Source organism: Nostoc sp. JL33 (assembly GCF_017114985.1).
GTDB lineage: Bacteria > Cyanobacteriota > Cyanobacteriia > Cyanobacteriales > Nostocaceae > Nostoc.
Genome location: NZ_JABXKP010000078.1, coordinates 57,672 through 153,438 on the forward strand (window position 1 = coordinate 57,672; position 95,767 = coordinate 153,438).

Sequence of the window (95,767 nt, forward strand, 5' to 3'; positions counted from 1 at the left end):
CTTTTAGTAGCGTCCTCCTCCTCCTCCTCCTCGAGAGTATCCACCACCACTGTTGCCGCGACGGTCACCACCAAAGGAACCACCTCTATCTTCCTTCGGTTTAGCCTTATTCACTTTGAGATCGCGTCCCATCCACTCAGCACCATCAAGAGCTTCAATGGCAGCTGTTTCTTCGGCTTCTGTACCCATCTCTACAAAAGCAAAGCCGCGTGGTCGTCCTGTTTCACGGTCAGTAGGCAACTGAACCCGTTTTACAGAACCATGTTCGGCAAAAACAGAAGTGAGGTCTTCTTGTGTGACCTCGTAGGATAGATTACCTACATAAATTGACATGCATTATCTCCAAAATCATAGGTGTGTAGAGATTTAGATTTCGGAGACAAGCTTGTTAAGACCAAAAGGGAAAAGCCTGTCAATACTAAAAACAAACACTGTAACCGAATTTTATTCTCACCTAATTACCTTAGCACATCATTCAGTTCTTACCCACCGTAAAAAAGGAAGTACTAACAGTCAGAGTGCTACGCGCAAAATTGGGTATTGGGGATTGGGGATTGGGGATTGGGGATTGGGGATTGGGGATTGGGGATTGGGCACTTGTACTGAGCGTTCGCGTAGCGTCTGGTAGAGAAGCCGTTGGCGCAGCCTCTCGTAGAGAAGTATTGGGTATTTTCCCCCTGCCTCTCCATCTTCTAGAAAACCGATTCATGGGCAACTCCGACATTGAGTAGCATAAATTCCCCAAATAATTGCAAAATAAATGCAGTTCGTCATTGTTATTACCTGGAAATGCCGACTACACTTGCTGACGCACAAAATTTACTTTCTGACCTGATCGCCCGCTACTGTGAGCGTGTAGATTATCTGATGATTCGCCTTGAAGAAGCAGAAGGGACTGATATCTTGTTGCGTGGCGACAAGGTAGAAACCCTCAGTGAAGGCATCTCCATTGGTGGACATATTCGCGCTTGTTATAAAGGTGGATGGGGATTGAGCTGCTTTAACGAGCTGGCGACAATTAAGGATCGTATAGAAGAAGCGATCGCTGCTGCGCGGATGGTTGGTGATGAAGAAACTTTACTTGCACCCATTGACCCGGTGCAAGCAATATGCATTCTACCCCTAAAAGGCACCGACCCCCGAAAAATTCCACTCTCGAAGAAAAAACAATTGTGCGATCGCTATACTGAATTGCTCAAAAGCGTTGATCGCCGGATTACCACTACCTCGGTGCGTTACGGTGACAGCGCCCAAAAAGTGATCATCGCTACCTCAGAAGGCACTTTGATCGAGCAATCTTGGGTGGATATGGAAATGCGCTTTGCCGCCACCGCCAAAAATGGCGAAACCGTACAAACTGGACGGGAAACTACTGGCTCTCGCAAAGGTTATGAAGATTTAACTAATTTGGATGAGCAAGTCAAAGGTGCCGCTCAAAGAGCGATCGCAGCTTTATCTTTGCCATCGGTGAAAGGGAATACTTACACGGTAGTCATTGACCCAATTCTCACGGGTTTATTTGTCCACGAAGCCTTCGGACATCTTTCTGAGGCTGATATGGCTTACGAAAACCCCGATTTACTGGAAGTCATGACCATCGGCCGGCGGTTTGGCCCAGAAGAACTCCAAATTTTTGATGGTGCGGCTCCAGAAGGACATCGCGGTAGCTATTTTTACGACGATGAAGGCACACCTGCCACTACTACTCAACTAATTAAAGATGGAGTTTTAGTTGGACGTTTACATTCTCGTGAAACGGCTGGCAAATTGGATGAAGCGCCTACGGGTAACGCACGCTGTCTCAACTATCACTTTACTCCGATTGTGCGGATGACAAATACCTGGATTGAACGGGGTAAAACACCAGTCGAAGACTTATTTACCGATATCAAAGAAGGAGTTTATGCCCGTAATTGGTTAGGTGGGATGACGAATGGGGAAATGTTCACCTTTAGTGCTGGGGAAGCGTGGATGATTAGGAACGGCAAAATTGCTGAACCTGTGCGGGATGTAACGCTTTCGGGAAATGTATTCCAAACATTAGCGGATATTGAGGCACTTGGTGATGATTTTTACTGGGATGAATCTGGCGGTTGCGGTAAAGGAGGGCAAAACGGCTTGTCAGTGGGTTGTGGTGGCCCTAGTCTGCGAATTCGAGATGTAGTGGTTGGTGGGGAAACCTGAACTACCCGCCGCTATAGCCCTACTGAATCATTCGTGAGAAAGAAGATCCCCGACTTCTCAAATAAGTCGGGGATCTGCGGGTTGCAATTAGTAAAAAAAATCAATTTGCTAGCCAGAAAGCGACGTTACGCACATAGGTTTTGATATCTTCTAAGGCGCGTGGCTGTTTTTTGATGCCATCTCCTGGTGATTCATCTACAAAAGTGGGACAGCCTTTGTTAATATCCCAGTTGTAATCGACTAAATGATGAAAGCTGGAGTTAGCTACTGCTCGTCCTAGTATATTCCCCTGTTTATCTTGATGACGCTCGATCACTACAAGCAAATTGAAGTTACGACCTGTAACTAAACTTTTACCCAGAGCAATTACCCGCGCGTTTGCATTGCTCGGAAGCGCACCAATACCGCCTTCGTGGGGATGTGTGGGGAAAAACTCGATACTTCCCGATGGTGAATTGGGATTTTTTAAAAGTTCGTGAATCGGTTCAACAATGGTAATTTTTTGATAATCACCGTTAGCTCCAGAATGATAGTTAGGCCAGGAAATATAAGTTGTGTATGAGTCATCTCGGCTCCAGCGAGATTCATCGGGATCGGGATTTTTGGTGTTGAAATAGTTGACATCACCAATGTCAACTAAACCACACATCGAACAGCCCATATCCTGATGATCGCGTGTTGTTAAAATACCGCCGCCGCGTTGCCGAAAAGCATTAATTCCGGCAATGTCTTTTTCGGTTAAACCGTTATCCACCTCTAAGCCAAATAGCCAAAGTTCATCAAAATCTGATTTGTCGAGACTACTTAAAACTGGATCACTACCGACTGCATCTGATTCGTAATCGCGTCCGGTAACTTCAAATAAGGAGTTTCCGGCTTCGTCTTGAATCGATGCTAAGTAATCTTGTAACATCGAGAAACGAAAAATGCTCCAGTCATCTTCAGTCGTAGGAATCGTAGTCTGCAAAAGAATACGAATTGGTTTTGCCATAACCTCTGCCAGATGAACACCACAATTGAGTATAGCGATCGCTATACTCAAATGATTAAATTTTTAAGGTGAGCAACATCCCTCTCAAGGATGAAAGTAACTCATAACTTTAGGTAGTAGCGCCAGTAGTTAAGGATGGCTAATGTAGATAAACGTGATTAAATATTCACTCCAGTTTGATTCACCACACCAATCCTCCGTGGCGCGTGCTGAGGATTTACTGCCTGTCTGAGTAAGCTGGATAGCCCCAAGTGAACGTTCTTTAGCACAGGGACAGATATGAAAGCAGATCAACTCCTGAAAAACTATGCCGCAGGTGTCAGAGACTTTACTGGCGTCAACTTGAGCGAGGTAAACTTAAGCCAAGCCAATCTCAGTGAGGTAATTTTAGATAGAGCAATTTTAGATGGAGCTAATCTGAGTCACGCTAATTTAGCCCACGCCAGTTTGATTGAGGCAGACTTAAATGGAGCAGATTTGAGCAATGCTAACCTCAGTGATAGCAACTTAACTGGAGCTATTTTGGATGGAGCTATCTTGGATGGAGCTGCAATGGAAGGAGCTAATTTGAGTCACGCTGATTTGACAGTTGCTAAACTAATTGACACTAACTTGAGTGACGCGGATTTGCAGGAAGCAAGCTTGATAGCGGCGAATCTAGATGGAGCCGATTTGAGTGGTGCAGACTTAACTGTAGCCGACTTATCCCAAGCAAATCTTACTCAAGCAGATTTGAACCAGACAAATTTGAGCGGAGCAAATTTGGATGGAGCCAATATAGAAGGAACAATCCTAGATGAGAATGTGTGACATTGAACCACATCTGTCGTAGGGAACATTGCTCATTGGTGTCAACTTAACGTAAAATTCATGTCCCACAAGGAACTGAAGTTCTTTGCTAATAGCAAAAGTCTTCTGTTGATGACTAAATATACCCAAAAATCTTTAGTCTACTTCAGTAGAGTTTAGCTGAAAGCCAAAGAACTTTAGTTCTAGGCGGGTGAGTCAAGCCCTTCGGGGAATTCAAAATTCAAAATTATTAATTCAAAATTAAAGACAATCATTGTTGGCTCTGTACCCACCACTGATTGTAGACCACTGAATTTCATTCAGTGGGGGCAATGACCTTGAAGGATTAATTAATTCAAAATTATTCAAATTATTCATTTTGAATGCGTGAATACGTGAATGCGTGAATTCAAAAAAGGTCAAGCCTTCAGTTAAGCTATTTCTAGCTTAAGTTGACACTAATAGACATAGGCGTGAAAAAGAATTGTTTTGACGTAGTAGTGCTACGTCTCTACAAGGGTTCTGGGTAACGCATATTTAATTTCACGCCTATGTCTAATGAGCATTGCTGTGCCCCTACCGCGTGGTATATTTAGCTGAAAATAGCTGTAAGAGGGGGACGCTGCGCCAACGGGAGCGTCTTATCATTCAACATCGCTCTTAGCTAAGAGAATCGCTGTGTGGCTAAGACAGCGCCCTAAAAAAGATATTTGGATGATCGCCCTCAAAACTCGGAACGCCGAGCTTGGAACACGGAACGCCGAGATTGGAACACGGAACGCCGAGATTTGAACTCGCAACGCCGAGATTGGAACTCGCAACGCCGAGCTTGGAACACGCAACGCCGAGCTTGAAACTCGCAACGCCGAGATTGGAACTCGCAACGTCGAGATTGGAACTCGCAACGCCGAGATCAGAACTCGGAATGTTGCGTGAGAGTCTATAACTTATGTGTAGACATGATCCGCTTGCAAGCAAAAGTAACGTAAATATATTTTCTACAGACAAGGATACTACTTTGAAAAAGTTTGCTCGAAGTAGTTTTATTTATGATTGTCATAATTCAAACAATTGACTCTCAACTATCAATGGTGAACTCTACCCTCGTTGTCAGATTCTATATCAACCCTATGACAGGGAATGATACTAATACTGGTTCACGGTTGAGTCCGTTTAAAAGCCTCACCCGTGCCTTAAAAGTAATTAAAATCCCCACGATAATTCATCTGGAATCGGGAACTTACAGCGCCGCTAGTGGTGAGGTGTTCCCACTGATCATCCCTAGAGGGGCAACAGTGGTGGGTAACGAAGCGAAAAAAGGTGCAGGGATTGTAATTTCCGGGAGTGGCGAGTATGAAAGTCTCAGCTTTGGTGTGCAAAATATCACGCTGCTCTTGGTAGATAATGCCAGTCTTCTAGGTGTAACTGTCACCAATCCCTCAGTCAAAGGTACTGGTATCTGGATTGAATCGGCTGCACCTACTTTAGCTAACAATACTTTCAGGGACTGTGGACGGGAAGGTGTGTTTACCACTGGTGCTGCCAAACCCGCAATTTTAGATAACATATTTGTGGAAAATACTGCTAGTGGGTTAGTGATGGCACGTTATAGCCAGGGAGAAGTCCTGCGGAATGTATTTCAAAGAAACCCTTTGGGCATAGCAATTAGTGACTTTGCCGCCCCAGCGATCGCAAATAACAAATTATCCGAAAATCGCACGGCGATCGCCCTTTCTCGCAACGCCCAACCTGTGCTACGTCAAAATCTCATTGCTAAAAATACCCAAGGTGGTCTATTAGTCAATGGCAATGCAATTCCCGACTTAGGTAACACCCAACATCGCGGTGATAATATTTTTCGTGATAATAGTGAATTTGATTTATATAATGCCACTACACAAAAGCTGGTTTCCGTAGGTAATCAATTAAATCCTTCTCTAGTCAAGGGCTTGGTCGAATTGCTCCCAAGCAACCGGGTAGCGGTTAGCACCACTGACTCTAACGCTCCGACAGAATCCCGATCTCAAAAACTTCCCTTGTCCCCCCAACTAGATGGACATTGGGCAAAACCATTTATTCAGGCATTAGTGAACATGGATTTAACTCAGGGTTTTGCTGATGGTAGCTACCAGCCAGATAAACCCATGACTCGCGCCCAGTATGCGGCTTTGGTGGCGAGTGCCTTTAACCCATTTCCCAAAGTCCCAGCGCCTGATTTTACAGACGTACCCAAGGATTTTTGGGCTTATAGCGCTATCCAAATCGCGGCTAGTGGTGGCTTTGTGGGCGGATTTAGCGATCGCACTTTCCGTTTTGATCAAAATGTCCAGCGACTACAGGTGATTGTCTCCCTAGTAAACGGACTGGGACTACCAGCTGCTGATAGGGATATTTTAAAAGTATATAGCGATCGTCATACGATACCCGACTATGCCCAGACAGCCGTTGCCACTGCTACACAAGGGGGGATAGTTGTCAACTATCCAGATCCGAAAGTGCTTGCCCCTTCACGTTGGGCAACACGCGCCGAAGTTGCAGCGATGGTTTATCAGGCATTAGTTGCCATTGGGCGAACATCTGCGATTAAATCAGTCTATGTAGGGTTGCATTCCAGAAGTTGACAAGTAGAATAGGAAACACTGCCTATCCGCTTAGTAACTCGTGAAAAAAAACCATGTAGTTAAAAGCACGCTAGGCTAATATGCGATGGGTGACAAATCTTAGACCTATTGCTTAGAGCTAATAGCCCCATGTTAACAACACTTCCAGACACTTCTGCCAACTTAGCGATCGCCTTATTAATTAACTATAGTTTCGATCTCAGTGGGTATAGTGCCAATGAGCTAGTTGAGCGTTGGCAAACGCAATTTCCCCTTAATTGGCTACACCTGGCAGTGATTGAGGCACTATATCAAGGTCGTTATAAAGGGGTTTCGGTGCAGCAAATCTTAGTATTTTGGCAGCGCCGGGATCAGGCTACATATCATTTCAACATGGAATTTGAACGGATGATTTGTAGCAAATTTCCCCAAAGGTTAACCTCATTGGCTGCACCAGCGCTACCGCCAGCCCAGAAAAACCCTACTGTAGAGAAAGTGACGAATCCTCAATTACCACCAGCTAAGATTGACAAGGGCTATCAACACACCAATAGTGCAACTCTACAACTGAAAAGTTCCGAACCAAAGACATCTTTGAGTGAAGAAGAGCAAAAGCCGGAAGATAGAGACAATAAAACCGTCTCCAAGTCTTCGCTTTCTGGGAAATTTGCCTCTTCGGCAACCCTTCAGCTATCATCTGCTGTCAGCCAAAGGCAAACTTCACAAGAAAGTCCACCGCCCTCTCCATCACCATTGCATCATAAACGGGCAAAGCTGCTTCCACCTGCTGCTATTCATGCCCCAATCGGGCAATTTACCCCAGAAAAAAGCGATCGCTCTGAGTCTTTCACATCTAAACTCAAAGCGATGACTGGCGAACACAATCCAATTGTGGGGAGTAATTCGTAATTCGTAATTCGTAATTCGTAATGACACTCTCTACAAGACGCTTCTCTTCTTAGGCTCCGCCAACGCGTAGCTTGTCGGACGCTGTTTGTACGCGGACTCGCTAATGCTACGAAGACAGTAATTCGTAATTAAAAAAGTCAGATTTAATCTAAGTTTTCAGGTTTACATCTGTAGCTTACTTTTGGAGAATTGGGATTAATTTTTGGGCATTGGTAAAAAGAGAGAGAATAATTCTTTTTTTCTCTGCCTTTGGAGGATGAGGTTTTCACCCGATGAATCACCACCGCAACTTTTTTAGGTTTTTACTCTGCAACTAACTCCTTAAAGCGCTGATCATTGGCAATCTCATCAAAATCTAGGTCAGATGCTGCGTCTTCTTTATACCTGGGATTAAGTTCAATTGCTTGTTGTAGAGTTAGCAGAGATAGTTCAACTTGTCTTTGCAGTGCGTAACAGGCTGCTTTGTTGTAATAGGCACTGGCATAATCTGGATTAATTTCTAAGGCTTTGTTAAAACTAGCGATCGCTTCATCATCGCATCCCAATCTTACCAAAGTATAACCGTGTTTATCCCAGATTTTGGGAGAATTGGGTTGGAATTCCAACGCTTTTTCAAAGGACGTTATTGCCTCTTCGTATTGTTCTAATGCTACTAGGGAAAGACCGCGATTTAACCAAGCAATTGCATCATCCGGCTTGATTTGTATAGCTTTATCAAATGAGGTAAAGGCTTGCTGATGCTGTTGTAAGTTCCCAAAAGCAACGCCGCGATCGCACCAAGCTTGATGATAATCTGGCTGAATCGCAATAGCTCGATCATAGGAAGCGATCGCATCTTTGTAGCGTTTCAACCTTCCGAGAGTTAGACCGCGTTTTAACCAAGCCACAGGTTCATCAGGTTGGATTTTAACCGCTTGGTTGTAAGCTGCGATCGCATCTTCATAACGCCTTTGGGAAAACAGTTCATCTCCCTGTTTTACATACTCATCAGCAGTGAATTCCGGTTGTATTAGCTCTTCTTGTATTTCTTCCTCAACTTCAGAATTCACCAGCTCTGGAATAGATTCAGGTGTAATTTCAGTTAATTCTTGAAGTATCAGATCCTTTCTTTCTTGGGCATTCAATTCTAACTCAGATTGAGAGACAAACTCAGTTTCTAATCTTTCTAACTTCTCCAAAATTATAATCTTTTGTTGTTGAGCATTCAATTGTAATTCTGAGAATTGCAAAGTAAACTCAGAACCCGATTTTTCTAAATTCTCAATGATTAACTCTTTGCACTTTTGAGCATCTATTTGTAATTCTGATAGTTGTTCAGCAAACTCTGACTGCAACCTTGCTAAACTCTCAACAATTTTATTTTTTTGCTCCTGAGCATCTACCTGTAATTCCAATAATTGAGATTTCAATTGATTATCTAATTTTCCTAAATTTTCAATTGTAATCTCTTTTTTATTTTGAGTATCTACCTGTAATTCCGATAACTTTTCAGCAAATTCTGACTGCAATTTTGTTAAATTTTCAAGAGCTATATCCTTTTGCTTTTGAGCATCAGACTGCAATCCAGAAAGTTGAGATGTGAACTCAGACCTTGATACTTCTAAATCAAAAACGGCTAGTTCTTGCTGTTGTTGCACACCTAACTTTAACTTAGACAGTTCCTCTGCCATAACAGATGCTAATTTTCCGAGATTTCCCAGCGCTATATCTCTTTTTTGTTGAGCATCAAACTCTAACTTAGATAGCCCGGAAGCAAATTTTGACTCTAAAATTTCTATATTTTCTTGAGATTTTTTGAGTTCAGTTTCTAATCTACTTAATACCTGTGCTTTAGCTGAAGCTAGCTCCGATGTAATAATAGATATATTTTCTTCTTCACTTTTAATTTTTTGCTGTAAAGCAGCCGTTTCTTGTTCTAATTCATAATTTATTTTTTTAGCTTCTTGAATAACATTTTCAGCCTCTTGTTTAACGGTGGTTAGCTGATTTTGTAATTTTTCCATCCCCTGTAATTGTTGCATTGCTCTCTCAACAATTTCACGGATTATCACCCGTCGCAAGAGCCAAAATAAAGCAATGATTGCGACTGGAAATAGGCTTAATATAACTAGCCAGACATTCAGTAAGATAGTTGTACGGCTAAAAGCGCTATTAAAATCAGATTGGACTTGCTGTTGAATTCGCTTTTCGGTTCGTAGTCGTGCTAATTCTTCCCGTTCCTGATTCGATAAGACTGGAGCAGGAGTTAGTGCAGGTTTGGGTGATGGTGCAGATTGTCCACTGGCAATACTAGCGGATAACAGTAAGGGTAAAAATACGATAGTGCTTTTTACAATTAAAGCGAAAACAGCTTGATTTTTGCTCTTCATAACAACCATCTCAGTCTGTTGGTCAGTTTTTGAAGCGGCGTGCCTCTCTCCAATCTATAACAGAATTAAGTAGTGAAATGTTGTAGAGGCACTGGGAAATCCTGAACAATCCTTAATTAATCTGCTCTATCGTCCCTTAGTGTACTTAAAACTTCAGTGGTGGAGTGCAGTCAAGTTTTTGACATTTTTTTTATGACGTACTATTATAACATTACTAAGTTGTAGTTACTGCCAAAGACCGCAAAAACCAAGCAGCACAAATAAGATTTATCAACCTGTGGAATACAGATTGCAGGAGCATCGGCGCTTTCTTAGACCATCCACCGAACTAGGTTCGGACTTTGTTGCTACAAATGGCAGGGCGTTGAAACTGGAAGTTCTACCTGTACGCGAAGTGTCAGGTGTCGGGACTTCGCACTAACATTAGATTATCTAGGGTAAGCAGATTACTTGTCATCAAATTAACTTCACAAAGGCGGTAGAAAATGGGTCGCTTAAATCCTTATACATTGCAATTGCAGATTACCCGAATGTTTGAGCAAGGGCAATCATTTTTTGCCACAACCAAAGTACAGGATTGGTTGAAAGAACGCAAACACAATCCAGAAGATTATGACATTCTTTTCCATAAAAAACCTGCGCCTCCAGGTTCCAAAGAAGTGATGGTAGTGGAAATTGAATTACGCCGCAAAGATGGACAACCTGTAGATCCTTGGTTGCAGGAACAAGCAAATCTCCATGCCTGATTTTAGCAACTAGCAATTTTCAATTTAAATTCAGATTATCTTAACAGAATTTTCCAAAATATAGCGTTCCCAATTGCGGAACGCTCTTTGTTATTAACCTAAAACACATCTAAGAAAGCATATTAAAAATTTTTCAACATCTTGTGGGGTGGGCATCTTGCCCGCCTTGATTATGCAACTTAAATGCTGATTAGCTTAGGACTTACGCAGAAGAGATCCCCCAATGTTATCTGTGCGATTAGCCATATCAAAAACATTAAATTCAATTCCGTCTAGCTTCAGCCTCAAAGTCTCTAATAAGAGGCTTACCCTTTCTTCGATAAAAATAGTTAGGGCGTGTTCAGGAAGTGCATCGGCTCTTGACCATTCAAGAATAATCGTAGGTATAAGATGAGAACGTAGCACTTCTTCTAAACCAGGCTGGTCATATTCTTTGAGATAATCTAATGGATTTTTATCGCGAATTTTCAAATTAGTTATTTGAGACAGATAGGCAATATTCATCAAGCTGTCAGATTCTATTTGACTAGCAATACCACTCTCTTTAATAAAGTTAACTGGAAATATATGGTGCAAGTTAGGCTTATCTGTTAGCAGATAATAAACATCAGACAAAACATATTGATGAGGTTTTGCCCAATCCTTTGGCTCATGGTTTGCATAAAGTGATAGGATCGCTCTGGATAAGCGACCTCTAGAACTGTAAAATGATTTTTTTAGGTTGTTTATATCAATTTTAAATTGATTGAATGAGTAAGTATTCGTAGTTTTTTGTTGATTAAGAAATTCTATATGTTGCCAAAGGTGGGTAGTATTAGACAGCAAATCTTCATTGTGAAAACAATAATACCAAAAATACTTTTCTAAAAAAATGTAATTCGGTTTAATATTACGATAAAAATATGCTGTTATAGTCAGATATAAATATCGGTAAGGAATTAACTTTGGCCCCTTGATATGCAAACAATTATCAAAAAAATTAAAAGTTTTAGCGATCGCTGTTTTAAAATCTGACCATACAGCTTCAATATGTTCTGTTTTGAGATTATTAAGATATTTATCAGTAATATTTTGTATCCCTGCATCAGGAAATTCAAGTTTTACTACTACAGCTAGCATCTGAAGCAATGTCCAATCATCAACACTCGCATATTGACTGCTAGCAATAGACTCTCTAAAATTATTAATTAATTCCCGAAGGTAAAACCCAGGAATATTATTCTTTTTGTCTTCACTACGAAAAGTCTTAGCCACCACAATATCAAAGATATATAATGGTTTTCCAGCTTGATTAATCCGCTCAAATATTTGACATACTTCTGCAACTTCAATACCTCGTAATTCAATAAAAGAGATCCTGTAGTTATCAAAAATTTGCCTCACTCTTTTTAGCTGTTTTTTGTATAAATTCTTATGTTCCTTATTTTCAATTTCCAAAAGACGATCTTCTATAGTGTCGTAATCAGATTTGATATCTTTTAACTTGACAATTAATCCTTGTTTATAACGCTTATATCTCTCTATATTTAAATTTAATTGACCACCTTTATCATCAATTTCATCCCAGAATAAAAACCTTTTTTTATAGCTTATATCATCAGTGGTATCAGTAAATTCAATAGTCAAGTCTATATACAAGGTTGGATCAAAATTTTCCTTGTCAGCAATCTTGCCTCCATGTATTGACATTAAAAGAGCAGTTGTTCTTTGTTGTCCATCTAAAATATATTGGTATTCGTTAGAAGAAAAATTATCAGCAAGCTTAATACCTCCTATTTCTCTATGGCTTTCTAGCTTAGTACTGGTTTTCCAAATTAAAATACTTCCTAAAGGATAGAATTTATAAATACTATCCCAGAGTTTTTTAACATTTTCTTTCTCCCAGACGACATCTCTTTGAAAAGTTGGAATTTGATACTTACTAGCTAAGAGATTTTCCAAATAGGTAGCAATGCCAGAATCAGTTGGCTGAATGCGATCAGTGTATGTAGACATTAATTTGGCCTTACCTAACTTTGAGTAAATATCAAGATTGGTGTGTGAATTTAACTAGTTTTAGTAAAATTCCATACCAAGCTAACTGATATTTAATTAAGTAGCAACTCACATTTTAGAAAACCTCTACGGTTTTAAGTTGCATTCAATCTTAGTACAGTTGGGTGATAACCCTCAGTCTATCTGGTTTTTGGCTTAACTGAACTGGATTTGATTTTTTTATACGTATTATCTCGTAGTCTTTTTCAAAAATCAAATCTGATCCCCATATAGATATATTGATTATTTTGCGATGAGAAATAATCAAGGCTGCGATTATCAATAATTTTTTGGGCAATCTAAATATAGCCCTTTTTTCTGATTAGCAAATCAATTGTTTAAGGAAGGAACCTTTGATAAGAGCCAACTCCAGTCCATCTGACACCAAAATGCATTCCTCGCACAATTTGCTGATCCGATTTATTCTCGGCGGCACTACTCTTATTCTAAGTATTTCTGCTTATTTTAGCTATCAAGCTGCTCGGAAAATAACCCTAGAAGAGTTGAGAGGAAAAGCTTTTTTAGAGGTACAAAGAGGGGTTGATGAAATTGAGGAGTGGTTGCATGTTCGCAAAGTGGAGGTGCAAACTCTTGCTCATACTTCAACTGTACGTTCCTTAGACTGGTCTGTAGCAGAACCCTATTTAAAGTCAGAAGTTAACCGGATCGATGAATTTTTCGTTTTCCAAATAGCTACCCCGGATGGTTCGTATTTTAATACTATGGTTGGTCGGTCAAATAAGAATATTAAGGATCGAGACTACTTTCAAAAAGCACTAGTCGGAAAAAGCAACATTTCCGATCCCTTTATCAGCCGTTCCACAGGCATTCCTTTAATTGCGATCGCCACCACCATTTGGTCAAATTCTTCTGGGAGTCGTTCACCAATTGGTGTCTTCAACGGCAACGTTAAGGTCGATCACATTGTTGAAGTTGTCAACTCGCTGCACTACGGCAAAAACAGCTATGCATTTGCTCTGAATTCCCAAGGAGAAGCGATCATCCATCCCAACTCAACTTTAATGTCAACGCTAGAAAAACCTGCGCCTAGCCTGCTGAAAATTGCCGATCGCAATTTAAATGCGATCGCGCACCGGATGGTAAATAAACAACAGGGAATTCAGTTGATGGAAATTGACGGCACTAAAAAGTATGTTGCCTATGTGCCGTTGCGAGAAGCTAATTGGTCTGTGGCTCTGGTGATTCCGCGCCAAAATATTGAATCTCGGCTGCAATTCCTCGATTTTATCGCCCTAATTGTCGGCGGACTAACAGTGACGATGATCACTGTCTTGTGGAGGGTGCAAGCGTTTGAACAGGCTCAACTGAAAAAGTCCAAAGCAGCAGCTGATACCGCAAACCATGCTAAGAGCGAATTTTTAGCCAATATGAGCCATGAACTACGAACGCCCTTGAATGGTATTTTGGGCTGCGCTCAAATTTTGCTGCGTTCCCAAAGTTTACCAGAGCCACAGCAATATCATGTAAACATCATTGAACAGTGTGGCTCTCATCTGCTGACTTTAATCAATGACATTTTGGATCTTTCTAAAATTGAAGCGCGAAAACTGGAACTGCATCCTCATGATGTGCATTTCCCGTCTTTTTTACAGGGGATCGGGGAAATTTGCCAGATTCGGGCAGAACAAAAGGGCATTTTGTTTGTCTATGAACCTCCGATCAATTTGCCTACTGGGGTTAATGTCGATGTCAAAAGATTACGTCAGGTGCTATTGAATCTGCTGGGGAACGCGATCAAATTTACGGATGAGGGTAAAGTTACTTTCAAGGTTGAGGTAATCGATCAACTTGCTGCTGATCGGGAGACGGTGAAATATAGAATTCGCTTGAGTGTAGAAGATACCGGAATTGGGATAATTCCCAGCGAGTTGGGCAAGATTTTTTTGCCATTTGAACAAGTAGGTGAGAAAAAGCGTCAGACCGAAGGGACGGGGCTGGGTTTAGCTATTACTTGGCAGTTGGTGCAGATGATGGGTAGCGATATCCATGTTAACAGTCAGATCGGTCAGGGTAGTACTTTCTGGTTTGAGATTGCGATCGCCGAAGCAAGCCAATGGGTACAGTCTGCTATGGCTGCATCAAAGAGACAAATCATTGGCTTTGAAGGTAGCCCGCGCACCATCCTGATGGTGGACGATCGCTGGGAGAATCGCACAGTAATTACAAACTTACTGGAACCACTGGGTTTTAATGTAGTCGAAGCTACCAACGGTAAAGAAGGTTTAGAAAAAGCGATCGCCCTTAAACCAGACCTGATGATTACAGATTTGTTCATGCCAGAAATGGATGGGTTTGAATTGATTCAACACCTACGTCATACCCCAGATATCGCAGATGTCAAGATTATCGTCTCTTCCGCTAGTGTCTTTGAAACTGACCAAAATCGCAGTCTGGAAGCAGGAGGTGACACCTTTTTGAACAAACCTGTACAAGCAGATGAATTACTGCATCAATTAGAGTTTCACTTAGGTTTGGCGTGGATTTACCAGCAATCTCAGTCTGAAATTAACTCTTTGGCTATAACAAGCGATCGCCGATCAGATAAATTGACTCCTCCTGCCCCCGATGTATTGCAAGAACTGCTGACTTTAGCCAGAAAAGGTAACTTCAATGCCATTCTCAAATTGGCGGATCAACTAGAGGAAACAGACACAAACCTCGCTCCCTTTACTAACCGATTGCGGCAACTAGCTAGGCAATTTGATGAAGATTTAATCCTTAACTTATTGACTCAATATGGGGTAGAAACAGTATGACACAGACAATACCTAACCAAAAAAATTCCCAGACTTGCGAGCCTGCCAGAGGAATTGTTTTAGTCGTTGACGATAACCCTGCCAACTTACAAGTTTTATCGAGCTTTTTGGATCAGTCTAGATTTGAAGTTTGGGCGACTCGTAGTGGTGAAAAAGCCATTCAAAAATTAGACGGCGATCATTTACCTGATTTAATTTTGCTTGATATAATGATGCCGGGCATAGATGGCTTTGAAACTTGTAAACACCTAAAAAGCGATCCTCGTATCCAGGATATTCCAATCATTTTTATGACTGCTCTTTCAGATACTGCTAATAAAGTTAAAGGATTGCAATTGGGAGCTGTAGACTACATTACCAAACCTTTTCAGTATGAAGAGGTCTTGGTACGAATAGAACATCAACTGAAGCTGAGAAATTTGACGAAAAGCTTGATTGCTAAAAACGCCGAATTACAACAGGCTCAAACCCAACTGATCCAAGCTGAAAAGGTCGCAACCTTAGGCCATCTGGCAGCAGGAATTGCCCATGAGGTGAATAATCCGATCAACTTTATAGCTGGCAACTTAAATTTTGTGGAACAATATGTCGAGGAGGTTGTTGATTTGCTCAAGCTATATCAAAAGTATCTGCCCGACCCACCTGTTGAAATTCAAAATGCGATTAAAACAAAAGATATTAGCTTTTTGTTAGATGATTTATTTAAAATTATTCAATCCATGCAAGTTGGTACAGATCGCGTTACAGAAATTGTGTCATCGTTGAATAAGTTTTCTCGCCACAGAGAAACAGGCAAGAAATTAGCTAATCTGCATGAAGGTCTAGAAAGCACGCTACTCATTCTCGGTCATCGATTCAAAGTAAATGGTCATTATCGGGCAATCAAAATAATCAAACAATATGGAGAATTACCACCTGTTGATTGCTATCCAGGCGAAATAAATCAGGTATTTATGAATTTGATTTGCAATGCGCTCGATGCAATTGAAGATATACAAAAAAATCAAGACTTTCAGGAAAGTTCCAAATATACTGGTGTGATTCGCATTCAAACTGAGTCAAGTGAAGAACGTGTTATTCTCCGAATTTCAGACAATGGCTCAGGAATCAGCGAAGCAGACAGGACAAAAATATTCGATGCTTTCTACACTACAAAAGCCATTGGGAAAGGAACAGGGCTAGGTTTATCTATTACTCACCAAATTGTAGTTAACAATCATCGCGGCAAGCTAACTTGCCATTCAACACAAGGTGAGGGCACAGAGTTTATGATTGAATTACCTATCCGATAAATTAGAATCTGGATAACGTATATTACTTGGTAAAACTAAATAAAAATAGTTCTTCAGTAGATGATATGCAAAACTAAACAATCCATATCTATTGGTGCGATCGCACGTTGATTGAGCGAGAATAGCTGACTCTAATTTTCGGCGGGTTAATGACTAGACAAATGTAGAGACGTAGCACTGCTACGTCTCTACAAGGGTTCTGGGTAACGCATATTTAATTTCACGCCTATGTCTAGTGAGAATTCTTTAAGTTGCATTCAATCCCAGTACACTTGGGTGATAACCCTCAGTCTATCTGGTTTTTGGCTTAACCCAAGCGTATTGCGATCGCTCCTCTATCCCGACGTTTCCCTGTAAGCCCCCTGTGTGTACCAGCAACAAGGAATCGCCTCTACAAAAAAATCCTTGCTGTAGTAAATCCATCACTCCGTAAAACATTTTAGCGGTATATACGTAATCAAGGGGTACGCCATGTTCCTCCCTGAACTGCTGGCTGAACAGTAGCAGATTGTCGTTCACCTTTGCATAGCCGCCAAAGTGGTAATCACATATCAATTCCCAGTCAGCCGGAGAACTATATGGTGCGGGTAAACCAGAGGCGAGGTAATTTGTCAGCAGACTTTCGATTTCTTGTGCAAGAAAAGCCCCATTTTTCAGAACGGGAAAAGCGATCGCTCTTTGCTTTTGATCCAACGAAAGCGCAATACCAGCCAGTGTAGTAGCTGTACCACAGGCTACGCATATATGATCAAATGCGTAGGCGTAGCCAGCCGTAGGCATCGCATTACCAACTATCTCTGTGCAGCCGCGCACACCATTTAAATTACTACCACCTTCAGGAATGATAAAAACCTCACCGAAGCGTTGTTGCAGATATTCCTGTAGCGGTGGTGTATTGCGCTGTCGATACGTCTGGCGGTTCAGGTACACAAGCTGCATACCTTGTTGTACAGCGAAACTCAGCGTCGGGTTGAGTGGTAGCCTCTCCTCCCCACGAATTACACCAATGGTGCGAAAACCGAAAAGATTACCAGCCGCCGCAGTTGCATAGATGTGATTGGAATAAGCACCGCCAAAGGTTAGCAGCGTCGTGAAATTTTTCTCCTTGGCCTCCAAAAGATTGTATTTCAGCTTAAACCACTTGTTGCCGTTAACCCACGGGTGCATGAGATCAAGGCGCAACACATACAGTTCAACACCAGCGTCGCGGGCGATTTCGCTGTTTATTTGTTGTAGAGGAGGAAAAAACATTAACGACATGTGTCAACATTCTAACTTAGAATTTACATTCTCTCACGTTCATTATTGAAGATAAAAGTAATGGTAAACATTGAGTAATTCAATGGTAAGTCAATCAAAATAAAGAATAAATCTTTCTGATGATTAGCTTTAGAAATTGGCATTTTACTAATTGAGTATTTCAGGTAAATATAAGAAACATAACACTCGCTCCAGATAATATTTTTTTGGAGAAAATAAATGGTTGCACTCACACAGCTTACTCAAGTTATTCCCAATCCAGGACGTTTGACGGTTCAAACTGTTGAAATTGCTGCTCAAACGACAGCTATCCGTTGTCTCGACTGGGATAGAGAACGTTTTGATATCGAGTTTGGTTTACGGAATGGGACGACCTATAATTCTTTCTTAATTCAGGGAGAAAAAGTTGCCTTAGTTGACACATCTCACCGCAAGTTTGAGCAGCTATATCTTGACATACTGGTGGGATTAATTGATCCGACTAAAATAGATTACTTGATTGTTAGCCACACAGAACCCGATCACAGTGGCTTAGTGAAAAATATTTTACAATTAGCTCCCTCGATTACTGTTGTCGGTGCTAAGGTAGCTATCCAATTTTTAGAAAATATGGTTCACCAGCCTTTTAAATCAATGCAGGTGAAAAGTGGAGAGCGATTAGATTTAGGCAACGGACACGAATTAGAATTTATCTCTGCACCTAACTTACACTGGCCTGACACAATTTTGACTTATGACCACAAGACTTGCACTCTCTACACCTGTGATGTGTTTGGAATGCACTACTGTGATGACCATACCTATGATGAAAATATTATCTTAATAGAGGAGGATTTTCAATATTATTATGATTGTCTCATGGGCCCGAATGCCCGGTCTGTCTTGGCAGCTTTAAAACGGATTGAAAAGTTAGAAATAAGAATAGTTGCCACGGGACATGGCCCTTTATTACAACACTATATCTCCGAATGGCTCGGACGGTATCAAAACTGGAGTTTAGAACAAGCAAAAACAGAGACATTAGTGGCTCTATTTTATATTGAAGATTACGGGTACAGCGAACATTTAGTCCGTACTATAGCACATGGATGCGCGAAAACAGGCGTGGCAGTAGAATTAGTAGCTCTCAATAGTGCCGAGCCTCAAGAAGTTCGAGAATTAGTTGCACAAGCTTCTGGTTTAGTAATTGCAATGCCAGCCCAATCTTCGGTGATGGCTCAAGCTGCTTTAAGTACAATTTTAGCTGCTGTTCACAAGAAACAGGCAATTGGTTTATTAGAGTCGGGAGGTGGAGAAGATGAACCAATTTATCCTTTACGGAATAAGTTTCAAGAACTGGGATTAACTGAAGCTTTTCCTTCTATCTTAGTTAAGGAAATTCCTACTCAAGCAACGGAACAACTTTGTGATGAAGCGGGGACAGATATGGGTCAATGGTTAACCCGCGATCGCACCATTAAACAGATTAAATCTATCAATAGTGAGCTAGAAAAAGCTTTAGGTCGTATTAGCACAGGATTGTATATTATCACCGCCAAAAAAGGAGAAATTCAGAGTGCAATGTTTGCTTCATGGGTGACACAAGCGAGTCTTGAGCCTTTAGGAGTAGCGATCGCAGTATCTAAAGATCGGGCAATTGAATCCTTGATGCACGTTGGCGATCGCTTCGTTTTAAACGTTTTAGAAGAAGGCAAGTATCAAGGATTAATGAAACATTTCCTGAAGCGTTTTGCTCCTGGTGCAGATCGCTTTGCTGAAGTGAAAACATATCCAGCCACCAATGAATCACCGGTTTTAGCTGAAGCTTTAGCTTACATGGAATGTGAAATTACTAGCCGCATGGATTGTGGAGATCATTGGGTAATTTATAGTACAGTCCAAACTGGAAGAGTTGCCAAGTTAAATGCACTTACCGCCGCCCATCACCGCAAAATTGGCAATCATTACTAAATGGGCATTGGGCATCGTTTTCTTCATCTTCCTCTGCTCCCCAACTCCTAATGTACAGACGCGATTAATCGCGTCTCTCCTAATCCCTAACTCCTAACTCCCAACTCCTAACTCCCAACTCCCAACTCCCAACTCCCAATTCACAAAAAGCTATGTATGAATCTGCTGAAAATACCTCAATTACCATGTATGAAATCAATCGTGGGCGCGTTGTGCGAACCTTGGAATTTATCCAAGATGTAATTGTAATTTCTTTGTGTATCGGTTTATTTAGCTTCATGGTGCTTCAGGTGAAAGATATGTTTCTTTCCTTGCTTCCACCTTTAGATTTTCATGCTGTTACTGCCGATATTCTCTTTTTACTTATCTTAGTTGAGCTATTCCGACTGCTGATTATTTACCTACAGGAACATCGAGTATCTATTGGGGTAGCTGTTGAAGTTTCCATCGTTTCCGCCTTGCGAGAAGTCATTGTTAAAGGTGTTCTAGAAACAAGTTGGAGTCAAGTTTTAGCAACTTGCGCCTTTTTATTAGTGCTAGGAATACTACAGTTCCTCCGAGTTTGGCTACCCCCAACCTTTGAAGGTATCGACCCGGAACAAGAAGTATCTAAACGCTATAGAAACCAAGCCAAGTCTGAATTAAGACAAACTAATAGTCATTAAGAGTAGGGAGTGGGGAGTAGGGAGTAGGGAGTTAGGGGTTAGGAGTTAGGAGTAGTGGATGATGAGGGAGACGATGCCCAATTCCCAATGCCCAATGCCCAATGCCCAATTCCCAATTCCCAATGCCCAATGCCTAATGCCCCATTATTAAGAGAGATTATTATGTCTGCAAATACTTTAACTACCAGCCATCCTAGAGATGTGCAGGTTGCTGAAATTGGTAAAAATACTCTGATTTTGCGATCGCGGACTTGGGACAGATTAAAATTTGAGGTTGAGTATTCCCGCCAACGGGGAACTACGGCGAATTCTTATCTGATTCAAGCTGATAAAAAGGCTTTAATTGACCCTCCTGGTGAATCTTTTACCGAAATTTACCTTCAGCAACTGGCGCAACATCTAGACTTTACTACCCTAGATTATATTGTTCTCGGTCATGTCAATCCCAACCGTAGAGCCACTTTGCAAGTATTGCTTTCTCAAGTTCCTCAAGTCACTCTAATTTGTTCTCGCCCCGCCGCTAATGCTCTAAAAACCGCCTTTCCCGAATGGGAATCACGTATTCAAGCGGTGCGATCGGGGGATACTCTAGATTTAGGACAAGGACATGATCTATCATTTATCACCGTACCAACTCCTCGGTGGGCGGATGGACTTTGTACCTACGATACCGCCACAAAAATTCTCTACACAGACAAACTTTTTGGCGCTCATATTTGCGAAGATACCTTATTTGATGAAGATTGGAAGGGATTAGATGCGGAACGTCGTTACTATTTTGAATGTCTCCATGCGCCCCAAGCCAAACAAGTTGAAGTAGCTTTAGATAAAATATCAGTTTTGGGAGCCAGATGTTATGCCCCAGCACACGGCCCGGTTGTCCGTTACAGCCTTAGTCGTTTTACTTATGATTACCGTCAATGGTGTCAAGGGCAAAAATCTCAAGAATTGCGTGTCGCTTTGTTCTATGCTTCTGCTTATGGAAATACAGCAATTCTGGCGAATGCGATCGCTCAAGGTTTGATTCAAAATGGTATTAATGTAGAATCGATTAACTGTGAACTAGCAGACTCTGCGGAGATTAACCGCATTGTAGAAACCTGCGATGGTTTTATTATCGGTTCACCCACTTTAGGCGGACATGCACCGACTCAAATTCAAACAGCTTTAGGAATAGTCCTCTCAGCCACGGCTAAAACTAAGTTAGCAGGGGTGTTTGGTTCTTACGGTTGGAGTGGAGAGGCAATTGATTTACTAGAAAGCAAACTTAAAGATGCTAATTATCAACTAGGATTTGAAACAATTCGGGTGCGTTTTAGTCCTACTCCTGAGATTCTCCAGCAGTGTCAAGAAGCAGGTGCTTCCTTTGCTCAAAACTTGAAGAAAACCAAAAAACTGCGTAGTTCCCGTCATATTGTGACAGAAGCCCATGTAGATCGTACCGAACAAGCTGTGGGGCGGATCATTGGTTCTCTTTGTGTTGTGACAACTCGTGATCAAGAAACTCACAAAGGGGTTTTAACTTCTTGGGTATCGCAGGCAACTTTTAACCCGCCAGGGATTATGATTGCGATCGCTAACGAGCAAAATGCAGATTTAATGCATCATCCTGGTGATAATTTTGTGCTGAATATCCTTAAAGAAGGAAGAAATGTCAGACGCTATTTTTCTCGTCATAGCACTTTAGGAGATAATCCCTTTGCAAATCTTGCCACAAAAACTGCTCTTAATGGTTGTTTGATTTTGAATGAGGCATTAGCCTATTTAGAATGTACGGTGCAAAATCAGCTTGAATGTGGCGATCGATGGTTAATTTATGCCGTCATCGATCACGGTGAAGTGTTGGAAAATGATGGTGTCACTGCTTTGGAGCATCGCAAATCTGGCAGCTATTATTAACCTGACTTTTCACGGTATTTCAAAAACCTCTCTTCTTCATCTCTCTCCTAAAAGGAGAGAGACTTTGAATTTTCCCCCTTCCCGCGTCGGGAAGGGGGTTAGGTTTTTCGTGGGCTTTCCTACATAACGTGAAAAGTCAGTTACACACAAGTCTTTTAGAGTTGCAATAGCATTGTTTCGGCTGACAATGTTACTTCTCTACTAAAAAAGCCCAATCAAGTATATGTTGTTCGTGTTCTGTGTGTTTATGTCCATAGAACTTTTCGTAAGCGTCCCAAGCCGCCTCACGCGCTAGGTAATGCCCTGATATAGAGTCTATGTCATCTATCAGAGAATCATAGGTGTGTCCATTCCATCCTGTGCGCTTACAGTCAACCGCTAAGTCACCTATATTAGTGTCTTCCCCAGATTTAGAACGTAACCAGTCTCCAAAGCTTATTTCCGGCATAATTGATTCCCCCTTTATTGTTTGCACTGATACGTATCGTTTTTCACCACCAAGGGTCTGTACAATCAATATACATACTTTTTTCATCGTCATCATTTATGCGGCTACGCTAATTTATATATGTCTAGCGCGTCTACATCCTCATAGCCACCTATCTTATATGTCTAATTACTCCAACAACTTTAGACATATAAGATAGAGGAAGATTCTCGCTCCCAGGGTTGAGCATAAGTTGAGCATAGTTAATGAGTATGAAAATCTACTAATAACTCATCTCAAACACACAAACCAGGGTAATTAAGCATCAGGTGAGCATCTTTAAGGGAGTGAAGGCTGAAAGTATTGTTATTATATGTAAATTTATGATTGAAGTTGAGCATTTAAGTAAAATATACGGTTCCACCCCAGCGATTACTGATGTCACTTTTAGCGTCGAACCTGGGGAAATTTTAGGCTTGTTGGGCCCCAATGGCGCTGGTAAAACCACAACCATGCGGATTCTGGCTGGTTATTTACCGGCAACTAATGGAAATGCCCGGATTGCTGGTTATGATGTCCATGAAAATTCCCTAGCTGTACGCCAACGAATTGGTTATTTACCGGAAACACCGCCATTATATCCAGACATGACGGTGGAGGGATTTTTGCATTTTGTCGCCCGAATTAAGGGAGTATCAGCAGGCGATCGCCCGAACAAGGTAACAGCTGCGATCGAACGCTGCAATTTAGAAGATAAGCGGCGGGTGATTATTCGCAAACTTTCTAAAGGATATCGCCAAAGGGTAGGAATTGCTCAAGCGATCGTCCACGATCCACCAGCGATCATTTTGGATGAACCCACCGTTGGACTTGATCCCCGACAAATAATTGAGGTGCGGAATTTAATTAAAAGTCTTGCTGGTAGTCACACAATTATTCTTTCCACGCACATTCTGCCAGAAGTTAGCATGACTTGTAGCCGCGTCGCCATCATCAATCGCGGTAAAGTTGTGGCAACTAATACACCAGAAAACTTGATGACCCAGTTGACAGGTGGTTCAGGGTATGAGTTGGAAATAGAAGGAGAAGCTACTTTAGCGAAACAGGTATTGCAAAATTTAGCGGGTGTGAGTTTGGTAGAATCAATTCCGACAACCGGAGGTCATCAACTCCAGGAAAACCGCGCTTACCTGCGGGTGATATCCCAACCGGGAAAAGAACCAGGAAAGGATATTGCCACAACATTAGTGCGTGCAGGATTCGGTTTACATGAATTGCGGCGTGTTAACGCTACCTTAGAAGATGTATTCTTGCAACTGACCACAGAAGAAAAGAATTTAGAGACTGAGGTAGACTTAGCAGCAGACAATGAAGGAGAGGCAGCGTAAATGGGTGTAGTGCTGAGTAATATTATTGCCATTTATCGCCGAGAGTTACAGAGTTATTTTGTATCACCTTTGGCTTATGCGATCGCAGGCATATTTTGGTTCATCGCCGGGTTATTTTTAGTGATGATTTTGCTAGGGCCAGATGGCATTTTGCCAGGAGTGGCGGCAATAGATTTACAAGGGCAACAAATGGGAGTACCAGTACCGCCGATAGATGTCCCCTACGAATTTCTCCGAGCATTTTTGGATCGCATGGGGTGGCTATTGTTGTTTATCCTGCCAATTCTCTCAATGGGACTCTATGCTGAAGAACGTAAGCGGGGCACTTTAGAACTGTTAGCCACGTCACCAATCAGCAATTGGGCGGTAGCTGTAGGTAAATTATTAGGCGTGGTAACATTTTTTACTACAATGGTTGTACCTATGCTAGTGTTGGAAGCGATCGCAATCAGTGGATCAAATCCACCAATGGCGCTTTCAATTCCCTTGCTAGGTCATTTGGGATTAATCTTGCTAGCAGCAGCAATTTTATCTGTAGGAATGTTTATTTCCTCATTAACAGACAGCACAATTCTGTCTGCCGTTCTCACCTTTGCAGTAATCTTATTATTGTTATTGATTGATTTAATCGGCAAAATTGTCCCTGGCCCCGTGGGCGAAGCATTAGGTTATCTATCGTTGCTAAAACATTACAACACTCTCATCCAAGGCATTTTTGATACCAGCGCTTTGATTTTATTTGCCAGTTACATTTTTTTGGGTATCTTTCTCACAGCTCAATCAATTGATGCACTGCGCTTTCAAAGGCAATAGTCATTTGTCATTTGTCATTTGTCATTGGTCATTTGCCAAAAAATAGTGACAAGTAAAAATATATGGACGAAAATCTAGTGACTAAAAATCAACAAGACAACTGAATAAATGGCAACAAAGCGTTTCCAAGAATTACAGGTTTATCAATTATCAGAAAAATTAGCAGAGAACATTTGGAAAATTGTTGAAGGATAGATTTTTTTTGCAAAAGATACGATTGGTAAACAGATTGTACCTTCAGCCGATAGTATCGGTGCGAATATAGCGGAAGGTTTAGGAAGAGGTAGTTCTCAAGACAATAGACGTTTCATAAAAATAGCGAGAGGCTCTTTGAATGAAACTCAACATTGGTTAAGACTGGCTCACACTCATAACCTTTTAACTACCGAACAGATAAATGCAATCAAAACAATCATTAACGAAGTAGCGCCAAAATTAAACTCCTACCTAAACTCAATTGGTAATGTATCAGATGGCCAAGGACAAATGACAAATGACTAATGACTAATGACTAATGACAAATAATATGAAGATAGTTGCAAAAAACAAACTGTGGAAATATCTGTTTTGGTTTGGCCCGTTCCTAATTACTGTCGGCTTAACAGTTGGATTAGTCTCTGAACAATGGGGATTAATTCCATTAGCATTTCTGATTACGGGAATTGTCATCAGTGGGTTGTGGATAATATGGCAAAGCTACCAAACTAACTGGTGGAGGAGTCGTTCTACCCAAGCTGGGACTAATGCCCTACTAGCAACTCTAGCAGTATTGGCAATTTTGGGATTGATTAACTTTTTGGGAACTCGCTATCACCTGCGGGCAGACTTAACAGAGGCTCAATTGTTTACCCTTGCACCCCAGTCACGCGAACTGGTGAGGGTTTTACCACAGCCAGTTAAAGTGTGGGTATTTGATATTAACCAAAATCCCCAAGACCGAGAACTGCTAGAAAATTATCAGAGGCAAAGCTCAAAATTTAAATATGAGTACATCGACCCCCAAACTAGGCCAGGACTTGCAGAAAAGTTTGGCGTCAAAGATTACGGGGAAGTTTACCTAGAATCTGGCGAGAAACGGCAATTAGTCCAGACGGTAAATGAAAATGAGCGATTATCAGAAATCAGATTAACTAGTCGCCTACAACAACTAACAAATTCAACCACAGCCAAAGTTTACTTACTTCAAGGTCATGGCGAACGCCAACTTTCACCTGGTAAAGGTGCAATATCACAAGCAGTTCAGGGATTAGGCGATAAAAATCTTACAACATCACCCCTGAATTTAGGAGAAACTTCCAAAATTCCTCAAGATGCCTCTGTCGTAATCGTAGCTGGCCCTAAGCGAGGGCTGTTTGAAGGCGAAGTCAAAGCCTTGCAAGAGTATCTTAATCGCGGCGGTAACTTACTGCTGATGATTGATCCCAATACCGATCCCAAACTTAACAGCTTGCTACAAGAGTGGGGTGTTCGTCTGGATAATCGTTTAGCAGTTGATATCTCTGGGGGAAGCGTTGTCGGACTTGGCCCTGCTACGCCCTTAGTGACAGAATACGGACAACATCCGATTACCAAAGATTTCGGTAACGGTAATTCTTTTTATCCGATTGCCCGACCACTGGAAATTACCTCTGTGCCTGGTGTTGAAGCTACTCCTTTGCTACGAACCAAACCCTATCCCAACAGTTGGGCAGAAAGCGACCTCCAAAGCGAAAAATTGGAGTTTAATGCAGATAAAGACCTCAAAGGGCCTCTGACCTTGGGCGTAGCCTTAACAAGAAAACTACCAACCAACTCTACTTCCACTCCCCAAGCTTCACCGACACCTTCACCCCTACCATCACCAACCACTCAAAGCAAAACTTCCCCCTCTCCCTCATCTCCCCCATCTCCCTCATCTCCCTCATCTCAAACACCCACCGAATCCCGGTTAGTGGTTTTAGGAAATTCCGATTTCGCCACCGATGGTTTGTTTCAACAGCAACTAAATGGAGATGTATTCCTCAATTCAGTTACTTGGTTGAGTCAACAAAATCAGCAACCCCTTTCGATTCGTCCCAAAGAACCGAAAAACCGTCGGATAACCCTGACAACCACCCAAGCCAATCTTTTAATATTGTCGTCTTTGTTGGTTTTACCTTTAATTGGGTTGGCGGCGGCAGTTATTATCTGGTGGAAACGACGGTAAGAAGTGAGTTAGGAGTTAGGGGTTATAAATATAAACTCTTCACCAATGCCCAATTCCCAATGATTAAAAAATGAAATTGCCGCGAACGACTTTAATTTTGATACTGCTAGCGCTGGGTTTAGGTGCTTTTGTTTACTTCTATGAAATTCGAGGTGCAACTGTGCGAGAAGAAATTAAGGAGCAAAAGCAACAAATTTTCTCTTTTGCCGCAGATGATGTGCAGTCTTTAACAGTCAAGACAAAAAAACTCACCCTGAATCTGGAACGTAGCCCTGAATCTAGTAACCCCAAGTGGTTAATTAAATCTCCAATATCGGGCCCAGCAAATGATGCTATTGTTTCTTATTTAATGGATTTGTTGGTCAAAGGTAAGAGCGATCGCACTTTATCAACTCCAGCAAAAGAGCTTGGAGAATTTGCCTTAGATCAACCCCAAGCAACTATTAATATCACTCTAAAAAACCGACAAAGCCATCAGTTGCTTTTGGGTAAATCTAACTTTAATGGTCGTTTTTTGTATGCTCAAGCTGACCCTACTGCTAAACCCGATGGAAATATAAATGTGCTATTGGTATCTACAGATTTTGCAAATGCCGTGAATCGGGAACTATCAGAGTGGAAGCAACCTGTAGATAATAGTCAGAGACTACCTGGACTCAGCACGCCTTTACCAACTCCGACAAATAGCAAATAATTAATTGAAAATCTGGCGATATTATTATGACAACTCCGACAGCAACATTGCTAATTTCCTGCCCCGATCAACGGGGATTGGTGGCGAAATTTGCCAATTTCATCTATTCTAATGGTGGTAATATTATCCATGCAGATCAGCACACAGATTTTGCTGCTGGGTTATTCCTTACCCGCATTGAATGGCAATTAGATGGGTTCAATTTACCGCGAGAATTTATTGCCCCTGCATTTAATGCGTTTGCGAAGCATCACGAAGTGTTCGCACAACCTTTAGGCGCTAAGTGGGAAATACATTTTTCTGATACAGTACCACGCATTGCTATTTGGGTAAGCCGGCAAGACCATTGTCTATTTGACTTGATTTGGCGACAACGCGCTAAAGAGTTTATTGCTGAAATTCCTTTAATTATCAGCAACCATTCTAATTTAAAGGTAGTAGCAGAGCAATTTAATATCGACTTCCAGCATATACCTATCACTAAAGACAATAAAGCAGAACAAGAAGCCCAACAACTAGAATTACTTCGCCAGCATAAAATAGATTTAGTTGTCTTGGCGAAATATATGCAGATTGTTAGTGCAGATTTTATTAGTAAATTTCCGCAAATTATTAATATTCATCATTCGTTTTTACCAGCTTTTATCGGAGCAAATCCTTATCACCGAGCTTTTGAACGTGGTGTGAAAATTATTGGTGCAACGGCTCATTATGCCACTGCTGATTTAGATGCCGGGCCAATTATTGAACAGGATGTAGTGCGAGTAAGTCACCGTGATGAAGTTGATGATTTGGTGAGAAAAGGCAAAGATTTGGAGAGAGTTGTATTAGCAAGAGCGGTGCGATCGCACTTGCAAAATCGTGTATTAGTCTATGGTAATAGAACAGTAGTATTTGAGTGATTTTATATCCGAAGGAATGTAATTCCCGGCTATACAAAAAAGTCCGCGTAGGCAGACTTTATAAAAATAGTTATTTCAATAATTGCCGTAGCTGTTTTAGTTAGCTGAAACGACCTCTGTCTTATCTTTCGATTCATCTCTAATGTTAAAGTAGTAATAAAGATTAGCAACAGTTAGGTCTGATGCCTGTTGCAAATTAGATGTAACTAATGTTTTATGACCAGTAATTACAGCTTGTTGACTAATATAAAGTTCGTATTCTCGACGTAGTTCAGGCTTGAATATAAATAACAACTGGTCACGAAGCGAATAGAAATGAGATTTTTCGGTTAAACTCTCATATACTAATTGTTCTGGTGGTTCTGCTAAATTGATTGTGGAGTAGTGAGGATCTGGACTATTAAAATCAGCGCTACTTAAAAGTTTTAATTCTGATGAAGGAAGCGAACGCATCCAATCAACATGATTTTGCCACGAATATAATACTGCTAAATCATGATTTTTAATGCGGATAATTTCGGGAAAGAGAAAATCAAGCTCATCATGTGATTCACAGCGATTAATCACAGTGAGAGCATCTTTACAGATTTTATCTTGGAGATGAGACAGGCGATCGCTCACTGCTGAAACCTCATTCTGCACTTGATAAGTTGCAACAATCACCTGTTCAATTGCCCAAGCGCATTCAAGTCTACGTAATTGACCAGCCGCACAAGTTTCTTCCAGTAGATGCGGATTGCTGTAATCTGCTAAAGCCGCAAATAACATTCCCCTGACATCATCAATCTCAGCGTTTCTCCGGTTGAAATCTTGCAATTGCATCGCTGAACGAAAGCGGTTCATCGCCTGGATAAACACTCCATACGCCCTCACTAAAGCTATGCGATGTTGTTCAAATTTTATATCTTGGGCTACTTGTTCGATTATTTGTCTAATTTCTAATCCTTGGTCTTTTAAGGCTTGTTTCAAGTCAATAAAACCGTTTTTGACTTCCAGCCTCATTTGCTCTACTTCTTTTCTGAGTTTCAATGTCTGGTGCAGGTTGACTGCTGTCAGTGCTACACCTGCTACTGTTCCCACACCAATTAAGGCTGTAGTTGCTTGTAGCACACCCAAGCTAGTCTGTATAGTTTGCAAGCCATTTAATACAGATGTGAAGCCTTGCTGAGTTTGATACATCTGCGCCCCACTCATCACTAGATTAGAAACTGCTATCAGTGGAGATAAAGGGCTGTTGTTAACTGTAACACCAATAGCATTGGCAATAAACTGCCCGCTAACTGCATCTCTAACTATGCTTAAGGGTACTCCATTGCTAAAAACTTGTAGATATTTACCAGCATGAATACCAGCTTGAATTGCAGGAGCAAATTGGAACAGCATATTTTTAGGTTACTAAAGGCTAATTTTCTTAAAGCTAACTGGTATAAAAAAGCAAAGATAACCGTATTTATTCGGATTAATTAATTCTGTCTAAATCTGGGCATACTAAACACGGATAACCTATTGGCTCACAATTTTTATGAATACTTCACTAGTTAGCTCTAAGACTGTTGAGCTATTGTCACAGATTACCGGACAAAAACTGACTCCAAAAAATCTCACGCTGCCCGTGATATTTCTGGCAAATTTAGTCACGGTGCTGCTGGGAGTTATATTTGTAGATGGCACAGTAGCAGAATCAGAAAAGCAACGTTTACTGACAACCCTTTATCGATTTAGTATTCCAGAAAGTGATGTGCGTAAGTTGACACATTTGATGATTAAGGGAGTCAAACAAAATCAAGTTTATAAACAAATTAATAACTTACTATCCTTAGCGGCTCCACTTTCAGAGTCAGAAAAGCTTTTGTTAATTGGCTTTGGCTATGAAATGTCAGCAGTAGATGGCTAAATTAACACCCGCGAGAAAAAATATTTGGAGATAGTCGCCAAGCACTTAGGCATTAAACCACAACATTTAGTAGTTTTAGAGGCTGGTTTTACTCATCAAACAAATGTCGAGCCTATTGCTTTAGATGAAGTACATTTTTTACTCAACACTGCTCGTTTTCAAGAACTGGATACTATATTTGTTAAGGCTGCAAGTGATATGTTAGCCGCTCTACCTACTAAACCAAAACATAAAATAACTAAACCACACAGAAATGTATCTTACGGAGAATTGAAGAAGTTCCAAGAATATCGTAAGCAATTAGACAATTGTTGTTATCAGCTATTTCAGATAATTCAAGATTGTACCAATCGTGCTTTCTTGCCTCGCACTTTGATAGAGGAGGTACAGGAAATATCTCAAAAAGTCAAATCTCAGCGATTTAGGTTAGCAGTTTTAGGCGAGTTTAGTCAAGGAAAATCAACCTTACTTAATGCTTTACTAGGCGAAGAAATTCAACCTGTGAGAGAGATTCCTTGTAGTGGTATGGTAACAGTTTTAAAATATGGAATCGAAAAGCGGGTAGTCTGTCGTTATAAAGATGGACGAGAAGAAGAAATTCCTTTTGAGCAATATCAACTAAAGGCAACAATTTCAGAAGATGCAGCACTTGGATGTCTGAGTGATGAACTAGTAGATGATGAAATTGATGAAATTGTTTTTGAGCATCCTGATTTAGAGTTATGCAGTAGTGGGGTAGAAATTGTAGATTCTCCAGGATTAAACGAACACCCTAACCGTACCGCCATTACTCAAAAACTGCTGAAGGATACGGATGCAGTGATATTCCTAACTAATGCCTCACGTTCTCTAACTCAGGTAGAACGCGACTTACTCCAGGATGTGAGAACTCAACTAAATCCTGGTAAAGAAAATGAACCTGCTACCAATCTTTTTATAGTAGGAAATTTTATAGATTTAGTGCGTAGCGAAAAGGGACGTGAGCAAGTACAACAGAGGATCGAAAGATTTGTACAAGGTCAAAATCCTATAGTTGCAGGTGAAAACCGCGTTCATTTTATTTCTGCTCAAGCTGCGCTGGATGCAATTTTGCGGGGAATGGAAGATGACTATTTGAAAGCCTTCCAAAATTTTACCCAGTCTCTTGAAAAATTTTTGGCGTTTGATAGTGGAATAGTAAAAATTAAGCACTCTATTAGTCAAATAAATACAGTCATCGAAAAAGGTTTAGATGGGCTATATCAATCAGAGGATACTTTAGATGGAAAAATTCAAATTTCTGAAGTAGAAAAGCAGAAAGTTTTAGAAAAAATAGGAGAAGCCAGTGGGCGCGATGTCAGAATCCGTCTATCGGCAGATCAACTGATAGACCTAGTATTTGAGCAAATTGCTGAATCTTGGGATGAATGGTACGAAGGATTGCGCGATCGCATAGCTCAAAAGAGCCAATATTGGAATTCTGAACACAGTCCTGTTTTTAGCCAAGATAAACTCATTAGAGATTATACAAATCAATTTATTAGAGACTTGTCAAGAGAAATAGATGAATGGGGAAATACGAAACTTAAGGAGGGAATTTTACAAGAAAATATTAAGTATTTAGATACTAGTATTGCTTATGAACTAGATGCCATTCAAGGCGAATTTAATAGCCTAGACCAGAACATCCAAACAAATTTTAGCGAACAGCTTAAACTGTCTATTGACGGTATAAATGATGACTTTATGGGGATGGGAGGAATTGGTGGTGGTATTGGAATAGGTACCGCTTTAGCAGCTGGATTAATAGTATTTACAGGGCTTGGATTTATTGCCGTAATTGTTGCAAGTGTAGCTGCTACAATTGCTGGTTCGTTTGGTTTTGGAATGCTAGATTTTGATGGACTAAAAGACCAAATAAAAGGGAAAGTTTTTGAACTAGGATTTCAAAAATTTGATGAATCAACGGATAAATTATCGGAGAAGTTAGATGAAATTGTTGGCTCAGTCTTTGAAAAACGAGTTGAATCAGCCAGTCGAGTCATCGCACAAGCGATCGCACTTTACGAAAATCTTTTAGAACAGCAGGAAAAGGCTCACAACGAAACTCTGGAACAACGTGAGGCTGAAAAGATATGGATTTACCAAAAGCGCCAAGAACTTGAGCAAGTACAGAATCGGCTAGAAATCATTCTCAGTAAATGCGCCATTGTTTAATCCGAAAAGTCAGCAGTTGAAAGGGATCTTTTGGCTAGCGATCGCTACAACCATCTTGATACAAAAACTGGGCTGCATCTACGCCTGTCATAGACTTTGCCTCATAATAAAGAAAGATTAAGCTGCACTCAGAAAACTCTCAATGAGCCAAACTAACCTAAATTTAGTTGCAATATCTATCTTTCTCATCACCCTATCGGTACTGCTGGGGCCATTCTTAAACATATCACCGGCAGTACCAGCGATCGCTACTTTCACCATCTTAGGCATAGCTACATTAGATAGTTTTAGCTTGCAAGGCAAGGGTGGTACTATCTTTGTAGATTGGATTGCTGGTTTTTCAAGTGAACACCGCGATCGCATTGTCCACCACGAAGCAGGCCATTTCTTGGTTGCTTACCTATTGGGTATTCCCGTTACTGGCTACACACTCAGCGCTTGGGAAGCCTGGAAACAGGGGCAACCTGGGCAAGGCGGCGTTAGCTTTGATGATGGCGAATTAGCATCTCAACTAGAAGCGGGTAAAATCAGTGCCCAAATGCTAGACCGCTACTGCACTCTTTGGATGGCGGGTATTGCTGCTGAAACCCTAGTTTTTAATAATGCTGAGGGTGGAGGTGATGATAAAAATAAGCTGATAGGAGTCTTGACAATTTTGGGTTTTTCTGAATCAGTTTATCAGCAAAAACTGCGGTTTCATACCCTTCAGGCAAAAACCCTACTGCAAGAAAATTGGTCTAGCTACGAGGCTTTAGTTAATGCCATGCGACAACGCACTTCGGTAGAAGATTGTCATGCTGAGTTAAGAGTGGGGAGTGGGGAGTAGGGAGTGGGGAGTAGGGAGTGGGGAGTTAGGAGTTAGGAGTGAAGAATTATCTTGCTTGTCCTCTAGTTTCCGCTTTTCCAGGGGCGGAAATAATAGAAAAAATTTTGTTGGCGTCGCCTAAGATATTAAAATTTAAACTTCTGTGAAAAGCTAGAATCAGATCAATAACCTTCAACAGTGTAACCAGCAGCAACAATTACCTGTTTGATTGACTCCTCAGAAGCTGCGGATTCTACTGTGACAGTTTTAGCATTAACATCGACATCCACCTTGGCTTCAGGTTCCATAACGTGGATAGACTCAGTAATTGTTTTTGCACATCCCTCACAAGCAATATTTGATACTTTTAACTTTAGTGCCATTTGTTACCTCAATATGGAAATTTTCGATTATTCTTTCAGGATTAATCTTAATCATCAAAATGCGATGTCTACGACGGGCTACGCCTACGCGCATCCTGCCAGAGTCAGGTAATGGTGTAAAAGCATCCTAATTACTGCATATAGCTCACCGACTGGCACAATTCGCTGGCAGTAATATGAAACAAAATGCAAGAATATATAAAGCTATTTATGAAAATACACTTACCTAGTGCCGCAACGCGAAATTCTTAAAGTCTAAAGTCTAAAGTTAAAAACCCATGTCTTCAAATCCCCACTACCTAAGCGGTAACGAAATTCGCAACATATTTCTCGACTTCTTTGCCCAACGGGATCACCAAATTCTCCCAAGTGCCTCCCTCGTGCCAGAAGACCCAACCGTGCTGTTGACGATCGCGGGGATGCTACCATTTAAGCCGATATTCTTGGGGCAGCGCACACCAGAATTTAAGCGGGCTACGACTTCGCAAAAGTGTATCCGCACCAACGACATCGAAAATGTCGGACGCACTAAACGGCATCACACGTTTTTTGAGATGCTGGGTAATTTCAGCTTTGGTGATTATTTTAAAGAACAAGCGATCGCTTGGGGTTGGGAAATCTCTACACAAGTCTTTGGCTTTTCCCCCCAAAATCTCGTCGTCAGCGTTTTTGAAGATGATGATGAAGCTTTTGATATCTGGCGCGATCAAATCGGTGTGCCGGTAGCGAGAATTAAACGCTTGGGCGAAGATGATAACTTTTGGGTATCTGGCCCGACTGGCCCTTGTGGCCCTTGTTCAGAAATATATTACGACTTCCACCCAGAACGCGGTGACGAAAATATAGATTTAGAAGACGATTCCCGGTTCATCGAGTTTTATAATCTCGTCTTCATGCAATATAACCGGGATGCATCAGGCAATTTAACGCCTCTGCAAAACAAGAATATCGACACCGGCATGGGTTTGGATAGAATGGCGCAAATCCTTCAAAAAGTACCCAATAACTACGAAACTGACCTGATTTTCCCAATTATCCAAACAGCAGGGCAAATTGCTGGTGTTGATTACCACAAAAGTGATGAAAAAACCAAAACTTCCCTAAAAGTTATTGGTGATCATATTCGGGCTGTCATCCACATGATCGCTGATGAAATTCGCGCCTCCAACGTCGGACGAGGTTATGTACTGCGGCGGTTAATTCGGCGGGTGGTGCGTCATGGGCGATTAATTGGGATTGATGGCGAATTTACCACCCAAGTTGCCGAAACTGCGATCGCACTTTCAGAATCAGCTTACCCCAATGTACGCCAACGGGAAGCAGCAATTAAAGCTGAGTTGCAACGGGAAGAAGCTAATTTCCTCACAACTCTCGACAGAGGCGAAAAACTCCTCGAAGAAATCGTCCAAGAACTGAAACAGCAAGGAAATACCCAAATTAGCGGTAAAAGTGCCTTTAAACTCTACGACACCTACGGTTTCCCACTCGAACTAACTCAGGAAATTGCTGCTGAAAATGATCTCACAGTTGATGCTGAGGAATTTGAGGCAGAAATGGAAATCCAAAAAGGACGTGGTAGAGATGCACACGAAACCATCGATTTAACTGTGCAAGGTTCCCTCGACAAATTGGCAGAACACATCCAAGTCACCGAGTTTTTAGGCTATACCCAATCGGCGGCGACGGCAAAAGTCGAAGCGATTTTGGTAGAAGGTGTTTCTCAAGAGGAAGCAGAAGCGGGAACAGAAGTGCAAATTGTTCTTGACAAAACGCCATTTTATGGTGAATCTGGGGGACAAATTGGCGATCGCGGTTATATCTCTGGTGATGGTATCGTTGTTCGGGTGGAAGACGTTAAAAAAGAATCTGATTTCTTTGTTCACTTCGGACGCATCGAACGCGGTACACTGCGCGTAGGCGATAATATTACAGCCCAAATTGATCCGGCTTGTCGCCGTCGCGCTCAAGCTAACCATACCGCAACGCACCTGTTGCAAGCGGCGTTGAAGAAAATTGTTGATGATGGCATATCTCAAGCAGGTTCCCTGGTTTCCTTTGACAGGTTGCGCTTTGACTTCAACTGTCCCCGCGCATTGACAGTAGAGGAAGTCCAACAAATTGAGGAACAAGTAAACACTTGGATTGCCGAAGCACATGCTGCGAAAGTGGAAGTATTACCTTTAGCAGAGGCGAAAGCTAGGGGTGCTGTTGCCATGTTCGGGGAAAAATACGGTGAAGAAGTGCGGGTGATTGACTTCCCTAGCGTATCAATGGAACTGTGCGGCGGAACTCATGTCAGTAATACTGCTGAAATTGGCGTGTTCAAGATTATTTCAGAAGCTGGCGTAGCTTCTGGGGTGCGGCGTATTGAAGCTGTTTCGGGGCCGGCAATACTGGATTATCTCGATCTTCGGGATAAAATAGTTAAAGATTTGAGCGATCGCTTTAAAGTTAAACCTGAAGAATTACCAGACAGAATCACAAGTCTGCAAAGCGAACTCAGAACCAGCCAGAAGGAATTGGAAAGCTTAAAGGTACAGTTAGCGATCGCCAAATCTGACAGCTTGCTGCAAACAGCCGAAACAGTAGGCGATTATAAAATTATCGTCGCCCAATTAGAAGATGTTGATCCAGAATCATTGAAAACCGCAGCCGAACGTTTGCTGCAAAAAATCGGTAATGGTGCGGTGGTGCTGGGTTCTGTTCCTGAAGCAGGGAAAGTTAGCATAGTTGCAGCTTTTAGTTCTGAAGTGAACAAAAAAGGTTTGCAAGCTGGTAAATTTGTGGGTGCGATCGCTAAAATCTGTGGTGGTGGCGGCGGTGGAAGACCGAACTTAGCCCAAGCCGGCGGACGCGATGCGAGTAAATTGCCACAAGCGTTGGCACAAGCAGAAAGTGAGTTAAAGTCCGCGTTGGGTTAATCATCTTCTGGTTCAACGAGCTACGATGTACACACAAGTCCTAAAAATCAAGCTTGATGAATTTTCCTCGTTTTCCTCGTTTGCATACTCTGTATGGGAATGCATTTATTGAGTCAGAATTGAGTCTCTGACTCAATATTTAACAAGGTTTAGGGGTTTAATTCCCCTGCCTCTACAGGCAGCAAGTATGTAAGTCTTGTTCTAAATCTCCTATGCATTACTTAATTACGAATTACGAATTACGAATTATTTAATATCATGTCCCGGCAATTAAGCATAATACATCTCCAACTCTAATTGATGACTCTTGAGAAAATCATGGGTGAAATGATCCACCACATTTGTATCAGCTAGTTCCAAATTATAAAAATCCACAGCTTCATGGTCAAAATAGGGGCCAGCGTGCCAAGTACCCTCATGTAGCTTGATAAAACAATTCCCCGGAATGCGGAAAGCAGCAATTTCTTCTAATGCTGGTTCATTCACATCATTATCAGGAGGACAAACTGCAATTAACCAATCCTTCCCTGACAAAGAACCTAGACATTGAGTGCATTGCACATGGCGAGTAATTTTGTGAAACTTTCGCCCTCTCTTGTCCAACCGCATCACATAAAATCGTGGAATCCCGTTTTGCAGGTTTAACTGGGCATCTTCCACATCGTAAGCTTTGCCATCAAGACTTGCAAAAATCACCTGTCCATAACGCTGAAAGTTTTCAGAAGTCACCCATTGTGCCTGCAATTGTTGCACTGTTTTTGAGGTACTCATATCAAACCTTTGAGAGAGATTACTTAGGTTTATTTTCCCCCAAAATAACCAATAATTATTAATTTATAATTCATAATTAAAAAATTAAATTATGAATTAGTAATTATAAATTATGAATTATTTAGCTAGCCAGATAACTACGTACTTGTTCCTTTTGCCGTCGGAGGAGACTGAGAGCTTTTTGCTCTATCTGACGCACCCGTTCTCGACTAATACCCATGCGATCGCCAATCTGTGCTAAAGAAAGTTCATAGCCATCAGTCAGACCAAAACGTAAGGTTAATATTTCTCGCTGCTGGGGAGACAACTTTGCCAACAAGTCTTGTAAGTCTTGGTGGAGAGATTCTTCAACGGCATAGTCTTCAGGAGAAGGCCCATCATCCTCCAGTATGTCTTGCAATTCTGTATCCTGTTGTTCACCAACTCGCGCTTCTAAGGAAAAGGGTTGACGTGCCAAGTACAAACACTCTCGAACTTGGCTAGGTGTCAAAGATAACGCATTGGCAATTTCAGCAGTAGTGGGAACGCGACCCAACTGTTGAGATAATTCTCGCTGCACCCGTTTAATTTTGTTCAGTTTCTCAAAGACGTGGATAGGTAAACGAATTGTCCGTCCTTGTTGAGCGATCGCTCGTGTGATTCCTTGACGAATCCACCAGTAAGCGTAGGTAGAAAACTTATAACCAAGCGCGGGATCAAATTTATCCACCCCTCGCTCTAAACCCAAAGTACCTTCTTGAATTAGATCCATAAATTCCAGGTTGCGGTGCTGATATTTCTTCGCCACTGCTACCACTAACCGGAGATTAGCCTGAATCATTTTCTGCTTGGCTAAGTGTCCTAAATTTAGCTGTTGCTCTAACACCTCAACACTTAACTCCACTTGATCTGCCCATTCTTGCAGCGTGGGTTGCTGATTTAATTTCACAGCCAATTCTTCTTTAGCAGCTAGTAAATTCATCATCTGCTGCACTTGTTGGGCAAAAATAACCTCTTGTTCGCGAGTCAACAAATCTACACGCCCGATGTCTTGCAGATAACTACGCACAATATCATCTGTAGCTCGAGGTTTTCTATCTGCGGCTAAACTTTTTTTCTTCGTTTTTTGAACTTCGGCATGTGGAGATGTTAAGTTGCTCATGGTTATTTGCTCCTCTGTAACTTCATCAATTTATTGGTATCAAGTCTAGATATTCACACTCATAGCAATTTCACACTGCTAATCAATCAATTGGCAATACTGATGAATTCTGGTCTATGATACATTACAAGTCAATTGTTGGAGATAAGAAACCCAAAATCAACCCACCCCTTAATACTAACATCATCACCAGTTACAAATCAATTACCCAAAGTATCATCAGCATATCTTTTGAAGCAATTACGCTCCTTTATTATTGATTTTTGCATATTTTAAAACACAATTATGTTTAATTTAATTATCCAATATAGTATAGTTCCTGGAAAAGATGAATAATCGACCGAGCAACGATTTTATTACCTAACAGACAAATTACTACTAACAGCAAATACCAACATAATTCCGAATTATTAAACCAGAGATTTGTTTTAAGTGTTAATAGTCTGGTTATACTTCTATGTAATTCTGATTAAATGCAATTAATTAAATATAAAATGTCCGTTTTTCTCCTCTAATTTTTTGCTAGATAATCCAATCATATCAAGCTGGGTACGTAGTGAGCGATCGCTAACCATGAAAGAAAGCACTTTTCATCCTCCCCCTGCTCAAGAATAGCTTTCTTTAGGAGTCCGGTCAAATACTTGTAATTAGGGATTTAGGATGACAAAGACGTGGGTATGTGCGACAATTGCACTTGTGTCATACTGCACGCAGACATCTGCATTAAATGCCGTACTATCAATATAATTACTCCTAAAGACATTTTCGGGACTAAAAGTACTAACAGTGGTAACATTAGCACCAAGGATAATACTTGGCAAGCCAGCAACACCCGCGATCGCCACTAAGGGGCTGACAAATAATAAAAATACTCAACTACTTATTCTGGGGTGGGCGTCTCGCCCGCCCTAGCCAAAAGCGGACTTTTGAACACACCCCACAAGTAGTAGTAATTTATTTGTTGGAAATCCCTAATATTCTAATTGAAGCGAAAAGATTTACGTTTAGAGGATGTTTGAAAAGTATTGGGCGAATAGAATAGAGCCTCCGGCACGCTGACGCGAACGCTACTAGGCATCTCCAGAAATTAAGTTTTCACCTAGATAGGATAAGGGCTTGAGATTCTTTTTCGGAGATGTCTACTACACAAACGTTCGGTTTTGACGTTCCCCCCGTACCACTTCTCTACGGGACGCTCCGCGTAGCTTGTCCTCCGCAGGAGTACGTGGAAGCAAGCTACACGTAGCGTCTGCGTCAAGAGAAGGGTAGTCCACCTCCGTGGAAAGCATGAGAAATCAAGGTTTGTTTATATATAACCCACGATGGTACTACGTTGCAATTTTAACCTAACTCTTCAACCATCACTTTAGTAGATATTGGTTAAGAAAAGCATTTACCTCATTGGCGCATAACCCGACATTAACTGTCTTTCCTGCTTTTTTGAGAATGTCCAATCCTTGACCATGATTACGGGGGTCTGGATCAACTATAGATACATATATTTCATGTATACGACGATCTTCAGCGATCGCTAAAGCACATGCGGGTGTGCGTCCATGAAAAGAACAAGGTTCAAGAGTTACATACATTTTCAAGAAGTCGAAAGCTTTGCCTTGAATCTGGTTAAGTGCGTCAGCCTCAGCATGGTGTTTTCCAGGTGCCCGCGTGTATCCTTTAGCTACTATCTCTTGGGCATCTGTGATTATACAGCCTACTGGTGGGTTCGGCAAACATTCCGGCAAAGCTTTTCTGCTTTGAGCTAAAGCAGCCAGCATAAATATTTCATCCATGTTTTAACGTAAACTACCTAGATAAATTACACTAAGCTAAAACACATCTAAGATTATATTAAAATTTTCTCAATATCTTGTGGGGTGGCCCCGAAAGCCCGCCCTGATGGGAGCAACTTAAATGCAGATTGCTTACCAAGAATTAGTTATCTATTGTTAAAAAAGTTTTTATATCAAAACTTACTAACTGTCACACTAATACCAGAATCGAGTTTAGGAACCTTGAGATACTCAATTGGCTCAGTACTTTGAGAACTTTGAATATTTGTTGGCTTTTGACATTGCTTAAAGAAAGCGTCTGGGTTCTTGATGAACTCAAGCGGGTTAATATTTTGGTAGCCTCGCTCCCGCACTAGCGAAATTGATTCAGCAGTTTGTTTTGGATTATTAGTCTGTCCGATAAAATTACTCCATGTAGTGTTAATCGTGGCTGGTTGCGTCAATAAAACTCCAGCCTGATTGCGATAGTGAAACGGCTCCTTTGCAGCATCGCCTGTTGTCATGAGAACATTCTCTTGGTTGGCATAGGCACACTGGGGGAGAGCGAGTGCACTAATCACAACGATTAAGGTGATGGAAGAGGATTTCATAATTCAATCTCTTAACATTTAATGTCAGTTTAATAATTACAATTGCCTAGATACAGAAACCCAAAAAATAGCACCCTAGTTTGAGTACCTCAGATTAACACAGCTAGTAAGAAGTATAGGTAAAGTTCATTAAAAATATAGTGAAGTTTAGCCAGATGTAGACTTTTGTCTGGGAGCAGCCAGTTGAGCAACCCATGCTCTAACCACGTCGGAATTTGACACTCGCCTGTTATCTGCTTCCTGCTGCAACTGCGCTAACTTATATTCTGTTAACCGTATTAATGGCAGGAGAGAAGAGGGTTGTAGCCTAGTTTATCTTTCTTCAGATAGTTTGGTTTTATTGTGCAAACTTACTTACTAGCCGTTTATCTCTCATGCGTGTTCCCATGCGGTTACAGAGATAAGACAACATATATACTGCTCGCAAGTCTTTACAAATTTCATACTAAAATCACACAATCTTAATATTCTCAATTCCGTATCGTTCTTAAAATTAACCATTATTCAGAGCAAGAATTAATTGTTGTTGGAAGCTTTTTAAACAGCTTACATAAATATCCGTCCAGTCTTTCCAAGTGTTTATTATAACTGCACAAAGCCTCACTCTAAAGTGGTTCTATTGCTTGTAGGCTGGCACAATTACTCTATTCCTTACGCTTAAGCCATTAATTTCTCTTGTCTTTTCACAATCAGCGAATATACTGCCATGTATAAATTGTTTGTAAAGTTATTCAATTAAGTCTTTTTACATAATATGATGTTGAGTATTAGATTACTAATCAATACTTGCATCACTAACAACACAAAACTAAGTTAACCAAAAAAAATGGAAAGCCTCTAAATCCGGGAGAAAGTTGTGAGTTATCCTCTTTTTGCTGTCAGGATAGTATCAAGCAATATCAGCTAATATTGCGATTGATAAAACTATTAGTTTGCTTGAGATATTGAACAACCTCGCCAAAAAGGCATTAGCTGACAATTAACGCAAATATTACCATTGGGAAGTAGACTACAGTGCTACTGTCAGGAAAATATTGAGAAAAATCTGCTGTAAGTAAATAGTCTTTTTTTATAAAGCTTGTATATATTATGACGATGGAATCTTTACCAAACTTTGAAGAAGTAAATATTCAGAAATACTTAGAAGTTCTTCAACGGCGTTGGCTATCTATAGTAGGAATTTTTGGCATAGCTGTTACCCTTGGATGCTTGTATGCATTTTCACTAAAACCCTCATACAAGGCAGAAGCAAGTTTGATGATTAAAACAAATCGCTCTTCCTCACTTACAGGGTTAACGCAAGACATAGGACGCCTGGAAGCTTTGAATGTGAACGACAATCCCCTGGAAACTCAGGTGAGAATTGTTGGTTCAAATCCAGTCATTGAGAAAACAATTAATTCCCTCAAGCTCAAAGATAGTAAAGGCAAACAGCTGTCGATTCCCGACTTGGCAAAACAACTAAAAATAGAAGGAATCAAAGGCACTGATGTTGTACAACTTTCTTATAAAGGCAGTAATCCTGAACTGGCTGCCAAAATCGTCAATCAAGTTATCGACAGTTATATCGACCTAAATATTAAGGCTAATCAGAATGAAGCACTGACAGCCAAAGAGGTTCTCGTAACGGAAGTACCCAAAGCTGAGGAAATTGTCAGAAGAGCCGAATCAAAACTGCGGCTATTTAAAGAAAAGAATAAAGTTGTTGTCTTGGGACAAGAAGCAACCGCAGCAGTCGATACGATTTCCAAGTTAGGAAACCAAATTTCTCAAGGTTTGGCTCAACTAGATGATGTCAAAGGTCGTTTAGAACAGTTACGCACTGAAGCTCAGGTAGATTCACAGCAAGGTGTAATCGCATCTGAATTGAGTCAAGCACCTGGGGTTCAGAAAGTGCTTGCCCAACTCCAAGAAACAGAAAGCCTACTGGCACTAGAGCGGACTCGTTTTGAACCTGGACACCCTACAATTATTAACTTAGAAGAAAAAGTCGTAGCTCTTAATAGCTTGCTAAAAGAGCGGACAGGACAAGTAGCGGGTACAGCGCAGATAACGCCGGGAAGTTTACAGGTTGGACAACTGCGCCAAAGCCTAATTGCAGATATTACTCGTGCTCAGGCAGAACGCGTTGGTCTAGAGAGACAAATTGCCACACTCATGCGACAGCAAGATGCCTACATCAAACGAGCAAATAATTTGCCAAGGCTAGAACAGAGCCAACGAGAGTTAGAACGGAAGTTGCAAGCAGCTCAAACGACTTACGAAACACTTTTAAAGAAACGCCAAGAAATTGATATTGCACAGAACCAAAAAATTCCTAATGCTCGTGTCATTTCCTATGCCTTAATTCCCGATAAAGCAGAAGGTCCCCGCAAAATCCTGTTTATTGTTGGTGGAGGAGGAGTTGGTCTTTTCTTAGGTATCATTGTTGCCTTTAGTTTAGACTTGATAGACCGCTCGGTGAAGACGGTCAAAGAAGCCAAAGAAGTCTTGAAATACAGTGTTTTGGGAGTGATTCCCACACAAGCTAGAAACGGGAAAGCTCATACTTCTATAGCAGGACTCGATAGACCTATTCCCAAAATCATTGGCAGAGATATTCCTTACTTCCCTGTTGGTAACGCATATCAAATACTACAAGTGAACTTGAAGTTCCTCCGTTCTGATAAACCGCTCAAAAGCATTGTAGTTACAAGTTCCGTTGCCAAAGAAGGAAAGTCTGACGTATCTGCAAATTTAGCTGTGACTATGGCTCAGTCCGGGCGTCGGGTGTTGTTGGTGGATGCAGATATGCGTCATCCCATACAGCATCATATCTGGGGGCTAACAAATGCGATCGGACTAAGTAATGTCATTGCCGGCCAAGTTTCTTTAGATGCAGCTGTGCAAGAAGTGATGCCTAATCTGGAGGTTCTTAGTTCGGGAGTTTTGCCTCCCAATCCAGTAGCAATGCTAGATTCTCAACGCATGGCAACATTAATTAGTAACTTTGGGAGAGATTACGACTTAGTAATTTTTGATACTCCACCTCTCTCAGGAATAGCAGATGCTGCTGTTTTAAGTACCCTCACTGACGGTATGTTATTAGTCGTTCGCCCTGGAGTGGTTGACTTGAACAGCGCGAATGCAGCTAAAGAGTTTTTAACTCAGTCAGGTCAGAAGGTGTTAGGCATAGTCATCAATGGTGTAAATACTAAAAATGAACCTAAGAATTATTTTGGTGACACCAAAAAACAACAAATCGAACAAGATTTAGTATCTAGCAGCTTAACAAAATTTTCCAAAGAGCGTTAAGTTCTCCTCTGGATTGCAAAAGCGACCCTGACTACAACGATCTAAACCAAATTTTTTGACTGTAGGACTAAATTAATGACATTAAGCAAAAATCTCAAGCAATTCGTAAAATCAAATACTCCATTAGCTAAATGGAAAGGCTCTCTTTATACAAAGGCAATAATTCTCAAAAATTATGTAAAAAATTATGATATATATCAGCAAATTTTATCTCCCCAACAGAGTAATGAATTAGTTAGCAATCTTATTAAAGATACTAAACCTTTTATGATTACTCGCTTTGGTAGCACAGAAGCTTATTGTGTGCATGAATACCTAAAAGGAGGTTACAAGGGTTCTATATTCGAGTCGATGTCTAATGATTCTGGTTTTTTCCCAGTAGATGGAAAACATTTAGATCGATTTAGTCAACTTTTTCTAGAATCGTCAAAATCTATAGATACTCTGGGAGTATGGCTTCAAATTGGAGAGCCGGAAATTATCAGAAATTCTTGCCGAAAAGCTTCTTTTGTGGAATTAAATACACTTGAACCTTATTATCACAACGACCCTTGGAGCAAGAATCTTGAAGGAAAAAAGGTTTTAGTCATTCATCCTTTTGCAGAAACAATTTTATCACAATATAAAAACCATAGGAAGTTAATTTTTGAAAACCAAAATATTCTGCCCGAATTTGAACTAATTCCCTTCAAAGCAGTTCAGTCTCTGGCTGGAACTCAAACCCAGTTCAATACTTGGTTTGATGCTTATGATTGGATGTGTAATAAGATTAAAGATCAAGATTTTGACATAGCTATTATCGGATGTGGTGCTTATGGACTTCCATTAGCTGCTTACATTAAATCTCTGGGTAAACAGGCTGTACATCTTGGAGGGTCAACTCAAATTCTTTTTGGAATTAAAGGCAACCGTTGGGATAAAATTCCATTTTTTCAGTCTCTTTATAATGAATACTGGGTGAGGTGTAGACCTGATGATATTCCTACAAGTTCCTCAAAATATCCAGCGTATTGGTAATTCTAGGTTTTCAAAAGTATCTACTTTCTCTTTTGTTCAGTACCGAGGCATTAAGCACCACTTTATATGAATAAAAATAAAATCAAAACATCTTGTTTAATTAATAACTACAATTACGCTGAATTTCTCTCAGAAGCAATTGTTAGCGCTTTAAATCAAACAGTTAAATTTGATGAAATTATTATAGTTGATGATGCATCCACAGATAATTCTCTGGAAGTCATCACTAGATTTACTCAATTAGCTAATGTAAAATCTATCTTGAAAGAAAAAAACCAAGGACAATTATCATCCTTTAATGAAGGTTTTTTAGCTGCAACTGGGGACATTATATTTTTTTTAGACGCGGATGATATTTATGAACCTCAATATTTAGAAACTGCCCTAAATTTTTATAATAGACATACTGAATGTGATTTCCTTTTTTGTGCGTATAAAAAATTTGGGGCAGTAGAAGAAACATTTCAAGCTGATGCTGTTGATTTAGATTTGGGTTATTCAGTAATCAGAACTTTATATAGTGGTGAATGGATTGGCTCCATAACTTCAACATTATCAATGCGTAAAGAAATAATCAGAAAAATTTTGCCTATTCCAAATATAGAAGATTGGCGTGTCCGGGCTGATGACTGCCTAGTATGGGGAGCTTCTTTGGTAGGGGCTAAAAAGTTTTATATGTCTAAACCTTTAGTCATGTATAGAATACATAAAAATAATCAGTATCATAACAAGAATTTTTTAGACATAGACAACAACTATGAATACAAGAGATTCTGGAAACGTAATTCCTTATTTAATTACATCCTGCAAAAAAATAATTTTAGTTTACCGTTATTATTGGCTTTCACTTCTCTGAATGAGTTAAAAACAATACCATATCCACAAGTTGAAGATTTTATTTCATATTTTAAAATCATATTTTTGTTTGAATACAACTTTTTTTGGAAAATAAAGGGCATCGTTTTCTTATTTAGCTATTTTTTGACAAATTTGATCGGTGGGAAATTCAAAATTGCGATAAATAATGTGAAATCCTGGATAAACCCACGTTATTTTGTACCTTGTAAAAAAATTGCCCGATAGAGCTTGATAGGGATAGAAAATGTCAGATGATTAATTCCTCAAAATAATGTTAAGTAAATTAAAAATTAAAAACTTATCAAAATTTAAATCTCGTTCTGGGCTGCGTGCAATTATTGCCAATACAGGCTGGTTGTTTGCTGACCGCATTCTACGTATGGGTGCAAGCTTGGTCGTAGGAGTATGGGTAGCGCGCTACTTAGGAGTACAGCAATATGGTCTTTTTAACTATGCTTTAGCTTTTGTTAGCTTATTTAGCCCAATTTTCACTCTCGGACTGGACGACGTAGTAGTTCGCCATATTGTCCGTCAATCATCTAACAAAGAGGAAATTTTAGGAACCACTTTTTGGCTAAAATTTCTGGGTGGAATTGCTTCTGTCTTATTGGCAGTTAGCACTATGTTTTTCTTAGGTGAGCATGAAACACTGAAGATATGGCTAGTTGCAATTTTAGGAATGGCAGGAATTTTTAGGGCTACTGATACTATTGAAGTTTGGTTTCAATCGCAGGTGCAGTCAAAATACACTGTGATCGCTAAAAACACAGCGTTTATCCTAAATAGTGTCATCAAAATAGCGCTAATTTTAACAAAAGCACCATTGTTAGCTTTTGCTTGGGTAACATTAGCAGAATTTGCGATGAGTGCAATTGGCTTGCTGATTGTTTACCAAGTCAAAGGGTCTTCGTTGTGGTTATGGCGTTGGAGTTTCTCTGCTGCTAAAACTCTTCTGAAAGAGAGTTTACCTCTAATTTTTTCGGGGTTCGCTATCCTGATTTATATGAGAATAGATCAGGTGATGTTAGGTCAAATGATCGGAAATAGTGAGGTTGGAATTTATTCTGCTGCTGTCCGTATTTCTGAAATTTGGTATTTTATTCCGGGAGCTATTGTTTCTTCTGTTGCTCCTTCGATTTACGCAGCTAAGGAAAAATCAGAAAGTCTTTACTATCAGCGAATAGGAAAATTACTCAGTCTAATGACATGTATATCTTTTGCAATCGCTCTTCCACTGACATTCCTATCTGACAAGATAATTATGGTGATGTTTGGAAGTGGATATGCAGAAGCAGGAACAATATTAGCAGTTCATATTTGGACTTCCTTATTTGTATTCATGGGTCTTGCAACATCACCTTGGTTTATTGCTGAAGGTTTAAACCACGTTTCTTTAGGTAAGACTTTATTTGGGGCAATACTAAATATTATTCTGAATTTATTACTTATTCCTAAATATGCGGGACTTGGGGCTGCGATCGCAACAATAATATCTCAAGCTGCTGCTACTTTTCTATGCAACGCATTTGATTCAAGAACACAAAAAATATTTAAGATTCAGGTGCGATCGCTTCTTCCTTTTTACAAATATTGATCGTTCTTTCCTAACCTTTATATATCAAGCACATTAGCCAAATTAATCAAAATGCAAACACCAGTAACTTTTATTATTTTCAAGCGCCCACAAATAACAGAGAAAGTTTTTGAAGCTATTCGCCAAGCCAAGCCAACAAAACTTTTTGTAATTGCAGATGGGCCCCGCAATGACCGCGAAGGTGAGGCAGAAAAGTGTCAAGCAACTCGCGCAATTATTGAGAGAGTTGATTGGGACTGCGAAGTTATCAAGAATTATTCTAATATCAACTTAGGTTGTGCAAAACGAGTATCTAGTGGTTTAGATTGGGTATTTAATAATGTTGAAGAGACAATTATTTTAGAAGATGATTGTATCCCTCAACCAACATTTTTCAGATTTAGTGAAGAACTGCTAGAAAAATATAGAAACGATACCAGAGTTGCCACAATCTCTGCTCAAAATCTTCAATTCGGACGAAAACGGACAAATTACAGTTACTATTTTTCTCGCTACAACCACTGCTGGGGTTGGGCAAGTTGGAGACGTGCTTGGCAGCATTATGATTTGACCATCAAACTCTGGAAAGAGGTACAAGCAGAAAATCTTTTACATGATATTCTTGTAGACCCAAAAGCAGTAAGCTATTGGCAACGAATATTTGAGTCTGTTTATAACAATCCTACAGGTATAACCTGGGATTACCAATGGACATTTGCTTGCTGGATGCAGGGTAGCTTAAGCATTATTCCCAACGTAAATTTAATCTCTAATGTTGGTGTTGGTGCAGACGCAACTCATTTCACTTCCACCCAAGAATTTTCTTTTATCAATATGTCGATGCAAGCAATGGAATTTCCCTTAAAACATCCACCGTTTATTGTGAGGAATATAGAGGCAGATAATTTTACGCAGAAAACAGTCTTTAAAGCAACTGCATTGGATATTTTTAAAGAGGAAGTGAAAAAAAGATTGAATTACTCAACGATCCAAAAATAGTTATGTATGTAGTAAATTAACAAATTAAATGTCAGCGATGAAGGTAAAATTAACAGAAAAAATATTAACTATCTTGCTATTATTCATTGCTGTAGGGGCATTAACAATACACCCTGCACAAGAAGTTTCCATGTCTACCCTTGGAGGCGATAAGCTAGATACTTTGTTCAATATAGTTTCATATTTAATTCTATTTTATTTCCTAATTTTATACTGGAAAGGTTTTATTTATGTAGCTACCAGAAGTCCATTAGAATTTTTATTACTAGCAATAGTTATATTTTCTATCTTGTGGTCAGAAGACCTACATTCTAGTCTGATTTATATAAAAGGGCTAATCCGAATATATTTGATTGCAATCTATTTGGCGATGCGCTATTCCCTTAGAGAACAAATGAGGCTAATAGCTTGGGCGCTTGGTGCAGCTGCATTATTATCTATGATATTCTCTGCATTCATACCAGGTTATATTCACAAATCACCTGAATTACTAGATATGTGGAGCGGAATTTATGGTCATAAAAATGAATTAGGTTACATGATGAATTGGAGTGCAGGAGTTTTTTTACATCTTGCCCTTAGTAGCTATCGATATCGCTGGTTGATGTGGGCATTATGTGGGTTATCTATATGTCTAATTATCCTCACACGTTCAACAACATCTTTGGCAATCTTATTGACAATGATATTACTTTTGCCTTTCTACCAATCCTTTAGAAAGACTAATTATAAATTACAAGTTATTATGATTACTTCAGCTTTAATGTTCCTGATTATTTTTTCAATGTTACTGATCAATAATGCCGAAACTATAGTTGGTACTTCTGGTAAAGACCTTACCTTAAATGGACGCTCTGACCTCTGGGAGCTAGTGATGCCCAAGGTTTTGGAAAGACCTTGGCTAGGTTATGGATATTCCGCATTTTGGACTAGTAATGCTGCATCTAAACTGAGAGCCACTTATGATTGGGCAAGTAATGCTCACAATGGTTTTTTAGAACTATTGCTAGAATTAGGATTCTTAGGTTTTCTGACTTTTGCGGTAGGGTTTATCCGGTTCTTTGTAATGGCATTGACTCGAATTGTTTCTGTCGCCAAAAAACCGGAAGATTATTGGCCAATGCAGATACTCGTTCTCATCGTCATAGTCAATTTCTCAGAAGCAAGATTATTAACTCCCGGTTGGAATTGGTTGATGTATGTCACAACATCTCTATCTCTGACTCTTAGTTATCAGAGGACACCAATATTTAAATAGGTAAATAGTTTACATACTTGCATAATTGAAAGGAGAAAAAGCATGAAAAAGTTAAATTTTGGATGTGGACACAGATTTTGTTCTGGATGGATCAATATAGATTTTAATTCTGAGCATCCTGAAGTAATTGCCCATAACTTACTACAACCACTCCCATACCCTAAAGATTATTTCGATGTGATTTATAGCAGTCATGTCCTAGAGCATTTCTCTCAGGACACGGGAGAAATGTTGGTGAAAGAGTGCTATAGAGTTCTAAAACCTCAAGGCATTTTACGCATCGTTGTTCCTGACTTAGAGCGAACATGTCGTGAATATTTAAGAATTATCGACAGCCTTGAAAATCAAGAAACAAGGAAACAATATGAATGGATTATTATTGAGTTAATCGACCAATTGGTAAGAACAGAACATGGCGGCTTGATGAAAACTTATTGGCGAGAAGTGCTTGAAAATAATGATCAATCATCCATAAACTATGTAGAAGCAAGAACTGGTGTTAAAATCAAAGAAGAGATGGCAAATAAGAATACTAATTCTTTGTTGCAAAAGGTATTTAGTATCAATCAAAATAAACTCAGGAACAAATTTAAATACCTCTATCTTGACATGGTAAAGAAGTTAATACCACAGTATGTCCGCAAGTCTATGATAGATGAAACGTCCCTTGGTGAAAAACATAAGTGGATGTATGATAGCTATAGTATGAAAACGCTCTTTGAAAGAGTTGGTTTTTCGGATATAAAATTTTTGGATGCCCATACAAGTGATATTCCAAGCTTTAGTGATGAAGTCTTAGATATTAATGCTGATGGAACAGTATATCTGCCAGGCTCATTATATTGTGAGGGCATCAAGCCAAATAAATAAATAATACTGATTATCTGCGATAGAGAATCAGTATTATCAAGTATATTTTTTTTCAAGTTAAATCTAACATGAACGTCTTGCTCCTTAGCACCCAGGATGTGGCTGGCGGTGCGGCTCGTGCTGCATATCGCTTGCACAAAGGGTTACAAAACATTGACTTCCAATCACAAATGCTGGTGCAAGAAAAATATACTGATGACAAAACAGTAATTGCACCTAAGATGAGATTATTTCAAGGCATCGCTAAGGCAAAGTTGACATTTGAAACTTTACCTTTAAAGCTTTATTCTCAAAAGCAAAATACTCCATTTTTTATTCAATGGTTGCCAGATAGAGTTATTTCTCAAGTTGCTCAGATTAATCCAGACATAATCAATTTGCATTGGATTAGCGCAGGTTTTATGCAAATAGAAACTCTTGCAAAACTAAATCGCCCTTTGGTCTGGACAATTCATGATATGTGGGCATTTACTGGAGGATGCAGCTATACTGGAGATTGCGATCGCTACCAAATATCCTGTGGAGCCTGTCCTCAACTGAACAGCAAAAAGGATTGGGATTTATCCCATTGGGTATGGCAGCGTAAAGCCAAAGCTTTGAAAAATTTAAATCTGACAATTGTTTCGCCAGGTTCTTGGTTAGCCGAATGCGCCAAGTCTAGTTCTCTGTTTAAGAATTTGCGAATTGAAGTAATTCCGAATGGGTTGGATACTCAAAAGTATAAACCTGTTCATCAAAGTTTAGCGCGAGAATTACTGAATTTACCTCTAGATAAACAACTCATTCTATTTGGAGCGCTAGATGCAACCAATGACTCTAGAAAAGGTTTCCATTATCTGCAACCAGCACTACAAGAATTAAGCAAATCTGGCTGGAAAGATAAGTGTGAGGTCGTTATTTTCGGTGCATCTCAACCCGAAAATCCACCTGATTTGGGCTTCAAAACGCACTATTTGGGACACTTCCACGATGATATATCTTTAGCAACTGTTTACTCAGCAGCTGATGTGATGCTTGTACCATCTCTTCAAGAATCTTTTGGACAGACAGCTTCTGAATCACTCGCGTGTGGTACTCCAGTTGTGGCGTTTAATTCTACTGGCTTAAAAGATATTGTTGATCATCAGCAGAACGGCTATTTGGCTAAACCTTATGAAGTTGAGGATTTTGCCAAAGGAATTACCTGGGTACTTGAAAATGAACAGAGGCTGCAAAAGCTGTCATTCTATGCTCGCGAGAAAGCCGAACAAGAATTCACTCTGGAACTTCAAGCACGTCGTTATTCAGCTTTGTTTCAGGAAATATTGATGATTGCAAAGAAATCTTCATTCACTAATTAGTTTAGTAAACAAATACTTTATAACATGTCAATACCTATAGCTTTTATAATTTGTACAGAACCTGGTCGTTTAGAAGGTCAATCTTTGATGCTTGCAGAAAGTATTCGTAAGTTCTGCGGCGAATTTAAAAATACACCTATATATAGTTTTCATCCGAGAGTAGGTGAACCGATATCAAAGCAAACCCAAGATGCGTTTGAAGCGTTACAGGTGACTCATCAACAAGTTCCTATAAATCGAGAATTTCATGAATATTATTTAGCCAATAAACCCCTGGTTTGTGCCTATGCTGAACAAAATATCGATGCAGAAATATTAGTTTTTTTAGACAGTGACAAATGCTTTTTTTCTGAGCCAAAGGAATTTTTATTGCCAGTAAATTGTAACGTTCGCATACGTCCTGAGTATGGTCAAGGAATTGGTTCTACAGGTCTGCGAGATCCTCAAGAATGGTACTGGCAAAAACTATATGAAGTCCTGGGGGTAAAGCGTGAGGTATTTGTTGACACACCAATTGGTAATAAAAAAATCAGAGCCTACTGGAATTCTGGTTTGGTTGCTGTAAGAAGGAGCGCAGGTATATTTACTGCCTGGAAAGCAAACTTTGAGAAGGTAATGCGTATGGATATTACCCCTCCTCAAGGGATTTATTTTGTGGAACAGTCAGTCTTATCTGTGACTTTATGCTCGCTGGAAGAAAATATTTCTCATTTTTCTTCTGCTTATAGTTATCCATTACCTTTACACAATCGCTTATCTAAAGAATCACGACTTAAAGCTTGGGATGACATAGTGTCAATACATTATTTCAATTTGTTTTTCTATAATGATTGGAATGCACAAATTCAAAGATTAAAAAACTTTAATCGAGGCTCAGATAAATATCAATGGTTATGCGAAGGAGTTGTCAGACATAAGATGCCACGCATATCAGTGATGCACCGATATATGTTAACTGTGAGGAAAATAGAACAAAAGCTACGCGTGTTTAAATTGAATAGTCAAGTGAGTAATTGGATAGAAAAAATTGCCAATTTTTAAATTATTATTACCATCTTGGAGTTACATACTTAATTGAGGAAAAGTATTTATATCAACTTCTACCTAAATAGTTTCGTCCCAAACACGTTTTATAACATATCCTTGGGTGGTGTATAACACCTAAGCAAATGTTGCTAATAAAGATAAAGACAACCCTACATGGCATTGAGGGAAGAACGCATCACTTAATGCTAAATGCCTCAGATAACGAAATCAACCTTTAATTTTTGTTTCACAAAATTAGATTAACATAATAAAAACTACTCCATGAAGCAACCACAATTAGCAGTAATAATGACTTGTTTTAACAGGCGTGAGACAACTCTGATTTGTCTGCGTGCGTTAGCTCACCAAACAAAGTCTTTTGATGTTTATTTAACTGATGATGGAAGTTATGACGGTACTTCAAAGGCAGTAAAAGCTTTTTATCCAAAAGTCCAGATTCTTCAAGGCAATGGGAATCTATTCTGGGTGGGAGGAATGAGACTAGCGTTTGCTGAAGCAATGCAAAAAGATTATGACTATTATCTCTGGTTGAATGACGACACAATACTAGAATCAAACACCCTGGAACGCCTATTGACACTTCATCAACAATTATTAGAATCTGTCCGAGAAAATTCAATATTAGTTGGTACGACTCAAGATTCAATAACAAGAGAAGCTTCATACGGCGGGGCAGTGAAATCTCGCAAATGGTACTCTAATAAATATGAATTTTTAGGTTCAACTCAGGTTTTTCAAGAATGTGACACGATGTTTGGTAACTGCGTGCTAATTCCTCGTGCGGTTGTGAAGAAAGTAGGGAATCTTGATGCAGCATTTATCCACAGTTTAGGAGACCTAGATTATGGTTTGAGAGCAAGAAAGAATGGTTGCTCGATATGGGTTGTACCTGGATATGTCGGAACCTGTGGTAAAAACTCAATCCGCAACAGTTGGGTAGATACAAAATTATCTGTTTTAGAACGCTTAAGAAAGGTAATTCAAGTCAAAGCATTTCCGCTCAAACCTTGGACTGAATTCTGTCGTCGGCACTCCGGGTTTTTCTGGGTAATTTATTGGTGTTTACCTTATCTCCGAGCCATTATTGGTTACAAAAACTTGGCTGCATCTCCCACATTTGCAGAAGAAATTCCACAAAGTAGTTCGCAACCTTAAGGAGTTCCAAAATGCAGCGACGTCTTGGTTTTTTAGCGGCAGCACCTCGGATTTCAACACATGCTGATGCAGAGATGTCTGGGCCCCGTTCCCGAATTTTAGGAATCCTGAAGGGGTTTAAAATACTTGAGTGGAAAATCGAAACATTTATTGTGGGAGATAAAGTTCCAAAAAAATGGTCGGCGAATGGTTCTGGTGAATTAATCAGCAAAGGATTTTTCTACACCTTAGCAGTAGATTTTATGCGTCTCGGACTTGGTGTCATTAACTCCTGGAGAAGCTACCAAGAACTTAAAAATCAAGTTGATTGGGTGTATGAGTACGCTGCAACTTTGCAATGTATGGGCTGGATATTCCAACGTCAGGGAATACCTTGGATTTTGCAAGCTGAAGCATTACTTTTTTATGAAGCAAAGACAGAACGAAAAGCATTGGTACTGGATAGATTAGCTCAATGGATGGAAATCAGAGCATATCAAAAATGCGATGTTGTCGCCTGTGTGAGTGAAACATTAAAAGAAATTTTAGTCCGGGATTTTGGTATTTCAAGTGAAAAAATTGTCTTGATACCAAACGGAGTTGATATTGATTTTATTAATCCTGATCTACATGTCCCAAAGCGAATATTTTTAGGTTTTACTATAGGTTTTATAGGTAGTTTATATGCTTGGGCTGGTTTAGACTTATTATTAGAAACAATATTTGAATTACGAGCCGAAGGCTTAGACATTTCGCTGGTAGTAGTAGGCGATGGTGCAATGAAATCTGCTTGGGAAAAGCAGAGTCAAGAATTAGGTATTTCACCTTATGTAGCTTTTATAGGTCGAGTTTCTTGGCAAGAAATACCCCAGTATATCGCTGGATTTGATGTTGGTTACTCTGGGCAAGTTCAACTACAAATGGGAAAGATGTATCTCTCACCTATGAAACTTTATGAATACATGGCAATGGCTAAACCAGTCATAGCATCAGCTTTTGAAGATGCTAAACGGTTGATTTGCGATCGCAAAACAGGTTTCCTATTTAAACCAGGTGATAAAAATGATTTAAAACGTACCTTATTGGAAGCTTATCACAAAAGAGAAGCACTGCCCGAAATGGGACAATTGGCTTGCATTGAGATAGTAAATCATCACAGTTGGGCTGCTAGGGTACAGAACTTAGTTGAAGGTGCTGAACAAATATTGAAAAAACAGCGATCGCCTAATCAGTAGTATTAAGCCTTTAGTCATACAATCTAATACTAAAAACATTTATGATCCGGACTTCATCTTACAAACTTCTTGGTACTCAAGTCGATGCACTCTCTATCCTCGACTTAAATTTATTGATTGAAGAATGTATTGGTAAGAATAAGAAATGGATTATTGCTAATCACAACTTGCATAGTCTTTATCTCTTTCATAATGCTCCAAAAATGCAATCTTTTTATGCCAAGGCAGAATATACCCATATTGATGGTATGCCTTTAGTGTTTATTGGAAAGCTGTTAGGTTTTCCAATGAAACGAGAACAAAGAGTAACCTATGCTGACTGGATATGGCCTCTGATGGCGGAAGCAGCTAATAAAGGCTGGCGTGTATTTTATTTAGGTTCAAAGCCAGGAATTGCTGAACAAGGAGCAAGTATTTTGCGCCAGAGATTTCCTGGTTTACAGATTACTTGCGCTCATGGTTATATTAACAGGGATAAAGATAGCCAGGAAAATCTCGCTACTCTGGCTGCAATTAATGCTTACAAACCCCATGTATTAATGGTGGGGATGGGTATGCCACGCCAAGAGTATTGGATTTCTGAAAATCTTGAACATATTCACACCAACACTATTTTGACTAGTGGAGCCTGCATGGACTATGTAGCAGGAGCAATACCCACTCCTCCTCGCTGGATGGGAAAGATGGGCTTGGAATGGTTATATCGCTTATTTTCTGAACCTAAAAGACTTTGGAGACGTTACTTAGTTGAGCCTTGGTTTGTTGGCACATTATTTTTACGAGAAATTTGGAGTATCTCAAGTCAACAAAAAAAGGATAATAAATACAAGATTTAACAAGTTCATGCCTTACCAGTAGGTCGCTTGGTTCGTCACGAATTTATCCAAACAGAATTCAGGAGTTAGAATACATTCGTCAGAATAAAGCCATGAATTCTCTACGACTGGCGGATAGCGCAGCGTAAAGCCTTCTCTACGAGACCGGAGGCGAACCGCATAGCAACTCCTAGAGACGCTCTGCGCGTTCGCTTAGAGCGAGTCTGCGTAGAGAGCGTCTTGATTTTGACGAATGTATTCTGACGAATGTATTCTTCTTCAACTTTCATGCTCATGAATAGCGAAGAATCTCGTCACATACTTCGCTCAGAATGATACTTACGCATTTACCCAGGACTTACGCATTGACAATAAATACCAAATACGTATAGGTGAAAAACCACATCTTTCGTAGGGGTAAAGCGCAATGCGCTTTACCCCTACAGCATCGTCAATTTACGACCAAAGGATAATTAAGAAAAGCCTGAAACAACCTATTTTTGTTAACGCACATCATGATCAATTTCTACAGTGCGTAAGTACTATTACCAATAATAAAATACCCAGCCCTCGCTTTCGCCCGAAAGGCGAAAGCGACAAAGATATAATCGTGTAGCCACAATATCCCTGATATGGCTGGGCATTTTATTTTTTCAATCTCCCTTAAAAGCACTATTTACGCCTGGTTGGAGTATATTTTACTGGTAATGAAATTGCTTATTGAAAAGCCTGGGCAATAGCATTGCGGGCAAGTTTAGGTTGCAGGTTCTCATCGAAGGGAAGCGGACGCAAAAATTTCCAGAGATTAGGATTGTCTCTAAAGGTTTTTCCTGGCATCCAGTCGGGATGACGTATCCAGGTATGACGATCGCTAATCCCCCATGTAATTACGGTATCAACTTTAGCCGCAAAGCACAAGTCAAGATATCGCTTGTAACTGTCGGCTACCATCTGGTCTAGCTTTTTGATACTATCGGGTAGTGGGGTATCAATGATAATATCTAATTCTGTGATTAATGGTTTAACTTCAAGATCATTAAGCCGTTTTAAGACGGAATTAAATCCTTTCTCGTCAAAACCATAGGCAGTAGAAAACCATAGATGCGACTGGATACCTGCTCCATCAATTTTAACCCCATTATTCTTCAGATATTCAACCATTTTTAAGAAATGGTCTGATTTCCATGTAGCGCCTTCGATGCCGAAATCGTTTATGTAAAATTTCTTGCTGTTATCAACTGAAGCGGCAATTAAAAACAAGTCTCGAATTAATTCTGGTTTTACCCCTCTACGCAAACCGTAGGTAGCATTGTCAGTTTCATTTTCATTATCAGCGATAATTTCATTAGCAATATCCCAAGACTTTAAAACGGGGCTATTGCGATAATGCCCCATGACTCCGGTAAAATGGCGTTCAATCATCTTAAGAGTGGGGGGGTAAGGAACCCAGTCTGGTTTTCCCATGTGCCAGAAAAGGGTATGCCCGTGCAATTCCATATTATGCTTTTGGCAGAAATCAGCGATCGCATCTGCTGATTCAAAGGTAAATTTTCCTGGCTGTGGTTCAGTGGCGCTCCATTTTAATTCACCATTCGGTGTTGCGATCGAACATTCACGAGCAATCAAGTCAGCGTAATCCTTCTCTTTTTGCAAAGCGTCACCAGAAATTGCTGTGCCATAACGCTTTCCTTTGGCGGCAGCTAATTGCCGAAGAGGAGAATTTGCATTTGTACCTGTATCAGCCATAGCAGCATTCATGCTATGGTCTTCTTTTTGCTTATCCTTTTGTAAAAACCCCATAGTCAATAATGCCGAAAGGGTTGTATATCCTGCTCTTTTTAAGAATTTTCTTCGATAAGGCATTAATTGTACTGAATAAAAAAGACACAAATTATTATATTACGGTCAGAGAATAATAAATAATAAGTTTTGATACTTTTTGAGGTTTAGTTTTCTTTGTATGATATCAACGTTTTGGCTTGATGAGCTAACAAGCAGGAGACACAATGGAAGATATCCAAACTCCAAACTCCTGTACAGACGCGATTAATCGCGTCTCTACTCCTAACTCCTAACTATTTACCCCGCTTAACTTCAAATCCCCGCAACCCTTCCGGTTCTTCATACTCAACTACAACATCTTTAACTACAGCAGCAGGTGGCCCAGAATGACACCAGCGAACCATGTCATCTACAACATCTGGCGCTCCTTCAAAGACTGCTTCTACTCGATTATCGGGGAGATTCCGTACCCAACCGGTCAATCCCAACTGGCTAGCTGTATCCACAGTGGAATAGCGATAGCCCACTCCTTGGACTCGGCCAGAAATGAATACATGGGCGCGGATGATCTTTGGCAGTGCTGTGGAATTCTGCATAGACTGGTCTAATCTTTACGATTTCCAGTCTACCTAGTTTGTGTATACACAACCTGTTTTTAACTCCAACTCGCGAAATTAATCACGGTCATCGTCATCGTTCGTCATCGCGATGTTTGTACTAGCGGTCTTCCTGATCGCGATGTTTATAACTAGCGATCGCGATTATCCCATTCTTCATAACATGCTTTCTGCTTGCCACCGACTATATTCTGAACAGATCCCCTATTCTCATAATTTTCCTCTTGAGTAGGCGAATCTCCTTATTTAGCGTCACTTTAGTAGTTTGTTTAATGCTTGTGGCGGATAAATCTTCCAGCAGGTGTAGATAAAAATAAAATTATCCCAAACTTTAGGAGTGTAGCAGAGTAGTGATAAAGTGTTTTTCACTACCTACTAACTGTTGTGAGTTTAATTAAACAGTAGTTAGCTTTTGAACTTGGGATTTTGAATTGCTTATGTCTAACCTGCCACCACTCAATACAGAAACAATTTGGGCAATTCTTGACGAGAAACTGGATGATTCCATAGTCAACCAGTTGCTATGGCATTATTTAGGTTATCGCTATGATTCCTCAACTGCACAATGGGACACTAGCCTAGTTGCACCAGAATGGCAAGATGAGTACCCACAACCACCAGATTTCATTGAATCTCGCCCCGCAACAGTCAAGTTGACTCGTTCCATTCCGGCTGAAAATAAACAAATGCTAAAAGAAAAACTGGGCTTCAAAGGTTACAAAATTGGTGAATTTGGGCCTCGGCAAACTCGCAGGGCGACGGCAGCAAATTGGTTGTTAAGTTATCTGCAACAAACTAGCGGCAAAATTGAGTAATATACAGCAGGTCTTTAAAAATAATCTTTTTTTTAACCTGATATCTGTTATTTAATAAGTTAATAAAAAGCCATTAACTTATTTACTAAGGTTTCGCAGCTTGATACAACAACATTCTCATCCTAGTAGTATGATCAGCAAAAAATGAACTACGTTAATCCGTAAAATAGTTAAAAAATAAACACTATAACCAGTCAAAATGCCCAGAAAATAGTTATTTACTATAAAATTTTTATAAATTCATCCTGAAGATAGTGGCAGTGGTAATATAATTATTTCTCTAGAGCGATTTGCAAATTCAATTGAGCATCCGAAAATATTCTTATCAGCCCTTGATATTACAAACACTTCTATGGCAAAGCCAATTGAATTTAATTTATTTGCACCTTACAATAAAGGAGCCGCATTAATTGGTTCTTTTTCTGATTGGCAAGAAATTCCAATGGAAAAAGGTGATGATGGTTATTTTCGCACAAGTGTTGAATTAGAAGACGGTGTTTATAAATATAAATTCCGTGTCCAGTCAAATTCATGGTTTTTTGAGCCAGAACAATTGGTTGATGTCACAGATCCTTATGCAACTGATATAGATGAACTGAGTGGAAAAGATGATGGTGTTATCCGCGTCAAAGATGGCAAAAGGATTACCGATACGTATGTTTGGCAACATGATGATAAACCTTTACCTGCTGACCGCGAATTAGTAATTTATGAATTGCACGTTGGTGACTTTTCTGGTGGCGAGGATGATCCTTATGCACGAGGCAAGTACAAACACGTCGTTGAAAAGTTAGATTATTTGTGCGAACTAGGAATCAACGCTATTGAATTGATGCCCCTTAAAGAATATCCTGGTGATTATAGTTGGGGTTATAACCCCCGTCACTTCTTTGCAACAGAATCTAGTTATGGTTCTACTGCTGAGTTGAAAAAATTGATTGATGAGTGTCATGCCAGAGGGATTCGTGTAATTATTGACGGTATTTATAACCACTCAGAAGCATCTGCTCCTTTAACACAAATTGACCACGATTATTGGTATCATCACGAACCTCGTGACCCTGATAATAACTGGGGGCCTGAATTTAATTATGAACATTATGACGAAAAATTAGATATTAATCCAGCGCGGAAATTTATTGGTGATACAATCCGTTTCTGGATTCAGGAATATCATCTGGATGGTATTCGCTATGATGCAGCAAGGCAAATTGCTAACTACGATTTCATGCACTGGATTGTTCAGGAAGCCAAAAAAGCTGCTAGCATGAAGCCTTTTTACAACATTGCCGAACACATTCCTGAAAATACCAGCATTACCAATGTAGATGGCCCAATGGATGCGTGCTGGCATGACAGTTTTTATCACTGCATTCTAGAACATATCTGCGGTGATACATTTGATTTAGAGCGTCTAAAAGATGTCATTGACTGCAAGCGCCAAGGCTTCTTGGGTACCACCAATGTAGTAAATTACCTCACCAACCACGACCATAACCATGTCATGGTAGAACTGGGGAACCGTGAGATTTTTAATGAAGAAGCGTTTAGGCGGGCTAAATTAGGAGTAGCCATCCTAATGACTGCTGTTGGCGTACCTTTGATTTGGATGGGAGAGGAATTTGGCGAGTATAAACCTAAACAACCTGAATCATCGAAAATCGATTGGACGCTGTTAGGTAATGATCTGAATCGTAGTTTATTTGAATCATACAAAGGCTTAACCAACCTGCGTAAAAATAATTATGCCCTCTACACAGAAAATATTGATTTTTTCCACGAAAATCCAGAGCTAAAAGTATTAGCTTATACTCGTTGGAATGATGAAGGTTCTCGTGTAGTCGTAATAGCAAATTTCTCAGAAAACTTCCTAGCTGGCTATCATGTTCCTAACTTTCCTAGTGGTGATAGATGGCACGAGTGGACAGGTAATTATGATGTCGAAGCTGCTGACGATGGCATCATAACTGATTTGGGGCCATACGAAGCCAAAGTATTTGTATGGCAGTAATGATTGATATACGCTACCACTGAGTCAGTAGTCCAATAGCAAAGAAAAAGAGGGAAAATATTCCCCCTTTTTCAGTTATTACCTTACTCATCTATAGTCTAATTAGAAATTTGTCAAGTCTAAAAGAAGCTATTTTAGAATTTCATCAGTTTGTGTTACACTTTTGAGTTGAAGTGCGTATATAAAATTGACAGACCATCCCCATGCACAACAAATTATTTAATAGTAACATTGAGAACGATCGCGTTTTGTTAACTCCCAATGAAGTTAAATCAAAATTACCTTTAACACAATTAGCCGAACAAAGAGTTCTAGCATATAGGCAGGAGTTAGAAGATATCCTGGATTTTCAGGATCGCAGAAAATTTATAGTAGTTGGCCCATGCTCAATCCATGACACCAAAGCAGCAATCGAATATTCTCAAAGGTTGAAAATATTGGCCGAGCGAGTTAAGGATAAGCTGCTATTAATTATGCGAGTGTATTTTGAAAAACCAAGAACAACCGTAGGCTGGAAAGGGCTAATTAACGATCCAGATATGGATGATTCTTTCCATGTAGAGAATGGTTTATTAATTGCACGGGATCTATTATTAAAAATTACAGAATTGGGATTACCTGCTGGTACAGAAGCACTAGATCCAATCATACCTCAATACATTAGTGAACTGATTACATGGTCTGCGATTGGAGCACGCACGACCGAATCACAAACTCACCGCGAAATGGCAAGTGGGCTTTCGATGCCTGTGGGTTTTAAAAATGGTACTGATGGCAATATTCAAGTAGCTTTGAATGCCTTACAATCAGCTCGAAACCCGCATAATTTTCTGGGAATTAATCAAAACGGACAGGTTAGCGTCTTTCAAACTAAAGGTAATGCCTACGGTCACGTAATTTTAAGGGGTGGTAGTCAACCCAACTTTGATGTAGCAAATGTCAAACTGGTAGAAGAGAAATTAAAACAGGCAAATTTAACACCGAGAATTGTTATTGACTGTAGCCACGGCAATACGAATAAAGATTACAAATTCCAAGGTGCTGTCTTAGAAAATATTATTCAGCAAATAGTGGATGGTAATACATCAATAGTTGGCATGATGCTGGAATCGCATTTGTATGAAGGTAGTCAACCAATTATTGGTAAACAAGAAGAATTAAAATATGGTATTTCTGTAACTGATAAATGTATTGGCTGGGAAGAAACCGAAAAAATTATTTTGGCTGCTCACGAAAAGCTTAAATAAATACTAAGAAGTAGAGGCGCACAGATGTCATACGATTCCACACAAACCCTGATATATATAGATAGATTTAGATAAGCCAGGTATAATCTGGCTTATCTAAATCTTCTACAAATCAAAGACATTGCTTGGTGCTTCACCTAGTATTATCTGAAAAGCATTGTAGATAAAATCATCTTTCAGACTATTGATAGACCCTGATATTGGTAGAAAGATAGAAAGAATACTTCAGCCAATCAGGTAACATCAATATTAATCCTAATAATTGCTGTGTTTATTCAGATTTTCTTTCAGTGGTGTTACACAACAAATGTTGCCGCAAGTATTGCCCCGATTCTCCTCCGGGGTTTTTCTTTGAATTAGCGATGTCTACGACGAGATTTGGCTACGCAAGCAAATCTACTAAGCCTGTAATGCCTTAAACCACTTATTCAAAACTGTGCTGATGGTTTTCTTAATCTGATGGTTACGGCTCCACTTCTGGAATGCCATTTCATACTCTTCGCCTTTGATTTGAAAGGTATTCCAGACATCAAGCCCTATAGGCAATCCGCAGAATAGTAAAATGTAGAGCGACCAAGAAATTCCGCCACCAGTGATTAAATTGGCTAGTATCAAAAAGCCATTAAAAATCGTATAATTCCCTAGACGCTTCTGAAATCTTCTGATGCGGTAGGCATCAAAAGCTTTTCGCTGTTGGACTTTACCCTGTTGTACTACCCAATCGCGTTCTGCTAATTTTAAAGAATCAGGTGAAATTTCTAACTCAGCAGCAATTTCTAATATCTGCTCATAAGAAAATTCTGTATCTTTGTCATCAGCTTGACGAGCGATCGCTAAGTGTAAAATTTCTTGTACATCTTCTTGGCTATAAGAGCGGAGGCTGTTGGGTTCAAATTCCGTCATAACTAATATCTCTTAGTGTTATTATTAATAATTACTCGGCCGATAGCTGTAACACAGCTACGCCACCATCAACACAATTTGCACTAAACCTACACTAGCAAATCTAGACAGCACAGAAAGTACAGATTTCAAGGCTGAAGCCTCTATTTAAAGATGCTAAAATGCCCAAAATGCTTGATAGCTAATGATTGTAGCTGTTAGTTCCTCGGAAACTTAAAATAACTAAAAAATAATTTATAAATTAATACATGGACTCATTCATAATCTTAGTAGCTATTTGTCAAAGGGGAACTCTAATCTTCTAATCTAAGGATGTAACTCAATGGTTGAAGAAAATGGATCGATTCGTACTCTATCGGTTGATATTGGCGGTAGTGGCGTTAAGGCTATGGTTTTAGATATTACGGGGAATCCTGTAACGGAAAGGGCGCGTTTAGATACACCCCAACCTGCTACACCGGAGGTTGTAATTAATGCAATTGTTGTGTTAGCAGCCGCTCAAGGTGAATTTCATCGCGTTTCGGTCGGTTTTCCCGGTGTGGTGCGGTCTGGAGTCACGGAAACTGCGGTAAACTTACATCCAGATTGGATCGGATTTGATTTGGAAACAGCATTATCAAAACACTTAAACAAGCCTGTACGGGTGATTAATGATGCAGACATGCAGGGGTTTGGAGCGATCGCTGGTAAAGGTGTCGAACTGGTGATTACTCTAGGCACGGGGTTTGGTTCGGCTTTATTTGTAGATGGTAAGCTAGTACCGAATATGGAAATGGGACATCACCCGTTTCGCAAAGGAGAGACTTTCGAGCAGCAGTTGGGGCGTGCAGAGTTAGAAAAAATTGGTGAGAAAAGATGGAATAGGCGTTTAGAAAAAGCGATCGCATCCTTGGAACATCTATTCAATTATGATTACCTTTACATTGGCGGTGGTGAAGCTGTGAGAGTGAATTTACAGCTACCGTTAAATGTCAAACTCATCCCCAATATCACTGGTTTATTAGGCGGTATTGCTTTGTGGCGAGATGAGAAAAGGTAAAAACTTTTTCAGTATCCGCAAGGGTACTAAGCGATGTCTAAGGGCGGGCTGTAAGGCGCCTTTTATTAAGGTGCTTCTTTCTCAAGATTTAAAAATGATATAGAAATTAACACAGGTTAGGCAAGAGAATTCGACATACATTATGTTCAGTGCCCCTGTGTAATTTTGTCATCCAGTAGTCTAAACTCTAGTTGAAATTCAAGACTGTGCAACAACGTTGTGCGGTTTAATTTTATTGAGGTCGAAATATGCGCTTTCCCAGAAAAATTCCCTAAAAAAGCAGATATTAGTCTGATTAGATGGAATAGGAGGTGAGCAAAGATGATCATGACAAGATTATCTCAAACAAAGAGTACATGACTTTTTTATTTGGTCAGTATGCACTATTCCGGACAGCAGCAATGTTGTTGGTTAAAAGAAATATTGGTTTAGGTAAAATGAACTACAATGACTGAAATTGGCCTAATGATCACAGGGGTGTTAACAATAAGACAAGCATCTGCGGCCAATTTGCCACAGCAGCAATTATTTCAGATGGAAAATGACGTAAACCAGTCAAAACAGAGTCACTTAGAGATCACTGCTCAAGTCACACCACCTGAATTCATGGAGACAGATGGGATTTCTCAGGCTTCTCCCTGTGCGATCGCACTAGAGAAAGAACATATACTTAAGAAAATCAGTAAAAAGAATCCGGGACTAGCTTCTTCTAACTTAGGTGAGTCTACGAAGTATTCTCAGTCTGGAGGGAAAGTCAGTGCAAAGGCTACAGGACGGTTCCAGAAGTTTAGTAGCCAACTGCCGACTCTTTATTTCGGTAGCTCTGGTGTTGCTGTCAGAGTCTTACAACAGCTGTTAGTGTCTAACGGTTATGCCGTTAAAGTAGATGGGATTTTTGGCGCACTGACAGAGACTGCTGTCAAAGCCTTTCAAAATCAGGGGAATTTAGGTGTGGATGGAATAGTTGGTCAACGAACTTGGCGGGCGTTGACAATTTAGTTAGGAGTTAGGAGTTAGGAGTTAGGAGTTATGAAACTTTGTATTATTCATAATTCCTGATTCATTTGTGAAAATTTAAGAAAAAATCACTTTTCTAAATTATAATAATGCTGAAAATTTTCTAAAATATGGAGTACATAAGTAACATTTGTACTCTTTTTTGAGGGCAATATATTCTCTTCAACCGTTACCGCCGCTGATATTTTCAAGACGCGTTAACCATTGATTGAAATGCTCGCACTGCTGAGGTATTGTATCCAAGCCAATATCGATTGCAATCAAGGAGCCATGTAATGGCTTTTCATATCCAAGGCAACATCTGATAATTCGTTTGGATGGGGCTGTTGTTGCGCCTTCATTAATATGTTCAGGTGAAAGGAATAAGTTACGCAATCACCACTACCGATTTCACGCTCACCGCTCATGTTCCACCAAAAAGACTCTTTGGAAAACATCAGACGGTTGTCTTGAGTTGGTTCAAGAGTAGCGAAATACCCATTATTTCCAAAATAAAGCTCAATCTCTAGTTGCTCAGTTGTTTTACGGCCAAAATGCAAGATCGCATCGGGGCCACCCTGGCGGCTTACCAAAACTTGCAGATTCCTCTCAAGCATCTGCTGAACCATGCGAAAGAAGCCTATGAAGTTAGATTTACCTGCACCATTACATCCAATAAGTACGTTTAGTATGAACTACCCCTGGCTAACTTCGTTTGAGCCAGGGGTTTCTACATTCCCTAGCGTAGCCTGAGATTTTTGGCGCTTCAATTCCCCCATTTGCCTCATGCTTCCTGCTTGTTTGCGGGTGCGTGAGGTAGAGCTAGTAAGATCAGCGCCTACGAGGACAGTTCCTGCCCCCGGTAGAGTTCCTTTAGCCCAATAAAGCATTACTTCGGCTGCTGCAATATCTCTATCTTGCGAATATCTACAAACACTGCACTCATGCACTCGGATATCGAGTGTCTTTTTGTGCTGATTTCCGCATTTAGGACAGGTTTGAGAAGGCTTTACTTGGCGCGTTGGAACTTCGATAAATACACCACCAATCTGTTCTACTTTGTATTTGATAGTGCTGCGTAACACTCCAAAACCAACGTCAAGAATGGACTTATTTAGTCCAGCCTTTTGCTTTTTACGGTTGCCAATTTTTGCTTTTCGGGTCATGTTTTTGACTTCTAGCTTTTCAGTCGCTACCATGCTGTTACTGCTAGTGATAAGTGAGGCGACTTGATGAACCCAATTCTGCCTCTGGTTAGCAACTTTGCATTTTAGTTTACTAACTTTGATAACAGCTTTTTTCCATCTTCTAGAAGCAAATATTTTCTTCTTTCTATTCGGTGCGCGTTTTCGTCTTTTCTCCTTAGATGCTTTCTTAATTAGATGTTCAGCATTTCTCAAAAACTTAGGAGCGTCGATTTGTTGATGATTCTCGCCGTCAGTAATTGATAACGCTGCGTTACATCCCAGATCAATGCCGATAGCACCAATGGGTAAAATCTCTGGTTTCAGAACTTGATCTAAAATGTCAACTGTAATAGATGCGTACCATTTTCCATTCCGAAAAACGATAGTGCAAGTAGTTGGTTTGCCCCAGTACTTAGCCTGTCCACGCATCTGAATACGCCCAATTTTAGATAAATTCAGATAACCATTTTCACCGTCTGACTCTACCTTGAAACCTGCACAGTCTGGATAAGTCCAACCTGAATAATGTCTAATTGACTTGAATCTAGGACATTTGGCTAATCCTTTTAACCAACGCTCAAAAGCATAATCAACACGCTTGAGAGTTGCTTGCAGTGCATGGCTGGGAAGTTTTTTGTACTCTGTCCAGACTTCTTTAAATGCTGGTAAACAATTCTGTTGCTCAAAATAATCAACCCGATGATTGAACTTTTGATATTGAGTAAACCTGTTATTGACTGCGGCATTGAATAAATCCTTATGAAGCTTTCGATGATACCGCAGGTCTTTTTCTATTTGAGTATTTGGATATAACCGAAAAGTCATTCTTCTAATAGCCACAGTCTAATCACCCCCTTGTTTTGCCTACCTGTATGTATATACAATAAGACTAACACGTATCCCGGTAAAATATATGGCTAGAACTGAAAAAGTTATAGTAAGGCTCACCAAGCAAGAGAAAGAAAAAATAGAGAAGTATGCTAAATACTTGGGAGTTTCAATGTCTGAAGTAATCCAAGATTATATAAAAGCATTACCAAATAAAGATTGTTGACAACTCAAACATCTATTACCAAAATCAACATTGTTGTTGATTTTGGTAATAGATGCAAACGTCGTCAACCGCTCTAATCCCCAACCTACTAAGAGTTGAGATTGGGGACTGCCGCGATACGTTCAAAAGCTTAAGGTCACATTCAGCAATAGACTTAAAGCCCTTCAAAACAATCCTTGATAGTTGGCTGTCACTGGTCAGATCGCTCATGGAATGGTTTCCTGATTTTTAAGCTTTTGGGCTGCTTATTTCACAAATAGACCTCAATAGTAATTGTGATTTAGCTTATCTAGCTAGGGTCAGTACATTTTATCAATAATTTCTGATATATTGGCATTAAATCTTGCTTGTTGACAATATTCAAAAGGTAAATCTTTATTATTGCGTTAATACATAAATAAAGCTTTTTGTCCAGAGTAATTTGCATACTCTTACATACGCTTGGGTTAAGTAGAGACTAGCAATTGCTAGTCTCTACATACCAAAAATCCTTAATCCAAGCGTATTGAGTTAAATATGGAACAGCTTATCCCTTCTAACTTATTATCGGTACTTATGCTGCTCTAATAGCTGTTGCGCTCTTGGCTTGTAAATTAAATAGAACAAAGCCTCAAGATAACGCAGCAAATCTTCCCGATTCTCCTTCGAGGTAAAGTTCCAGAAGCCATAAATCCGTGCTAATGATAACAGCTTGGTAGTGTGAATTTTCCAAGTATAGGTGCTATAAACCCGGTCAATTCCTCGCTGCGAAATTTCATTCCAATAGTTAGGATTCTGTTCGCATTTTGTGATAAATTCCACAATTTTTGTGGCTGTGTCATCTAAATTCGTTGGGTTAATCAAAAAGCCATTAACCTTATCTTGAATAATCTCCAGTGGCCCACCAAACTGGGTGGCAAAAGTTGGTAATCCTGAAACCATCGATTCTAAAATTGTCAACCCAAAAGCTTCAAATAAAGCTGGTTGTACAAAAATTCCCTGATGATCGGCAATGACTCGGTAAATTTCACCAGAATCAGTTTTAGTCAGGCGCACACCCAGCCAACGAATCTTTCCGTGGAGATTGTACTCCTCAATTATTTGGTAGAGTTTGATAATTTCGTCACGTTCTTCGTTGTCGCCTGATTCTTCGACGCGCAATTTACCCGCCACCAAAATTAAATTGCAATGCTCTTGTAATTCTTTACTTTGACCATAACATTCAGCTAAACCTGTGAGGTTTTTGATGTGGTCAAGACGCGCCATTGAGAAGAGAGGGCGCTTGTTAGGATCGTCGAGTTTGCCAAAGATTTGCGTGGGGTCTTCCAGAGTAAAGAGTGTTTCTGCAAGGCGTTGGCGATCGCTCTCTACTCGGTCTTTAGTCCGGGTGTAGGGGAAGTAATTATTTTCGTTTACTCCCGGCGGTACGACATTAAATTTGGGACTAAATAATTCAATGCCATTGGTCACATGGTACAACTCCGGCATAGTGAAGCACTTATAAGACTCGTACTGTCCCACGCTATCCGGTGTTCCGACAATTTCTTGGTAGGTGCTGCTGACAACAAAATTAGCAGCATTCATTGCAATCAAATCAGCTGTGAATTGCAATGAAAAATGATATTTCTCCTCTAATTCTTGCCAGTAGAGGTTACTGAACAAGTATTTAGATTTCTCCAAAGCATGGGCAACATTGCATTGGGTAACTTTCAGCCGTCGCGCCAGCAAGAATGCCACTAAATTCCCATCAGTATAGTTTCCAACTATTAAGTCAGGTGTGCCTTGAAATTCTGCCCGTAGTTCTCTTTCTGAATCAATGGCGAAAGTTTCTAGATAAGGCCAAAACTCAAACCGGGAAATCCAGTTTTGAGTCATGTTAGGATTAAATTCCCGTAAAGGCACTCGCAAAATCCAGGCATTTTCCGTACCGTGGACTTTTTCTAGCCGTTGATTACAAAGGGTGCCATCACTATTGGGAATCAAGCGGGTGAGAATAATTACCTTTGGCTCGACATTCAATTTCTCTAAACCCGCAAGCAGGACATCTTCTTGTAGCTGCTTCTCTAGACTCTTTGCCTGGTCAAGGACGTAAACTACCTGACCGCCAGTATCGGGACGCCCCAACACTCCCTCTTGCCCAAACCAACCGTGAGCTGACACCAAGACGATTTTAAAAATCATCGGAACCCGTGAAATGAAGGCTTCTAGGGTCTGAGGATCGGCAGAATCAATCAATTCATCGAGAATATTTAAAGTTTCCCGCACTCGCCCTGCGGTGTTACCCCAACCCGGTTCAAAACCCATTGACTGCAATTGGAATCGGAATTGTTCGTAGGGTTCATCTTCGGGGCGATTATTAACAAAACCGATAGCTTTCTTAACTTGCTCGGAAAGTTGCTGCTGTGATTGAATGCGATCGTTAAGCAGCAGTTGAACACCGTTGTAGTGGTGCAGCCGCAAGAAATTCAATAAGCTGTCCAGCAATTGTTTGGAGTCTTGAAATAGTTGGCTGGATAGATAGCGGTTGAGAAATTGTACCCCCTTACCAATATTTTTGGGGTCGCGGATTGTTGGAGAGTAGTCATAAAACGGGCCGAAGTCCAATTCTAGCAGGTCGCCCTCGTTAGGATGATATTTGTTCACCAAGCGATCGCGCATATCCAACAGATCCTGCACCGTCATCGGTTCAATGCTCAAGTCTGATGTCAACCGATAAACTTCTTGGCTGGCAATCTTAGAACGGATAATCAAACAAAAGTTTGACTCCTCCTGAATAATTTCCTGAGTATAGTAAATAAGTTTGCCTAACTCAGAGGTAGCGTAAAATTCCTCAGGTTTCTGGGACTTTGAGCAATACTCACTATATACATTAAGTATGTCGTTCCGCAGTAAGTACTTCTTTTCTTGTTGGCGTAATTCACTAAGAAAGGAACGCAAATCACTTTTTTCTTCACTATCTAAGACTGCTTGAAGCAATTCAGACATAGCAACTCCACTAGATGACGATGTTTGTATTGTTGACTTTCAAGACGAGACAAATAAGCCTCTACCTTTTCTTAAACCACATATAAACACGAAATAACACAGATAAATCATATTTATCTGTGTACCTATAAGTAGCAACTTTTCAGATTGCACTTAAATCGTGTTCTGCTTTAACTAAAGTATCTATGACTCAATCTTTATGGATCTAACTAAAGGAATACAATTTTTATTTCTTTTGATAGAGGTTAGGAAAAAACTCTCTAAAAATAATTTGGGCACAACCTGTCACGCCCTCAACTACTTGATTTATTCTTTACTATATCATTTATTTGGGTGTATCTGATTATCAACACCCCGTTAACAATTCAAAATTCAAACATGGTTTCATCAGGGAATTTAAACATAAGTTAACAGCTTGTGACCACACTATAGACAGCATTGTGATTATCTCTTTGCTTGCCTTCTGTTGGCTGACTTTTATGATTATTCGTGTGTTCAAAAATTCAAAAACTTCTGAAGCTCAAATTCCCGACTTCTTGGAGAAGTCGGGAATCTTAATATAAAAAGGGTGTGAATAATTAAAGGTTTATAGTCAGTTAGGGTTTAATTAATTTTACATTGCGTAACATAGTTTGATTTATTCTTGCCCACTTATATCATTTCCGGTAAATTAGTTGTGATATGTCATTGCGTTCGCTTCTCTACGAGACGCTGTGCGAACGGGAGCAATGACAAGTGTTTAACCGGACATGATGATATTACTTATCAAATTTTTTTACACTATCGTCGTTGTATAGACACTTACTCTTGCAAAGAAGCAAGCTACGCAAAGCCTCTCCTTGGCGCAGCCTCTCGTAGAGAAGAGTTGTGGCTTGTTATAAGACATTGCACACCTAATTTTCATTTAGGAAGTAGATTTGCTTATATACATCAACTTATTGATAAGATAAGCTAATAAATCATCGTAAGTTTGCAACCCTTTCAAGTCCCTGAACTCGTAGAGAGCAGATCCTTTCGGAAGTAATGGTTATCAATGTTCACAACCAAAACCCATATTCTATAGTAATATATGAATCACTATGAAATTATATAGGGCGAACGATGGGAATTGAACCCACGAATGGTGGTACCACAAACCACTGCCTTAACCACTTGGCTACGCTCGCCATTCAACAATTTCAATTATAGCAATTATTTGGCAAGCGAGCAAGAGTTTTTGTTAAAGGAACGGACTCAGTTGATTTAGAGTCTCCCGAATCTAAGTGATTATAATGAATTTTAGTTGGCAAACATGAAACCCTTAACCATCATTGCATATACTGGAGCAGCAGCAGGACTCGCCGCCTTGGGTGTGACAATGGCGAAGACCAATCCCAGTCAGGTTAAATATGAAGAATATGCAGTACAACGGCTGACAAAATACTTAAAAACCGATGTATGTAAAAAAACCACGAATATTATAGAAAATTTAATCCGTTTTAATTGTGATAAGTTGGTTGACTCGGCTAACCCGCAAATGCAAGAAATTATTGCCAAGACTACAGAAAGACAAAATTACATTATTTTTAGCATTTACCGTACAGATTTAAAAATAAATTCTTGGATACCTTCTTACAAATTTGAAACAGTGGCAGCTTTTGATCAATTTTATACTTACACTGCCGAACAACAATAAGGCAAGGAGCAGAGGCAGAATATAAAAGTGATTAAGAATACTTCTATTTAGTAATTGATAATAGTTTCAACGATCGCCAGAGTACTTGTAGCGGTTATCACTTCGGTGCCATCCAGTCGTCACCTCGCCCCGTATTTGAGTAAAGCAAACACTCCCCTTTGATCTCACAAAGAGGGGTTGGGGGTGAGGCTGAATAATGTACTTCATGGAAACGAGAACTGCTATATTACTACCAGCTTAAGATTAAGTAAGATATGAGAATTAGTAACTGAGAGTTGAAGCTTTGCCGATGTCATCTGCCTATCTGCTAGTATCTCACGGAAGTCGCGATCGCCGCCCAGAAATTGCTATGCAGCAACTAGCAAAGCTGGTATGTCAGAAATTGCCAAAAAATCACAATCCATTAAATAGCGAACATCTGGTTGGCATAGCTGTTTTAGAAATGAGTCCTCAGCCTTTGCATGAGCAGATTCAAGAATTTGCCAAGAGCGCTTTTGGCGATTGCACACTGTCTCAAAACGAGAATCGCTTAAAAATTGTACCGCTATTTCTGCTGCCGGGAGTGCATGTCATGACAGATATTCCCGCCGAAGTAGCACTTGCACAACAGGCTGTTGGTCAAGATATCATGATTGATCTGCAACCATACTTAGGTTCTCACCCAGATTTGGAAAAATTACTGGCAAAGCAAATTGCTACTATAGAAGCACAAGCATGGATTTTGTTAACTCATGGTAGCCGTCGCCCCGATTCGGAAAAACCAGTCCAAGCAATAGCAAGAAGTTTGGGAGCAGTGGCTGCTTATTGGTCTGTACCTGGTAGTTTAGAATCACGGGTGAAAGAGTTGGTAGCTTCTGGTTATAAAGAAATTGCAATTTTGCCATACTTTTTATTCGCTGGTGGAATAACCGATGCGATCGCCGCCTCAATAGAGGAACTAAAATTACAATTTTCTGCGGTGAATTTCCAATTGGCAGAACCACTGGGAGCAAGTGCAGAATTAGCCGAGTTAATTTGGGATTTAATAGATAGATGAACCGCACAGAAAAACAGGAGAACAAGTATTTGGGAAAGGTTTATTTAGTAGGTGCGGGGCCAGGAGATCCAGGACTAATCACCCTGAAGGCGAAAGGTTTATTGGAATGTGCAGATGTAGTTATCTATGATGCCTTAGTCAGTCCAGCAATTCTGGCAATGATTAATCCCCAAGCAGAGCAAATTAATGCTGGTAAACGTGCGGGGAGACATTCGTTGTTGCAAGAAGAAACAACTCAATTGCTGATTGATAAAGCGCAGGATCATGCAATTGTGGTGCGCTTAAAGGGTGGCGATCCGTTTATTTTTGGTCGCGGTGGCGAAGAGATGGCAGAATTAGTCAACGCGGGAATCTCAACGGAAGTTGTGCCCGGTATCACATCCGGGATTGCAGCCGCCGCCTATGCAGGTATCCCTTTGACTCATCGTCTGTATAGTTCATCCGTGACATTTGTTACGGGTCATGAAGCGGCGGGTAAGTATAGACCGCAAGTGAATTGGAATGCGATCGCTCAAGGTTCTGAAACGATTGTAATTTATATGGGAATTCACAATCTGCCTTATATTCTGGAACAATTTAGAGCAGCTGGGTTGAATTTAGAAACGCCGATTGCTTTGGTGCGTTGGGGTACGCGACCAGAACAAGAAGAATTGATTGGTACTTTAGAGACAATTGTAGAGCAGGTAGAGCAAACTGGATTTGGTGCGCCTGCGATCGCAGTCATTGGACAGGTAGTAAATATGCACAGTATTTTGTCTGCTTGTCGTCCAGTTTGATGGTTGACCCAAAAAAAGAAAAATCACAAGTGTAGAGAAAGCCGTTTAAATGGCGGAGTTTTGCTCTCCAGGGTCTTTAAGTTTCTCGAATCCAAAATGCCAATCCTCCTCCCCTACCGCGAGCTGCAATAAAATCTTTCGTCACTGAAAAGAAGCCAAAGAAGGGCAGTTTAGCTATGGGCTGGTTGTAGAAATCTTCTGTTTTAACTTTACCAAAACGGATTGGTCTGTTGTAAACAACACGACCAAACAGACTGATAAGCATGTGGTTAAAATCAAACGCCAATAAATTTTTCTTAGTTGAATATTGCACTGGCCCCGTGAGCTTTAACAAAACTGGGCCAAATTCAACCTGATTAACAATTTCGCCTCTGCTTGAATCTTCTGACAAAATGGGATTAAAGGAAACATAAACTGTTATAAACTTGGGTACATAGAAACCCTTGCCTAATAGAATTCCCCCGCGCTTTCTGACTTTATTAGTGCCAGTGACAAAGGAAAGTTGCCATTTACCTAAAAGAGACTCAAACGGATAAGTTAACCGTTGCTGCTTGGCAGATTTTTCTGCTTTTAGCAACGCATTTACTAATATTTCAGGACTAGGGCATCTGCCTCCCTGCCCTCGATACGCAACCGCAGCATAGGATAGCAGGGTAACAAAGTTAAATGTCGCTGTAAATTTTAAATCAGCCGTCATAAAAGCACTCTGGATTTAACTATTTCTTTGGTTTATTGAAGAGATTGTACCGTTATCGGGAGTCGGGAAGAAGTATTCTCATGGTTGGTTGTAAGATTTTATCGGCATTGAAACCCAAAAACTACCAACCTCTGGTTCGTGGACTGCTGCCGAATTAGACTAAACTGTTCCACATTTAACTTGCTGCCATTAGGGTGGGCAAGATGCCCACCCCACAAGAGTTAGGTTTAAATTGGGTTATGCTTTCTTAGATGTTTTTCAGCTTATAGACAGCAGGCCCTAAATGGGCATTCCCATGCTTTGGCTGCCAAGGAGATAATGTCATGTCACCTTGACAGGACTAATCCTGCCCCCCGATGAAAATACAGTGCGTCTAGACCTTTGGCTCTTGTTAATGACCAAATTCTGTAACAATGGTTAACAATAAGCCAGAATACTGAATCTAAGCTACTCATGAGCCAGAGTTCTCAAAACAGCCCTTTGCCACGCAAAGCCGTTCAATCATATTTCCATTGGTTATACGCTTTCTGGAAATTCTCTCGTCCTCACACGATTATTGGTACAAGTCTGAGTGTGTTGAGTTTGTATTTAATTGCCATTGCTGTTTCCTCGACTGGATTTTCTGGCATTCCACTGAGTCGGGTTTTGGGCGCATGGATTGCTTGTTTGTGTGGCAATGTCTATATTGTGGGGCTAAATCAATTAGAAGATGTTGATATTGACAAGATTAATAAGCCTCATTTACCGTTGGCATCAGGTGAGTTTTCCCAACAGACGGGGCAATTAATTGTTGCTTTGACTGGGATTTTGGCGCTAGTTGTGGCGTGGCTAACTGGGCCATTCTTATTTGGTATGGTGGCGATTAGTTTGGCGATTGGTACTGCTTATTCTTTACCGCCAATTCGCTTGAAACAGTTTCCATTTTGGGCAGCGCTATGTATTTTTTCGGTGCGCGGCACAATTGTTAATTTAGGATTGTATTTGCATTATAGTTGGGTGCTGAAACAAAGCCAAGGAATTCCGCCCGTGGTGTGGGCGCTGACATTATTTATCTTGGTGTTTACCTTTGCGATCGCTATCTTTAAAGATATACCAGATATGGAAGGCGATCGCCTCTATAATATCTCTACTTTCACTATCCAACTCGGTTCGCAGGCTGTGTTTAATCTGGCTCTTTGGGTGATAACTGTCTGCTATCTAGGAATAATTCTAGTTGGTGTGCTAGATATAGCCTCAGTTAACCCTATATTTCTGGTAATTGCCCATTTAGCGCTGCTAGCTTGGATGTGGTTACGGAGTTTGGCTGTAGACTTACAAGATAAAAGTGCGATCGCTCAATTCTACCAATTTATCTGGAAACTCTTTTTTATCGAATATCTGATTTTTCCTATCGCCTGTTTTTTGGCTTAGACAATGCTAGAAACCTTTCCCACTAGTTCTATTATTCCTGCTGTTGTAGTTGTTCTCAGTCTATCAATACTTGGCTATTTCGCTTGGAAAACTTTGATTACCTCAGACTTGTTTCAAAAAGGAATCAATCTTGCTCAAGAAAAAGATTACCAAGGCGCAGAAGCAGCGTTTCGCAAAGTGATTTCCCTCAACTCTACTAATGATGTGGTGCGCTTGTTTTTGGGAGATGTTTTAAACCAGCAAGGCCAAGTAGAGGAAGCAACAGAATTATTCCGGGAAGTGATTCGTCGCAGTCCGAAAAATCCTGATGCTTACTTGCGTCTGGCAAATATTCTCATGCAGCAAGAGCGAGAACAGGAAGCTAAAACTAACCTGCTACAAGCTAAAGATTTATTACAAAAACAGCGCCAACCTGAAAAAGCTAAAAAAATCGCTGAACTGTTAGATAAAATGAGTGCTAAGTCAAGTAAATCTTAAGTTGAATGAGATTGCGGAGATTAAATTTCCTTGTTCCGTCTCCTAATTTTATTTTTTTACCATTCCCATCATCATGTTGAGAATGGTTTTTATTTTGCGATTTCTCAGTGTTTGCCTTAATTATGCCCGCAATCTTTGCAAGTTTGACCACTCCCTTCATTGCCCTTACATTTAATCAAAATTGGTGTGAATACACTGGGCTAACATTAGAGCAATCCTTGGGTTCTGGTTGGTTGACTGCATTGCATCCAGATGATATCCAAAGTGCTGATGAAATTTGGTCTAATGCTGTAAAAAATAAGACTATATATAACAATGAATATCGCTTTAAACGGGCTTTTGATGGCTCCTATCGTTGGCAGCTAGCGCGAGGTTTTACAAACCTTAGCAGAGGTAAAGTCAGATGTGTTGGTTAGCGATATTGGGATGCCCGATATGGATGGCTATATGTTAATACATCAAGTAAGAACTTGGACACCAGAACAAGGTGGAGAAATTCCAGCAATTGCCTTGACTGCCTTTGCTAGAAACGATGACCAGGAAAAAGGACTAAAAGCTGGGTTTCAGATGCATTTACCCAAGCCTCTTAACCCAGAAGAATTAATTGCAGCCATTGTTCAATTTATGGAAACAAAAGCATCAGCGATTACCTAAAAAACGGCTTTTTCCTACTAATAAAGCTCCATTTATTGTGTACAAATGGACAATTATATCAGAGGATGTTTGAAAAATCTAATTTTTACTAGCCGGGCGACTAGAAGTCGCGGCTACACAGACAAAACCCACCTCCGTGGGTTAAAACCTTGATTTTTCCTTAGTCCACGGAGGTGGACTACTCTGCGAGACGCTGTTCGCATTCGTTTGTGTAGTAGCGTTCGCGTCAGCGTGCCGCAGGCAATTCTATTCGCCCAATACTTTTCAAACAACCTCTCAGACTACACTTGTATCAAGTTAGGTTAATCACTTATAATTCCTGTTATAGTCCCGCCAAACCTATGCTTTTACTCCCCAAAGAGCAAGCTCTTCGGGGATGGGGTATTTTTATCAAAAAGATGGGTCTAAAACCCTGTCATAAAAGACGGCTTTAAGTTTTGTGGCTCTTGTCTTTATCCCCGTTACCGTAAACCAAGCAGATAAGGTAATAAAAATGCTGAAAAACAAGAATATACTGGTAGCAGCTATTATCTGCTTGTGTTTGAGTAATGCTAGTAGTGGCTTTGGTAAAGATGTTGGGGTTGTTTTATCAAAAATTGATGACTCCGCACAGCCCGCAATTCCTCAGAACAAAAACGCAGTTGCTCACTTTGAGCAAGGAACCAATCTCTACAAACAAGGAGATTTAAAAGGAGCAGAGGCGGCTTTTAAGAAAGCAATTAAACTAGAACCGAACTTTGTACAAGCTTATATTGCTTTGGCAAATACTCTCGACGATCAAGGGAAACCACAAGAAGCGATCGCTCTTTACAAAAAAGCCATTAGCCTCGATCCGAAAGACGCTGGAGCATACTTTAATTTGGGTTTGACTTTAGCAAGACTCAATCAGTTAGAAGCTGCGATCGCCCAATATAAGCAAGCCCTCAGCCTTGAACCCAAGTATGCTGAAGCTCAGTATAACTTAGGAAATGCTCTGTACGCTCAAGGCAAACTAACAGAAGCAGTCATCGAATATACAGCAGCCATTCGCCTCAAACCCAGCTATGCCCCAACTTATGCGCGTCTGGGAAATGCTCTGTACGATCAAGGTAAGCTGGCAGAAGCAGTTACCCACTACAAAAAATCCATTAGCTTTGATCCCAACTATGCAGACGCTCACTATTACTTAGGGAACGCCTTGTACGCTCAACGAAAACCACAAGAAGCAGTCGCGGAATATATAATAGCCATTCGCATTGAACCGAAAAATACAGTAGCTTATAATGCCTTGGGAAATGCTTTTTACGCTCAAGGCAAACTAGAAGAAGCGATCGCACATTACAAAAAAGCCATTAGCTTCACTCCCAACTATGCAGACGCTCACTATAATTTAGCAAGCGCTTTTTACGCTCAAGGCAAGCTAGCAGAAGCAATCGCCGACTATACCGAAGCGATTCGCCTTGATCCCAAACATGCACAAGCTTACACGGGTTTGGGAAATGCGATGGACGATCAAGGTAAACCTCAAGAAGCGATCGCACATTACAAAAAAGCCATTAGCCTCGTACCCAACGATGCATTCACTTACTATAATTTGGGAATCACTTTAGGAAGACAACAACAGCCACAAGAAGCGATCGTTAATCTTAAAAAAGCCAGAGAGTTATTCAAAGCTGCGGAAAACAAAGAGATGGTTGAGCAAATTGATCAGTTAATCCAAAAAATTAATACCCGGACGAATTGAATAAAGGGCATGGGGAGTGGGGAAGAAGAACTATTGACAAATGACAAATGGACATGATTCAAGAAAGGGGCAAAGTTTACCTCGTAGGTGCTGGGCCTGGAGATGTAGCATACCTAACAGTAAAAGCTTACAATCTCTTAGCTACTGCTCAGGTTTTAATCTACGATGCCCTGGTAGATGCTCAATTATTGCAGTGCGTACCACCTGATTGCTTGAAGTTAGATGTCGGCAAACGCGGTGGTAAACCCAGTACAACCCAAGCACAGATTAACAAGTTACTAGTAAAGTATTGCCAGCAAGGAAAACAAGTTGTACGGCTCAAATCAGGCGATCCGTTGATTTTTGGGCGTTGCACTTCCGAAATTGAAGCGTTGAAAGCATCTGGTTGTGATTTTGAACTAGTACCAGGAATTTCCTCAGCCCTTGCAGCACCTTTGCTAGCAGGAATTCCCCTGACAGATCCGGTGTTGAGTCGCACTTTTGCAGTATTTACAGCTCACGAACCAGAGGTTTTAGACTGGGAGGCACTGTCACGCTTAGAGACACTGGTAATTTTGATGGGAGGGCAACATCTGCCAGAAATTGTACATCAACTGGTGCGACACGGGCGATCGCACTTAACACCCATTGCGATCATCCGTTGGGCAGGAACTCCTGATCAACAAATTTGGATAGGGCAACTGGGCAATATTCTGGAACAAACCACCGAATTATCCCTTTCTCCAGCAGTAATTGTGATTGGCGAAGTTGTTGGGCTACGCAAGTACTTACAACCTGAGAATATATATTTAGACGAAATTATCAGGCATTCCCAGCCAGAACCTGGGAGCGAGAGTACTCCTACACCCCAACCTATGTTAAGTAACTTCCCCCCCTCTTCCTCATCTCCCTCATCTCCCTCATCCCCCTCATTCCCTCTTCCCCTGACTGGCAAAACAATCCTGGTGACACGTTCAGTCGGACAGTCGAGCCAATTTAGCGATCGCCTGATCGCATCAGGTGCAACAGTCATCGAAATGCCTACCTTAGTAATCGGCCCGCCCTCCAGTTGGGAAGCTTTGGATAATGCGATCGCTCATTTATCTGACTTCGACTGGTTAATTCTCACTTCTACTAATGGCATAGACTACTTTTTTGAAAGGCTAATCGCCCAAGGTAAAGATACCCGTGCCTTAGCGGGCGTCAAAATTGCCGTTGTTGGCGAGAAAACAGCCCATAGTCTCAAACAACGCTCTCTGCAAGCAGATTTTATTCCCCCCAGCTTTATTGCGGATTCTTTAGTGGAAGATTTCCCAGACAAACTGGATGGTAAAAAGGTTTTATTTCCCAGAGTTGAAAGCGGCGGAAGAGAAGTTTTGGTTAAGGAATTAACTGCCAAGGGAGCAAAGGTGATAGAAGTTGCCGCATATCAATCTTGTTGTCCTAGTGGTATTCCACCTGTGGCAGAGTTAGCTCTCCAAAACCGCAAGGTAGATGTGATTACCTTTGCCAGTTCTAAAACTGTACAATTTTTCTGTCAACTTACTGACAAAATATGTTCTACCAACTCTGATGCTAGCCAATTATTAGAAGGAGTTTGTATTGCCTCTATCGGCCCCCAAACCTCTAAAACTTGTCATGCTTTATTCGGACGTGTAGATGTAGAAGCCCAAGAATATACTTTAGATGGTTTAACCCAAGCACTGATAACATGGGCGACAAATTATTAGTACAGCTTTGCATAAAATCGGGGCGAATTGAGGGTTATATCGCACCCTGAAATAGGTGATTTATCTGCCTGATTTTTAGCACCTCACATTTTCGCGTTGCTCCCTTCAAGATATGGAATGGCAACCATTGATTCTCGAAGTAGAAGGATATTTAAAAGACTTACTGGCAAAAGAAGGTATCAGCCAAGCAAGTATCTTCTATCGTCGGTCTTTACAGCTTCAGCAGAAAATTCTTTAGATTAAAAACTTATGCCTTATAGTAAATTCACTCTTAGTAAAGCTGTAGAGGATTTCCAACTCACAATCGTTGAAGGGGATCGTTTCCTGCCAGAAATTCCCTCACTCACCCCTACCCCTTTGCTTGTGGATATTCTTAAAGAAACAATTCCTTGGGCGATCGCAGTCAGTAGCGAGAAAGCCCGTTCTGAGGGCATCATTAATCCTGTGTTACTGGAGGTAAAACGCCAACTTAAAGGACAGATTAGCGTTTTCTCTGGTGAGGAATTCAATGTAGAACCGGAGGCTGAACTCACTGGCTATATTGACTTTCTGATTAGTCGTTCCCCAGAACAGCTATTTATCAAAGCTCCTGCGGTTATTCTAGTGGAAGCAAAGAAGGAAGACCTGAAACCAGCGCTAGGTCAATGCCTCGCCGAAATGGTTGCAGCTCAACGCTTTAACCAACAAAAGCAACAGCCGATCTCGACGATTTACGGAACGGTTACTAGTGGCACGGTTTGGCGGTTTCTAAAGTTAGAAGGGCAATGTGCGTCCATTGACCTTACAGATTACCCTCTCCCTCCAGTTGAGCAAATTTTGGGTTTTCTCGTTTGGATGGCGCAGAAGGGCTAATGACTGTTGCCATAATATATATAGGACTCGTATTTGATTTTTGAAAAAAATCACTACACCCCAAAAAGGCTTCTTCCTTACTCCCTACTCCCCACTCCCTACTCCCTGTCTACGCAAATAATTATGGCTACGCCACGCTGCGCGAACAAAAATCAAAGTAGAGACGCGATTAATCGCGTCTCTGCTATATGAGAGTAGGAAGACTTAAGTTTCTCCCCCAATCCTCGTCTTCCCCTGCTTGCCTCAACTGATAACTTTCTTAACCCAACCCTTGCGGCTTTGCCCCCAATATGCATCCGGCGGCATCACATAGAATCCTGACAAATGAGCCTTAAGTACTTGGCGAAAAAGACTCTATTTGATATTGTTGATTAACATATCAAATTGATATAGCAAAATGCTGAAGCTGGCAGTATTAGGACTCTTACAGCGAGAGCCTTTAAATGGTTATCGACTCAAACAGCAACTAGAGATGTTTATGAGTTGCAGTATTTGTGTCAACTATGGCGGGATTTATCCGCTTCTCAAGCGTATGGAAGAACAAGGTGAAGTGATGCTATGTGCCGAACAGGTACAAGAAGATGGGCAGTGTGGAAAGATATATCAGATTACACCCCACGGCAAAACCACTTGGTATCAAGAGATGCTGGCATATCCTCATGAAAGTTGGGTGAATGCGCGATCGCGATTTTTAATCAAATTTTTTTTCTTTGGTTATTTATTACCCGAAGAACGAGTGCAGTTAATTGAACATCGATTGATGTCATGTCGGTTACGCCTGGTAGACAAAAAAGCACTTGAAGTTACTGATGATTTATATCAAGCGAAATTACAAAAGCGTGTAATTGAAGTTATCCAATCGGAGATTGGGTGGCTAGTTGAGCAACTCCAAACAGAACAACTCCAATTAGCTAAAATGTCAACTTCAGCAAAACAGCTTTAACATCCAAAACTTTTGAAGTATCCTAGCTAACTATGTGGATCGTCAAAATTGCTTTACGTCTTCCGTATACATTCGCGATCGCTGCTTTGATGATAGTGATCCTGGGTGTAGTCACGATATTTAGTACACCAGTTGACATCTTTCCCGCAATTAACATTCCGGTAGTCAGCGTAGTTTGGACTTACACTGGTACGACATCTGAGGAAATGGCACAGCGAATCGTCACCATTAGCGAACGCGCCATGACAACAACAGTTGGTGACATCGAACACATTGAATCTCAATCTTTGAGTGGTGTTAGTGTCGTCAAGGTTTTCTTCCAACCCAACGCTAATATCGCCTCAGCCGTCGCTCAAATTACCTCTGTCAGCCAAACAATTCTCCGCCCTTTGCCACCTGGGATCACACCGCCATTCATCATTCAATACAACGCTTCTAGTGTGCCGATTATCCAGATGAGTGTCAGTAGCAAAACCTTACCGGAAGAAGCACTCTTCGACTATGCTACCAACTTCGTCCGCACCCAATTAGCAACAGTGCAAGGGGCGAGTGTACCTCTGCCTTATGGTGGTAAACCTCGGCAAATTATGGTTGATATCGATCCCCAAGCGATGTTGGCTAATGGCATTTCTGCCCAAGACGTGACTAATGCTGTCAGTGCCCAAAATCTGGTCTTGCCCGCAGGTGATATGAAGATAGGCGATCGCGACTTCGCCGTACAAATCAACAATAGTCCAGATGTGGTGTCAGCCCTCAACGACTTGCCAATTAAGCAAGTTAATGGGACTGTGACTAAAATTCGTGATGTCGCGCAGGTAAGAGATGGCTTTGGTGTGCAATCAAACATTGTACGTCAGAATGGGAGACGATCAAGCTTACTTAGTATCCTTAAGAGTGGCAATGCCTCAACGATTGATGTGATCGAGCGGGTAAAAAAAGCTTTGCCTCGCATCCAATCCACCTTGCCCCCAGAACTGAATTTAGCGTTTTTGTTCGATCAATCTATATTTGTAAAAGCTTCTATTCAAGGCGTTCTCAAAGAAGGATTGATTGCAGCATGTCTCACCGCGCTGATGATTTTGATTTTCCTGGGAAGTTGGCGCAGCACTGTAATTGTAGCCGTATCGATTCCCCTGTCGATGCTGGTTTCGATCATTGTGATGAGTCCTTTGGGACAAACTTTTAACATCATGACCTTAGGTGGTTTGTCCTTAGCTGTTGGTATTCTTGTAGATGATGCCACAGTAGAAATTGAAAATATCCACCGAAATCTCGGACAAGGTAAACCAATCAAGCGAGCAATCTTAGATGGGGCGCAGCAAATCGCCACTCCAGCACTTGTAGCAACATTATGTATTTGTATTGTCTTTGTACCGGTCGTGTTTCTCAGTGGAGTGGCAAAGTACCTATTTGTCCCGCTAGCGATGGCGGTAGTATTTGGGATGCTTGCTTCCTATGTGCTATCTCGGACTGTAGTTCCGACAATGGCCAGCTATCTTTTACCACAAGAAGCAGACTGGCATAGAGAAAGCGAGAATCATAATGGTCATAGCGATCGCCATCATCTAGATTCGCCAGTCCAAAACGATAATGGTCATGGCGACAACCATCATATAATAGATTCGCCAGTCCAAAATAATAATGGTCATAGCGACAACCATCATATAGATTCGCTAGTTCAAAACAATAATGGTCGCGACAACCACCACCAAAATTCAGAGACAACAACGAAAACTGCCGAACCTGTTAAGAAAGATTGGATATGGCGGCTACACGAAAAGTTTAACCGACAATTTGAGAAATTTCGCAGTTGGTACTACAATGTCCTGGCCTCAGCATTAAATCACCGCCGTATAGTTTTTGTGCTGTTTGGTGCATTTATTGTCAGTGCAGGAGTTTTATTGCCGTTCGTCGGTCAAGACTTTTTCCCGGAAGTCGATGGTGGTCAGTTTAGCCTACATGTTCGAGCCTTACCTGGTACTCGTTTGGAAGAGACAGAAAGAATTGTCAGCCAAGTCGAAGGCGTTATCCGCCAGACTGTACCGAAAGACAATCTCTCTCTGATTTTGGATAATATCGGCTTACCCACCAGTGGCATTAACCTTACCTATGGCTACAACGGTGCCACAATTGGGCAGGCTGATGCTGATATTCTTGTTTCCCTAAAAGAATCTGGTTCAACTTTTTCTTACGTCAAGCAACTCCGCCAGAAATTGAAAGCGACATTTCCCAACTACACCTTCTTTTTTGAGCCGGCTGATATTGTGACTCAAATTCTCAATTTCGGTTTACCTGCTGCTGTTGACGTGCAAATATCTGGCCCTCTGAAAAACTCAAAGGGGAACTTTGAAATTGCCCAACAAATCGCAGCACGGATGACGCGCGTTCCTGGCGCTGTAGATGTACATCTCCAGCAAGTTGTCGATGCTCCAAAATTACGTCTTGATGTAGATCGCACCGAGGCTCAACAACTGGGTATGACCCAGCGTGATGTTGCCAATAGCGTCCTCACTTCCTTAAGTTCAAGCGGTCAAGCCGCAATCAACCAATGGCTTGATCCCAAAAAAGGCGTGAGTTACACCCTTGCTGTACAAGTTCCCCAGTATAAAATTAACTCTATTGACAGCCTGAAAAATACGCCAGTTGGCAACGCTCAAACTGCACCTCAACTTTTGGGTAATTTGGCTACTGTCAAACGCGACACAGTGATGCAAGTTGTCAATCACTACAACATTCAGCCAGTTTTCGATATCTACGCTAATTCCTCTGGTCGCGACCTTGGGGGAGTTGCCCGCGATGTAAATCGAATCATCGCTGATTATCAGAAAAAATTGCCTAAGGGTAGTCAGATTACTATCCGAGGGCAAGTGCAAACGATGAACTCTTCCTTTCTAGGACTTGGTTTAGGACTTGTGTTTGCAATTGTGCTGGTTTACTGCTTAATGGTAGTGAACTTCCAATCTTGGCTCGATCCCCTGATTATTATGATGGCGCTGCCAAGTGCCTTAGCAGGGATCATTTGGATGCTATTTGTCACCCGTACCACCCTGAGCGTTCCTTCATTAATGGGTGCAATTATGAGTATAGGTGTGGCGACATCAAACAGTATTCTAATGATCACTTTTGCAAATGAGCAGCGTCAGGAAGGGGAAAATGCCTATAAAGCAGCCCTAGCGGCGGGCTATACAAGATTGCGTCCTGTGTTGATGACTGCCTTAGCCATGCTTATCGGGATGGTGCCAATGTCTCTCGGTCTTGGTGAAGGTGGTGAACAGAATGCACCCTTGGGTCGCGCTGTAATTGGCGGCTTATCAGCTGCAACAGTCGCTACTCTGATCTTTGTACCTGTCGTATACAGCATTATGCGGCGTCAACAACCTCGTCCTGTTGATGATGACGATTTAAATTTCTCAGATCCGCAGGCAGCATACTCGTTATCATCATCTCAAGGCAAATCATGAGCAATTCCAAGTAAGGCTACAAAAAAAATAGTCAAAGCCAATCATGGTAATGACTCTAGCTGCTAAAATTCTGCTTTCTTAGATAATATGGGACAGTTTACCTATGGATTCTCAGCATCGTCCATCTCCTGATTCTGAAGAACAAACGACTTCTAGAAAACAAAAGCGCGGCATTAGTGGAATTGGTTGGGCTGTAATTGGTGCTGTTTTCTTTGCTAGCCTACTGGCCATAGGTATTCTGCCTCGGTTAAGCCAAAGGTCAGAATTACAAGCAGCAGTTAAGGAAGCAAGCACCCTACCCACAGTCAATGTGATCACTCCCCGTCGTGCTACTGCTAGTACCAAATTGGAACTAACTGGCAATGTTGTAGCCCTTAACCAAACGACCATCTACGCTCGCAGTACTGGGTATTTGCGGCGGTGGTACGCAGACATTGGCGATCGCGTCCGATCTGGTCAGTTATTGGCAGAGATTGATTCACCAGACACCGATCAGCAAGTTCTGCAAGCGAAGGCAGAATTAGTGCAAGCACAAGCTAACGTGCTTCAAACTCGTGCTAATTTAGCTAAAGGTATTTCTGATTTGAAGCAAGCCCGCGCTAATCTATTGATAGCACGTCAGACTTGGCAGCGCTGGCAAGTTCTTGTCAAGCAAGGTGCAGTCGCTCAACAAGAAGCAGATACAAAATATGCTACATATCAGGCTAATCTTGCCAACGTTGAGGCAGCACAAAACACTGTTAATTCCGACTCTGCGAACATCAAAGCAGCACAAGCTAACGTCTACGCAAGTCAAGCAAACTTCCAGCGTAATACGGTATTGCAGTCTTATAAGAAAGTCACTGCTCCTTTTGCAGGAGTGATTACCGCACGTAACGTAAATACAGGTGTTTTAATTTCAGCAGGTAGTGGCAACAGCAATAGCAGCAACACCAATACCAGCAATACCAGCCTTTATACTATTGCCGCTTATGACAATCTAAACGTAAATGTGAGTGTTCCACAGAGTTTATCACAGTCACTTCAGACTGGTCAAACAGCACAAATTACAGTCAGAGAGTTACCACAACGAGTGTTTACGGGTAAAGTAGTGCGTACTAGCAACGCTATAGATCCAAATACTCGCACTTTGCTGGCACAATTAGAAGTGCATAATTCCGACGGGACGCTGCGACCTGGGATGTATGCCAATGTCAAATTTGCCATTAACCGCAGCCATCCTCCCTTTGTTGTGCCAGATAGTGCCTTAGTCGTTAACGCCGGAGGTACGCAGGTAGCAACTGTAACTAAAGACCAAATAGTGCATTATCAAAAAGTTGCCGTTGGGCGAGATTATGGTACTGAAATAGAAATTACATCAGGTCTGACAGGAAATGAATCGCTAATTGCCACTCCTACGGTTGATGACACAGAGGGTTTGCGCGTGCAGCGAGTTGCACAAACAAAGTAGACTCATTTCTGATATCAGGTTTGGTTAAAAAGTTCCGAGTTAGATGCTTATTAAATTGGCATTTTAACTATAGCCCTACTTAATCATTCGTGAACAACTAGATCCCCGACTTCTCTAAGAAGTCGGGGATTTGAATCTTGTGATTTTCAAAAATCAAATAGGATTGCTATATGAGTTAAGTATACCATGTACTGAAGATCCAAAATTATATTGGAAACTGAACATCTTCGTAAACCAAAGAAATAGGAAAGTGGAAATCAACACTAGTTAAATGAACTTCATCCCCTTCTTCATAAGGATGTAACTCCCAAATCCCTTTGTCATTTATACGAAAGCAATCTAAACTGATTTTTTCAGCATCAATGAGGACATATTCTTGTAAAGTCTGGATACGGCGATACTGCATAAATTTCCCGCCTCTGTCGTAAGCTTCTGTACTAGGAGAGAGAACTTCGACAATTAAACAAGGATACTGAATAAATTTAATCGCTTGTTTGTCTCTTGGATGACAACTCACCACAACATCCGGGTAGTGAAAAGACCCTTTCTCCGATACGCCTACTTTTGCATCTGCTATATTGACACGACACGCACCACCCCGAAGGTGGCTTTTTAATGCCGAAGCCAAGTTGAAAGCTATATCATTATGGGGAATAGTACCTCCAGTCATAGCAAAGACTTCACCATTGATATATTCGTATTTAATATCTTGGTGTTCTTCCCATTCCAGGTATTCCTGGGGAGTCATATACTTTGCGTCTGGACTCGCAACCATAACTTTATCCTTTAAACATTACGTTCAACCGCGATAATTTCAGTATATTCATACTCGTTCGGACTTTGTTTCACCAAAGGATATCTTTCCCCACCCAACTCAATATAATCTTGTTCGCAATCCGGCTTAGATGAATAATACGTAAGCACATATTCTCTACCGATTCTGTGTGTCATTTCTGCTTCTACTTCACCCCGCCACTGAGTCTTAGTAACTAAAACTATCAGCTGATTCGCTAATTCCGGAATTGTCTTCGCAATGTGTCGCCGCGAACTTTCATCTAAACTACCAAAAGGTGAATCCATGACAATTGGAAAAGTGCTACTATCGGGAATCATCATCATTTTTCGTTTCTCGCTCCATTCCCTTACTTTGTCAATAATGCTGGCAATAAAAGATAAACTGAGAATTTGATTCTCCCCGGTGGATGCTGCAACTGGTGCTTCTATACCTGTGGTATTTTCTACTAATGTCAGTTCATATTTATCGCTAATTTTAGGAATGTATGGAGTCACAGAAATTTCTGTGAATATCTCTTGGACTCGCTTTTCTAGTTGCAGGCGAAATTGTTGTTCTTGACGATTTCTAACTTCCGTTAACCGTTCGATTGCATCTTGAGTAGCGTTAATTCGTCGCTGTGCTAAAGTTTGCTTGTCTTCATTCAGCTTTTGTTTAGCAATTTGTTTGTTTAAACCTTCAATTTCAGTTGTGAGTTGAGCAATTTGCTGCTGATTTGCACCCTGTTCTCGATTTAATGCATCAATTTTACTTTCAATTTCATCTAACCGTTTTTGCAAACTGCTAATTTCTTCATTAGCATCTTTTCGCAACCGTTCTTGAATATTATCTAAATCGCCTTCAGCTTGAGATATGCTTTGCCTTAACTGATTAATCCTAGTTTGTTCTCTATCAACTTCTTCCCAAAAACCTATAGCTTGCTTATCAATTTCATCTACTTGAGCTATCATCCGAATTGCAGTTTCTTCCACCGCCGAAGAACCTGCTTTATTTAACCAGGTACTCACATGAATATGAGAATGATTACCCTCGTGTAATTCTGCACCACAAATACAGCGTTGAGAATTGAGTAAATCATTGACGAATTCCCGCGAAATTCCTGATGTTAACTCGCCTCGCTGCTTCAAATCATTGATAATTCCTCGGAACTGTGCTGTAGTTTCTGACAGTAAAACGGTATAACCCCGCGCAGAAATAACTTTTTTCAGCGCTTCTTTAGTTTTTTTATATTCTTCTTGATTTGCCGCTTTCTGCGATTCTAAATTCTGCCATCTTGATTGCAATTCCTTCGCAGCACTTAGTTCACGCAAACGGTTACTTGTCTCTTTTTTAAAAGTTTGTTGAGATTCTAACTCTTCTTTAATCTCTATTTGCCGTTTGGTAATGTGTTCACGCTCTCGTTCTATCTTTTCTTGCTGTCGTAATAGTTCTTTAGTTTGGGAATCACCAATAGCTTTTAACTCATTTTCTAGAGCTTTTTTAGCATCTCCCAAATGTCTGATGGAACGGTTGATTACCTCCACACCCAAGAAAATTTTTGTAGCTTCGGCAATTTCAGCTTTTTTATCGGAACGAACTATTTCTTCGATTCGTTCGCCGTCAAAGAAAAAATATTGATGTAAAGTAGCGGGTAAAATTTGATTAATTATATCGTCTGGTTGCTGATTTGGTATATTCCATTTGCCATCGTCCCCGCCAACCCACATGGTTAATTGAGTTTTGCCAGCCTCAAAATCAGTTTCGTTTTTATAACCCCGACAGGCGCGTTTAACTCGATAGCGTTTACCTTCATGTTCCCAGCCAATTTCTACCCAACATTCTACAGCTTGACTTTTTTGAGCTTCTGCGATCGCACGCTTATTTACTAACTGTTCTATTGATGCAAACGCCGCACTAAATTTATCATACAATACCCATGTAAAGGCATTCAATAAACTGGTTTTTCCAGAGCCATTATTGCCATGAATAATCGTCGTGTTCTGAACATCTCCCCCAGCCAGGATCATCTCTGGCGTCGTACCATAAAAGGAGCGAAAGTTGCAGAGCTTGATTGAAGTTAGCCTCATCGCACCTCTTCCTTAATAATGTCCAAAATATGATCGTTTATATGGCTGTTAATCTTTTTATCTAGCCTGCCTTTTTCCAGCTTCCATACCCGCTCAATAATTTGCCGTACTTCCGGCAAAGCGCTGGTAATTGGCTCCTGCACATCATCGATATTCGCCTCTTGTGACATATTGGCTTTTGAAATATACTTTTTCTATATTTTAACTTTCTCTAGTGCTGTATTTACCTCCGTAAAACCACTGTTTGCGTTATCTTTAATTTTTGGAAAAAATAGTTTTTGCAAATTTATAATTTTCTTTGAAAAACCACTTTATTCTTTAATCGTTTTCTGTTATTATTTATATTAATAATTTTCTTTATAATGGAATGTGACTAGCTTTAAAGTTTTTACTTACATTCAATTATGATCAAACTCATAATCTTATTATTTCATACTTAATGCTTCTTTTTTCTAGACTAAAAAAAATTTTACAAAATAATACAAATATAGCAATCCTAGATGAGTTATGAGAATTGAAGGACAAAAATCCCCGACTTATCAAATAAGTCGGGGATCTTGTTTATCACGAATGATTTAAGATTGCTATATTGTCTGGTTAATCATCAAATATCTAATAACCCATATCGCTTTTGTAAATCCAGTAATTTCATTCTGGCAACGCCTGCATTATCAGCCAAATCAGCAAACTCCACAAAGCGACGCAATTCCTTTTTTAACAAATTACGCTCAACTTCTATCGTTTCTCTATCTAAATCTGGTGGTAAAACAATCATGTCAAATATAGTAGCGCGTTCCTTAGCAGGATGAGGACGCAAAACTCGCCCCCGTCGTTGGATAAATTGACGGGGATTACCAGAACTTGATAAAATCACCGCAGTTTGAATTGCCGGAATATCAACACCTTCATCTAAACACCGAATTGCTACTAAACCCTGCAACTCCCCGCTTTCAAATTGACGGCGCAATATTTCCCTTTCTTGTAAAGATGTTTGGGCTGTATAGGTGCTTACCTTATACCCTAAATCCACCCCCAGAATTTTAGCAACAGCTTTAAGTTGACGTAGAGATGAACGTTGTCCCGCATCCTGCGAACCATCACTACAATAAAAAAGAGTGTGAGTAGTTTCGCGGCGAGTTGCCATTAAATCCCGTAAAGCATTTAATTTATTTTCCGCCGCACCAATTAACCTTGCCCGTTGCATCAACAATGGCTTTAAATCTTCATTGTCTTCAAAGTTCCCCGCTTCGCCATTTTCTCGATCCCGATACAGTAGCGATCGCCCAATTCTTTTAGTTAACTTTAAATAGGCAATACTTTCTGCTTCAGTTAACTCTACCAACACCGGATAATACAGATAATGTACCAAAGCACCTTGAGCGATCGCATCCCTCAAAGTGAACTCTGGCTGGAGAACTGGGCCAAAATAATCAAATAGGGATTGCGTACCAAAATCATCAAAATATCTTTCTGGTGTGGCAGATAAAGCCAATCTCAACCCAACACCGCGCGGTAAACTTTCTTCTAACTTGGGTGCGCCTAAATTATGCGCCTCATCCCCAATAATTAAAGTTTTGGCAGGAAAATATTTGAGTTGAGACTGAAATCCATCTCCAATTAAAGTGGAATTCGTAGTAATCACCGTGACAAACCGTTGAGAACCAGAACGCAGATTATAAATTTGCGTAGATAGTTGACTTTGCCAAGTGCGTAAATTCTCAAAAGCTAAAATTGGTTGCAAATTAAATTTTTCACATTCTCGCGCCCATTGGGTGACAAGATGACGGTAGGGACACACCACCAACAACACTTGTAAATTAATCTGCTGATATAATTCACAAGCGATCGCTAGTGCAGTAATCGTTTTACCACTACCAGTAGCCATTTTCAGCGTCCCTCTGCCATTGTTGGAAAACCAGCTAGCGATCGCTTGTCGCTGATATTGCCGCAATTGCAGAGATGGAGGCATTCTTGGGCATCCTGGTAATGGTTGCGAAGTGTAATAACTGCCCTTACTTTCCCTTGCAATTGGTAATTTTAATCGAAATGCGCCACGGGGAGTATCCCCGTGGTCACTTTCGCGGAAAGTGGGCAGTTGCTGCACTGGATTTGGCGTCAGGTACATATATTAAAGCAAATGGGCATTGGGCATTGGGCATTGGGCATTGGGCGTTGGGCGTTGGGCATTGGGCATTGGGCATTGGGCATTAGTTATTTCTCCCCCATCTCCCTCATCTCCCCCACTCCCTACTACCCACTCCCCATTACTTAGTTGTAACCGCGCCAAACACCAATCAGTGAACCTTGCACCTGTACTTGCATAGCACTGACTTCAATGGGATTATACTTAGGATTTGCTGGTTTGAGGGTAACGCGATCGCCTTGGCGATAAAAACGTTTTAATGTCGTACCGAATCCATCAACTCTGGCGGCGACGATAGTACCATTTTTTAAATGATTTGGTTCTGCTACTGGACGCAGGAATACGACATCGCCATCAGCAATTAAATCTTCAATCATACTATCGCCAGCTACGCGCAAAGCATAGGTTTGGGGAGGTAATGAGATATTAGAAAAGTCTAGATGATCTACAGCATCAGTAAATGGTTCTATTAAACCACCAGCAGCGATCGTCCCCAAAATTGGTACACCTTGCTTCACAGCACGCAAAATGCGAATCGTTCGTGCTTGGCCTTCAGTCCATTCTATATATCCTTTAGTGCGTAAATGTTCTAAGCGGCTTTGAATTGGTGCTGGTGACTTCAGGTTCATCGCTTGCATCATTTGCCGAATTGAAGGCGAATGCTGGTGCGATCGGATGTATTCTCCTAACCATTCGTAAAGTTCTTGTTGAGCTTCCGTTAGACGTTCCATAAATTTGCGAGAAGTAATTATAAATGTCTCTAGAACATTAGTACTACAAAAAACTCCCTATAACAAGAGAAAAGTAAAAATATGAAAGGCAAAACAAAGAATATTCTCTTTTCTTTTACCCATTTATTTAGGATTTTTAACCAAGAAGTAGTCAGGAGCCAATTGCACACTCGCTATTCTGACTCCTAACTCCTGTACAGACGCGATTAATCGCGTCTCTCCAAACTCCTAACTCTTTTCATTCTGCCCCTAAGATACTGGCAAGTAAAGCTTTTTGGGCGTGTAGGCGATTTTCTGCCTGTTCCCAAACTCGTGATTGCGAACCTTCAATAACTGCCTCGGTAATTTCTTCACCGCGATGGGCTGGTAAACAGTGTAAAACAATTGCCTCTGGATCAGCAAGGCTCAATAACTGCTCCGAAATTTGGTAAGGCTGGAAAATTGGCATCCGATCGCCTGCTTCTGCTTCTTGCCCCATACTCGCCCAAACATCAGTATAAAGTACAGTAGCTCCCTTAGCGGCTAATTCTGGATCATGAGTGAGGAGGACTTCAGTTTTGTTGTTAGCGATCGCTCTTGCTTGTTCTACAATTCTAGAATCTGGCTGATATCCGCTAGGGGTAGCAATTCTAACATTCATCCCCACCAAAGCACAGCCCAACATCAGAGAATTAGCCACATTATTGCCATCACCCACGTAGGTTAAAGTTAACCCAGAAAGAGTGCCAAAGCCTTCTTGAATCGTCAATAAATCCGCTAATACCTGACAGGGATGTTCTGCATCAGTCAGGGCATTAATCACCGGAATCTTGGCATAGTGAGCAAAAGTTTCCAACTCCTGCTGTGCAAAAGTGCGAATTGCCAAAATATCCAGATATCGATCTAACACCCGCGCCGTATCCTGTAAAGGTTCCCCGCGACTAACTTGAGTGACATTGGGGTTGAGATCGATTACCTGTCCCCCCAGTTGATACATCGCCACAGTAAAACTTACCCGCGTGCGAGTTGAAGCTTTGGAGAACAACAACCCCAAAACTTTATTACACTGCAACTTCAACTGTTGTGATTTAAGTTGAGTTGCCAATTGCAGGAGTTCTTGAAGTTCCGTTGGATTGATGTCCGCCAGACTTAATAAATCTCGTCCGATCAACACTGCCATGCTTATGATGTGTAAAGAACGATTATATATTTTTGTTGCTTTACCAGGCGTGTTAATTCATCACAATTGCAAGGCCAGCTTAAACCATCTAGGCGTACAAAAGCAGCGATATTGCCAAAATCTCTGGTCTTTTAGCCTAATTTCTGAAGAGGCAGATATTTTTTAGCGATCGCAGCTAGACAAATAGGTTGATTATGGTACAATTAGAAATTGTGGTTGCTATATTGAAAGAATCGCCAAATTTGCCAGCATAGCACAGTGGTAGTGCATCCGACTTGTAATCGGAAGGTCGCGAGTTCAAATCCCGCTGCTGGCTTTTGTTGATTTTGGCAGCTTTAAATATAAAATGACAGCGCCTCAACCAACTCCTTTTACAGACCAAAGTCTTTATGACCAAGATTTTTATCTATGGATAGAGACAATTGCTAAAAAATTAAAACAAGGGAGATTAGCTGAAGTCGATTTAGCAAATCTCATTGAAGAAATCGAGAGCATGGGAAGAAGCGAAAAGCAAGCACTAGACAGTAATTTGATTTACGCAAGCCGCACACTCGTGACTTCTAGTCATGAGTTAGGCGCTCCATATTTCCAT

The 95,767-nt window shown here is 40.6% G+C and carries 84 protein-coding genes and 2 tRNA genes; 58 read left to right on the top strand and 28 right to left on the bottom strand.

From position 1 onward, the window contains the following. Positions 1-3: 3 nt before the first annotated feature. Positions 4-333 carry an RNA recognition motif domain-containing protein gene (locus HWQ23_RS22965; protein WP_292833302.1) on the bottom strand — a complete coding sequence of 110 codons (330 nt, stop codon included), beginning with the start codon at positions 331-333 and terminating at the stop codon, positions 4-6. A gap of 185 nt (positions 334-518) precedes the next feature. Between HWQ23_RS22965 and HWQ23_RS22970 the strand changes: the two genes are divergently transcribed. Both HWQ23_RS22970 and HWQ23_RS22975 read left to right on the top strand, forming a co-directional pair. After that, positions 519-731 (top strand): hypothetical protein, encoded by a 213-nt coding sequence (locus tag HWQ23_RS22970; protein ID WP_292833305.1) that lies wholly within the window; start codon positions 519-521, stop codon positions 729-731. Between the two features lie 58 nt (positions 732-789). Next, a complete protein-coding gene (locus HWQ23_RS22975; RefSeq protein WP_292833308.1) occupies positions 790-2,184 on the top strand; it encodes a TldD/PmbA family protein in 1,395 nt (464 codons plus the stop codon). A gap of 100 nt (positions 2,185-2,284) precedes the next feature. Here the strand turns inward: HWQ23_RS22975 and HWQ23_RS22980 are convergent, their stop codons facing one another. Beyond that, positions 2,285-3,175, bottom strand: a complete 891-nt coding sequence (locus HWQ23_RS22980; protein ID WP_292833311.1) for a hypothetical protein — start codon at positions 3,173-3,175, stop codon at positions 2,285-2,287. Positions 3,176-3,454: 279 nt separating this feature from the next. Here HWQ23_RS22980 and HWQ23_RS22985 point away from each other — a divergent pair, with 279 nt between their 5' ends. The 4 genes from HWQ23_RS22985 to HWQ23_RS23000 all read left to right on the top strand — a co-directional run bounded on the left by HWQ23_RS22985 (position 3,455) and on the right by HWQ23_RS23000 (position 7,473). Beyond that, the gene (locus HWQ23_RS22985; protein WP_292833314.1) at positions 3,455-3,985 is read left to right on the top strand and encodes a pentapeptide repeat-containing protein; all 531 of its coding nucleotides are present in this window, start codon (positions 3,455-3,457) and stop codon (positions 3,983-3,985) included. Between the two features lie 689 nt (positions 3,986-4,674). Next, positions 4,675-4,818: a hypothetical protein gene (locus HWQ23_RS22990; RefSeq protein ID WP_292833317.1), complete on the top strand. Its 144-nt coding sequence runs from the start codon at positions 4,675-4,677 to the stop codon at positions 4,816-4,818. Positions 4,819-5,094: 276 nt separating this feature from the next. After that, complete coding sequence (locus HWQ23_RS22995; RefSeq protein WP_472850428.1) at positions 5,095-6,585, top strand: DUF1565 domain-containing protein; 1,491 nt, start codon at positions 5,095-5,097, stop codon at positions 6,583-6,585. Between the two features lie 129 nt (positions 6,586-6,714). After that, positions 6,715-7,473 carry a hypothetical protein gene (locus HWQ23_RS23000; protein WP_292833320.1) on the top strand — a complete coding sequence of 253 codons (759 nt, stop codon included), beginning with the start codon at positions 6,715-6,717 and terminating at the stop codon, positions 7,471-7,473. Between the two features lie 302 nt (positions 7,474-7,775). Here the strand turns inward: HWQ23_RS23000 and HWQ23_RS23005 are convergent, their stop codons facing one another. Beyond that, positions 7,776-9,842 (bottom strand): tetratricopeptide repeat protein, encoded by a 2,067-nt coding sequence (locus tag HWQ23_RS23005; protein WP_292833323.1) that lies wholly within the window; start codon positions 9,840-9,842, stop codon positions 7,776-7,778. A gap of 277 nt (positions 9,843-10,119) precedes the next feature. Here HWQ23_RS23005 and HWQ23_RS23010 point away from each other — a divergent pair, with 277 nt between their 5' ends. Both HWQ23_RS23010 and HWQ23_RS23015 read left to right on the top strand, forming a co-directional pair. Next, positions 10,120-10,263: a hypothetical protein gene (locus HWQ23_RS23010; RefSeq protein WP_292833326.1), complete on the top strand. Its 144-nt coding sequence runs from the start codon at positions 10,120-10,122 to the stop codon at positions 10,261-10,263. 64 nt (positions 10,264-10,327) lie between these two features. Further along, positions 10,328-10,588, top strand: coding sequence for a hypothetical protein (locus HWQ23_RS23015; RefSeq protein ID WP_292833328.1), 261 nt, complete (start codon positions 10,328-10,330; stop codon positions 10,586-10,588). 195 nt (positions 10,589-10,783) lie between these two features. Here HWQ23_RS23015 and HWQ23_RS23020 read toward each other — a convergent pair whose 3' ends face one another. Then, on the bottom strand, positions 10,784-12,583 hold the full coding sequence (locus HWQ23_RS23020) for a GmrSD restriction endonuclease domain-containing protein (RefSeq protein ID WP_292833331.1): 1,800 nt from the start codon (positions 12,581-12,583) through the stop codon (positions 10,784-10,786). Positions 12,584-13,011: 428 nt separating this feature from the next. Here HWQ23_RS23020 and HWQ23_RS23025 point away from each other — a divergent pair, with 428 nt between their 5' ends. Then, entirely contained in the window at positions 13,012-15,399 is a 2,388-nt protein-coding gene (locus tag HWQ23_RS23025) for a hybrid sensor histidine kinase/response regulator (RefSeq protein WP_375466554.1), read from the top strand. Further along, positions 15,396-16,691 (top strand): sensor histidine kinase, encoded by a 1,296-nt coding sequence (locus tag HWQ23_RS23030; RefSeq protein WP_292833337.1) that lies wholly within the window; start codon positions 15,396-15,398, stop codon positions 16,689-16,691. Before HWQ23_RS23025 ends, HWQ23_RS23030 begins: the two co-directional genes overlap by 4 nt. A 291-nt stretch (positions 16,692-16,982) precedes the next feature. Here the strand turns inward: HWQ23_RS23030 and HWQ23_RS23035 are convergent, their stop codons facing one another. After that, positions 16,983-17,951: a 1-aminocyclopropane-1-carboxylate deaminase/D-cysteine desulfhydrase gene (locus HWQ23_RS23035; protein WP_292833340.1), complete on the bottom strand. Its 969-nt coding sequence runs from the start codon at positions 17,949-17,951 to the stop codon at positions 16,983-16,985. Positions 17,952-18,170: 219 nt separating this feature from the next. Here HWQ23_RS23035 and HWQ23_RS23040 point away from each other — a divergent pair, with 219 nt between their 5' ends. From HWQ23_RS23040 to HWQ23_RS23050, 3 genes are all read left to right on the top strand, one after another. Continuing rightward, a complete protein-coding gene (locus HWQ23_RS23040; protein ID WP_292833343.1) occupies positions 18,171-19,901 on the top strand; it encodes a diflavin flavoprotein in 1,731 nt (576 codons plus the stop codon). 152 nt (positions 19,902-20,053) lie between these two features. Further along, on the top strand, positions 20,054-20,566 hold the full coding sequence (locus HWQ23_RS23045; protein ID WP_292833346.1) for a phosphate-starvation-inducible PsiE family protein: 513 nt from the start codon (positions 20,054-20,056) through the stop codon (positions 20,564-20,566). 162 nt (positions 20,567-20,728) lie between these two features. Continuing rightward, positions 20,729-22,465, top strand: coding sequence for a diflavin flavoprotein (locus tag HWQ23_RS23050; RefSeq protein WP_292833527.1), 1,737 nt, complete (start codon positions 20,729-20,731; stop codon positions 22,463-22,465). A gap of 190 nt (positions 22,466-22,655) precedes the next feature. On the opposite strand, the gene HWQ23_RS23055 is transcribed toward HWQ23_RS23050, so the two are convergent. Next, positions 22,656-22,913: a hypothetical protein gene (locus HWQ23_RS23055; RefSeq protein ID WP_292833349.1), complete on the bottom strand. Its 258-nt coding sequence runs from the start codon at positions 22,911-22,913 to the stop codon at positions 22,656-22,658. Positions 22,914-23,275: 362 nt separating this feature from the next. Here HWQ23_RS23055 and HWQ23_RS23060 point away from each other — a divergent pair, with 362 nt between their 5' ends. The 6 genes from HWQ23_RS23060 to purU all read left to right on the top strand — a co-directional run bounded on the left by HWQ23_RS23060 (position 23,276) and on the right by purU (position 28,874). Next, entirely contained in the window at positions 23,276-24,280 is a 1,005-nt protein-coding gene (locus tag HWQ23_RS23060; protein ID WP_292833352.1) for an ABC transporter ATP-binding protein, read from the top strand. Further along, complete coding sequence (locus tag HWQ23_RS23065; RefSeq protein ID WP_292833355.1) at positions 24,281-25,093, top strand: ABC transporter permease; 813 nt, start codon at positions 24,281-24,283, stop codon at positions 25,091-25,093. A gap of 216 nt (positions 25,094-25,309) precedes the next feature. Beyond that, the gene (locus tag HWQ23_RS23070; RefSeq protein WP_292833530.1) at positions 25,310-25,594 is read left to right on the top strand and encodes a four helix bundle protein; all 285 of its coding nucleotides are present in this window, start codon (positions 25,310-25,312) and stop codon (positions 25,592-25,594) included. Between the two features lie 25 nt (positions 25,595-25,619). Further along, positions 25,620-27,278, top strand: a complete 1,659-nt coding sequence (locus HWQ23_RS23075) for a GldG family protein (protein ID WP_292833532.1) — start codon at positions 25,620-25,622, stop codon at positions 27,276-27,278. Positions 27,279-27,348: 70 nt separating this feature from the next. Further along, a complete protein-coding gene (locus tag HWQ23_RS23080) occupies positions 27,349-27,972 on the top strand; it encodes a DUF4340 domain-containing protein (protein WP_292833358.1) in 624 nt (207 codons plus the stop codon). A gap of 26 nt (positions 27,973-27,998) precedes the next feature. Next, positions 27,999-28,874 carry a formyltetrahydrofolate deformylase gene (gene purU / locus HWQ23_RS23085; protein ID WP_292833361.1) on the top strand — a complete coding sequence of 292 codons (876 nt, stop codon included), beginning with the start codon at positions 27,999-28,001 and terminating at the stop codon, positions 28,872-28,874. A 96-nt stretch (positions 28,875-28,970) separates the two neighbouring features. On the opposite strand, the gene HWQ23_RS23090 is transcribed toward purU, so the two are convergent. Further along, on the bottom strand, positions 28,971-30,257 hold the full coding sequence (locus HWQ23_RS23090) for a hypothetical protein (protein WP_292833364.1): 1,287 nt from the start codon (positions 30,255-30,257) through the stop codon (positions 28,971-28,973). A gap of 139 nt (positions 30,258-30,396) precedes the next feature. Between HWQ23_RS23090 and HWQ23_RS23095 the strand changes: the two genes are divergently transcribed. The 3 genes from HWQ23_RS23095 (at position 30,397) to HWQ23_RS23105 (ending at position 33,790) form a co-directional block, all read left to right on the top strand. Continuing rightward, a complete protein-coding gene (locus tag HWQ23_RS23095; protein ID WP_292833367.1) occupies positions 30,397-30,768 on the top strand; it encodes a hypothetical protein in 372 nt (123 codons plus the stop codon). A 24-nt stretch (positions 30,769-30,792) separates the two neighbouring features. Beyond that, the gene (locus tag HWQ23_RS23100) at positions 30,793-32,964 is read left to right on the top strand and encodes a dynamin family protein (protein ID WP_292833369.1); all 2,172 of its coding nucleotides are present in this window, start codon (positions 30,793-30,795) and stop codon (positions 32,962-32,964) included. A 142-nt stretch (positions 32,965-33,106) separates the two neighbouring features. After that, positions 33,107-33,790 carry an ATP-dependent Zn protease gene (locus tag HWQ23_RS23105; RefSeq protein WP_292833372.1) on the top strand — a complete coding sequence of 228 codons (684 nt, stop codon included), beginning with the start codon at positions 33,107-33,109 and terminating at the stop codon, positions 33,788-33,790. 161 nt (positions 33,791-33,951) lie between these two features. On the opposite strand, the gene HWQ23_RS23110 is transcribed toward HWQ23_RS23105, so the two are convergent. Then, on the bottom strand, positions 33,952-34,152 hold the full coding sequence (locus HWQ23_RS23110; RefSeq protein ID WP_292833375.1) for a heavy-metal-associated domain-containing protein: 201 nt from the start codon (positions 34,150-34,152) through the stop codon (positions 33,952-33,954). Positions 34,153-34,430: 278 nt separating this feature from the next. Here HWQ23_RS23110 and alaS point away from each other — a divergent pair, with 278 nt between their 5' ends. Next, entirely contained in the window at positions 34,431-37,073 is a 2,643-nt protein-coding gene (gene alaS, locus HWQ23_RS23115; protein WP_292833377.1) for an alanine--tRNA ligase, read from the top strand. A 270-nt stretch (positions 37,074-37,343) separates the two neighbouring features. On the opposite strand, the gene HWQ23_RS23120 is transcribed toward alaS, so the two are convergent. The 5 genes from HWQ23_RS23120 to HWQ23_RS23140 all read right to left on the bottom strand — a co-directional run bounded on the left by HWQ23_RS23120 (position 37,344) and on the right by HWQ23_RS23140 (position 41,365). After that, positions 37,344-37,844: an ureidoglycolate lyase gene (locus HWQ23_RS23120; RefSeq protein WP_292833380.1), complete on the bottom strand. Its 501-nt coding sequence runs from the start codon at positions 37,842-37,844 to the stop codon at positions 37,344-37,346. A gap of 121 nt (positions 37,845-37,965) precedes the next feature. Continuing rightward, entirely contained in the window at positions 37,966-38,985 is a 1,020-nt protein-coding gene (locus HWQ23_RS23125; RefSeq protein WP_292833383.1) for an RpoD/SigA family RNA polymerase sigma factor, read from the bottom strand. A gap of 647 nt (positions 38,986-39,632) precedes the next feature. After that, positions 39,633-39,830 carry a DUF3172 domain-containing protein gene (locus tag HWQ23_RS23130; protein WP_292833386.1) on the bottom strand — a complete coding sequence of 66 codons (198 nt, stop codon included), beginning with the start codon at positions 39,828-39,830 and terminating at the stop codon, positions 39,633-39,635. 516 nt (positions 39,831-40,346) lie between these two features. Then, the gene (locus tag HWQ23_RS23135; protein WP_292833389.1) at positions 40,347-40,760 is read right to left on the bottom strand and encodes a bifunctional diaminohydroxyphosphoribosylaminopyrimidine deaminase/5-amino-6-(5-phosphoribosylamino)uracil reductase RibD; all 414 of its coding nucleotides are present in this window, start codon (positions 40,758-40,760) and stop codon (positions 40,347-40,349) included. A gap of 188 nt (positions 40,761-40,948) precedes the next feature. After that, positions 40,949-41,365, bottom strand: a complete 417-nt coding sequence (locus tag HWQ23_RS23140) for a hypothetical protein (RefSeq protein ID WP_292833392.1) — start codon at positions 41,363-41,365, stop codon at positions 40,949-40,951. A gap of 1,089 nt (positions 41,366-42,454) precedes the next feature. On the opposite strand from HWQ23_RS23140, the gene HWQ23_RS23145 reads away from it, so the two are divergent. The 12 genes from HWQ23_RS23145 to HWQ23_RS23200 all read left to right on the top strand — a co-directional run bounded on the left by HWQ23_RS23145 (position 42,455) and on the right by HWQ23_RS23200 (position 56,826). Next, positions 42,455-44,659, top strand: coding sequence for a GumC family protein (locus HWQ23_RS23145; RefSeq protein ID WP_292833395.1), 2,205 nt, complete (start codon positions 42,455-42,457; stop codon positions 44,657-44,659). A gap of 75 nt (positions 44,660-44,734) precedes the next feature. Further along, positions 44,735-45,676, top strand: coding sequence for a hypothetical protein (locus HWQ23_RS23150; RefSeq protein WP_292833398.1), 942 nt, complete (start codon positions 44,735-44,737; stop codon positions 45,674-45,676). A gap of 66 nt (positions 45,677-45,742) precedes the next feature. Further along, positions 45,743-46,759, top strand: a complete 1,017-nt coding sequence (locus HWQ23_RS23155) for a glycosyltransferase family 2 protein (protein WP_292833401.1) — start codon at positions 45,743-45,745, stop codon at positions 46,757-46,759. A 46-nt stretch (positions 46,760-46,805) separates the two neighbouring features. Further along, positions 46,806-48,128 carry a flippase gene (locus HWQ23_RS23160; protein ID WP_292833404.1) on the top strand — a complete coding sequence of 441 codons (1,323 nt, stop codon included), beginning with the start codon at positions 46,806-46,808 and terminating at the stop codon, positions 48,126-48,128. A 51-nt stretch (positions 48,129-48,179) separates the two neighbouring features. After that, on the top strand, positions 48,180-49,106 hold the full coding sequence (locus HWQ23_RS23165; protein WP_292833407.1) for a glycosyltransferase family 2 protein: 927 nt from the start codon (positions 48,180-48,182) through the stop codon (positions 49,104-49,106). A 37-nt stretch (positions 49,107-49,143) separates the two neighbouring features. Next, a complete protein-coding gene (locus HWQ23_RS23170) occupies positions 49,144-50,364 on the top strand; it encodes an O-antigen ligase family protein (protein ID WP_292833409.1) in 1,221 nt (406 codons plus the stop codon). A gap of 42 nt (positions 50,365-50,406) precedes the next feature. After that, a complete protein-coding gene (locus HWQ23_RS23175; RefSeq protein WP_292833412.1) occupies positions 50,407-51,234 on the top strand; it encodes a class I SAM-dependent methyltransferase in 828 nt (275 codons plus the stop codon). Between the two features lie 68 nt (positions 51,235-51,302). Next, positions 51,303-52,574, top strand: coding sequence for a glycosyltransferase family 4 protein (locus HWQ23_RS23180; protein ID WP_292833415.1), 1,272 nt, complete (start codon positions 51,303-51,305; stop codon positions 52,572-52,574). A gap of 24 nt (positions 52,575-52,598) precedes the next feature. Further along, positions 52,599-53,615 (top strand): hypothetical protein, encoded by a 1,017-nt coding sequence (locus HWQ23_RS23185; RefSeq protein WP_292833418.1) that lies wholly within the window; start codon positions 52,599-52,601, stop codon positions 53,613-53,615. A gap of 267 nt (positions 53,616-53,882) precedes the next feature. Then, positions 53,883-54,776, top strand: coding sequence for a glycosyltransferase family 2 protein (locus tag HWQ23_RS23190; protein WP_292833421.1), 894 nt, complete (start codon positions 53,883-53,885; stop codon positions 54,774-54,776). A gap of 11 nt (positions 54,777-54,787) precedes the next feature. Continuing rightward, the gene (locus tag HWQ23_RS23195) at positions 54,788-55,990 is read left to right on the top strand and encodes a glycosyltransferase (RefSeq protein ID WP_292833424.1); all 1,203 of its coding nucleotides are present in this window, start codon (positions 54,788-54,790) and stop codon (positions 55,988-55,990) included. Positions 55,991-56,031: 41 nt separating this feature from the next. Next, positions 56,032-56,826, top strand: coding sequence for a WecB/TagA/CpsF family glycosyltransferase (locus tag HWQ23_RS23200; RefSeq protein WP_375466555.1), 795 nt, complete (start codon positions 56,032-56,034; stop codon positions 56,824-56,826). A 696-nt stretch (positions 56,827-57,522) separates the two neighbouring features. On the opposite strand, the gene HWQ23_RS23205 is transcribed toward HWQ23_RS23200, so the two are convergent. Then, positions 57,523-58,605: an endo-1,4-beta-xylanase gene (locus HWQ23_RS23205; RefSeq protein ID WP_292833427.1), complete on the bottom strand. Its 1,083-nt coding sequence runs from the start codon at positions 58,603-58,605 to the stop codon at positions 57,523-57,525. 275 nt (positions 58,606-58,880) lie between these two features. After that, positions 58,881-59,183, bottom strand: coding sequence for an acylphosphatase (locus tag HWQ23_RS23210; protein ID WP_292833430.1), 303 nt, complete (start codon positions 59,181-59,183; stop codon positions 58,881-58,883). Between the two features lie 458 nt (positions 59,184-59,641). Between HWQ23_RS23210 and HWQ23_RS23215 the strand changes: the two genes are divergently transcribed. From HWQ23_RS23215 to HWQ23_RS23225, 3 genes are all read left to right on the top strand, one after another. Continuing rightward, positions 59,642-60,019 carry a DUF1823 family protein gene (locus tag HWQ23_RS23215; protein WP_292833433.1) on the top strand — a complete coding sequence of 126 codons (378 nt, stop codon included), beginning with the start codon at positions 59,642-59,644 and terminating at the stop codon, positions 60,017-60,019. Positions 60,020-60,371: 352 nt separating this feature from the next. Beyond that, complete coding sequence (locus tag HWQ23_RS23220) at positions 60,372-62,030, top strand: alpha-amylase family glycosyl hydrolase (RefSeq protein ID WP_292833436.1); 1,659 nt, start codon at positions 60,372-60,374, stop codon at positions 62,028-62,030. Positions 62,031-62,233: 203 nt separating this feature from the next. Then, the gene (locus tag HWQ23_RS23225) at positions 62,234-63,277 is read left to right on the top strand and encodes a 3-deoxy-7-phosphoheptulonate synthase (protein ID WP_292833438.1); all 1,044 of its coding nucleotides are present in this window, start codon (positions 62,234-62,236) and stop codon (positions 63,275-63,277) included. Between the two features lie 399 nt (positions 63,278-63,676). Here HWQ23_RS23225 and HWQ23_RS23230 read toward each other — a convergent pair whose 3' ends face one another. After that, positions 63,677-64,180 carry a 2TM domain-containing protein gene (locus HWQ23_RS23230; RefSeq protein WP_292833441.1) on the bottom strand — a complete coding sequence of 168 codons (504 nt, stop codon included), beginning with the start codon at positions 64,178-64,180 and terminating at the stop codon, positions 63,677-63,679. Between the two features lie 322 nt (positions 64,181-64,502). On the opposite strand from HWQ23_RS23230, the gene HWQ23_RS23235 reads away from it, so the two are divergent. Together HWQ23_RS23235 and HWQ23_RS23240 are read left to right on the top strand one after the other, a co-directional pair. Continuing rightward, positions 64,503-65,219 (top strand): ROK family protein, encoded by a 717-nt coding sequence (locus tag HWQ23_RS23235; RefSeq protein ID WP_292833444.1) that lies wholly within the window; start codon positions 64,503-64,505, stop codon positions 65,217-65,219. Positions 65,220-65,666: 447 nt separating this feature from the next. Further along, a complete protein-coding gene (locus HWQ23_RS23240; protein WP_292833448.1) occupies positions 65,667-66,218 on the top strand; it encodes a peptidoglycan-binding domain-containing protein in 552 nt (183 codons plus the stop codon). Positions 66,219-66,398: 180 nt separating this feature from the next. Here HWQ23_RS23240 and HWQ23_RS23245 read toward each other — a convergent pair whose 3' ends face one another. The 3 genes from HWQ23_RS23245 to HWQ23_RS23255 are packed head-to-tail and all read right to left on the bottom strand — an operon-like array spanning position 66,399 to position 68,227. After that, complete coding sequence (locus HWQ23_RS23245) at positions 66,399-66,581, bottom strand: DUF4276 family protein (protein ID WP_292833538.1); 183 nt, start codon at positions 66,579-66,581, stop codon at positions 66,399-66,401. Continuing rightward, positions 66,497-66,907, bottom strand: a complete 411-nt coding sequence (locus HWQ23_RS23250; protein ID WP_472850438.1) for an AAA family ATPase — start codon at positions 66,905-66,907, stop codon at positions 66,497-66,499. The genes HWQ23_RS23245 and HWQ23_RS23250 overlap by 85 nt, the downstream gene beginning before the upstream one ends. A 3-nt stretch (positions 66,908-66,910) precedes the next feature. Continuing rightward, positions 66,911-68,227, bottom strand: coding sequence for an RNA-guided endonuclease InsQ/TnpB family protein (locus HWQ23_RS23255; protein WP_292833451.1), 1,317 nt, complete (start codon positions 68,225-68,227; stop codon positions 66,911-66,913). 88 nt (positions 68,228-68,315) lie between these two features. Between HWQ23_RS23255 and HWQ23_RS23260 the strand changes: the two genes are divergently transcribed. Beyond that, the gene (locus tag HWQ23_RS23260; protein WP_292833454.1) at positions 68,316-68,456 is read left to right on the top strand and encodes a ribbon-helix-helix domain-containing protein; all 141 of its coding nucleotides are present in this window, start codon (positions 68,316-68,318) and stop codon (positions 68,454-68,456) included. Between the two features lie 543 nt (positions 68,457-68,999). Here HWQ23_RS23260 and HWQ23_RS23265 read toward each other — a convergent pair. Continuing rightward, entirely contained in the window at positions 69,000-71,420 is a 2,421-nt protein-coding gene (locus HWQ23_RS23265) for a sucrose synthase (RefSeq protein WP_292833457.1), read from the bottom strand. A 1,093-nt stretch (positions 71,421-72,513) separates the two neighbouring features. Further along, a tRNA-His gene (locus HWQ23_RS23270) sits at positions 72,514-72,586 on the bottom strand. Between the two features lie 125 nt (positions 72,587-72,711). Here HWQ23_RS23270 and HWQ23_RS23275 point away from each other — a divergent pair. From HWQ23_RS23275 to cobA (HWQ23_RS23285), 3 genes are all read left to right on the top strand, one after another. After that, positions 72,712-73,095, top strand: a complete 384-nt coding sequence (locus HWQ23_RS23275; RefSeq protein ID WP_292833460.1) for a DUF4359 domain-containing protein — start codon at positions 72,712-72,714, stop codon at positions 73,093-73,095. A gap of 289 nt (positions 73,096-73,384) precedes the next feature. Next, positions 73,385-74,131 (top strand): sirohydrochlorin chelatase, encoded by a 747-nt coding sequence (locus HWQ23_RS23280; protein ID WP_292833463.1) that lies wholly within the window; start codon positions 73,385-73,387, stop codon positions 74,129-74,131. Continuing rightward, positions 74,128-74,907 (top strand): uroporphyrinogen-III C-methyltransferase, encoded by a 780-nt coding sequence (gene cobA, locus HWQ23_RS23285; RefSeq protein WP_292833466.1) that lies wholly within the window; start codon positions 74,128-74,130, stop codon positions 74,905-74,907. The genes HWQ23_RS23280 and cobA (HWQ23_RS23285) overlap by 4 nt, the downstream gene beginning before the upstream one ends. A gap of 76 nt (positions 74,908-74,983) precedes the next feature. On the opposite strand, the gene HWQ23_RS23290 is transcribed toward cobA (HWQ23_RS23285), so the two are convergent. Further along, entirely contained in the window at positions 74,984-75,604 is a 621-nt protein-coding gene (locus HWQ23_RS23290) for a hypothetical protein (RefSeq protein WP_292833469.1), read from the bottom strand. Between the two features lie 453 nt (positions 75,605-76,057). Between HWQ23_RS23290 and HWQ23_RS23295 the strand changes: the two genes are divergently transcribed. The 11 genes from HWQ23_RS23295 (at position 76,058) to HWQ23_RS23345 (ending at position 88,283) form a co-directional block, all read left to right on the top strand. After that, positions 76,058-77,014, top strand: a complete 957-nt coding sequence (locus HWQ23_RS23295; RefSeq protein WP_292833472.1) for a homogentisate phytyltransferase — start codon at positions 76,058-76,060, stop codon at positions 77,012-77,014. A gap of 3 nt (positions 77,015-77,017) precedes the next feature. Next, positions 77,018-77,491, top strand: a complete 474-nt coding sequence (locus tag HWQ23_RS23300; RefSeq protein ID WP_292833475.1) for a tetratricopeptide repeat protein — start codon at positions 77,018-77,020, stop codon at positions 77,489-77,491. 122 nt (positions 77,492-77,613) lie between these two features. Beyond that, entirely contained in the window at positions 77,614-77,907 is a 294-nt protein-coding gene (locus HWQ23_RS23305) for a PAS domain-containing protein (RefSeq protein WP_292833478.1), read from the top strand. Next, positions 77,897-78,145, top strand: a complete 249-nt coding sequence (locus tag HWQ23_RS23310; RefSeq protein WP_334886829.1) for a response regulator — start codon at positions 77,897-77,899, stop codon at positions 78,143-78,145. The genes HWQ23_RS23305 and HWQ23_RS23310 overlap by 11 nt, the downstream gene beginning before the upstream one ends. A 493-nt stretch (positions 78,146-78,638) precedes the next feature. Beyond that, positions 78,639-79,868 (top strand): tetratricopeptide repeat protein, encoded by a 1,230-nt coding sequence (locus tag HWQ23_RS23315; protein ID WP_292833481.1) that lies wholly within the window; start codon positions 78,639-78,641, stop codon positions 79,866-79,868. Positions 79,869-79,921: 53 nt separating this feature from the next. After that, on the top strand, positions 79,922-81,577 hold the full coding sequence (gene cobA / locus HWQ23_RS23320; protein ID WP_292833541.1) for a uroporphyrinogen-III C-methyltransferase: 1,656 nt from the start codon (positions 79,922-79,924) through the stop codon (positions 81,575-81,577). Between the two features lie 112 nt (positions 81,578-81,689). Then, a complete protein-coding gene (locus HWQ23_RS23325) occupies positions 81,690-81,815 on the top strand; it encodes a hypothetical protein (protein WP_292833484.1) in 126 nt (41 codons plus the stop codon). A gap of 11 nt (positions 81,816-81,826) precedes the next feature. Next, positions 81,827-82,429 carry a hypothetical protein gene (locus HWQ23_RS23330; protein WP_292833487.1) on the top strand — a complete coding sequence of 201 codons (603 nt, stop codon included), beginning with the start codon at positions 81,827-81,829 and terminating at the stop codon, positions 82,427-82,429. A 397-nt stretch (positions 82,430-82,826) separates the two neighbouring features. Then, positions 82,827-83,372 carry a PadR family transcriptional regulator gene (locus HWQ23_RS23335; protein ID WP_292833490.1) on the top strand — a complete coding sequence of 182 codons (546 nt, stop codon included), beginning with the start codon at positions 82,827-82,829 and terminating at the stop codon, positions 83,370-83,372. Between the two features lie 32 nt (positions 83,373-83,404). Then, the gene (locus HWQ23_RS23340) at positions 83,405-86,833 is read left to right on the top strand and encodes an efflux RND transporter permease subunit (protein WP_292833493.1); all 3,429 of its coding nucleotides are present in this window, start codon (positions 83,405-83,407) and stop codon (positions 86,831-86,833) included. A 103-nt stretch (positions 86,834-86,936) separates the two neighbouring features. Continuing rightward, positions 86,937-88,283 carry an efflux RND transporter periplasmic adaptor subunit gene (locus HWQ23_RS23345; protein ID WP_292833495.1) on the top strand — a complete coding sequence of 449 codons (1,347 nt, stop codon included), beginning with the start codon at positions 86,937-86,939 and terminating at the stop codon, positions 88,281-88,283. Positions 88,284-88,488: 205 nt separating this feature from the next. On the opposite strand, the gene HWQ23_RS23350 is transcribed toward HWQ23_RS23345, so the two are convergent. The 4 genes from HWQ23_RS23350 to HWQ23_RS23365 form a co-directional block, all read right to left on the bottom strand. Then, a complete protein-coding gene (locus tag HWQ23_RS23350) occupies positions 88,489-89,058 on the bottom strand; it encodes a Uma2 family endonuclease (RefSeq protein ID WP_292833498.1) in 570 nt (189 codons plus the stop codon). Positions 89,059-89,069: 11 nt separating this feature from the next. After that, positions 89,070-91,142: an AAA family ATPase gene (locus tag HWQ23_RS23355; RefSeq protein ID WP_292833500.1), complete on the bottom strand. Its 2,073-nt coding sequence runs from the start codon at positions 91,140-91,142 to the stop codon at positions 89,070-89,072. Further along, entirely contained in the window at positions 91,139-91,312 is a 174-nt protein-coding gene (locus tag HWQ23_RS23360; protein ID WP_292833503.1) for a hypothetical protein, read from the bottom strand. The genes HWQ23_RS23355 and HWQ23_RS23360 overlap by 4 nt, the downstream gene beginning before the upstream one ends. 434 nt (positions 91,313-91,746) lie before the next feature. Continuing rightward, positions 91,747-93,171, bottom strand: coding sequence for a DNA phosphorothioation system restriction enzyme (locus HWQ23_RS23365; protein WP_365742433.1), 1,425 nt, complete (start codon positions 93,169-93,171; stop codon positions 91,747-91,749). Between HWQ23_RS23365 and HWQ23_RS23370 the strand changes: the two genes are divergently transcribed. Continuing rightward, entirely contained in the window at positions 93,102-93,353 is a 252-nt protein-coding gene (locus HWQ23_RS23370; RefSeq protein ID WP_292833509.1) for a hypothetical protein, read from the top strand. The two genes, HWQ23_RS23365 and HWQ23_RS23370, sit on opposite strands and share 70 nt — an antisense overlap. Before the next feature lie 57 nt (positions 93,354-93,410). On the opposite strand, the gene lexA is transcribed toward HWQ23_RS23370, so the two are convergent. Further along, a complete protein-coding gene (gene lexA, locus HWQ23_RS23375; RefSeq protein ID WP_292833515.1) occupies positions 93,411-94,016 on the bottom strand; it encodes a transcriptional repressor LexA in 606 nt (201 codons plus the stop codon). Positions 94,017-94,254: 238 nt separating this feature from the next. After that, on the bottom strand, positions 94,255-95,175 hold the full coding sequence (gene argF, locus HWQ23_RS23380; protein ID WP_292833518.1) for an ornithine carbamoyltransferase: 921 nt from the start codon (positions 95,173-95,175) through the stop codon (positions 94,255-94,257). 244 nt (positions 95,176-95,419) lie between these two features. Here argF and HWQ23_RS23385 point away from each other — a divergent pair. Both HWQ23_RS23385 and HWQ23_RS23390 read left to right on the top strand, forming a co-directional pair. After that, positions 95,420-95,491 (top strand) — tRNA-Thr (locus HWQ23_RS23385). A gap of 30 nt (positions 95,492-95,521) precedes the next feature. After that, a partial coding sequence (locus HWQ23_RS23390; RefSeq protein WP_292833521.1) for a DUF29 domain-containing protein occupies positions 95,522-95,767 on the top strand: 246 nt, incomplete at its 3' end.

What these genes read in the sequence shown, in the direction of transcription:
- HWQ23_RS22980 (WP_292833311.1), bottom strand. Translation starts at nt 3,175, where the DNA reads ATGGCAAAACCAATTCGTATTCTTTTGCAGACTACGATTCCTACGACT.
- HWQ23_RS23235 (WP_292833444.1), top strand. Translation starts at nt 64,503, where the DNA reads ATGGTTGAAGAAAATGGATCGATTCGTACTCTATCGGTTGATATTGGC.
- HWQ23_RS23220 (WP_292833436.1), top strand. Translation starts at nt 60,372, where the DNA reads ATGGCAAAGCCAATTGAATTTAATTTATTTGCACCTTACAATAAAGGA.
- HWQ23_RS23030 (WP_292833337.1), top strand. Translation starts at nt 15,396, where the DNA reads ATGACACAGACAATACCTAACCAAAAAAATTCCCAGACTTGCGAGCCT.
- HWQ23_RS23090 (WP_292833364.1), bottom strand. Translation starts at nt 30,257, where the DNA reads ATGCTGTTCCAATTTGCTCCTGCAATTCAAGCTGGTATTCATGCTGGT.
- HWQ23_RS23275 (WP_292833460.1), top strand. Translation starts at nt 72,712, where the DNA reads ATGAAACCCTTAACCATCATTGCATATACTGGAGCAGCAGCAGGACTC.
- HWQ23_RS23330 (WP_292833487.1), top strand. Translation starts at nt 81,827, where the DNA reads ATGCCTTATAGTAAATTCACTCTTAGTAAAGCTGTAGAGGATTTCCAA.
- HWQ23_RS23180 (WP_292833415.1), top strand. Translation starts at nt 51,303, where the DNA reads ATGAACGTCTTGCTCCTTAGCACCCAGGATGTGGCTGGCGGTGCGGCT.
- HWQ23_RS23210 (WP_292833430.1), bottom strand. Translation starts at nt 59,183, where the DNA reads ATGCAGAATTCCACAGCACTGCCAAAGATCATCCGCGCCCATGTATTC.
- HWQ23_RS23035 (WP_292833340.1), bottom strand. Translation starts at nt 17,951, where the DNA reads ATGTCGTTAATGTTTTTTCCTCCTCTACAACAAATAAACAGCGAAATC.
- HWQ23_RS23075 (WP_292833532.1), top strand. Translation starts at nt 25,620, where the DNA reads ATGAAGATAGTTGCAAAAAACAAACTGTGGAAATATCTGTTTTGGTTT.
- HWQ23_RS23145 (WP_292833395.1), top strand. Translation starts at nt 42,455, where the DNA reads ATGACGATGGAATCTTTACCAAACTTTGAAGAAGTAAATATTCAGAAA.
- HWQ23_RS23135 (WP_292833389.1), bottom strand. Translation starts at nt 40,760, where the DNA reads ATGCTGGCTGCTTTAGCTCAAAGCAGAAAAGCTTTGCCGGAATGTTTG.
- HWQ23_RS23165 (WP_292833407.1), top strand. Translation starts at nt 48,180, where the DNA reads ATGCAAACACCAGTAACTTTTATTATTTTCAAGCGCCCACAAATAACA.
- cobA (WP_292833541.1), top strand. Translation starts at nt 79,922, where the DNA reads ATGATTCAAGAAAGGGGCAAAGTTTACCTCGTAGGTGCTGGGCCTGGA.
- HWQ23_RS23215 (WP_292833433.1), top strand. Translation starts at nt 59,642, where the DNA reads ATGTCTAACCTGCCACCACTCAATACAGAAACAATTTGGGCAATTCTT.
- HWQ23_RS23290 (WP_292833469.1), bottom strand. Translation starts at nt 75,604, where the DNA reads ATGACGGCTGATTTAAAATTTACAGCGACATTTAACTTTGTTACCCTG.
- HWQ23_RS23315 (WP_292833481.1), top strand. Translation starts at nt 78,639, where the DNA reads ATGCTGAAAAACAAGAATATACTGGTAGCAGCTATTATCTGCTTGTGT.
- HWQ23_RS23065 (WP_292833355.1), top strand. Translation starts at nt 24,281, where the DNA reads ATGGGTGTAGTGCTGAGTAATATTATTGCCATTTATCGCCGAGAGTTA.
- lexA (WP_292833515.1), bottom strand. Translation starts at nt 94,016, where the DNA reads ATGGAACGTCTAACGGAAGCTCAACAAGAACTTTACGAATGGTTAGGA.
- HWQ23_RS23230 (WP_292833441.1), bottom strand. Translation starts at nt 64,180, where the DNA reads ATGACGGAATTTGAACCCAACAGCCTCCGCTCTTATAGCCAAGAAGAT.
- HWQ23_RS23350 (WP_292833498.1), bottom strand. Translation starts at nt 89,058, where the DNA reads ATGGTTGCGAGTCCAGACGCAAAGTATATGACTCCCCAGGAATACCTG.
- HWQ23_RS23005 (WP_292833323.1), bottom strand. Translation starts at nt 9,842, where the DNA reads ATGAAGAGCAAAAATCAAGCTGTTTTCGCTTTAATTGTAAAAAGCACT.
- HWQ23_RS23305 (WP_292833478.1), top strand. Translation starts at nt 77,614, where the DNA reads ATGCCCGCAATCTTTGCAAGTTTGACCACTCCCTTCATTGCCCTTACA.
- HWQ23_RS22975 (WP_292833308.1), top strand. Translation starts at nt 790, where the DNA reads ATGCCGACTACACTTGCTGACGCACAAAATTTACTTTCTGACCTGATC.
- HWQ23_RS23260 (WP_292833454.1), top strand. Translation starts at nt 68,316, where the DNA reads ATGGCTAGAACTGAAAAAGTTATAGTAAGGCTCACCAAGCAAGAGAAA.
- HWQ23_RS23355 (WP_292833500.1), bottom strand. Translation starts at nt 91,142, where the DNA reads ATGAGGCTAACTTCAATCAAGCTCTGCAACTTTCGCTCCTTTTATGGT.
- HWQ23_RS23125 (WP_292833383.1), bottom strand. Translation starts at nt 38,985, where the DNA reads ATGAGCAACTTAACATCTCCACATGCCGAAGTTCAAAAAACGAAGAAA.
- HWQ23_RS23020 (WP_292833331.1), bottom strand. Translation starts at nt 12,583, where the DNA reads ATGTCTACATACACTGATCGCATTCAGCCAACTGATTCTGGCATTGCT.
- HWQ23_RS23335 (WP_292833490.1), top strand. Translation starts at nt 82,827, where the DNA reads ATGCTGAAGCTGGCAGTATTAGGACTCTTACAGCGAGAGCCTTTAAAT.
- purU (WP_292833361.1), top strand. Translation starts at nt 27,999, where the DNA reads ATGACAACTCCGACAGCAACATTGCTAATTTCCTGCCCCGATCAACGG.
- HWQ23_RS23295 (WP_292833472.1), top strand. Translation starts at nt 76,058, where the DNA reads ATGAGCCAGAGTTCTCAAAACAGCCCTTTGCCACGCAAAGCCGTTCAA.
- HWQ23_RS22985 (WP_292833314.1), top strand. Translation starts at nt 3,455, where the DNA reads ATGAAAGCAGATCAACTCCTGAAAAACTATGCCGCAGGTGTCAGAGAC.
- HWQ23_RS23105 (WP_292833372.1), top strand. Translation starts at nt 33,107, where the DNA reads ATGAGCCAAACTAACCTAAATTTAGTTGCAATATCTATCTTTCTCATC.
- HWQ23_RS23080 (WP_292833358.1), top strand. Translation starts at nt 27,349, where the DNA reads ATGAAATTGCCGCGAACGACTTTAATTTTGATACTGCTAGCGCTGGGT.
- HWQ23_RS23340 (WP_292833493.1), top strand. Translation starts at nt 83,405, where the DNA reads ATGTGGATCGTCAAAATTGCTTTACGTCTTCCGTATACATTCGCGATC.
- HWQ23_RS23095 (WP_292833367.1), top strand. Translation starts at nt 30,397, where the DNA reads ATGAATACTTCACTAGTTAGCTCTAAGACTGTTGAGCTATTGTCACAG.
- HWQ23_RS23110 (WP_292833375.1), bottom strand. Translation starts at nt 34,152, where the DNA reads ATGGCACTAAAGTTAAAAGTATCAAATATTGCTTGTGAGGGATGTGCA.
- HWQ23_RS23185 (WP_292833418.1), top strand. Translation starts at nt 52,599, where the DNA reads ATGTCAATACCTATAGCTTTTATAATTTGTACAGAACCTGGTCGTTTA.
- HWQ23_RS23060 (WP_292833352.1), top strand. Translation starts at nt 23,276, where the DNA reads ATGATTGAAGTTGAGCATTTAAGTAAAATATACGGTTCCACCCCAGCG.
- HWQ23_RS22995 (WP_472850428.1), top strand. Translation starts at nt 5,095, where the DNA reads ATGACAGGGAATGATACTAATACTGGTTCACGGTTGAGTCCGTTTAAA.
- HWQ23_RS23160 (WP_292833404.1), top strand. Translation starts at nt 46,806, where the DNA reads ATGTTAAGTAAATTAAAAATTAAAAACTTATCAAAATTTAAATCTCGT.
- HWQ23_RS23190 (WP_292833421.1), top strand. Translation starts at nt 53,883, where the DNA reads ATGAAGCAACCACAATTAGCAGTAATAATGACTTGTTTTAACAGGCGT.
- HWQ23_RS22965 (WP_292833302.1), bottom strand. Translation starts at nt 333, where the DNA reads ATGTCAATTTATGTAGGTAATCTATCCTACGAGGTCACACAAGAAGAC.
- HWQ23_RS23370 (WP_292833509.1), top strand. Translation starts at nt 93,102, where the DNA reads ATGGAGGCATTCTTGGGCATCCTGGTAATGGTTGCGAAGTGTAATAAC.
- HWQ23_RS23155 (WP_292833401.1), top strand. Translation starts at nt 45,743, where the DNA reads ATGAATAAAAATAAAATCAAAACATCTTGTTTAATTAATAACTACAAT.
- HWQ23_RS23265 (WP_292833457.1), bottom strand. Translation starts at nt 71,420, where the DNA reads ATGTCTGAATTGCTTCAAGCAGTCTTAGATAGTGAAGAAAAAAGTGAT.
- HWQ23_RS23140 (WP_292833392.1), bottom strand. Translation starts at nt 41,365, where the DNA reads ATGAAATCCTCTTCCATCACCTTAATCGTTGTGATTAGTGCACTCGCT.
- HWQ23_RS23045 (WP_292833346.1), top strand. Translation starts at nt 20,054, where the DNA reads ATGTATGAATCTGCTGAAAATACCTCAATTACCATGTATGAAATCAAT.
- HWQ23_RS23175 (WP_292833412.1), top strand. Translation starts at nt 50,407, where the DNA reads ATGAAAAAGTTAAATTTTGGATGTGGACACAGATTTTGTTCTGGATGG.
- HWQ23_RS23025 (WP_375466554.1), top strand. Translation starts at nt 13,012, where the DNA reads ATGCATTCCTCGCACAATTTGCTGATCCGATTTATTCTCGGCGGCACT.
- alaS (WP_292833377.1), top strand. Translation starts at nt 34,431, where the DNA reads ATGTCTTCAAATCCCCACTACCTAAGCGGTAACGAAATTCGCAACATA.
- HWQ23_RS23170 (WP_292833409.1), top strand. Translation starts at nt 49,144, where the DNA reads ATGAAGGTAAAATTAACAGAAAAAATATTAACTATCTTGCTATTATTC.
- cobA (WP_292833466.1), top strand. Translation starts at nt 74,128, where the DNA reads ATGAACCGCACAGAAAAACAGGAGAACAAGTATTTGGGAAAGGTTTAT.
- HWQ23_RS23015 (WP_292833328.1), top strand. Translation starts at nt 10,328, where the DNA reads ATGGGTCGCTTAAATCCTTATACATTGCAATTGCAGATTACCCGAATG.
- HWQ23_RS23120 (WP_292833380.1), bottom strand. Translation starts at nt 37,844, where the DNA reads ATGAGTACCTCAAAAACAGTGCAACAATTGCAGGCACAATGGGTGACT.
- HWQ23_RS23360 (WP_292833503.1), bottom strand. Translation starts at nt 91,312, where the DNA reads ATGTCACAAGAGGCGAATATCGATGATGTGCAGGAGCCAATTACCAGC.
- HWQ23_RS23205 (WP_292833427.1), bottom strand. Translation starts at nt 58,605, where the DNA reads ATGGGGTTTTTACAAAAGGATAAGCAAAAAGAAGACCATAGCATGAAT.
- HWQ23_RS23240 (WP_292833448.1), top strand. Translation starts at nt 65,667, where the DNA reads ATGACTGAAATTGGCCTAATGATCACAGGGGTGTTAACAATAAGACAA.
- HWQ23_RS23280 (WP_292833463.1), top strand. Translation starts at nt 73,385, where the DNA reads ATGTCATCTGCCTATCTGCTAGTATCTCACGGAAGTCGCGATCGCCGC.
- HWQ23_RS23055 (WP_292833349.1), bottom strand. Translation starts at nt 22,913, where the DNA reads ATGCCGGAAATAAGCTTTGGAGACTGGTTACGTTCTAAATCTGGGGAA.
- HWQ23_RS23345 (WP_292833495.1), top strand. Translation starts at nt 86,937, where the DNA reads ATGGATTCTCAGCATCGTCCATCTCCTGATTCTGAAGAACAAACGACT.
- HWQ23_RS23150 (WP_292833398.1), top strand. Translation starts at nt 44,735, where the DNA reads ATGACATTAAGCAAAAATCTCAAGCAATTCGTAAAATCAAATACTCCA.
- HWQ23_RS23325 (WP_292833484.1), top strand. Translation starts at nt 81,690, where the DNA reads ATGGAATGGCAACCATTGATTCTCGAAGTAGAAGGATATTTAAAAGAC.
- HWQ23_RS23225 (WP_292833438.1), top strand. Translation starts at nt 62,234, where the DNA reads ATGCACAACAAATTATTTAATAGTAACATTGAGAACGATCGCGTTTTG.
- HWQ23_RS23200 (WP_375466555.1), top strand. Translation starts at nt 56,032, where the DNA reads ATGATCCGGACTTCATCTTACAAACTTCTTGGTACTCAAGTCGATGCA.
- argF (WP_292833518.1), bottom strand. Translation starts at nt 95,175, where the DNA reads ATGGCAGTGTTGATCGGACGAGATTTATTAAGTCTGGCGGACATCAAT.
- HWQ23_RS23040 (WP_292833343.1), top strand. Translation starts at nt 18,171, where the DNA reads ATGGTTGCACTCACACAGCTTACTCAAGTTATTCCCAATCCAGGACGT.
- HWQ23_RS23255 (WP_292833451.1), bottom strand. Translation starts at nt 68,227, where the DNA reads ATGACTTTTCGGTTATATCCAAATACTCAAATAGAAAAAGACCTGCGG.
- HWQ23_RS23300 (WP_292833475.1), top strand. Translation starts at nt 77,018, where the DNA reads ATGCTAGAAACCTTTCCCACTAGTTCTATTATTCCTGCTGTTGTAGTT.
- HWQ23_RS23195 (WP_292833424.1), top strand. Translation starts at nt 54,788, where the DNA reads ATGCAGCGACGTCTTGGTTTTTTAGCGGCAGCACCTCGGATTTCAACA.
- HWQ23_RS23000 (WP_292833320.1), top strand. Translation starts at nt 6,715, where the DNA reads ATGTTAACAACACTTCCAGACACTTCTGCCAACTTAGCGATCGCCTTA.
- HWQ23_RS23050 (WP_292833527.1), top strand. Translation starts at nt 20,729, where the DNA reads ATGTCTGCAAATACTTTAACTACCAGCCATCCTAGAGATGTGCAGGTT.